Source organism: Streptomyces sp. NPDC006235, assembly GCF_040613735.1.
Lineage (GTDB): Bacteria > Actinomycetota > Actinomycetes > Streptomycetales > Streptomycetaceae > Streptomyces.
The window spans coordinates 111241-226583 of sequence record NZ_JBEXSR010000008.1 but is presented as its reverse complement, the minus strand read 5'-3'; the positions used below and the strand labels follow the sequence as shown (position 1 = coordinate 226583).

Below are 115343 nucleotides of genomic sequence, written 5' to 3'. Positions count from 1 at the left end.
TCGTCCGCTCGTGCTGCGGGTTCGTCAGCACCTCGCGCGGGTGACCGGATTCGACCACCACGCCGCCGTCCATGAAGACCAGGCTGTCGCCCACCTCGCGGGCGAAGCCCATCTCGTGGGTGACGACGATCATCGTCATGCCGGACTCGGCGAGGTCGCGCATGACGTCCAGGACGTCACCGACCAGCTCCGGGTCGAGCGCCGAGGTCGGCTCGTCGAACAGCATCAGCTTCGGGTCCATGGCGAGGGCCCGGGCGATGGCGACGCGCTGCTGCTGGCCACCGGAGAGCTGCGAGGGGTAGCTGCCCGCCTTGTCGGCCAGGCCCACCCGGTCCAGCAGCTCCAGGGCACGCTGCCGGGCCTGGCTCCTGCTCACGCCCTTGACCTGGACCGGTGCCTCCATGACGTTCTCCACGGCCGTCATGTGCGGGAACAGGTTGAAGCGCTGGAAGACCATGCCGATGTCCCGGCGCTTGAGGGCCACCTCGCTGTCCTTCAGCTCGTAGAGCTTGTCGCCCTTCTGGCGGTAGCCCACCAGCTCCCCGTCCACGTACAGGCGGCCGGCGTTGATCTTCTCCAGGTGGTTGATGCACCTCAGGAACGTCGACTTGCCCGAGCCGGAGGGGCCGATGAGGCAGAACACCTCGCCGGACTTCACCTCCAGGTCGATGCCCTTGAGGACCTCGAGGGGACCGAAGCTCTTGTGGACGCCTTCGGCCTTGACCATGGCGTTCATGCGGTGCCTCCCGTCGGCTTCGAGCGGTTGGACAGAGACAGGAGGTTGGCCTTGACCTTCTGGAACGGCGTGGCCGGGAGCGACCGGCTCGAACCACGCGCGTAGTACCGCTCCAGGTAGTACTGGCCGATGCTGAAGACCGAGGTCATCAGCAGGTACCAGGCCGCCGCCAGGAACAGCATCTCGGCGGGGGCGCCGGAGGTCTGGCCGATGTCCTGAGCGGCGCGCAGCAGCTCCGGATACTGGACGACCGAGACCAGCGAGGTCGTCTTCAGCATGTTGATGACCTCGTTGCCCGTCGGCGGCACGATCACGCGCATCGCCTGCGGGATGACGATCCGGCGCAGCGTCTTGGCGTGGCTCATGCCCAGCGCGTGGGACGCCTCGGTCTGGCCCTCGTCGACGGAGAGCAGACCGGCCCGGCAGATCTCCGCCATGTACGCGGCCTCGTTGAGACCGAGGCCCAGCAGCGCCGTCAGGAACGGGGTCATGAAGTCCGACCACTCGTCCTTGTAGAACGGCCCGAGGTTGATGTACTCGAAGACCAGGCCCAGGTTGAACCAGACGATCAGCTGCACCAGGACCGGCGTGCCGCGGAAGAACCAGATGTAGAACCACGCGATCGACGAGGTCACCGGGTTCTTCGACAGGCGCATCACGGCGAGCACGACGCCGCCGACGATGCCGATCACCATGGACAGCACGGTCAGCAGGAGCGTTTTGCCCACGCCGTTCAGGATCCGGTCGTCGAAGAAGTAGTCCGGGATCGCACCCCAGTTGATCTTGCCCTGGGAGAACGCGTAGACGACCCCGACCAGCAGGGCGATGGCGACGACGGCGGAGATGTACCGCCCGTAGTGCCGGACCGGGATGGCCTTGATGGCCTCCGGCCCGGCCGGGGGCGTGTCGCCCGTCGTCTTGTCGATGTCAACAGTCACGGGTGTTGCCTTTCAGTGCCGCTGCGTCGCGGTCACTTGCCGCCGTTGATGGTGGCTTCCTTGATGGCGCCGTCCGTGACGCCCCACTTCTTCATGATCTTCTCGTACTCACCGTTCTTGATGAGCGCGTCCAGCGCGGCCTTGAGGGCGTCCCGCAGCTGCGTCTGGTTCTTGGCGACCGCGATGCCGTACGGAGCGGCCTCGACCTGCTCGCCGACCAGCTGGAAGTCCTTGCCGCCACCGGAGGTCTTCACGGCGTACGCGGCGACCGGGAAGTCGGACGAGCCGGCGTCGGCGCCACCCGCGCGCAGACGGGTCTGGGCCTGCTGGTCGTTGTCGAAGGGCTCGATGGCGATCTTCTTGCCGGCGGGGCACTTCTTCGACTCGGCCTTGGCGAGGTCCTCGGAGACCGTGCCGCGCTGCAGCACGATCTTCTTGCCGCACAGGTCGGACCAGGTCTTGATGCCCTGGTCGTCGCCCTTCTTGGTGTAGATCGAGACACCGGCCGTGAAGTAGTCGACGAAGTCGACGCCCTCACCGACCTTCTTGCCGGTGTCGGAGTCGATGCCCTCCTGACGGTCCTTGGTGTCGGTCATCGCGGACATGGCGATGTCGTACCGCTTGGAGCGCAGACCCGTGATCAGCGTGTCGAAGGTGCCGTTCTCGAACTGGAAGTCGACCCCGAGCTGCTTGCCCATGGCGGCGGCGAGGTCGGGGTCGATGCCGACGACCTTGCCGGAGCTGTCCTTGAACTCGACCGGGGCGTACGCGATGTCCGAGCCGACCTTGATGACACCCTTGTCACGGATCGCCTGCGGCAGCTTGTCGGCGAGCGGGGCCGCGCTCGTCTCGCTGCCCGACCCGGTGTCCTTGGTCTGGTCACCGCATCCGGTGAGCATCAGCGCGCCTGCGACCGCGATCGCACCGACCGCTGCTAGCCGGGAGTGCGCGGCGGTCGTACGACGGGTGGAGCTTGCGGTCATGGTGGGTTCCTCCGGCGGATGGGTGGAGTTGCCGATGGGGCGAGCGCTGCCGATGGGTTCGGCAGTGCCGTGGACTGCCGAAGGGTTCGGCAGTGCCGTGGACTACCGGCGGTGCCGGTAGTGCCGTGGGTCGACGAGAACACACGTCTTCGAGTGTCGCGACCTCGTGTGATTACGGCATCTTGCCATTCGGACGGCGCCATTCTGGGGGCCAGCCATGTCAAAATCGGATAACGGGCGACCCCCGAACCGCACCACTCCGGTACATCACGGCCGGACCTTCTGCGGGAATCATTCCCTCCGGCAGGAAGATCTTCGGTATGTCCCGGGAATCCGATACGGGGCCCGAGGGATTCGCCGACCCATGAGCGGTTGTCGAGGGTTTGTCCAGACCTTGTCCCGATATTGGACGAAGAGTCAGGGTGCCCGTGTGTGACCTTCGCGTTATGGACTCGTCGTCGGCGGCGTCCGTCCGGTAAGAAGGTTCTTTACACCCCTCATCCGGGGCTCAGGGCGCGTGTGCGGCGCGCCCATCGCGTATGCGCCCGTACGTAACACGTACAGAGCACGACCACGGCCGTACGCGGTCCCGCCCACGCCTCACCAGGAGTGGCCACCCTCAAGCCAATGAAGATTTAAGGGGTAAAAAGAAGTGGCAGCGGAGATCGTCAATCCTCGCAGCGAGAGCACGACGGACCATACGGGTCACGAGGGCGGTGCGGAGCCCCTCGACTCCTTCGATCCGGCGTTCGCGCTCCACCGCGGCGGCAAGATGGCCGTGCAGGCCACGGTGCCGGTCCGTGACAAGGACGACCTGTCCCTGGCGTACACGCCCGGGGTCGCGAAGGTGTGCAGCGCGATCGCGGAGCAGCCGGAGCTGGTGCACGATTACACGTGGAAGTCTTCGGTCGTGGCCGTCGTGACGGACGGTACGGCCGTGCTGGGCCTCGGTGACATCGGGCCCGAGGCCTCCCTCCCGGTGATGGAGGGCAAGGCGATTCTGTTCAAGCAGTTCGGCGGCGTGGACGCGGTTCCGATCGCGCTGAACTGCACGGACGTCGACGAGATCGTCGAGACGGTGGTGCGGCTCGCGCCGTCGTTCGGCGGGGTCAACCTGGAGGACATCTCGGCGCCGCGGTGCTTCGAGATCGAGCAGAAGCTCCAGGAGGCGCTGGACATTCCCGTCTTCCACGACGACCAGCACGGTACGGCGGTGGTGACGCTGGCGGCCCTGCGGAACGCTGCGCGGCTGAGCAAGCGGGCGCTGGGGGAGCTGCGGGCCGTCATCTCCGGCGCCGGTGCGGCGGGTGTCGCGATCGCGAAGATGCTGGTCGAGGCCGGGGTCGGGGATGTCGCGGTGGCCGACCGCAAGGGTGTCGTGTCGGCGGACCGGGACGATCTGACGCCGGTGAAGCGGGAGCTGGCCGGGTTCACGAACAAGGCGGGGATCAGCGGGTCGCTGGAGGCGGCGCTGGCCGGGGCCGACGTGTTCATCGGGGTGTCCGGTGGGACGGTGCCGGAGGACGCGGTCGCGTCCATGGCCGACGGGGCGTTCGTTTTCGCCATGGCGAATCCGAATCCCGAGGTGCACCCCGAGGTCGCGCACAAGTACGCGGCCGTGGTGGCCACCGGGCGGTCGGACTTCCCGAACCAGATCAACAACGTGCTGGCGTTTCCGGGGATCTTCGCGGGTGCCCTGCAGGTGCGGGCGTCGCGGATCACGGAGGGGATGAAGCTGGCCGCGGCGGAGGCGCTGGCGGGTGTGGTCGGGGACGACCTCGCGGCCGACTACGTCATCCCGTCGCCGTTCGACGAGCGGGTGGCGCCGGCGGTGACGGCTGCGGTGGCGGCGGCTGCGCGGGCTGAGGGTGTGGCTCGGCGCTGACGTCCGACGGTGGTGTGAGGTGGCCCTGCCCTGGTGGGCGGGGTCACTTTTTGCCGTCAGGTGCGGCTGTTCGGGTGGCGTGCGGGTGCCTGCGGCGGCCGATGGCTGGTTCGGTGGGGGTGCGCGTAGCGCCTACCGGGGTGCGGTGGGTCGGGGCCGCGCCGGGGGCTGTCCGTCCTCGGAACGGCGCGATGGGGTCGGATACCGACTGACTGTCCGTTGACGCGCCAACCGCTGCGGGCGGACACCCCCCGACACGTCCCCTTCTCGCCGTGCGCGGCTGCGGGCGCGTTTCGGCTGAGCTGCCGCAGGCCGCCGCGCTGCGGCGCCGGTCCCGCTTAGCTGCGGGCAGTCGTGCCTCCCCCGGTGCCTTAAGGGCCTGGGAGGTACCCCCAGGGCGGCACGGGTGGGCGCAGCGGCACCCCGCTCCGCCGGGCTGCGGACCCACCCGGCCTCAGCACTGGAGTGGAGCGCGTGGCAAGAGGGTGTGTCTCACAGAGGCCGGTGGTTCCGTGCGGTCGGTCCGGAACCTATCGTCAAGGTCATGTTCGCTGTCTACGCCGCCCGAATCGACCGCGACCAGCCACTGGCCGGCCTGGAGTTGGGGGAGCGTCCGGCTCCCGAGGCCCGCCCCGGCTGGAGCACCGTCACGGTCAAGGCCGCCTCCCTCAACCATCACGACCTGTGGTCCCTGCGCGGTGTCGGCCTCGCAGAGGACAAACTGCCGATGATCCTCGGCTGTGACGCCGCCGGCGTCGACGAGGACGGCAACGAGGTCGTCCTGCACTCCGTGATCGGCCAGAGCGGGCACGGGGTCGGCCCGAAGGAGCCCCGTTCCATCCTCACGGAGCGCTACCAGGGGACCTTCGCCGAGCAGGTCGCCGTGCCGACCTGGAACGTCCTGCCCAAGCCCAAGGAGCTCTCCTTCGAGGAGGCCGCCTGTCTGCCCACGGCCTGGCTGACCGCGTACCGGATGCTGTTCACCAACGCGGGTGTCCGGCCCGGCGACTCCGTGCTCGTGCAGGGCGCCGGCGGTGGTGTCGCCACGGCCGCCATCGTGCTGGGCAAGGCGGCCGGGCTGCGGGTCTTCGCCACGAGCCGGGACGAGGCCAAGCGGAAGCGGGCCGTGGAGCTGGGGGCCGTGGAGGCCCTGGAGGCGGGGGCGCGACTGCCGCAGCGGGTCGACGCCGTGATCGAGACCGTCGGAGCCGCCACCTGGTCGCACTCCGTGAAGTCGCTGAAGCCCGGCGGCACGCTGGTGATTTCCGGTGCCACCAGTGGTGACCGGCCCTCGCACGCCGAACTGACGCGCATCTTCTTCCTGGAGCTCAAGGTCGTCGGGTCCACGATGGGCACCAAGGACGAGCTGGAGGATCTGCTCGCGTTCTGTGCCGCGACCGGGGTGCGGCCCGTGATCGATGAGGTGCTGCCCATGGACCGTGCGCGGGAGGGCTTCGAACGGCTGGCGTCCGGTGAGCAGTTCGGGAAGGTCGTGCTCACCAACCCCTAGTCACACCTGCATGTGCTGACGGCCGGTCCGGGTTCGGGCCGGCCGTTTGGTGTGTCAACTGGGGTTGACGAAGGCGGGGTGTCAACGTAGGTTGACGTCATGACCGAAGCAACCGATCTGGCCGAGCGTGCGGGCGACCGTGATCCACGGGTCGGCCTGCGGGCCGTCGCCGCCCTGCGCAGGCTGCTGGAGCAGCTGGAAGCCGTCCAGGTGCGCAACGCGCGCAATCAGGGCTGGTCGTGGCAGGAGATCGCCACCGAACTCGGTGTGAGCAGGCAGGCCGTGCACAAGAAGTACGGGAGGCATTGATGTTCGAGCGGTTCACCAAGGACGCCCGGAGTGTGGTCAAGGGTGCTTTCGCGTATGTGGAGGGCGGTGGGGGCGGGCAGGTCGTGGAGCCGGAGCATCTGTTGCTCGCGCTGCTCGATCGGGAGGGCAGCCGTGGATCCTTCGCGCTCGCCGCTCTCGGGCTCGGTGACCGGAAGGAGTCCGTGCGGCAGGCCCTGGGAGCGGCGCGGCGGCGGGCCGGGCTGTCCCAGGCCGAGACCGACGCGCTCGCCGGGCTCGGGATCGATGTGGAGGAGATCGTCGCACGGGTGGAGGAGGTGCACGGGGCCGGTGCCATGGCCGGTGACCGGAAGGACAAGGGGTGGTGGTCGGGGCGGCCCTCCTTCGGGCGCGGGGCCAAGGACGTCCTGGAGCGCTCCTTGCGGGTCGCCCTCGCCCAGCGGGACCGGCACATCGGGGACGAGCACATCCTGCTCGCCCTGACCCTGCGCCCCGGCGTCCCGGCCGAGGTCCTCGCCGACCACGGAGTGACGTACGCGTCCCTGGTGCGGCTGCTGTACGGGGGCGGCGAGGCCAAGGCCGGCTGAGGGGCGGGGGCCGGCCGCTTACTTCTCCGGCGTGCGCAGAAGGGCTCCTATGTGGGCCGCGGCCGTCGACAGGTGGCGGCGGGCGTCGCGCAGTTGGCCGGGGGTGACGCCGTGGTCGCGGGCCGCGTCGCGGATGTCGTCCCGGAAGCGGTCGAGCAGGCGGTCGAGGTCGCGGGCCGGGTCGCCGGTGGAGTCCGTGGCGTCCTCGTGGGCCCAGGCGGGCTCGTAGGCGGCCGGGAAGTCCTCGGCGGGCTGTGAGGGCGTCGGCTCTGCGGTCGGCTTGCCGGTGCCGGTGCCGGTGCCGGTGCCGGTGCCGGTGCCGGTCCAGTCGAAGCCGAAGTCCTTGCCGTAGTCCTTGCCGAACTCGCCGACCTCCTTGGCCAGTTCGCTCAGGCCCTCGCGCAGTCCCGTGGGCCAGTCGCCGCGGGCGAAGTGGTCCTGGACCTGCTCCTGGACCCGGCGGGCGATGCGCTGCACCTGCTCCTGGGCCTGGGCGCGGGCCTGTTCCTGGGCCTCCTTCGCCTGGCGGCGGGCGCGCTGGGCGTCCTCGCGGGCGCGGCGGCTCTCGTCCTTGGCGCGGCGGGCCTGTTCCTTCCACTCCTGCCTGGCCCGCCGCATCTCCTCCTTGGCCACGCGCCAGGCGTCCTTGTCGCCGTACTGCCCGAAGTCCCCGAAGGGAGCGTCCTCCGTGCCGCGGGCCCCCTTGCTGCCGGTCTCCCGGCGGGCCTCGGTCGCGGCGGCGCGCATCTCGCGGCGCAGGTCGCCGGCGGCCCCGCGCACGTCGGCGCGGATCTCCGCCGCCAGTTCTGCGACCGACTCCCGGATCTCCAGCTCCAGATCGGCCAGTTCGCCACTGCGGTCGGCCAGCTCGGCGCGGCCCGCGTCCGTGATCGAGTACACCTTGCGGCCGCCCTCGGTGGTGTGGGTGACCAGGCCCTCGGCCTCCAGCTTGGCCAGGCGCGGGTAGACCGTGCCCGCCGACGGTGCGTACAGCCCCTGGAAGCGCTCCTCGAGGAGGCGGATCACCTCGTAGCCGTGACGGGGGGCCTCGTCCAGCAGCTTCAGCAGGTAGAGGCGGAGGCGGCCGTGGGCGAAGACGGGAGGCATGTCAGAGCACCTTCTTGTCGGTCGTGCCGTCGGCCGGGACTCCGGCGTCGGCGGCGCCCCGGTCGGAGACGGAATTGTCTCCCGAGCCGGCCGGTGGGTCGTCCTGCGGGTCGGCCGGCGAGCTGCCGGTGCCGGTGCCGGGCCGGGTGTCCCACGGTTCGTCGGGCTCGTCCTCCCGGGCGGGGCGGCGCAGCAGGGCGATCGAGCCGGAGACCGTGGTGGCACGCAGCTTGCCGTTGCCCGCGCCCAGGCGACCGGTGATCTTGTGGGCGCCCCACTGGCCCTGCACCCGCAGATCGTCGAACGCGTTGGAGATCGCGCCGCTCGCCGTGTTCGCCTCGACCTCCGCGTCCGCCGGGTCCGGCAGCCGGATCGCGATCTCGCCGGAGACGCTGGTCAGCCGCACGTCCGTGGGACCGTCCGGGTCGAGGTCGACGATCATGGAGCCGCTGACCGAGTCGGCCCGCACGGAGGAACTGGAGCCCTCGACCACCGTGAGGTCGCCCGAGACGGAATTGAACCGGAGGTCGCCCGTCACGTCCTGGGCCTCCAGATTCCCGGAGACCGTGTCGGCGCGGACCGGGCCGGAGAGGGCCACGAGCGTCGTGTCGCCCGTGACACCCTTCACCACCGCCCGGCCCTCGATCCCGGAGAGCACCGCTGCCGCGCCCACCACCCCCAACTCCACCCGGGTGGAGGCCGGGACGGCGACGGAGACGATCGCGCTGCGGCGCCAGCCCTTGCGGTCCAGCCACTTGAGGAAGCCCTTCCAGGGCAGGTCCTCGTAGGCCACCGTGAGGGTGCCGCCCTGCTGGGTGACCACCAGGGGCGGTCCCTGGATCTCGGAGACCTCCAGGCGGGCGGAACCTTCGTCCGTGCCCACCACGTTCACCGTTCCGTCGACGAGACGCACGTGCAGCTCGCTCACGGGCTCGTCGAAGGTGAGTTTGGTCGGCTCCGCGACAGACCACTCGGACATGGACAGACCTCCCGACAGGACGCGCCATATCGCGTCTCATGGCATTCACGATATATCGTGGGTGGTGAAAGTCAAGGGAGTCGAGGCGCACGTCGAGGCGTACAAAAGTGCTCAAAGAGGGATGATTCGCCCTACCGTGTGACCATGCCGACGGAAGCCGACCGCACCGGTCCCGCCCCTGGGGCACTGCTGTTGTGCCGGGCCGTGCCCGGGGCGGTCGCCCCCGTCGCCCACCTGCTGCGGGAGCGTATGCAGCTCACCCGGGCGGGCGACGCGTGGAGTGTGCTCGTGCCCGAGGGCGGTCCCTGGCGGGACGCCGGCGAGCCCGTCGACCGAGTGGCCACCGGCTGGGCCACGGCCCTCGCCGTCGGCGCGCCCTGGCCCGTCCTCGCCTGTGGTGGGACGCCGACCACGCGGGCTTCACTCTCGCGTCCGGCTTCCGCCGCCCGGTCGGATTCGTCTGGCTCGCGAGCGGGGTCCCGGTGGGGGAGGAGGAGGCGATGCGCACCTTCGCCGCGCGCGTGGGCCTCGACCCCGTCCTGGACCTCCAGGCCCTCGACCAGCTGACGAAACCCGATCTCGCCGCCGATGCCCGCGCCCGCCTGCGCGGCCTGCTCGCGGTCCTCGCGCGCGTGGGCGTCTCCCTGCACCCGGACCTCTCCCCCGGCGAGCCCGCCGACCGCCTCCGGGAAGCCGCCGCGCTCCAGCCCGACAGCCTCCCGGTCGAATGGCCCGGCCGGAGCGACGCGGTCGCGGAACGCGACACCGTCGACCACAGCCGCCTGGGCCCCTGGATGCCCTGGACCGGAGGCCCGAGGGCCCGCGCCCTGGCCCTCGCCCCGGTGGCGGCGGGCGTACCGCTCACGGTCCGGGGCGTACGGCGGCGCGACGGCGGCTTGATCGCGGCGGGAGCGCTGTTCCTCGCCCACGGCCTGCTGAGCCTGGCCTACGCCCTCACCCGCCCCCGCGACCGACCGTCCCGGGAAGGTCCTACTCCTCGTCCTCGTCGTCCAGCCGCGCCAGCCACGTGGCCAGGCGCTCCACCGGCACCTCGAAGTCGGGGTTGAGATCGACGAACGTCCGAAGCTGCTCGGCGAGCCACTCGAAGGTGACCTCCTCCTCGCCGCGCCGCTTTTCCAGCTCCTCGATGCCGCGGTCGGTGAAATACAACTCGTGCTCCTGATCCGGAAGGGGCAAGCCCTTGGCCAACCCCTCCAGGGTAGGCCGTGCGGTCCCGCGAGACCCTGGCCGGGAACGGGTGGGTCACGGGCGGCCAACGTGGGTATGACCCTCGTCTGGTGCACGTGGGCGCCGGCCGTGCTCGACCGGCCGGCGGGGGACTCGACGGGGGACGAGATGAGCCACATCCAGGATGTCCAGCTGCCGGACGGCACGGTGATCACCGCGCGGATCGGTGAGGGCGAGGCGTACGACGACCAGGAGGACGTCGGTTTCACCGAGGCCGCCCTCGCGAAGGTGGAACAGCTCCAGGACTTGATCAAAGGTGTCGGCGCCTGCGTCCTCGACGCCGCCAAGGCGGCCCGCCCCAGTGAGGCCGCGATCACCTTCGGCGTGGAGCTGACGGCCAAGGAGGGTGTGGCGTTCGCCGTGCTCGCCAGGGGGGAGACCAAGGCGTCCCTGCAGGTGACGCTCACCTGGCAACTCGACCGCGGCCCCGCGCAGGAGCCCGGCCCGGCATGACCGAACGCAGCGACCGCCTGTACGAGCTCGCCCGGGCGGCCACCGTTCACCTGCTGGCCGTCGGGGACGACGACAGACCTCTGTGGGGGAGCGGCTTCTTCGTCGCGCCGGGATGGGTGCTGACCGCCGCCCACGTGCTGCGTCCGCACCTCGTGGCGGACACCTCGGTCACCTTCCGCGTACGCGGCCAGGGCATCGACGCACAGGCCCACCTGGAGCAGTGGCTGCTCACCGAACCGCGTCGGCCCACCGTCCCGCCGGAGGAGGACCTGGCACTGGTGCGGCTGGCGGGGGATCCCGCACAGCACCCGCACGAGTGCGTATGGATCCCCGACCGGGCCGTGCGTCACTGTGGCGCGCTCAAGGCGTGCGGCTACTATCCGGGACCGCCCGCGACCCACTTCCGGATCGTGGACGCCGAGATCAACGGCCATGAGGACGCCTACGGGCTGATCATCAAGCCCGACATCGACTTCCCCAGCGGAATGTCCGGCGGTCCACTGGTCGATCCCGTCAGCGGAGCCGTCGTCGGCCTGATCAAATCGCGCCGCAGGCAGCAGGACGGCGGCAAGGCGGTGGCGATCTCGGCGCTGCGCCGTTTCGGGGCGACGTACCGAGCGGTCATGGCCGCCCACGACCGTTGGCACGGCGACGAGCCGTTGTCCCCGACCGGGGACAACTGGGTCGACCTGCAGGACGCCCCGGCGGCCGACAGCGGCGAGTGCTGGACGCCGGCCGATCGCCGCGAGGCCCTCCGGCTGCTCGCCGAACTGCCCCCGCCGCCCGACGCGCCCACCGTCGAACTGCTGGCGAAGAAGGCACGAAGCAACAACCTGTGGCCGGACACCACGCTCGAGTTGCTGACCTGGCGCGACGGTGCCGGACTGCTCTACGAAGGAGGCCGGCCGCTCGAGGCGCTCACCTTCCTGCGCTTCCTGATGTGCGTGGAGAAGTACACCCGCACCAGGGGCGGCGACTGCGCCGCGCTCACCCAGTGGGTCGAAAAGCGGCTGCGCAAGGAGCCCCGCAGGGCCATGCACGATTTCGTCCGCGAGGTCGGCCTGCCGGACGCGCTGCTTCCGGCCCCCGATGACAAGGCGGAGCGGACGGTGATCCCTTACCCCGGCCCGGGCGAGGGCCCCACCGTGGCGGTCCTGCTCGACCCGGTGATCGGCGCTCAGTCCCCCCGGTTCTTCTGGCAGGTCTGGTTCGACGACGGCGAGGGCGAGCCCCTGCTGTACGAGGCCGACGGCTCCGTCCACGGGTTCCGGCCCGAGGACCTGGTCCAGGCCCTGCGGGAGCCCCTGGGCAGGCTGCTGCGGGCCAAGGACCACGCAGACCGGCCCGTGCCCCTCGAAGTGGCCCTGCCCTCCGAGTACTTCGACATGGCCGTGCACCGCTGGCGGTTCGACGACATAGCGGAACTGAACGACACGGGGCACCTCGGGGCGCGCCGCCGTGTGGTCCTGCGCGCCCTCGAGCGCCGGGGAGATCCGGACAAGCTCTGGGCCGACCGCTGGCAGAGCATGACCGGCCTGCGGCGTTTCAGCAGCTGGCGCACGCTCGTGGAGGAAGCCGTGCCCGGCTCGCGCGGCTACCGCAACGCCGAGGCGCACCGCATCCCCGTCATGTGCCGCCCGGCCGGACGCGACCCCGGGCGCACGGCCATGCGGCTCGCCCTGGAGAACGGCCACGGCGTCGCGCTCTGGCACATCGACGGACACGCCTCGCGCACGTGTCCCGAGACGTGCGACACGCTGTACGCCAAGGCGGAGGAACTGCTCGGCACCGTCGGATCCCTCGCCGAACTCCCCGACCGCCTGCGGCACGTGCGCCAGGAGATCAGCGAGCACCGGGTCGAGCGCCCCTGGGCCGAACCCCTGGCACTGATGTACGACGACCCGCGCCGCCCGTTGCCTCCCGAGGACGCGGAACCCCTGGACGCGCCGCTGTGAGCGACGCGTGGCACGTACGGGACGCGTGGGCCGAGCGTCCGGAAACGCCTGTGGGGCGGGCCCGTTGTGGGTACATTTTCAGGGGCCCGTTGTGGGTGCACAACGCCCCCGTCGGCCAGGGCGTGGACGACCACCGACCGTCGACGAGGAGCACATCATGAGCGAGTGGTTCGTCTACCGCGGCACCGGGCAACCGGATCCGGCCGGCATCGACCGGCTGCCCGACCCGCCGGCGTGGCGGAGGTTCGACGCCCCGGTCGTGCCGTACGAGGTGCCGGGGCCCGACTCCTCCACCCGCCGCAGGCTGGGCGAGGACGCCGCCCCGCTGCCCATCCAGGACTCCGGCACCCTCGAACTCGTCAACGCCGCCCTTTACCTGCGGCGACCGCTCCTGGTCACCGGCGAACCGGGCGTGGGCAAGTCGACCCTCGCACACGCCATCGCCTACGAACTCGAGCTCGGCCGGGTCCTGGAATGGCCGATCGTCAGCCGCAGCGAGCTGCGCGACGGGCTCTACACCTACGACGCCATCGGCCGTCTCCAGGACTCCCAGCTGCCCGGCGACGACGCGTCCCGGGACATCGGCCGGTACATCAAGCTCGGCCCGCTCGGCACCGCGCTGCTCGCCGCCGACCGGCCCCGCGTGCTGCTCATCGACGAGCTGGACAAGAGCGACATCGATCTGCCCAACGACCTGCTGAACGTCCTGGAGGAGGGCAGGTTCGCCCTCCCCGAGCTGGAGCGGATCGCCGACCACACCCCGGTCGTCCAGGTCCTCACCGACGACGGCCGCCGCGTCGCGGTGACGGGCGGGCAGGTCCGCTGCCGGGCCTTCCCGTTCGTCCTCATGACCAGCAACGGCGAGCGCGAGTTCCCCGCACCGCTGCTGCGCCGCTGCATCACGCTCGACCTCAAGGCTCCGCGCGACGAACGCCTGGCCGCCCTGGTCCAGGCACACTTCGGACAGGGTTCGTACGACGACAACCGAGACCTGGTCGACCGCTTCACGCAGGCCGAGGCGGACGGTGCACTGCGCCCCACCGACCAGCTGCTCAACGCGATCTTCCTCGCTCAGCACGCGGCCCGGGGCGAGGTCCACCGGCGCGAGGAGATCTCCGACCTGCTGATGCAGCCCCTGGACCGGGGGCCGCGTTAGCCGATGACCGACCAGGCCCCCCACACCCGGCCCTGCGACGTGACCTCCACGCTCACGGCGCTGGTCGCGCGCATGCGGGACGCGGGCATCGGGCCCGGCGTGGAGGAACTCGCGGACGCGCTGTGGCTGGCCCGCTTCCTCCCGGCCCCGGCGGAGACGGCCCTCCCGTCCGCCGCGGACGGAGCCCGCACGGACCTCCCCTCGGCCGACGGCGACACCGGCCCGCCGTTGCCGCCCCCTCGCCCACCGGTCACGGACGGCGAACCGCAGTCGCCCGACGGGGCATGGCTGTTCGCCCCCGGGGCAGGCGCCGCCGACGGCACGTCTCCCATGGAGCCCATCCGCGTCCCGGCCGCACCCGCCCTGCCCGAACCCCTCGCCCTGCAACGGGGCTTACGGCCGCTGCAGAGGTACCGGGCGCCTGTCCGCCCCGTACCGCGCGTCCTGGACGAACACGCCACCGCCCACCGGGCCGCCGAGTCCCGGTTCCTCCTGCCGGTCCTGCGCACCGACCGGCGACGCGAGGCCCGCCTCATGCTCCTGATGGACGTCTCCACCTCGACCGTGGTGTGGCAGCAGGCGCTCGACGAACTGCGCCAGGTCTGCGTACGCGCCGGTGCCTTCCGTGAGGTGCGCGTGCGGTACCTGCACGAGACCGCAGGCGGACTGCCCGGTTGGGCCACCATCCCGGAACCTGCCGGTCCGCTGCACGCCCCCGAGCAGCTGAGCGATCCCACCGGGCGCTGCGTGACCCTGGTCCTCAGCGACTGCGCCGGGCCCATGTGGCGCTCCGGCCGTATACAGCGACTGCTGCACCGATGGGCCTCTGCGGCGCCCGTGGCCGTCGTGCAGCCGCTCCCGCAGCGGTTGTGGCTGCGGACCCACCTGCCCGCCCGGCGCGGGCTGCTCCACCGGCGGGAAGGGCCCGCGGGCGCACTGGAGTTCCGGCCCGACAAGGGACGGGCCGAGCGTGCCGCGCTGCCCGTGCCCGTGCTCGCTCCGCGCCGGGAGCCGGTGGAGGGCTGGGCACGTCTGGTGTCCGGCGCCACCGAGCAGTCGCTGGCGACGGCGGCGGGGTGGGTGCGCCCCGATCACCCGGCGTCCGGGGCGGCGGTCAGGGCCTCTGAGGAGCTGACCGGCCCGGACCGTGTCCGTGCGTTCTGGCGCCCGGCTTCCTCGGAGGCTCGCCGACTCGCCGTGTACCTGTCCGCGGTGCCCCTCTACCTGCCGGTCATGCAGCTCGTCCAGCACGCCATGCTGTCGGGAAGCGGCCCTGACGTGCTCTCCGAGGTGCTGCTCAGTGGCTTGCTCAAACGCCGGGAGGACCCGGACGACCCGTGGGCCGTGCGCTACGAGTTCCTGCCCGGAGTCGCCTCGGAACTACGGTCGCGGCTCGCGGTGGACGACGCCGATCTGCTGCTCAAGCACTGCTCCGACTACGTGGGGCGCCGGTTCGGGCGCGACGTGCGTAACTTCCCCGCCCTGGCCGGGGCGTTCCTGCGCGGCTCGGTCACCCCTGGTGAGGATCTGACGACGGCGGTCGCCTCGGACCTGGGCGAACCCGTCGGGTTGCGGGCGTTCGCCGAGGTGTCGGCGGAGCTGCTGCGGGACCTCGGCAAGCGGATGCCGGCCCTGCCGGTACGCGCGGAGCTGAGTGTGAGAGACCTGCTGGCGCGGGGCCGGGAGGCCCTCGAGCGGTTCCGGCAGGAGGGCTTGACCAGGGAACTCGACGCCGCAGTCGGGTATCTGCGGCAGGCGCTGGAGGCCGCTGGGGCGGAGCCGGAGCGGGCCGTGGCCGCGGTGAGGCTGGCCGACGCGCTGTGGTCCCGTTGGCAGGTGCGAGGCGTCGGGGAGGATCTCCGGGAGGCCTGGCAGACGATCGGCGACTTCGAGGACCTCAGCGCCTGGGGACGGGTGGTACGGGGACGTGTCTGCCTCGCGCAGGCCATGGAACTGGTCAAGCAGGACATCGGGTTCGACGGCATCCCCGACGGCCTCAGGCAGTGGGCCGCAGGGGCCGCGCTCGGCGACCACCGGGCGGAGGACTTCGCCCGTGCCGTGCTGCTGTACCTGGCCGACCGGGACCTCACCTCCGCACTGCACGACCCGGACACGACGGCCGAGCACCGGCACGGCACCGCGCTCACACTGACCTACCTCCGCCGGGTCGTCGCCGACTCGGGAGCGGACGCTGCCGGACCGGACGGCCCTTACCCGGCATCCGGCCCCGAGGAGTGGTACGTCACCCATCTGCACCGGGCCGTCGAGGCCGCCGACGCGGCCCTGGAGTCCTCCCAGGACGAACAGGCGTATGCGGCCAGGGGCCGGCTGTGGCTCGACCTGGCACGCCAGTACGCGGGGCACGGCCGTAGCTTGGCCGCCGCGCCGGACGAGCGCCGCGCGGCCGAGGCCGCCCTGCGCGCCACCGAGGACTTCCTGGCGGCGGTCCGTGAGGAGACCGCCCTCCCGGACACCGAGCGCTGCACGATCTGGCTGGACATGGCGAGCGCCATCGAGATCCACCAGCCGCCGCGCGACGACGGCCCAGAACGCCGCTCGCTGATGCACGCGGTGGAAGCGGCCCTGGAGGCCGCCGGTGACGACAAGGCGCTGAGGTTCGCCTGCCATGAGCGGGCCGCGCACATCCACCGCGCCCGCTATGACCGCTCCGGCTACCAGCTGCACCTGGACAGGGCCATCGACGCCTGGTCGGAGGCCGAACCACTGCTGGACGAGGACGACCCGCGGCGGCCCGACGTGCTGTCCGGCTTCGGGCGGGCCCTGCTCGAACGGGCGAGCACCGTGGACCTGCCCGGTGACATCACCCGGGCCATCGATCTGCTGCGCCGGGCGGTCGACGCTTCCTTCCCGGACGATCCCCGCCTGCCCCTGCGCAGGCAGCACCTGGGCACCGCCCACTTCCTGCGCTTCGGGCTTCACGAGGTGCTGTCCGACCTGTACGAGGCGGAGTGGCTGTTCGGCGAGGCGGCGCGGGGATCGGACGACCCCGGTTTCCTCGGGCAGTGCTGGCTCAACCGCGGGACCGCCCAGGAGTTCCTGCACAGCCGCACGGGCGTGCTCGCACGGCTGCACCAGGCGGCCGACTGCTTCTCCCAAGCAGCCGACCACGCCCGGGAGGCGGGTGACGACGAGACCCGCTCCGTCGCCCTGCAGTCCCGGGGACAGGTCCACGAGCGGCTCGGACGGACGGGCCCGGCCCTGGCCGACTACCGTCGTGCTCTGCCCCTCACGCAGGACTCCGCCCGCCGTGCACACCTCCGCTCCCGCATTGCCCGCATGGAATCCGAAACGGCCGACGAGTGACCGCGCCCGTCGACGACGCCCACATACCCCTGCCCGACGTCCCCCGGCCGGACCACACCGACCACCCGGTATTCGCGGCCATCCTCGCCGAGCTCCGGGCCCGGGAAGGCGAGTCCGTCGTCGTCGCCCAGTACGAGGACGCCCCGTGACGGCGCACCACCCGCCGTCGGCGCACCCGCCGTGGCCGCATGTCCTGCTCGACACCTCCACCCACCGGGCCACACCCTTCCGGCAGTTCGTGCTGAAGGTCCACAGCCGCTGCAACCTCGACTGCACCTACTGCTACCTCTACCGGGGCCAGGACTCCGGCTGGCGCGACCGCCCGCCGCGCGTGCCCGAGGACACCGTGCGGCACACCGCCGCCCGCATCGCCGAGCACGTCCGCGCCCACGGTCTCGACGGGATCCGTGTCGAGCTGCACGGCGGCGAGCCCCTCCTCACCGGCCCGGGCCCCGCCCTGGCCTACACCCGGGCCGTCCGCGAGGCAGTGCCCGCCGGATGCCGGGTCACCGCCACCCTGCAGACCAACGGCACCCGGCTCACGGGCCCGGCGCTCGACGTGCTCGCCGACGCCGGCATCCGGGTCGGCCTCAGCCTCGACGGTGGCCGCGCCGCCCACAACGCCCGCCGCGTCGACCGCGCCGGCCGCCCCGCCTGGCCCGCGGCCCGGGCGGCCGCCCGGGCGCTCGCCGCGCGCCCGGCCTGCTATGCGGGCATCCTGTGCACCATCGACCTGGACGCCGATCCGCTGGACGTCTACCGGTCGCTGCTGGAGCTGAACCCGCCCGCGGTGGACTTCCTCCTGCCGCACGCCAACTGGGGCCACCCGCCCCCCGGGGTCTTCCCGCAGCGCCCCGGACGCCACCGCCCGCACCCCGCCCCCTACGGTGACTGGCTGGTCACCGTCTTCGACGCCTGGTGGGACGAGCGGCGACTGCGCACCCGCGTCCGGCTCTTCCAGGAGATCGCCGCCCTGCTGCTCGGCGCGCCCAGCAGGGCCGAGGCCGTGGGACTGTCGCCGATGGCCGCCGTCGTGGTCGAGACGGACGGCGCGATCGAGCAGGTCGACTCGCTGAAGTCGGCCTACGCGGGCGCGGCGGAGACCGGGCTGGACGTCTTCCGGAACTCCTTCGACGAGGCCCTGCGCCACCCCGGCGTCGCCGCCCGCCAGCTGGGTGAACGGGCCCTGGCCGCGGAGTGCCGGGCCTGCCCGGTCGGGAGGGTGTGCGGAGGCGGCAACTACGTGCACCGGTACGCGCCCGGCACGGGCTTTCGCCACCCCAGCGTCTACTGCGCCGACCTGGAGCGGCTGGTGAGGCACATCGCCCGACGACTCGCACGGACCGCACGGGATGCGACTCCGGATAACTGATCACTCGTCAACTTTGCGCTGATCGAGCCCTTTTGACGCACAATTGAATAACCTGTGCACAGTCGTGACCAGGTTCAGTTGAGGGGACAGCGAGATGGCGGCGGAGCTCGGACACGTCACAGTGATCTTCGCCGGGCAGAGCGAATCCTGGGCCAAGTGGATCGACCACCAGATCCGGGCCGCCGGGCGGGCCACGACGCTGGTGCGCTGGAATCCGCTGCGGCGGCCGGCCACCGTCGAGGCGCTGGACGACCTGCTGAGTGCCCCGGGCCGGATCCTGCTCGTCATCGACGACTGGCACGAACAGCTGGACCGCGACCGTTTCGACGCCTGGGCCGGCGTGCTCAGGCAACTGCTGACGGAACACGGGGACCGGGTCGCCGCCGTCAGCGTCACCGCCCAGCCGATGCCCTCCGCCGTCATCGCCCTCGCCCCCGTCGAACTGCGCGGCCTCACTCCCGAGGCGGCCCGCGACCGCGTCCTGGACCTCGCGGGCATCGCGGGCCCCCTCACCCCGGACCTCAGTCGCGGCCCGCGTTTCCCGGACGACCCGCCGGCGGTGTGGGGCGGCGTACCCCGGCGCAACCACCGCTTCGTCGGTCGCTCCGAACTGCTGGAGCAGGTGTACGGAGCGTTCTCGGCGACCGGGCGGGACGGCGCCGCCGTGGCGTTGCGGGGGCCCAGCGGGAACGGCAAGACGCAGCTCGCGATGGAGTACGTCCACCGGTTCGCCGGGGAGTACGACATCGTCTGGTGGATCAGCGCCGCCCAGCGCGTCACCGCGCGCCAGCAGTTCGCCGAGCTCGCCCCGGCCATGGGTGTTCCGGGCACCGGCGACCTGTCGGCCACCATCAAGGCGGTACAGCGTGAGCTCGACCGCACCGCCCGCCCCTGGCTGCTCGTCCTGGACGGGGCCGAGGAGCCCGAGCGACTCAGCGGGCTGGTCCCCGACGGACGTGGACACGTCCTCGTCACCACCCACCGAGGTGAGTGGTCGGCCCACGCCGAGGTCATCGACGTGCCGGCCTTCGCGCGCCGGGAGAGTGTCGCGTTCGCCCGGCGGCGCGCCGCGCGGCTCACCGACCATGAGGCGGAGCGGCTCGCCCAGGCGGTGGAGGACATGCCGCTGCTGCTCGACCAGACGGCCGCTTGGCTCCAGCTCAACCCGGGCGTCCCCGTCAACGACTACATACGCGACATCCGGGACGGCAAGCCGGACCGATTCGGCGTCATGGCCTCCGGCCACCACCCGAAGTACGAGATCGCCTGGTCCAAGCTGATCAACACGCTGCGGGAGAGCCACGAACCCGCCTGGCAGCTGCTCAACCTCCTGGTCTGCTTCGCACACGACGTCGTCCCGGTACGCCTGTTGCAGACGGCCCGGCTCGCCGACCTGCCGCCCGAGCTGGCCGAACTGATCGCCGAGCCCAGCAGCTGGAACACCGCGCTGCGCAGGCTCTCCGAGGTCACCTCCATGCGCATCGAGTACGAGCAGGGCCCTCGTATGGACGCGCAGACCGTGGGCACGGTCCGTATGCACCGCCTGTTCCACCGGTTCGTACGGTCCGTGCAGTCGCCCCTCGACGCCGCGCGCTACTCCGCCGCCGCCCGCAGGGTCCTGGTCTCCGCCGACCCGCGCGACTCGGCCTCCGCCGGCAACTGGGCCCGATATTCCGTGATCATCCCGCACCTGGAACCGTCCGGTGCCCTGGAGGCCTCCAGCCAGGATGTCCGGGACCTCGTGCTGAACTGCATCGAGTACCTGCGGATGCGCGGCGAGTACCAAGACGGCTGGGCCTTGAGCCGGCTCGCGGTGGACAACTGGCGGCCCAGGTTCGGCGACACCGACCGGTCGGTCCTCGTCGCCGTCCACCAGCTCGGCAACATGCTGCGCAGACTCGGCCGGTACACCGAGGCGGAGCAGGTCGGCCAGGAGAACCTGCGGCGGCTGCGCGACGCCGGCGGGGTCCGTCCCATCGAAGTGATCCGCGCCAAGGACGGTCTCGGCGGCACACTGATGGCCCTCGGCCGCTACGCGGAGGCCCGGACCCTGTTCGAGGAGGCCGCTGAGAGCGCCGCGCGGGAGCTCGGCGGAGAGAACGTACCGCGCACCCTCAGCATCCGGAGCAACCTCGCCGTCGCCATCGGCTTACAGGGCCACTACACCGAGGCGCTCACCCTGCACCGCAGCGTCTTCGAGGCCCGGGTCCAGCTCCTCGGCGGCAAGGACGTCGCCACACTCAACTCGGCGCTGCGCAGCGCCTGGATGCTGCGGCTGCTCGGCCGTTACCGGGAGGCGATGACGATCCAGGGCCACAACTCCCGCGTCCACAGCCAGGTCCTCGACCGCCACCACAGCCAGACCCTGCAGGCCGAGCACAACCTGGCGCTGTGCGCCCGCCGGGACGGTGACCTCCAGTTCGCGTACGCCATGATGCGGGGCGTCCGGGAGAAGCTGCTGCGCCGACGCGGCGCTTCGCATCCCGAAACGCTCATGGTCTCCTGCGACTACGCGATGCTGCTGAGGCACATGGAGCGCGCAGCCGAGGCCAGGGAACTCGCCGAGCTCACCGCCGAGCGGTACGCGGACCTGCTGGGCGAACAGCACCCCTACTGCGTCGGAGCCCGGGACAACGTGGCCACCGTCCTGCGGGACATGGGGGATCGGCGCGCCGCTCTGGAGCTGTCCCTCACCACGGTCCGGGAGATGGAGCAGGCCGTCGGACGGGACCATCCATGGGCCATCGGCTGCGCCAAGAACGGGGTGGCCGCCCTCGCCGCCACCGGGGAGACGGACGCCGCGGCGGCTCTTGGCAGGGACGCCGCCGAACGCTCCGCGCGGGCGCTGGGCGACGATCACATCCTCACGATCAGCCTGCGCGCCGGTCTCGCTCTCGACCTGGCAGAACTGGGCCACCGCGCCGAGGCGGAGAAGCTGCACCACGACGTCGCCGCCCGGCTCACCGTCCTGCTCGGCCCGGACCACCCGCACACGCAGTACATCCTGGAACGCCACCGCCCCTACTGGGATTTCGAACCGCAGCCGATCTGACACTCCGGACGGCGAAGGGCCCGGCCCCGGGAGACATGTTCCCGGGGCCGGGCCCTGCTACGAGCCGGTGTCAGTGGCTCACGCGTCGAACACCTCACGCACCAGCTGCTCCTGCTCGGCCTGGTGCCGCTTCGCGGAACCGACCGCCGGGGAGGAGCTGTGCGGGCGCGAGATACGGCGCAGGCGCTCGCCGTGCGGGACGTCCGCGCCGACCGCCAGGTCCAGGTGGTCGATCAGGTTGAGCGCGATGAACGGCCAGGCACCCTGGTTCGCCGGCTCCTCCTGGGCCCACAGGTACTTCTCGGCGTTCGGGTACTTCTTGATCTCCGCCTGGAGTTCGGTACCCGGCAGCGGGTACAGGCGCTCGATGCGGATGATCGCCGTGTCCGTGACGCCGCGCTTCTGACGCTCGGCCTCCAGGTCGTAGTAGACCTTGCCGGCGCAGAAGACGACCTTCTTGACCGCGGCCGCGTCCACCGACGGGTCGCCGATGACCGGCTGGAACTGGCCGGTCGTGAACTCCTCCGCCTTCGAGGCCGCCGCCTTCAGGCGCAGCATCGACTTCGGCGTGAAGACCACCAGCGGCTTGTGGTGCGGGTTGTGCACCTGCCACCGCAGGAGGTGGAAGTAGTTCGACGGCGACGTCGGCATGGCGACCGTCATGTTGTTCTGGGCGCACATCTGGAGGAAGCGCTCCGGGCGGGCCGAGGAGTGGTCCGGGCCCTGGCCCTCGTAGCCGTGCGGCAGGAGCAGGACCACACCGGAGGTCTGGGCCCACTTCTGCTCGGCCGACGAGATGAACTCGTCCACGACCGTCTGCGCGCCGTTGACGAAGTCGCCGAACTGCGCCTCCCACATCACGAGCGCCTCGGGACGGGCCAGCGAGTAGCCGTACTCGAAGCCCATCGCCGCGTACTCGGAGAGGAGGGAGTTGTAGACGTTCAGGCGCGCCTGGTCCTCGGAGAGGTACTGCAGCGGCGTGTACTCGTCGCCCGTGCTGCGGTCGATGATGACCGCGTGGCGCTGGCCGAACGTACCGCGCTGCGAGTCCTGGCCGGCCAGGCGGACCGGGACGCCCTCCAGGAGGAGGGAGCCGACCGCGAGGGTCTCGCCCATGCCCCAGTCGATCGTGCCGTCCTCGACCATCGCCGCCCGGCGCTGCAGCTGCGGCAGCAGACGCGGGTGGACGGTGATGTGGTCGGGGATGTTGACCTGGGACTCGGCGATCCGCTTGACGACCTCCGTGGTCACCGCGGTGTTCACGGCGACCGGGAACTCGGCCTGCGGGTCGGAGGTCTCCACGATCGTCGGCTGCGAGGTGGCCTCGCGGACCTCCGTGAAGACCTTCTCCAGCTGGCCCTGGTAGTCCTGGAGCGCCTGCTCGGCCTCTTCCAGGGTGATGTCGCCGCGACCGATGAGGGACTCGGTGTAGAGCTTGCGCACCGAGCGCTTCTTGTCGATCAGGTCGTACATCAGCGGCTGGGTGAAGGCCGGGTTGTCCGACTCGTTGTGACCGCGGCGGCGGTAGCAGATGAGGTCGATCACCACGTCCTTGTTGAACGCCTGGCGGAACTCGAAGGCCAGGCGGGCCACGCGGACCACGGCCTCCGGGTCGTCGCCGTTCACGTGGAAGATCGGGGCCTCGATCATGCGGGCCACGTCGGTGGCGTACATCGACGAGCGCGAGGACTCCGGCGCCGCCGTGAAGCCGACCTGGTTGTTGATGACGATGTGGACCGTGCCGCCGGTGCGGTAGCCGCGCAGCTGCGACATGTTCAGCGTCTCGGCCACCACGCCCTGGCCCGCGAAGGCCGCGTCGCCGTGGATCGCCACCGGCAGGACCGTGAAGTCCGTGCCGCCCTTGCCGATGATGTCCTGCTTGGCGCGGGAGACGCCCTCCAGGACGGGGTCGACGGCTTCGAGGTGCGACGGGTTCGCGACCAGGGAGACCTTGATCTGCTCGCCGTCGAGGCCCGTGAAGGTGCCCTCGGCGCCCAGGTGGTACTTCACGTCGCCGGAGCCGTGCATCGACTTCGGGTCGAGGTTGCCCTCGAACTCGCGGAAGATCTGCGCGTACGACTTGCCGACGATGTTGGCGAGGACGTTCAGCCGGCCGCGGTGGGCCATGCCGATGACGACCTCGTCCAGGCGGGACTCCGCCGCCGAGTCCAGCACCGCGTCCAGCAGCGGGATGACGGACTCGCCGCCCTCCAGGCTGAAGCGCTTCTGGCCGACGTACTTGGTCTGCAGGAAGGTCTCGAACGCTTCGGCGGCGTTCAGACGGCGCAGGATGCGCAGCTGCTCCTCGCGCTCCGGCTTGGAGTGCGGGCGCTCCACCCGGTCCTGGATCCACTTGCGCTGCTTGGGGTCCTGGATGTGCATGAACTCGATGCCGGTGGTGCGGCAGTACGAGTCGCGCAGGACGCCGAGGATGTCGCGCAGCTTCATCATCGACTTGCCGGCGAAGCCGCCGACGGCGAACTCGCGCTCCAGGTCCCACAGGGTGAGGCCGTGCTCGGTGATGTCCAGGTCGGGGTGCTTGCGCTGCTGGTACTCCAGCGGGTCGGTGTCGGCCATGACGTGGCCGCGGACCCGGTAGGAGTGGATCAGCTCGAAGACGCGGGCGGCCTTCGTGACGTCGTCGTCGTGGCTGGCGTCGATGTCCTTGAGCCAGCGGACCGGCTCGTAGGGGATGCGCAGCGCCTCGAAGATCTCGTCGTAGAAGTTGTTCTCGCCGAGCAGGAGGTTCGCGACCTGGCGGAGGAACTCGCCGGAGGCGGCGCCCTGGATCACCCGGTGGTCGTAGGTCGACGTGAGCGTCATGACCTTCGAGATGCCGAGCTTGTTCAGGGTGTCCTGGGAGGTGCCCTGGAACTCCGCCGGGTAGTCCATGGAGCCGACGCCCATGATCACGGACTGGCCGGGCATCAGACGCGGCACCGAGTGGACCGTGCCGAGACCGCCGGGGTTGGTCAGGGAGACCGTGACACCGGAGAAGTCGTCCATCGTCAGCTTGCCGTCGCGGGCGCGGCGGACGATGTCCTCGTAGGCCTGCCAGAACTCGAAGAAGTTCAGCGTCTCGGCCCTCTTGATCGCCGCGACGACCAGCTGGCGGTCGCCGTTCGGCTTGACCAGGTCGATGGCGAGACCGAGGTTGACGTGTTCCGGCTTGACCAGGGTCGGCTTGCCGTCCACCTTCGCGAACGAGTAGTTCATCGCCGGCATCGCCTTGATGGCCTGGACCATCGCGTAGCCGATGAGGTGCGTGAACGAGATCTTCCCGCCGCGCGCCCGCTTGAGGTGGTTGTTGATGACGATGCGGTTGTCGAACAGCAGCTTCACCGGGACCGCGCGCACGGACGTGGCCGTGGGCAGCTCCAGGGAGGCGTCCATGTTCTTCGCGACCGCGGCGGCGGGGCCGCGCAGGACGACCTGCTCGGGACCCGAGGGGGCCTCACCGGTGGGTTCGGCCTTCGGCTTCGCGGCGGCGGGCTTGGCGGCCGGGGCGGCCTTCGCCTGAGCCGGTGCCTGCGCCTGGGCGGGAGCCTGAGCCGGGGCCTGCGCGGCGGGCTTCGCCTGGGCGGGAGCCGGCGCGGCGGCCGCGGGCTTCGGCGCCGCCGGGGCGGGGGCCGCAGCCTGGGCCGGGGCGGCCGGGGCCGCCGGCTGAGCGGTGGTGGTCCCCGCGGCCCCCGCGGCCGCGGTACCCGCCGGAGCCGAGGCGGCAGCGGCGCCCGGCTTGTAGTCGGCGAAGAAGTCCCACCAGGCTCGGTCTACGGAATTCGGGTCCTGGAGGTACTGCTGATAGATCTCGTCGACGAGCCACTCGTTGGCACCGAACGACGCGGCAGGGTTCTTCCCCGCTTGGTCGGTGTCGGTCGAGATGCTCGAGTTACTGGGGGACTGTGGCGACACGGCGGCAACCGCCCTCTTCCGCTTCACAAGATGATGGACAGCGGGAATCAAGGCTACGCCCCCAGGACCGGGTAGGTCAGGTCGGGCCCGTTCAACGTCGTGCAAGTCACATCTTGAAGTGTGTTTCGGGGCTTGAAATGGCGGGAAACAAGCGTGGTTCCGCTTAAAGAGGGAAGGGCGGGGCAGGGCCTCGGGCGCCGACGGCGCGGGCCTGTGCCTGATCACACGTGTCCGTCAGCGCGGACGCCCGTGGATCTTGTGGCTCCGCTTCGAACTTTACGTCAACTTGGCACAGATGGAAGTCCCGGAAGAGTGACAAGAATCCGGCAACCCCGCTCGGATTCGGCCACTCCGATCCGCCCGCCGTGCAGATCCACCGCCCAGCGCGCGATGGCCAGGCCGAGCCCCGTACCGCCGTCGCTCCCCGGTCCCTGCGGCCGCTTGACGTTGCCGCGGTTGAACCGCTCGAAGACGCGGTGCCACTCGGACTTCGGAATGCCGGGGCCCTCGTCCAGGACCTCCAGCTCCAGCGACTCCGGCAGCGCGCCGCGCCGCGCCTTGACCGTCACACGGCCGTGCGGCGGGCTGTGCTTGACCGCGTTGTCGATGAGGTTGGCCACGACCTGGTGGATGCGCTCCGGGTCGGCGTGCGCGGTCAACTCCGGCGGGTGCACGTCGAGGTGCAGATGGACGTCCGTACGGGTGTGACTGCCCGAGCCGGTGGCGATGCCCGCGCGCACGGAGGCGACCATGTTGGCCTCCTTCAGCACACCGGACAGGTACGGCCACACCTCGAACCGCCGCTGTTTCAGCGGTACGACGCCGTTGTCCAGCCGGGACAGGTCCAGCAGCGTCTCCACCAGCCGGCCGAGCCGCTCGGTCTGCTTCAGCGCCGTGCGCATCGTCTCCGGGTCGGCCTGCGTGACGCCGTCGACGATGTTCTCCAGCACCGCGCGCAGGCCCGCGATGGGCGTGCGCAGCTCGTGCGAGACATTCGCCACGAGTTCCTTGCGCTGGCTGTCCTGCGCCTCCAGCTCGTCGGCCATGGCGTTGATCGTCACGGCCAGGTCGCCCAGCTCGTCACGGCGGTTCTCCCGCGTCCGGCGGGTGTAGTCGCCCTGCGAGATGGAACGGGCCACGGCCGTCATCTCGTCCAGCGGTGCGGTGAGCGAATGGGCCACGAACTGCGTAATGAGCAGTGTGGCGATCATCGAGAAGACCGTGATGAAGCGCAGCTCCGTCTTCGTGTGCACCGCGATCACCGACAGGCCCGTGGTGATCAGCACCGAGATGACGACCAGCGCGCCCAGCTTGGTCTTGATCGAGAACGGGCTCACCCCGCCCCAGGGTTCCGGCTCCCGGGGGTTTCTCCGTGCGGCCGGCCCGCCGCTCATGGCGTCGGGGTCTCCAGGGCGTAGCCGACGCCGTGCACCGTACGGATCCGCTCGGCGCCGATCTTCCGGCGCAGCGCCTTGATGTGGCTGTCGACCGTGCGGGTGCCGGAGGCGTCCGCCCAGTCCCAGACCTCGGCGAGCAGCTGTTCGCGGGAGAGCACCGCGCGCGGGGTGTTCGCCAGGCACACGAGGAGATCGAACTCGGTGGGCGTGAGGTGAACATCCTCACTGCGCACCCGGACCCGGCGCTGCGCGTGGTCGATCTCCAGCTCGCCGAGGCGCAGGATGCCGCTGCGCGGCGTCGCGGCGGCCAGCGCGGCCCGCTCCACGCGGCGCAGCAGCACGTGCACGCGCGCCGCCAGCTCCCGCATCGAGAACGGCTTCGTCATGTAGTCGTCGGCGCCGACACCGAGCCCGACCAGCATGTCGGTCTCGTCGTCGCGCGCGGTGAGCATCAGCACCGGCACCGGCCGGGCGGCCTGCACGCGCCGGCAGACCTCCAGACCGTCGAAACCGGGCAGCATGATGTCGAGGATCAGCAGGTCGGGCTGCCAGGCCTCGGCCGTGTCGACGGCGGCCGGACCGTCACCCGCTGTTTGCACGAGGAATCCCTCGGCTCGCAGGCGGGTCGCGATGGCGTCCACGATCGTGGCGTCGTCCTCGACGACGAGAACCCGGCGCTGTGCGCCCGGTGTAGCCGTCGCCGAACCGTTGTGGGAGGTGTGTGTCTGCTCCATCGCCCGCCCCTGGGGTGTGCTTTCCGGAATCAGTGGGGTGATTCCTCGGTCTGCGCATGGTTGCGATTGACGCTTGAATGATCGGCGTCAGAGGAGCAGCGTACGGGGAGTCAGCACACCTTTGCTATCCAGGGCTGATGCCGAGGTGCACGACGTCCGGAACGCCCCGGGCAACCGGGATCTCTTCGGTACGCACCTGTTGGAACCCGACATTCCGCAGGGTTTCTTCGAATTCCGGGGAGGGCTGGGCGGACCAGACCGCGAGCACCCCGCCGGGCCTCAACACCCGTACGCAGCTTGCCAGTCCGGCTTCCCCGTAGAGGATTTCGTTGCTCTCCGTGACGGTCCAGCCGGGTCCGTTGTCGATGTCGAGGCACAGGGCGTCGTACGTGTCGGATGTCTCATTGACGTAGGCCACGAGATCCGCTTCGACGATTTCCGTGCGGGGGTCGGCGAGGGCCTCGGCGGAGAAGGGGGAGAGCGGGCCGTCGCGATGCCATTCGACAATCGCGCGCTCCCGTTCCACGACCGTGATCCCTCCCCAGCGAGGGTTCGCCGCCGCGTGGGCGAGGGAGAACCCGACGCCGAGTCCGCCGATCAGCACCTCCGGGCGGTCCCGGCCGGTCAGGGCGTCCAGGGCCGCGTCGACCAGCCGCCGCTCCGAGCGGCCGTCCGAGGTGTCCATCAGGAAGCAGCCGTTCGCGATGATCTCCAGCCGGCCGCCGTGCCGTCGCAGCACGACCTCGCCGTGCGGGCCCTGGCGACGGTCCAGCACGAGGGGGGTGTCGTTCGAGGTGGGCATCCGAGCATCCTGGCAGGTGAGGGGCGTCCGGCGCCAAGCATTACGGAGGGGCCGGCAGGGGACGCCGTGCGCTGCTGTCAGGTTGCTGTGAATCGGGTCTCGCGTGGCGCCCGTCACAGACAGGGGACGAAGGTGCGCGAAGGGTGGGACATGACGGAAGGAGCGCCCGCCGTGGACCGCACTGCGCCGGCCGACGAGACGGCCACGCCGACGCCTTCGGACGCGCCCGTTTCCGAGGTGCCGGCGCTGCTGGACGGGGTGCCGCGGCAGCGGGCCGGCGGCCGGGTGCCGTGCGGAACCGCGGGCCCGGACGTGCGAGAGCCCACCGCGGTGGAGAAGCCCCGGCTCCGGACACCGCGGCTGTGGCGGCTGCTCCCCACTCCCACGGGTACGCCGTTCACGTTCGGCTACGGGATCGTCCTCTGTCTGACCTCGCTGTTCTCCGCGTACGCGGACCCCGTCCTGGTGCACGCCCTGCTCCAGGGCTCCAGTACGGATGTGGCGCACCTGGTGCGGACGCCGGAGCTGGTGCTGGTCGGCAGCGCGCTGTGGCTCGCGGGCGGGGTGGCCTCGCCGTTCGCGATCGGGTTCGTGCTTGTGCTGACCGCGCTGGAACGGCGGATCGGCGGCCTGCGCACGGCCGGTGTCTTCCTGCTCGGGCACGTCCTCGCGACCCTGGCGACCGAGGTCCCGGTCGGGCTCGCGGTGCTGGCCGGGCAGCTCCCCGAGAGCTCGCTGCACCGCCTCGACTACGGCGTCAGCTTCGGCGTCGCCGCCGGCACCGGCGCCCTGGCCGGACTGCTGCCGCTCCGGCTGCGCGTGCCGCTGCTGGCCGGCTTCGGCGGGATGCTGCTCCAGGACCTGCTCGCCCTCACCGACCCGTTGACGAACTGGGGGCATCTGATCGCCCTGGCCATCGGTGTCGCGACCTGGCCGGTGCTCCGGCGGTGGCGGGACAGGCCCACCGGCCCGCTCGGACCGGCCCGGCGCTGAAGGCGGGGCCGCTCAGTTCCGCGGGTCGTGCTTCGCGCTGGTGAGCACGGCCACCACCTCCCAGCCCAGCGCCTCGTACAGCCCCCGCCCCGCGGGCGTACCGGCGAGCACACCGGTGTGTGCCCCCTGCCGAACGGCGGCGCTCTGCAACGTCCGCATGACGAGGCTGCCGAGTCCCTTGCGGCGATGCTCCGGCGCCGTCTCGATCTGGTCGGCGACGGCGGTGGCGCCGGTCGGGGCGATCTGGCCGCGCGCCGCCAGCGAACCGTCCGGCGCGGCCACCATCACGCGCGTCACTCCGCCGCGCGACCAGCTGCGCAGCCGGTAGCCGTCGGGCACGTCCGGAACGTCCGCCGGAGTCAGCGGGACGGTCATCAGGTATCCGGGCTCGGGGTCGATCCACCAACTGCCGTCCAGCCAGCCGGCGACCACCGACGGGTCCCGGAAGGCCTTCAGCCAGACCCCGGCCCCGGTCACCGCACCGGCCACCTTGCGGACGGCCGTCTCGTCGAGGTCGTCGCCGGTCGCGCCGAACACATGCCGGGTGACGTGTCCGTTCGCCCCCACGTCGATCGTGCAGCCCCACGGCTCGGTCACGGGCGGAGCGGCCCCGCGCGACACGATCCACCCGTCCACCCACGCCTGCACGGTCCTGTCCACGCCACCCCTAGGTAATAGGCGATCGCTGTATTGGTCTGTTACGTCGCCGACTCTACGGCCCCGATCACCCCTGACGTCACGGTCGATCGCTCACAGCGAACGGCGGGTGGGGAACATCCGGCGCCTCCCGAGCATTGAGTCGGCATAGCTCAACTTGACTGCCGAAGGGGAGATCATGGCTTCGACGTCCACACCGCTCACCCTGCCCGTGCTGCCGCTCGACGACGAGGTCGTCCTGCCCGGGATGGTGGTCCCGCTGGACCTGAGCGACTCCGAGGTCCGTGCCGCGGTGGAGGCCGCCCAGGCCGCTGCTCGGACAACACCCGGAAAGCCCCGGGTACTCCTGGTGCCGCGCATCGACGGCACCTACGCCGGCACCGGTGTCCTCGGCACCGTCGAGCAGGTGGGCCGGCTGGCCGACGGTGATCCGGGCGCGCTGATCCGCGGCCGGGGCCGGGTGAAGATCGGTGCGGGGACCACGGGCCCCGGCGCGGCCCTCTGGGTCGAGGGCACCAGCGTCGACGAATCCGTCCCGGAGCCGCTGCCCGGGCAGGTCACCGAACTGGTCAAGGAGTACAAGGCCCTCGCCACCGCCTGGCTGCGCAAGCGCGGCGCCTGGCAGGTCGTCGACCGGGTGCAGGCCATCGACGACGTCTCGGCGCTCGCCGACAACTCCGGCTACTCGCCGTTCCTGACCACCGACCAGAAGGTCGAGCTGCTGGAGACCGCCGACCCGGTGGCCCGGCTGAAGCTCGCCACCCAGCAGCTGCGCGACCACCTCGCCGAGCAGGACGTGGCCGAGTCCATCGCCAAGGACGTCCAGGAAGGCGTCGACAAGCAGCAGCGCGAGTTCCTGCTGCGGCGCCAGCTCGAAGCGGTCCGCAAGGAGCTGCGCGAGCTGAACGGCGAGCAGGAGGGCGAGGAGTCCGACGACTACCGCTCCCGGGTGGAGGCCGCCGACCTGCCCGAGAAGGTGCGGGAGGCCGCGCTCAAGGAGGTCGACAAGCTGGAGCGGTCCTCCGACCAGTCGCCCGAGGGCTCCTGGATCCGCACCTGGCTCGACACGGTCCTGGAGATGCCGTGGAACGAGCGCACCGAGGACGCCTACGACATCCAGGGCGCCCAGAGCGTCCTCGACGCCGAGCACTCCGGACTGCAGGACGTGAAGGAGCGGATCACCGAGTACCTGGCGGTGCGCAAGCGGCGTACCGACCGGGGGCTGGGCGTGGTCGGCGGGCGGCGCGGCGGTGCCGTGCTCGCGCTCGTGGGGCCGCCCGGCGTCGGCAAGACCAGCCTGGGCGAGTCCGTCGCCCACGCGATGGGGCGCAAGTTCGTCCGCGTCGCCCTCGGCGGCGTCCGCGACGAGGCGGAGATCCGCGGTCACCGCCGCACGTACGTCGGTGCCCTGCCCGGCCGGATCGTCCGTGCCATCAAGGAGGCCGGGTCGATGAACCCGGTCGTGCTCCTCGACGAGATCGACAAGGTGGGCTCGGACTTCCGGGGCGACCCGGCCGCGGCCCTGCTCGAAGTGCTCGACCCGGCGCAGAACCACACCTTCCGGGACCACTACCTGGAGGTCGAGCTGGACCTGTCGGACGTGGTCTTCCTCGCGACCGCCAACGTCCTGGAGGCGATCCCGGAGGCCCTGGCGGACCGGATGGAGATCGTCCGCCTGGACGGCTACACCGAGGACGAGAAGGTCGTCATCGCCCGCGACCACCTGCTCCCGCGCCAGCTGGAGCGGGCCGGGCTCGACAAGGACGAGGTGGCCATCGACGAGGGCGCGCTGCGCAAGCTCGCCGGCGAGTACACGCGCGAGGCGGGCGTGCGCAACCTGGAGCGGTCGATCGCACGGCTGCTGCGCAAGGTCGCGGCCCAGCACGAACTGGGCGAGCGGGAGCTGCCGTTCACCGTCCGGGACGAGGACCTGCGCTCGCTGATCGGGCGGCCGCACCACGTGCCCGAGTCCGCCCAGGACCCGGCCGAGCGCCGGACGTCCGTGCCGGGCGTGGCGACGGGCCTGGCGGTGACGGGCGCCGGCGGTGACGTGCTGTACGTCGAGGCGTCGCTGGCCGACCCGGAGACGGGCGCGGCCGGACTGACCCTGACCGGTCAGCTGGGGGACGTGATGAAGGAGTCCGCGCAGATCGCGCTGAGCTTCCTGCGCTCCCGCGGTGCCGAGCTGGAACTGCCGGTGGGTGATCTGAAGGACCGGGGCGTGCACATCCACTTCCCGGCGGGCGCGGTCCCCAAGGACGGCCCCAGCGCCGGCGTCACGATGACGACGGCCCTCGCCTCGCTGCTGTCCGGCCGCCTGGTGCGCACGGACGTGGCGATGACCGGCGAGGTCTCGCTGACCGGCCGGGTCCTGCCGATCGGCGGCGTGAAGCAGAAGCTGCTGGCCGCCCACCGCGCCGGGGTCACCACCGTGATCATCCCCAAGCGCAACGAACCCGACCTGGACGACGTCCCGGCTCAGGTGCTGGACAAGCTCGACGTCCACACCGTCACCGACGTCCGCCAGGTCCTTCAGCTGGCGCTCGCGCCCGCAACGGCGGACGCGGCGCCGGAGGTTCCGGTGGCCGCGTGACGGAGGTCATCGGATGAGGGAAGGCCCGGGTCCCGTGAGGGAGGCCCGGGCCTTCACCCTGGGGCGGCCCTGTGGACGCGCGCCCCGTGACCTGCGGAATACTTGCCGAACTGCGGCGACGGCCGCGGAGGGCGGAAAATGCAGGTAGCGGGCGACGACCGAGGCGGGGCTCACGTGCACGAGGACGGCAACGACGACGGACACCGGGACCCCTCCCTGGCCGGAACCGGTGTGGATCAGACTGCCTTTCTGGCGCTGGAGCGGGAGCTGACCGTGCTGCTGCGGCGGGCCCGGGCCAGCCAGGGCGAGATGGCCCGGGAGGTCCACCCCGATCTGGAGTCGTCCGCGTACGGCCTGCTCGTACGGCTGGACGAGTGCGGCAATCAGCGGGCCACCGAGCTCGCCGCCTACATCGGCGTCGGCAAGGCCACGATGTCCCGCCAGCTGCGCGCCCTGGAAGAACTGGGTCTGATCGCCCGCGAGCCCGACCCCGCCGACGGACGCGCCTGGCTGGTCGCCCTCACGCAGGAGGGCCACGACCGGGTCCGCCGGGTGCGCGAGGCCCGCCGCGCCCGGTACGCCGGCCGCCTGGCCGACTGGGACACCCACGAGGTCACGGAACTGGCCCGGCTGCTGCACCAGCTCAACCGGGGCATGGAGAAGTAGCACCGCACCCGGCCCAGGTGGCTAGAACTCGACGTACACGACCGTAGCGTCGTCGTGCGCCTTGCTCGGGCCCGGCAACGACCTGGCCGGATCCGCCCGCTCCAGCGTCCGCACCCGGTCCACCAGCGCCTGCGGTCCCTCCTTGCGCAGGAGGTGGAAGCAGTCCGTCCAGTCGCCCTCCTGGAACCGCTCCACCCAGCGGGCGGCGCCGTCCGTCAGGGCGGCCAGGGCACGCACCTCGCGCCGGGGCAGGGTGCCGGTCACCGCGCGCCGGGCCACCGAGGGATCGGCCGCCGCCGTGAAGAAGCCGCCCTCCCGGTTGCGGTAGGTGGAGTCCACCAGCGCGTCCGTGACCAGGGCCGAGCGGGGGAGAAGGGCCAGCCGGTCGTCCAGCAAGGGCGTCACCACACCGTCCGGGGACTCCACGAGGAGCGCCGAGTCCGACAGGACCAGGTACTCCACCGCCTCCGGAGACCAACGGGCCACGACCACCGTGGCCTGAGGGGTGCGGGGGTGAGAAAGGTCACAGGTTGAGGCATGTGCCTCGGCGGTACGCGCGATGGCGCGGGACAAGACGTCGACCAGAGGGATATCCGGGAGTGAAACGGTCAGTTCGGTCAGGGCTCCGCCGAGGCGCGCGGTGAACCAGGGGACGGAATGCAGACAACCCGTCCCGCTCGTCGGCGGTGTGACACCGTCCAGGACGACGACCGAACCGCCCTGTCCGGAGGCCGGTAGTCCGACACTGGCGAAGTCCTCGTTGGGGCGGTCCGTGTCTCCCGGTTCCGAGGCGAGTTCCGTACGCATCCAGCCAGTCTGCACGAGCCCTTCACAAGGTCCGCAAAACGCTGGCAAAGGTTGCCGGACCGGTGCGGCCATGCAGGTCGGGCGCCCCGTTTGGGATGGAATGATTTGTTCCGGGAAGGCGTGGTGGCGAATACTGCCACCGCCCGCGCACGGCGTCCAACCGGCCCGCCGCGCAAGGCCGCTGCAAGGGCCGGCGGAACTTGCCCCCCAACTCCCCTCCGAGGTTCACTCCTTCGGGTGGCGGGTCAGGTGATGCACGTGCGCTGCCCACCGGCGCTGGGAGGGTCGGGAAGTGTACCTGGAGTACGCACCAGTTGACGGAGCGTCATCCGGGCCCATGAGTTCACGAGTCAGGAATGCGAGCACCGGTGCAGATGTCGCGGCCTCGTCGCACAGGCAAGCAGACGGCCCCCGTTCAGGGCGCTGAGTCGACGCCCCCCACCGGCAAGGGCCGCCCCACCCACGTACGCAACCGGCTCATCGTCGCCGTGGCCGTGGTCGCCGCGGCCATCGCCGGTGCGGGCACCCCGTCCGTCCTCGCCGCCTCCGGGCAACTCCACGACTCCCAGGAGCTCGTGACGCTCGCCGAGCAGACGCAGGACGCCCTCGTCCTCGCGCACTCCCTCGCCGACGAGCGCGACGACGTCACCTCCTACATAGCGGCCGGTCGCCCCAAGTCCAAGGCACCCTCCGAGCAGCGCAGCGCCCGCGTGGACCGGCAGGTCGAAGAGCTGCGCGCCGACACCGACACGCCCGCCTCGCTCCGCTCCGACCTCGACGACATCGCGGCCGTACGCCGAGCGGCGCTCACCGGCAAGAGCAGCGCCCTCGAAGCGCACCAGGCGTACTCCGCCGCCATCACCGAACTCCACCGGCTCGCCGAGCAACTGGCGCAGCAGACGCCGCCGCGCGCGGGCTCCGGCGGACAGGCCCTGGCCGAACTGGACTCCGCCGTCCAGCAGGCTGCCGCGGCCCGGGGGCTGCTGCTCGCCGCCCTCAGCGTGCCGCGCGGCACCGAGACGGTCATCGACCCGGTCACCGGCCTGCCGACCGAGACCTCCTCGGATGCCGACAGCCGGCAGCGCGACGCCCTGAGCGCCGCCGCCCAGCAGGCCCGGCTGCGCTCCGACGCGGCCCTGGCCGACTTCCGCGACACCGCACCCAAGGCGGCCCGCACCTCGTTCGACAACACGGTCACCGGCACCGAGGTCAACTCCGCCGAGAAGTACCTCGCCACGCTCACCGACCAGCCGACCCTCTCCAGCGGCGAACGCTCCACCAACGCCCGAAAGCTGGACACGGCCCTCTCCGCCCGGGTCGACCTGATGCGCGGCGTGGAGTCCGCCCTCTACGACCGCCGCACCAAGGACCTGGAGGCGCTGCGCGACGACGACGTCACCGCGCTGGAGATCCGCATCGCCGTCCTCGGCGCCCTGATGCTGCTCGCCGTCGGCGTCGCCACGGGCATGGCCCGCAGCCTCACCCGCCCCCTCGCGGTCCTGCGCCTGGGCTCGAAGCGGCTGGCCGAGGCGGAGGTCCCGGCGGCCGAGGAACCCGTCAAGTTCACCGGCCGCAACGACGAGTTCGCCCAGGTCGTCCGCTCCGTCAACGCCCTGCACGCGCACACCGTCGCCCTCACCGAGCGGATCTCCACCCTGGAATCCGACCGCAAGCACCTCGTCGGCCAGCGCCAGAAGATGGCCGACGCTCGCGAGGAACTGCGCGGCGAACTCGCCGAGTCCGCCGCCCAGCTGGAGCGGCTGCGCACGGCCATCGGCGGCACGTTCGTCAACCTCGCGCTGCGCACGCTCGGCCTGGTCGAGCGGCAACTGGCCGTCATCGAGAACCTGGAGGAGCGCGAGCAGGACCCGGACCGCCTCGCCACGCTGTTCAAGCTCGACCACTTCGCCACGGTCATGCGCCGGCACAGCGAGAACCTCCTCGTCCTCGCCGGCACCGAGCACGTCCAGCACGCCGCCGGGCCCGTGCCGCTCGTGGACGTCGTCCGCGCGGCGGTCAGCGAGATCGAGCGGTACGAGCGGGTCCGGATCGCCGCGCTGCCGCCGCACGCGCACATCGCCGGGTTCGCCGCGGACGACCTGTCCCACCTGCTGGCCGAACTCCTGGAGAACGCCACCTCGTTCTCGCCGCCCGACCTGCCCGTCGAGATCTCCGGCTGGCTGCTGGAGAACGGCGAGGTCATGATCTCCGTCCAGGACGAGGGCATCGGCATGGCCGAGGACCGGCTGGAGCGCCTGAACGCCCGCCTCGCCGACTTCGACCCGGAGGCGCCGTACGACCAGGAGGGCGAGGACGGTCTCGGCCTCGGCCTGTACGTCGTGGCCCGCCTCGCTCACCGGCACGGTGTGCGCGTGCAGTTGCGCGAGCAGAAGCAGGGCGGTGTCGCGGCGGTCGTCGTCCTGCCCCGCACCCTGCTGGCGGCGGCACCGGCGGCGGCCGTCCCGGCCTCCGGCCCGCTCTCCGGCACCGGCCACACCGTCGCCTTCCCCGGCGCCGACGCCGAGGCCAACTCCAACGTCCTGCACGGCCGCGCGGGCAACGGGGACCCGCTGGTGGCACTGGCGGAGAAGGCGGTACGGCGCGAGGAAACGGTGGAGGAGGCGGAGCACCACCCGGAACCGACACCGGCGGAAACCCCTGCCGAGACCACGATGGAGCTGCTGGCCCCGATCCCGCAGGACGAGCCGGCCCCGGCGGACCACGCGCCCGCGGCCGCCGACGGCGCATCCGCCCCACAACAGGGGCCACCCGCACCCGACGACGAAACCCGCACGGGGGGTGCGGGTGGGAACGACTCCGCCGGTGGGGGCCCCTCCCGCTCGAGCGAAGCCGAGAGTGGGGGAGAAGCCGAGGCGGAACACGAACGCGCACCCCACGACGAAGAGGACCGCGTCACCGACAAGGGCCTCCCCAAGCGCACACCCAAGATCACCACTCCGACCACCGCCCCACGCCAGCGCAGCGGCTCCGTGGACGCCGAAGCCCTCCGCCGCCGCCTCGGCGGCTTCCGGCAGGGCGCCCAGGCCGGCTACCGCGAGGTGGAGGCGGAGATCGCCGAGAAGACGGCCTCGCACAGGCGGCCGGACACCGGCGCAGCAGGACCAGCTGAATCCGAAGAAGCCACGGGGGGCACAGTCGAGGAGGCAAGCAGTTGACCGCTCCCAGTACCTTCGGACTGATCGGACTGAGCAGTGAGGCCCGCAACCTGCACTGGCTGCTGACCAACCTGGTCGAGGAGGTACCCGGCATCCTCTCGGTCGCGGTCGTCTCCTCCGACGGACTGCTCCTGCTGTCCTCCGACGACCACCGGAACCAGCAGGCCCGTCAGGCCCTCCAGGGCCGCGGGGCCAAGAAGACCGGCCCGCGCGGCTCCGCCGCCGACCTGGCCACCATCGTCTCCGGCATCGGCAGCCTCACCGTCGGCGCCGCGAAGCTGATGGACTCCGGCGGGGTCCGGCACACGATGGTCGCGATGGACGAGGGCAGCCTGTTCGTGATGTCCATCAGCGACGGCTCGCTGCTCGGCGTCCACGGCTCCGCGGACTGCGACATGAGCGTGGTCGCGTACCACATGGCCCTGTTCGTGGGCCGCGCCGGTCACGTCCTGACGCCCGAACTCCGCAGCGAACTGCGGAAATCCCTGGAGGATTCCCAGACGACGGGGAGCGCACGATGAGCAGTACGCCGAAACAGCACCTCCCGGTCCGCGGCGGTGACCGCAAACCCGCCCGGGTCCGCCCCTACTCGCTCACCGGTGGCCGCACCCGCTTCGGCCACGTCCTCCTCGTGGAGACCTTCGTGGCGAGCACCGCCGCGCTGGACGCCCCGGAGGAGCGCAGGGAACTGACGAACGGCGACCTCTCCACCCGCGTCATGCCGGAGCTGAGGGCCATCGTCGAACTGTGCCGCCGGATGCGTACGGTGGCCGAGATCGCCGCGCTGCTGAAGATGCCGCTCGGCGTGGTCCGCGTGCTCCTCAGCGACCTCGCGGACCAGGGAAAGATCCGTGTGTACGGGACGGGCACCGGCCATGGCACGGGCCGCCCGGACCGAGCTCTGCTGGAAAGGGTGCTGAGTGGACTCCGTCGTCTCTGACGCCGCTCACGGCGTCGCTGGTACATCCCCGTTCGCCCAGCCCGGCGAGAGCATGCACGCCTGGGAGACGGACCGCACCCGCGCCCCCATCGCCACGAAGATCGTGGTGGCCGGCGGCTTCGGCGTGGGCAAGACCACGCTGGTCACCGCCGTCTCGGAGATCACGCCCCTGCAGACCGAGGCGCTGATGACCGAGGCGAGCGAGGCCACCGACGACCTCACCGCCACGCCGGGCAAGACCACCACCACCGTCGCCATGGACTTCGGGCGCATCACGCTCGACGACGACCTGGTGCTCTACCTGTTCGGCACGCCGGGCCAGCAGCGGTTCTGGTTCATGTGGGACGACATCGTGCGCGGCGCGATCGGCGCCGTCGTCATGGCCGACACCCGCCGTCTGAAGGACTGCTTCCCGGTCCTGGACTACTTCGAGAGCTCCGGACTGCCGTACGTGGTCGCGGTCAACCACTTCGACGGCAGCGAGCTGTTCGAGCCGGAGGACGTGCGGGAGGCCTTGACCATCCCGCAACACATACCTGTCATGATCATGGACGCGCGTCGCCGGATCTCCGTGATCGAGACCCTCCTGGCCCTGGTGGGCCACGCGCTCGACGAAACCCCCGAGTAGAGGACAGCCCCGCATGCGGAAGATACTCGTCGTCGGAGCCGGTCAGTCCGGGCTCCAGATCGCTCTCGGCCTCCAGTCGCAGGGGTACGAGGTCACCCTGATGTCCAACCGGACGGCGGACGAGATCCGCACCGGCCGGGTCATGTCGACGCAGTGCATGTTCCACACGGCCCTGCAGCACGAGCGCGATCTCCAGCTGAACTTCTGGGAGTCCCAGGCCCCGAAGATCGAAGGACTCGGCGTCTCGGTCGCCGCCCCCGGCTCCTGGGCCGAGGGCCCCGCGGCCCGTGCGATCGACTGGCTGGGCAGGCTCGACGGGTATGCCCAGTCGATCGACCAGCGCGTGAAGATGGCCGGCTGGATGGAGACGTTCGCTCAGCGCGGCGGGCAGCTCGTCATCCACGGCGCGGCCGTCGGCGACCTCGACTACTTCTCCCGGACGTACGACCTGGTGCTCGTCGCGGCCGGCAAGGGCGAGCTGGTGCAGATGTTCGCCCGGGACCCCGAGCGGTCCCCCTACAGCGAGCCGCAGCGCGCGCTGGCCGTGTCGTACGTCCACGGTCTGGGTCCGCGCCCCGAGCACCCCGGCACCGAAGGGGTCCGCTGCAACCTCGTGCCGGGCGTCGGCGAACTGTTCGTCATGCCCTGCCTGACCACCTCCGGCCGCGCCGACATCCTGTTCTGGGAAGGCATACCCGGCGGCCCGCTCGACGTCTTCAACGGCGTCAAGGACCCGGCGGAGCACCTCTCCCTGACCCTGGAACTCATGGAGCGGTACGTCCCCTGGGAGTACGCGCGGGCCACCAAGGTCGAGCTGACCGACGCCGGCGGCACGCTGGCCGGCCGCTACGCCCCCACCGTCCGCAACCCCGTCGGCCGCCTCCCCGGCGGCGGGCTCGTGCTGGGCGTGGCGGACGTCGTCGTGGCCAACGACCCGATCACCGGCCAGGGCTCCAACTCCGCGTCGAAGTGCGCGGCCGCCTACCTCGCCTCGATCGTCGAGCGCGGCGACAAGCCGTTCGACGAGGAGTGGATGCGGGCCACCTTCGACCGCTACTGGGCCACCGCGCAGCACGTCACCAAGTGGACCAACGCGATGCTCGCGCCGCCGCCGGAGCACATCCTGAACCTGATCGGCGCCGCCGGTGAGCTCCAGCCGGTCGCCGACCGGTTCGCCAACGGCTTCAACGACCCGGCCGACTTCGAGAACTTCTTGTACGACCCGGAGAAGACGCAGGCCTACCTCGTCGAGGTGTCCGGCGCGGGCGCCGCGTAGGTCCCTTCCCCGTCGTAGCCCTCGTCCGACCCGTCCGTGGCGCCCTCGGGGAGCTCCGGTGGCTCGTAGCGCCGCAGGGGCTTCCCGTCCGGGTCCGGGCGTACGGCGCCCAGGACCGGGTTGGCCGCGATCGGTGACACCTTCACCTTCGCGCCCGGCCGGGGCGCCTGCACGACCATGCCGTCGCCGAGGTACAGCGCCACGTGCGTGGCCTCCGGGAAGTACACAACCAGGTCCCCCGGCCGCAGCTGAGGGAGCGGGATCCGCTTCAGCCGCTTCCACTGCTCCTGGCTGGTCCGGGGGATGGGCGTCCCGGCCTGAGCCCAGGCCTGCGAGGTCAGGCCCGAGCAGTCGTAGGACTCCGGGCCTTCCGCGCCCCACTCGTAGGGCTTGCCGAGCTGCCGTACGGCGTAGCGCACGGCGCGGTCGCCCTCGGAGGACGGTTTGCGGACGCCGTTGTTGGTGCTGTGCTTGCTGTTGTTCTTGTTTTCGTTCTCGTCTTTGTTCTTGTCTTTGTTCTTGCTGTCGTCGCCGTTGGTGACGCTGCTGAGCGCGCCGGACGCGATGAACTTCTGCTGCGCCTTGGCGACGCCCTCCTTCTCGAACTCGGCGAGAGCGGTGAGCTGGTCGCGGCTGAGGGAGGCGAGCAGCTCCTCGACGTCGTGGAGCCGCTTGCGGACCTCGTCCCGTTCCTTCTTCCGCCGCTCGGTGAGGGCGAGCTGCTCGTCGAGGGCCTTGCGGGCCTTGCGGGCCAGGTCCCGGGCCTTGCGTTCGTCGCCGGTCAGCCGGCCGACGACGCCGGCCCGTTCTCGCGCCAGCCTGCCGATCACATGGCCCTGGTCGATCGCGTGCTGCGGGTCGCGGGCCAGGAGCAGGCGTACGTACGGGGAGATGTCGGTGCTGCTCTGGTACTGCTGCCGGGCCAGACGGCCGGCCGCGCCCCGGCTGTCGTGCAGGGAGAGCCGGGTGCGGGCGAGGGCGCGGTCCAGGCGGTCGGTCTCGGCGCGCTGCTTCTTCAGTTTCTCCTCGGTGGCGTTGTAGGCCTCGGTGGCCTGTTCCGCCTTCCGGTACAGCTGCTGAAGGTCCGTCAGGAGATCGGAGACGGCGGCGGGGTCCTGCCCGAGGTCGGATTCCGGTTCCGGGGCCGCCGTGGCAGGGGCGGGAGCGAGGACGGTCGCTGCAGCCACCGCCGCCGTGCAGACCAGGCGCAGAAGGCTTCCTGACATGCCATCACCTCCGTTGCGGGGCGGCCTGTTCGCCGCCGGACACCGTGAGGATCAGGCGTGCGCGCGAGGTGCGCGCGGTGAGTGTGCGCGGTTCGGCGCAACGGGGTCACCCGTCGGCGTCGTCCCGCTTGCCGGGCGGCGTGGTGTCTGGCTTCGACCAGGGCCAGTTGAGCCGGCGGGCCGGAGCGCCCTCGGGGGCGTACTCGTACTTCCAGCGGTGGGTCAGTCCGACCCTGCCTTCGCCCCGGGGAACGCGGCGGTAGACCAGCACGGTGGGCGGGCCGCCGGCGGGGTCCGGGACGGGGATGCGGTACGTCTTGGGCGGGTGGCCGGTGATGCCGAGCAGGACGGGCAGGACCCTGCCGTCCATGGGGCCGCCCTCGAAGGGGGTGTCTTCGCTCTTCACGGGACCAGTGTCAGACTTCCTCGGCGAGGGCCACGACCAGGGCGTCGGTCTGCGGGTCGCGGCGGGCGGTCACCGTCAGCATGGCCACGAACTGCTCGACGAGCCAGTCGCGCAGCTCCTCGGCGGGGGGCTGCTTGTCCTCGTCGAGCCAGATGAGCGACGACGCCTCGACGGCGGTGATCCACATCCGGACGGTCATCCGCAGGCGGGAGCCGGGCTCGGTGACCTCCAGGTGCCGGAAGATGTGCTCGGCGGCGGCGCGGCGTACGCCGTCGACGATGGCCGTCGTCCGTGACGTCTCGACGACGCTGCCGCCCTGGAGGAGGGCGCTGAAGCCGGCGTCGTGCTCGTCGACGAAGGCCATGTAGCGGTCGAGGGCGCGGGACAGGCGGGGGAGCAGGGGGCCCTCGAGGGGTTCGTCGAAGCAGTGCCGGAGCTCGTCGGCGGCGGAGCGGAGGGCGGCCTCGTACAGCTGCTGCTTGCCGCCCGGGAAGTACCGGTAGACCAGGGGCCGCGACACCCCGGCCGCCTCCGCCACGTCGTCCAGGGAGACGTCCTCCGGGGCGCGGTGCGCGAAGAGCGACAGCGCGGCGGTGAGCAGCTGACTACGACGTTCCTCGACGCTGAGGCGCCGGTAGGCGGGGGTGGGGGCGGCTGGTGTCATGACCCGCAGCGTAACCGGGGGTGGGCGTGCGGGGTGCCTGCGGCGGCCTGTGGCTGGTTCGGTGGGGGTGCGCGTTGCACCTGCGGCCGGCTTGTGGTCGGGGCCGCGCCGGGGGGTGTCCGTCCTCGGAACGGCGCGATGGGGTCGGACGCCGACTGACTCGCGTTGACGCGCCGACCGCTACGGGCGGACACCCCCCGACACGTCCCCTTCTCGCCGCGCGCGGGTGCGGGTGCTCCTAGGCCAGCAGCCCCGACGACTTCCACAGCCGTCGTCCGACTCCGCGCAGGACACCGATGTCGTCGAGGAAGTCCGTCAGCCGCTTGGAGCCGGTCTGCATGACCTCGCGGCGGTGTCCGCTCGCTCGTACCTGGGCGAGGGCCTCTCGCTGGTCCAGGCCGACGTTCGTGTAGACCTCGGGGTTCACGAACGCCACCGAGAACACGCGGGCGAACTCACCGGAGGTGATGCGGGTGAACTCCTGGGACCACTTGGGAGCCGTCACCATCTGGCGGCGGAGTTCCTCGCGGGCGTAGCGGACGTGGCGGGCCTCCTCCACCACGTGGATGCGGGTGACGCCGCGGATGAGGGGCTGGACCCGCTCGTCGGGGAAGGTCAGGCGCTGCATCCAGTCGAGGACCTCCTCGCCGAGGAGCGTCGCCGTGAAGGAACCCGGGGTGGTGGAGATGGTCTTGAACAGGCGGCCCAGGTGCTGGTGGACGCGGCTGACCGGGTACCACGGTGTGCCGCCGTGGGATATCAGGCGGGCGAACATCTTGGAGTGGCGGCACTCGTCCTCGATCTCGGTGAGGGCGTAGCGGACGTGTGCGCTGGTCGCGGCCTTGTCGTAGATGTGGCGGACCAGGAGCTGCATGAGGATGATCTCGAACCAGATGCCGAGGGAGGCCAGGGCCGCCGCCTCGTGCTGGGAGAGCAGGATGCGCTGCTCCTCGCTCATCCGCTTCCAGAGCGGGGTGTCGTAGAGCGACACCAGCTCCGGCGGCCAGAACCACTTGCCCTCCTCGAAGGGCGCGTCCCAGTCCAGTTCCTTGTCCGGGTCGAAGGAGTGCTTGGCGGAGGAGTCGAGCAGCCGCTGGGCCACCTGCTCCCGGTCCTTGAGCAGGCCCAGGGCATCGCGCAGGCCGTCGAGCGCGTCGGCTTCCGTCAGGGTCGTCATGGCTGCCCACCTCGTTGTGCACACGTCACTGTCCCCCTTATGAGACTGCCTGTCAGCAAGGCCGTCAATCCCCTGGGCGCCATTTGTTGACTAGCGGGCCTTGAGCACCGCCTTCATCACGGCGCGGGCGATCGGCGCCGCGTCGCCGCCGCCGCTGATGTCCCCGCGGTCCGCCTCCGCGTCCTCCACGACCACCGCGACCGCCACTCGCGGCGCCAGATCACGGTCGCCCTGCGCCCAGGAGACGAACCAGGCGTACGGCGTACCGGAGTTGCCCAGGCCGTGCTGGGCGGTGCCGGTCTTGCCGCCCACCTTGGCGCCGCGGATCGCGGCCCGGTGCCCGGTGCCGTCCTCGACCACCTCCCGCATCAGCGCGCGCAGCCGGACCGCGGTCGATGGGTACATCGCCTGGCGGACCGCGCGCGAGCCCGCTGTCGCGAGGGTGCTGCCGCCCGGTCGTGTCGTGCGCTCCACCAGGTACGGCTCCCGTAGCTGACCGCCGTTGGCGACGGCCGCCGCGACCATCGCCATCTGGAGCGGTGTGGCACGGGTGTTGTACTGGCCGATCGACGACAGGGCGAGCTGGGACTTGTCGAGCGAGGTGTCGAAGGTGGACCGGGCCACCGGGAAGGGAACCCGCAGCGCCGGGTTGTTGAAGCCGAAGGCGTGGGCCGTCGCCGTCATGTCCGTCACGCCCACCTCCACGCCGAGCTTGGCGAACACCGTGTTGCAGGAGAGGGTGAAGGCCTCCCGCACGGAGGCGTCCCGGCAGCCCCGGGACGCGTTCGTCAGGCGGGTCCGGGTCCCGGGCAGGGTGTACGGGTCGGGGGAGTCCGTCGGCGCGTCGAGGTCCCTGACCACGCCGGAGTCCAGCGCGGCGGCCATGGTGACGACCTTGAACGTCGAGCCCGGCGGATACGTCTGCCGTACCGCCCGGTTGAGCATCGGGCGGTCCCGGTCGGCGTTCAGTCGCTTCCACGCCCTGGCCGCCGCCGCTCCGTTGCCGGACAGCGGCTGGGGGTCGTAGGACGGGGCGGACACCAGGGCCAGGATCCGGCCGGTCGACGGATCCAGCGCCGCCACCGCGCCCTTGCGCCCGGCGAGTCCCTGGTACGCCGCCCGCTGTGCGGCCGGGTCGAGGGTCGTCACGACGTCGCCGCCGCGGCTGTGCGCGCGGGTGAAGTCGTTCCACAGGGGGAACGGCGCGAGCATCGGGTCCGTGCCGGAGAGGATGCCGTCCTCGGCCTTCTCCAGGAGCGTCGTCCCGTACAGCTGGGAGGCGAAGCCCGTGACCGGCGCGTACAGCGGGCCGTCGGTGTAGGTCCGTTCGTAGCGCAGGTGCTCGCGGGTGTCCTTCGAGCCGGTGACGGGCCGGCCATCGACCATGATGTCGCCGCGCGGCTGCCCGTAACGGAAGATCTCCGCGCGGCGGTTGGCGGGGTTCGTGTCGTAGGCCGGGGCCTGGACGACCTGGACGCGGGCGGCGTTCAGCAGCAGCGCCACCAGCAGCAGGGCGCAGAAGACGCCGGCGTGCCGGATGTGCCGCGTCACCGGGGGCCCGGCCCGTCGTACTGGCGGCGTGCCGAGTCGCTGACGCGCACCAGCAGTGCCACGATCGCCCAGTTGGTCACGACCGACGAGCCGCCCTGTGCCAGGAACGGCATCGCCATGCCGGTCAGCGGGATCAGGCCGGTCACCCCGCCCGCGATCACGAACACCTGGAGCGCCACCAGCGAGGCGAGGCCGACGGCGAGCAGCCGCCCGAAGGGCTCGCGCAGGGCGAGGCCGGCCCGGTAACCGCGCTCCACCAGCAGTCCGTAGAGGAGGAAGATCGCGGACAGGCCCGCCAGGCCGAGTTCCTCGCCCGCCGTGGCCAGGATGAAGTCCGACTTCACGGCGAAGCCGATGAGGATCGAGTGACCGAGGCCGAGGCCGGTGCCGAGCATGCCGCCCTCCGCGAAGGCGAACAGGGACTGGGCGAGCTGGCCCGGGCCCTCCCCCGCATCGATCGAGGCGAACGGGTGCAGCCACGTCTCGATCCTGCTGTGCACGTGCGGCTCCATCCGGCCGACGGCGACCGCCCCCAGCGCGGCCAGCAGCAGACCGAGGGCGATCCAGCCGGTGCGGCCGGTGGCGACGTAGAGCAGGACGACGAACAGGCCGAAGAAGAGCAGGGACGTGCCCAGATCCCGCTCCAGGACCAGGACGCCGACGCTCACCAGCCAGACGGCGACGATCGGGCCGAGGACCCGGCCGGTGGGCAACTGCAGCTTCCAGAGCCGGCGGCCGGTGCAGGCGAGGGCGCTGCGGTTCGCGGCCAGGTACGCGGCGAAGAACACCGCCAGCAGCACCTTCGCGAACTCGCCCGGCTGGATGGAGAACCCGGCGATCCGGATCCAGATGCGGGCGCCGTTCACCGCCGGGAACAGGATCGGCAGCGTGAGCAGCACGAGCGCGGCGACGACACAGACGTACGTGTACCGCTGGAGCACCCGGTGGTCGCGCAGCAGCAGGACGACCAGGATGAACAGCGCCACGCCCAGCGTCGACCAGATCAGCTGGGCCGGTGCCGCCCGGTCGCCCGGGGTCTCCAGGTCGAGCCGGTAGATGAGCACCAGGCCGAGCCCGTTGAGCAGCACGCCGATGGGCAGGAGGAGCGGGTCGGCGTGCGACGCCCGCAGGCGTACGGCCAGATGCGCCAGCAGCGCGAGCACGCCGAGCCCGGCGCCGTAACCGGCGGCACCGGGCGGGAGGGCGTCGTGCCGGGCGAGGCCCACGGCGCAGTAGCCGTACACGGACAGCAGTACGGCCAGGACGATGAGGGCGAGTTCGATGCCCCGGCGCCGGGGGAGGCGGCGGACGGCGGGCGCGGACGGGTCCGCCGTCGCCACGGTGATTCCGGCCTTGCTCATGTCCGGAACCTACCCAAACTGTGCGTCTTGTGTGCCTTTGGGTGACGGGGTGTCAGCACCAGCGTGGCGCGGGGCCGATGTTGTCGATGTAGCGGGCCGCGCCCCAGGCCCACGTGCCGTCCGTGAGGAGGTACCAGAGGGGGTTGCCCTGCACGGTCTCGCCGCCGGTCTTGCAGAAGATCTTGACGATGTCGCCCCGGTGGGCGAACCGGATGATCTGCGAGCCGCGGTTCGGGGCGCTGCGCAGCGCCAGCGTGTCCGCCGTGACGACGCCCTCGAAGAGGCGCGGGTCCTGGTGGCCGTGCCCGTCCCCGTTGCCACCGCTCGGATCGTGGTGGCCGTGGTGGCCTCCGTTGCCGCCGCTGGGGTCCCAGTCGTCGTGCGCGGCGGCGGCAGCGGGCGTGACGGCGGCCGCGGCGGCGAGGAGCCCGGCGGCGGTGGCTATGGAGAGGCGGGAGCGCAGGGACATGGGGGTTACCTCCATGCGGGGCGAAGGTGCCGAAGCTGACTAATCGCCACATTAGGAGCGCCCTGCGGCCCCCGCCCTTCACGCTGGGCCATAGGGGGACGCAGCGAAGGGGGCGCGCGGAACTGCGCGACCAGCCACGCGCGGCCCGCAGGGCGACGATCACCCGAGGTCCCGGACGCTCACTCCGCGGTCAGTCTCAGGGTCGCCACCGCCCCGCCGTCCGGGGCGTTGCCGAACTCCAGTCGCGCCCCGAGCACCTCGGCCTGCCCCAGCGCGATGGTCAGCCCCAGACCGTGCCCCTTGGCACCGCCCTCCGTACGGAACCGCTGCGGCCCGTGCGCCAACAAGTACTCCGGAAAGCCGTCCCCGTGGTCCCGGACGGTGACCACCGGACCGTCCACGGTCAGCACGACCGGCCCCCGCCCGTGCTTGTGCGCGTTCGCCACGAGATTCCCCAGCACCCGCTCCAGCCGCCGCCGGTCCGTCTCCACGACCACGTCCCGTACGACCCTGACCTCCGTGTCGCCCTCCGCGCCCCGCACCACCCGCTCGGCCAGCGGCCCCAACAGCTCCGTGTCCAGCTCCAGCCGCTCCCGGCCCGTGTCCAGCCGGGAGATCTCCAGCAGGTCCTCGGTGAGGGTGCGCAGCGCCGCCACCCGGTCCCGCACCAGCTCCGTCGGACGGCCGGGCGGCAGCAGTTCGGCCGCCGCGTGCAGCCCGGTCAGCGGGGTGCGCAGCTCGTGCGCCACGTCCGCGGTGAACCGCTGCTCGGCGAGCAGCTTGCCCTGCAAGGACGACGCCATGGAGTCCAACGCGGCGGCGACCGCCGCCACCTCGTCCTGCGGGCGCGCCGGGGCCTTCGTCCGCGGGTGGGTACGGGGGTCGTTCACGCGCGCGTCCAGGTCGCCCGCGCTGATCCGCCGGGCCACCAGCGCCGTGGTGTGCAGCCGCCGCGTCACCCGTGTCACCGAGAACGCGCCGACCAGCAGCGTCGCCCCGATCGCCAGCCCCGACGACCACAGGATCGCGCGGTCCAGGCCCGCGATGGTGCGGGCCTGCTGCGAGTAGTCGACCGCGACGGCCAGGGCGCGGTGGCCGTCGGCGGGCCCGGCCGCCCACATCGTGGGGCGCCCCGCGAAGTCGGCGACCATCGTGCCGCGGTCCCCGGTGACCGCGAGATCGCGCAGCGCCGGGGGCAGGCCCGGGGGATCCACGCCGGCGCCACGCTTGAGCGAGTCCCCGGCCTCGTACCGCTCCGTCGCCTGCGTCAGCCGCTGCAACGCCTGGTCGCGGGCCTGGCCGACGGTCTGGTTCGTCACCTGTACGTGCACCAGGACGCCGAGCAGGGCGGCCAGCGCGCAGCACATGACGGTGATGAAGGCGGCGGCCTTCGCGGCGAGCGTCCCGGACCACGAGGGGAGCATGCGTCTCATCCGGTGCTCGCCGAGGGGGAGACACCGGGGGAGGAGGCGGACGGGGAACCGGTGGGCGTGGCGGAGGGCGCGCCGGAGGGGTGCAGGGAGTGCTTCCGCGGGCCGGTGCGCAGCATCTCGTCCTGGGTGAGGAGCATGGCCCGCTGGTCCCGGTCCCAGGTCCACTGGAGGCGGTACTCGTACCCCGCGACCTCGGACGGCGAGCGGATGACGAGGGAACGCCCGGCCAGTTCGACGCCGCTCAGCGCGTCCTCCCAGGCCATCACCTGCACGAGCCGGTGCTTGTCGACGGTGTAGACGCGCACCGCGGTGGTCTTGCCGGGCAGCAGCCGGAAGCCCAGCGTCAGGTCGTCGCGCCCGTCGCCGGTGAGGTCCCGGTAATACGGCCTGAGCACCGGGCACCGGCCGTGCTCCGGGCCCTTGCCGCAGTCGGCCATCCCGCGGTCGGTGTCGCGGTACGGCGCCTTGTCGCCGTCGTAGTCACCCGGGCTCGCGGCCATCTCGGCCCGGACGACCCCGACCGGGTCCACCCGCCGGATGTCGTCGCCGGGGACCTTGACGCCCTTGACCACCTCGGTGTTCACCTCGCCGATCTCGAAGGCCGGACTGGACGCCGGCGTCAGCTCGGGCCAGAGTCGGGCCGGCCCGACGGCCGTGGGCGTCGACCCGGCCCCCTGCAGCCCTCCGGCGTCCCCACAGCCCACGGCCCCCAGGAGCAGGAGACCGGCACCGGCGACACACCGGGCGGCCTTCCCGCGCTTCCGGCGGCGGCCGTCGGCGCGGCTCGAAGGGCCGTCCGGGCAGCCGGAGGGCTCGTCCGGGCAGCCGGAAGGGCCGGCCGGGGGACCGGGAAGGTCATCGGGGCGGCCGGGGAGGCTGCGGACGCGGCTGACGGGCACTGCACTCCTGCGGTTCGAGGTGATCACACGGCTCGGACCGACCGTCGGCCCCGTACACCTTATTCGTAGGGAAGTCCTATTTGCGCGCGAGGGGGCCCGTGTGCCGTCCTACTCGGTGAGCTCCTCCAGCAGCCGGGCCGTCGCCAGCCCGGCCCGCAGGTACTCGACGAACAGTTCGTTGTGCAGCGCCCAGGGCGAACGGCGGTCCCGGATCAGCCGGATCGCCGCGTCGGCGGAGCTCCCCCGCCGCATCAGCGCGTGCGCGACGACGAGGCCGGAGCGGTTGTACCCGTGGTAACAGCGGACGAGGACCGTGCGGCCCCCGTCCAGCGCCTCGCACGCGGCCTCGGCCAGCCGGATCACACCGGCGAGCTGCGTCCCGTCGAGGGGTCCGTCGGGGATGGGCCAGACGTGGTGCGGCACGTCCGGATCGGGCCCGTGCCCCGGCAGCCGCAGCAGCGTCTGCACCAGGTCGAACTCGTCCCGTACGACGGCGAACTCCGGATGGCCCAGCCCTCCGGTGTACTCGTGGCCGCCCATCCACAGCCCGGGGACGACCTCGTTCCAGGGGCTCTCCGGAGCCGGTACATCGGGTTTCCTGCGGGTACGCAACGGCGCCTCCCCAGCGTCACCGCCCGAGGGCCTGCCCGGCGGGTCCAACTCCTCTCAAAGGTAGCCGGGTTCTTGCCCCCGCAGCACCCCGCCTGTTCCCATGGTCTGGGGTGATGGTGCATGAACGGACTGCGCGTCATACCGACCTGGCGGCACGGTCAGGAACGGCTGTACGTCTGCCTCCCGGACGGCAGGAACATCGCCTGGTACGACCGTGAGGCGGGCCGGGTCAACCTGCTGGGGGAGGACCGTGAGGACGACGTGCTCCGCGCCCTCGGGCCCTTCCTCACCGGCCCGGTGACGGTGGGGCCGCCCCCGGTGCCGACCCCCGCCGAGCTCGCCCGGCTGACCCTCCACCCCGACGACGACCTGGCCCCCAACCGCCCCGGCGAGGCCCTCCTGGTCGCCCTCGACCGCGACCCCGGCCCGGCCCGCCGGCTGCGCCCCGACCCACGCCGCAGGGCCCTGGAGGCGGAGCAGACGGTCGGGGACGCCCTGGACCGCCTGGACGGCGCCGGCTGGCACGCCGTGCACTCCGTCCCGCTGCCCGGCGGCAGCCGCATCCACCACCTGCTGATCGGCCCCGGCGGGCTGTTCGCCCTGCACACCCTGTACGCGCGCAAGCAGCGCGTGACGGTCACCGACCCCATGGTCACCCTGGGCCGCCGCGAACCGACCGCCCTGCTCCGCGGCGTCCGCGCCGACGCCGACCGCGCCTCCTACGCCCTGACGGCGGAGGTCCGCCCCGTCCTCGCCCTGGTCGGCCCGACGGCCGTGTCGGTCCCGGCCGCACCGCGCGAGGTCCGCGTCCTCACGGACCTGGAGGTGCAGACCCTGGCCCGGCAGGGCGGCGTCCTGAAGCCGGCGGACGTGGAGGCCCTGCACGCGATGGCACGGGACCGGAACACCTGGACGCGGGTGTGAGGGCGCGCCGCCCGACGGAGAGCGTGCGAGGTCCGTAGAGCCTTAAGGCAGCCGGCCGGCGCTGTCCGGATCGAGGAGCGGGGCGAGCAGGTCGCCGTAATCCTGCACCCGGGCCCCGATGTCGGTGGCGTGGAAGTTCAGCCGGCCGGGCGAGCCGCACTCCTGGACCTCCTCCCAGGTCACGGGCGCCGAGACGGTCGGCTCGGGGCGGGCCCGGAGGGTGTAGGGGGTCGCCGTGGTCTTGCGCGCGGCGTTCTGGCTCCAGTCGACGAAGACCTTCCCGGGACGCAGGTTCCTGGTCATCCGGTGCAGGGCGAGCCGGGGCATGGCCTTCTCCGCCTCGACGGCCAGCGACTTGGCGTACTCGGACACCCGGTCGGAGGACGCCCCGCGCACGGCGGCCAGCAGATGCAGCCCCTTCGAGCCGGAGGTCTTGGCGTAGGCCTCGATGCCGTCCGCCGCGAGCCGTTCCCGCAGCCACAGTGCGACCTCACAGCACTGCACGATGCTCGCGGGCGCTCCCGGATCCAGGTCGAAGACGATGCGGTCGGCCTCGTCCGGCGAGCCGACGAGCCACTGGTGGGTGTGGAACTCCGTGACGAGGTTGGCCGCCCACATCAGGCTCGGCAGGTCCTGCACCAGGACCATCCGCGAGGGCCCCTCCACCCGCGGCACCTCCGCGGTCGTGACCCAGTCGGGCGTACCCGGCGGGACGTTCTTCGTGAAGAACACCTGCCCGTCCGGCCCGTCCGGATACCGCAGGAAGGACACCGCCCGGTCGCGCAGATGGGGCAGCAGGACCTCGGCGACGGTCGCGTAGTAGTGCAGGACCTCGCCCTTGGTGAAGCCGGTGGCGGGATACAGCACCTTCTCCAGATTGCTGAGCGGGAGCCGTCGCCCCTCCACCACGGTGATAGGCGCCATACGATAAGAATCCCATGTAAACCGTGACAAACGCTCCCGAGAGTGACCGGAAGGGTGCTGCACGTGAGATCCATATGGAACGGCGCCATCTCCTTCGGCCTGGTCAGCATTCCGATCAAGCTGGTGAACGCCACGGAGAGCCACTCGATCTCCTTCCGCCAGATCCACACCGAGGACGGCGGCCGCATCCGCTATCGCAAGTTCTGTGAGCTGGAGGACCGCGAGGTCACCCAGGGGGAGATCGGCAAGGGCTACGAGGACGCGGACGGCTCGATCATCCCGATCACCGACGAGGACCTGTCCAGCCTGCCGATCCCGACGGCCAAGACGATCGAGATCGTCGCCTTCGTCCCGGCCGACCGGATCGATCCGCTCCAGATGGACGCCGCGTACTACCTCCAGGCGAGCGGCGCCCCGGCGGCCAAGCCGTACACCCTGCTCCGGGAGGCGCTCAAGCGCAGCAACAAGGTGGCGATCGCGAAGTTCGCGCTGCGGGGCCGGGAACGCCTGGGCATGCTCCGGGTGGTCGGCGAGGCCATCGCGATGCACGGGCTGCTGTGGCCGGACGAGGTCCGCGCCCCCGAGGGCGTGGCCCCCGACACGAACGTCACGGTCCGGGACCAGGAACTGGACCTGGCCGACGCCCTGATGGACACCCTGGGCGAGGTCGACCTGGAGGACCTGCACGACGAGTACCGCGAGGCCGTGGAGGAGGTCATCGCCGCGAAGGCCGCCGGCGAGGCCCTGCCGCAGGCCCCCGAGCCGGCCACGGGCGGCAAGGTCCTCGACCTCATGGCGGCCCTGGAGAACAGCGTCCGCGCGGCACGTGAGTCCCGGGGCGAGGAGGCCGGAGAGCACGCCGAGGTCAAGTCGCTCCCGCAGCGCAAGACGGCCCGCGCGGCGCCCAAGCAGACCGGCGGAAAGAAGTCGGCGTCCACCGCGAAGAAGACGGCGGCCAAGAAGACCACGGCGTCCGCGAAGAAGTCGACCGCCAAGTCCGGCCAGGGCGCGAAGAAGACGGCGTCGAAGAGCACCGCGAAGAAGACGGCCACGAAGAAGTCGACCCCTCGCAAACGCCCGGCCTGACGCGCAGGGCCCTCTTCGGACCTGGACCCTCAGTGATGCTCGGAGACGAGCACCGCACGGGTCCCGGGCTCCAGCGCCTGGAAGACATGCGGGACGTCGGCCGGATAGCAGATGTAGTCGCCCGGATGGAGTTCCACCGGCTCGTCGGCCATGCCCACCAGGGCCCGGCCCGAGCTGATCACGACGTGCTCGACGACTCCGGGCGGGTGCGGCGCCGAGGAGCGCTGCGGCCCCGGCTCGGCGGCGACGCTGTAGACGTCACGCCGGGCCCCGGGCGGGGAGGCGGAGAGGAGCGTGGCCCGGTAGTCGCTCTGCTCGGACCCGACGGCCGGCCCTTCTCCCGCCCGGATCACCTGCACCTGCGGCCGCGACACGGCCACCAGCCGCGAGAAGGGGATCTCCAGGGCCACGCAGAGTGCCCACAGCGTCTCCAGGCTGGGATTCCCGGTGCCCGACTCCAGCTGGGAGAGCGTGGACTTGGCGAGCCCGGCCCGGCGGGCGACCTCGGTGAGGGACAGCCCCGCCCGGACGCGTTCCGCCCGCAGTGATGCGGCGATCACTTCGATCGGGGGCTTGGAGGCGGGTCCGGCGTCGGACATGTTGTGTTCGCTCCAGGGGGCACTCGTTCGTCTTGACGAACATCGTAGGCCATGTTCACTATAAAAATCATGCGTTCGTTTTGGAGAACACCGGATGAGCCGCTGAGCGCCCCCGCACCCACGGGCCGAATACCGGATGGCCCGCTGCTCCGCGACATCGCGCTGGTCTGCCTGGCGGTAGGGGTGATCGGCCTGTCCTACGGCGCCGTCGCGGTCACGTCCGGGTTCGCCTGGTGGTTCCCGGTCCTGATGGGGGCGCTCGTCCTCGCCGCCTCGTCCGAGTTCCTGTTCGTCGGGATCATCGCCGCCGGCGGCAGTCCGATCGCCGCGCTGCTGGCCGGGCTGCTCGTCAACGCACGCCATCTGCCGTTCGGTCTGGCGGTGCATGACGTCCTCGGGCGGGGCTGGCGCGGAGTGCTCGGCACGCATCTCATGAACGACGAGACGGTCGTCTTCGCCCTCGCCCAGGACGAGCCGGAGCGCAAACGGGCCGCGTACTGGCTCTGCGGCCTGGGCATCCTGATCTGCTGGCCCGTCGGCGCCGCGCTGGGCGCACTGCTCGGCAGCGCCGTGCGGGACACCGACGTACTCGGCCTGGACGCCATGTTCCCCGCGGTCATCCTGGCGCTGATTCTGCCCGCGTTGAAGGACAGGCCCCTGCGGCGCACGGCACTGGCCGGCGCCGCCCTGGCCCTGACCGTCACCCCGTTCCTCCCGGCGGGCCTGCCGGTTCTGCTGGCGCCGGCCGCCCTGCCCCTGTTCACCGTCCGGACGAGGAAGGAGGCCACGCGATGAACGACACCGCCCTCCCCCTGACACCCACGCTGGCGGCGATGCTCGCCCTGGCGGCCGGCACCTTCCTGCTCCGCCTCTCCGGGCCGGCCCTGCGTGCCAGGTTCACGCTCCCGGAGCGCGCCGAGAAACTGCTGGAGGTCTCGGCGGTCCTCCTGCTCGCCGCCCTGGCCGCCACGTCCGCCCTCACCGACGACCACGCCTTCACCGGCCCCGCCCGACCGCTCGGGGTCCTGACCGGCGGGGTGCTCGCCTGGCGCAGGGCCCCGTTCCTCGTGGTCGTACTGGCGGCGGCGGGCACGACCGCCTTGCTGCGACTGGCGGGAGTTCCGTGACCCTCCCCTCGGCGGACCCGAATCCTCAGGCCACGCGACGGCCCTCCTGCTCGGACTCGCCCTCGTCCTCCTCCTCATCCGGCAGATGGACGTCGTCGACGGCGATGTTGACCTCGACGACCTCCAGCCCGGTCATCCGCTCCACCGCGTTGATGACGTTGGTCCGGATGTCAGCGGCGGTGTCGGCGATGGCGGCGCCGTACTCGACGACCACGTCGAGATCGACGGCGGCCTGGCGCTCACCGACCTCCACCTTCACGCCCTGGGTGACCCCACTGCCCCCGCCCGGCACGCGTTGGCGCACGGCCCCGAAGGCCCTGGTCATCCCTCCGCCGAGGTTGTGCACCTCAGGGATCTCCCGGGCCGCCATGCCCGCGATCTTCGCCACGACCGCGTCCGCGATCGCGGTGCTTCCCCGGGCCTCCGGGGGAGCGGTGCCGTCCTGCTTTCCCGTGCCGGTAGCGGTGTCTCTGCGCTGTGTCGTCTCCGTCATGGCGTCCCCTCGATGATCCGTGCGGGGTGAGCAGCGTCGTTCTCGTCCATCTGTATCCACCGTAGAACACTGGTTCATATGGGGCGAAAGTGCTGAAAGCTACCGGGCGCCTGCTCGCCCCAGCAGTGAGTCGACGTGGCGCTGGAGGACGGCCGACGCCCCCTCCGGGGACTGATGCCCCGAGACGACGTGGACGGTGAGACCGTCGGCCACGGCGAGGAGCGTATGCGCCTCCTGGACGGCGTCGAGATGCCGCGGGATCTCCTCGGTGTCCTGGCCGTAGCGGATGAGCCACACGACGAGGTCATGGAGCTTGCCGTACGTCTCATGCAGGACGGCGGTAAGCCTCTCGCTGGCGGGAGCGTGACCGACGAAGGCCAGCCACACATGCGCCTGGGTCCTCGACTCCTCGTCCAGCAGGGCGAGTTCGGCCAGGGTGTGCGACAGCAGGGTGGCCGCGGCCTGTGGCGTGGAGGTCGCTGCGATGCGCTGCTCGGCGCGCTCGCTGACGCGTTGTGAGATGTGCTCCAGCGCGAAGAGCAGCATGTCCTCCTTCGTGCGGAAGCACCGCTGCACGGCCCCCATGGACACGTCCGCCTCGGTGGCGACGTCCCGGAGGCTGACGGCCTCCATCCCGGAACGCGCGATCAGAGCGCACACCGCCTCCGCGATCCGCAGCCGCCGCTCCTCGTAGTCCACCTGCTTGGGCACGCGCCGCTCCTCCCCGACCCCGTTGTTCCGATGCACTTGCATCATATCCGCCGACCCTGCACGATGTGATGCGACCGCATCGAAAAAACTCCCCGAAGGGACCCGCCATGCCGAAGCGGCAGCAGCTCAACACCTCGGGCACCACGTCAGGCCAGGGCCTGCTCTGGCTGTTCGGCGCCATCCTGTCCATCCAGGGCTTCGGCTCCGCCCTCACAGAGGCGGGCTGGAACACGAGCTTCGGCGTCGCGGGCCTCTTGCGCGCGGCGGACGTCCCGCAATGGGGAACGCTCCTGGTCGGCTGCGCGGGTACGGCCCTGTTGGCGACAGCGGCATGGCGGCGCTATGCGAAGGGGCGTGGAGCGTGAACGACGGGCCCGCACAACCCTCTCGGGCTTCTGCAGTTGCCGCGTTGCTGTCGAGCGCGACCGCCGGCCGGGCTGGCCGCCGCGCGTGCGCTACGCGCTCACCCCGAGTGGACACCGCCTCGGCCCTGTCCTGCAGGCTCTGCGGGGCTGGGGGGCGGAAACCTCGGCGCGAGACAGCGGGGCTGAGGGCGGCTGTGCGACAGGCCCTCTTCGCTGACCGCCCGTACTCAGCAGTCTGACTGGGACGATGCCCCAAGAACTCGTCCACAGCCCGTCCGCGGGCCCCGATCACGACTTCCTCGTTCGCATACGCACCTGCGCCGGGCCGTCGACCGATTGACGGCTCCCGCCCCCGCGCGAGGTAGTAGACCTTCACCGGCCTTTCGGCCCGGCCACCCGGGCCCGGATCGGCGGACGGACTGGAGGCGGTGCTCAGTCGATGCTGATGCGGGGGTGGGCGGACGGGGTGATCCAGCTCATGATGCGGTCCATGGTGGCCCGGGGGACGGACACGCAGCCGGCGGTGGCGCCGTTGCCGTTGACGTGGAGGAAGATGCCGGCGCCGCGGCCGGGGGTGGCGGGCCGGCGGTTGAAGTCGATGACGAGGGCTTTGGCGTACTGAGTGGGGTAGTTGATGAGGTGTTCGCTGCCGCGGTCGCCGGACTCGGTGAGGGGGAAGTCGGCGCCCGCCTCGCCGTGCAGGGAGTTGTAGAACTTCGACTCGGGGTCCTGCACCCACCAGTCGTCGTCGGTGACCACGTGGTAGGGCATGGCGGTGCCGCCGGCCACGTGGCCGAAGCCCTCGGTGATGGTGTAGGTGCCGGTGGGGGTGGTGTAGGTGCTCTGCCGGCGGGTCGCCCCGTCGGTCACGCCGTTGGAGCCGACCCGGCCCGCGCTCGTGCCGAACTGCGCTTTCCAGCCTGAGGACCCCTTGGCCCAGGCGGTGACGGTGGCGTAGGAGCCGCTGGCCTTGACGGTGATCAGCTGGGTCGCGTCGCCCACCTCGACCGGCACCGGGAAGTCGGGCGCGGCGGGGGCCCGGGCCGCGGATCCCGTATCGCCGGAGCCCGACCCCGATCCCGTGCCGCTCGCGGACTGTCCGGTCCCTTTCGCGTCGCCCGCCGATGTGGAGGCGGATGCTGAGGGCGAGGTGGATGCGTCGCCGGAGGCGGAGGGGGAGGGGCCGGCGGAGGGGGAGCCGGAGGCGCTGGGTGACGCGCTGCCGGCCACGGCGTCGGCAGTGGTGTCCTGCGGTGACTGCGGCACCTCGAGCGAGTCGGTGGCCGCGGTCTGTCGGGCGTTGTGCCCGCCGCAGGCGGAGATCACGGTGAGGGTGCTGAGAATTGCGGCGCTGACCAGAGCCTTCCGGGCAAGGGGGTGCACAGGGAACTCCTCGGGAGAAGAAGGGCGAGCTCAGCTCGCGGTCGCGGGTGTGGTGGGCAGGGCGCCGGTGCAGGTGGCGCGGCCGAACGTGCCGCTGGCGGTGGCGCTTTGGACGTAGCGGCCGCGGATCGTGAGGGTGCAGCGGGCCTGACCGCCGTTCTCGCCGAGGGTGATGCTGACGGTCGGGGCCTGGCCGAGGGGAACGTCGACGGTCTTGCGCCAGGGCAGGGCGGCGGCTTTGACGACGGTGGCCTGTCCGGCCTCGTTGCGGGCCTGGAAGGTGATGTCCGCGGTGCCTCGGCCGGACACCTCGTAGGTGACCGAGGCGGTGGGGGCGCGGCGCTCCGGCCTGCTGTCGCTCCCGCCCGTGCCGAGGACGCCGTAGGTGACGAGCCCCGCGCAGATGGCCAGCACCACGCCGGACACGATCAGAGCGGACCGGTTCGCGCGCCGGAAAAGTGACGGCGTCGCGGATTCCTGTGTGTTGTCGTCCATGAATTATCCCCCTCGGAAATGGGATTGTTCGAAGTTGAATCGGGCGGGTTATACACGATGCTGTTCGCCGACGGCAAGCGAAGGGAAATATCGGGCACTCGGCGACCTTTTCAGTGTCGATCGTCCGCAATGTCCGACCACTTGACAATGCGTCACCGGAATGAATAGAAACCCGGCGCCCCGGTCTCTGAACTCGTGTCTTGCGGCCGGGGCTAATTCCGGCGGCATGTTTATGCCATGACGCAAGAGGAAAGGTTTGGCGTGAAACCCAGACTGGGCAGGCTGATAGCGTGTCTGGTGGTAGCCGCGGTGACGAGCACCGCGTTGCCCCAGGTCGCGTATGCGGCGCCCGCTGACGACGGTGATGACAAGGGAATTGTCGATGCCGTCAAGGGCTGGTTCGCGGATGACGATGATGATGGCGGGGAATTGGCCAAACCGCCGTCGCATGACGAGTTGGAGATGGCCGACCGGCAGAAGCTGCCGAAGGGCAAGGCCGCTCCGAAGGCGAAGCGGGTCAAGGAGCTGAAGGGCCGGCGCACGGCGAGTGCGCGGTTCTGGCAGCTGTCGGACGGCCGGGTGGAAGCGGAGCTGTCGGCGGTGCCGACGTCGTACCGCTCGGGGTCGGGTAAGAAGGCCTCCTGGAAATCCATCGACACCGCCGTGCGTGGTACGAAGGCGAAGGGTTTTGAGTTCGCCAACACCACGAACAACGGGCGGTCCTGGTTCGGTGACGACGCCGACCGGCTGGTGCGTTTCGCGTCGCCGAGCGGCCGTTCGGTCACCCTCGGTCTCGACGGCGTGAAGGACGAGGACCTCAAGCCGACGGCCAAGGGCTCCACGGTCACCTACGAGGATGTGGTGCACGGCGCGGACATCCAGTACGCCGTCGGCCCCGGCCGGGTGAAGGAGAACATCACCCTGGCCGAACGCCCCGACACTCCAGTGAAGTTCACGTTCACGCTGGATGCGGACGGTCTGACCCCGAAGGCACGCAAGGACGGCTCGATCGCGCTGTACGGCGAGTTGCCGAACACGCCGGAGCTGGTGATCCCGGCGCCGTACATGACGGACGCGAAGAAGGCGGAGAAGTCCGTCTTCGGCAGGACCTACAGCACCAAGGTCACCCAGAAGCTCACCAAGGACGGCGACTCCTGGAAGCTCACCGTCACGCCGGACGAGAAGTGGCTGGCGTCGAAGGAGCGGCAGTACCCGGTGGTGATCGACCCGACGATCACGATCGCGCCGTCACCGACCGACTCTCAGGATGTCATGGTCCTGTCGGACCAGGCGTCGGCGAACTTCAACACCACCTGGAAGCTGTCGGCGGGCAAGACCGACACGGGTACCTCCCGGTCGTTGATCAAGTTCCCGCTGAGCGAGATCCCGTCGGGCACGCAGATCGACACCGCGCGCCTGGAGATGTACTTCGACCAAGCCCACACCACCAACGCCAACGACGTCACCATCGGCGCCTACCGGGCCACCGGCACCTGGGACGAGCTGTCGGCGACCTGGGACAAGACCAGCACGCTGGTGGGCGAGTTGTCCGGCACGAGCGTGCAGGTGGACGACGGGGACGCCGGGACGACGGCGGCGGTCGGCACGTGGAAGCCCGGGTCGCAGACGTACGGGATCGACGGCGACTACCTGTACAACAAGGACTCGATCACCACTGACACCTACACCTGGCAGCCGAAGATCCCGGAGACGGCCTCCTACCGGGTGGACGCGCACCATGTGACGGCCTCGGACCGCTCCACGGCGGCCCCTTACACGGTGACCGGTCAGGACGGAACGGCCACCTACACCGTGGACCAGACGGCCGGTTCGGGCGGGGTGTGGGCCTCCCTCAACGGCGGCTCGCAGATCGACTTCGCCAAGGGCACGGCCGGCAAGGTCGTCCTGGGGGACACCGACAGCTCGACGGCGGTGATCGCGGACGCGGTGCGCTGGGTGAACCCGGCGTCGATCGTGAAGAACACCGGCGAGTACAACCAGTGGCACAAGTTCCCGGTCACGGACACGGTGCAGAAGTGGCTGGACGGCACGGCCAACCACGGCTTCGTGCTGAAGGCCACGGACGAGTCGGCGACCGCCAAGACCGGCGGTCCGCGCTATGAGGCCGGCGACGGCGACTACGGCGGTGAGACCTCCACGATCCCGCGGCTGACGGTCACCTACGGCAAGGTCGGCACGACCCTGAACTCGCCGACGGTGACCCACGGTACGGGCCCGGAGCTGTCGTGGAAGACGTATTCCAACACCACCGGCGACAGCGGCCTGGACATCGTGGAGTACCAGCTGCACCGCTCCACGCAGCAGGCCTTCACGCCCTCGGCCGCGACGCTCGTCGCGCCGATCGACAAGGCGGCCACCAGCTACACGGACACCACCGCGACACCGACCCCGGACTCCTCGGCGAACGAGATCGGCCGCTCGTACTACTACCAGCTGGCGGTGAAGACCAAGAGCGGCGAACTGCTCGGATCACCGACCCGCATCGTCGGCGTGCCGAAGGCGGGCCGCACGATGCGGCTGATCCAGGGCACATCGGGGGTGACGGACACGACCCTGTCGTCCGCGCAGCCGACCACGAACCAGGACGCCATCCAGTCCTTCGGCGTCGGCCAGAAGTGGCTGAGCGTCGGCAACAACTCCGCCACCTACGGCAAGACCCGCGCGGCGTTGAAGTTCGCCACCTCCGACATTCCGACCACGGCCACGGTGCTGGAGTCGCGGCTGTTCATGTGGGGCGCTGAGACCACCACCGGCACGAACGGTGCGATCTACGAGCTGCGCGGTCTGACCCGGGACTTCGCGGAGACGTCGGCCACCTGGAACAACGCCACGTCGACGACGGCGTGGACGACGCCCGGCGGTGACCACTCCGGCACGGTCTCGGACACGGTCGCCCAGGTCTCCGAGGTCGGCCGGCACTGGTGGGACGCCACCTCGCTCACCCAGGGCTGGGCCAGGACACCGTCCTCCAACAAGGGCGCGATGATCAGGCTGAAGGACGAGACGGCCACCGGCCCGCAGGAGCGCAGCCTGTTCCTCGCGTCGGAGGCGTCCGACTACCAGCTCGGCCCGCTGCTGCGCGTGATCTACGTCGACTCCACCACGGAGGACACGTACTACGCGCCGCAGACCCCCGCCCGCATGACCCCCAACTCGACGTACACGGTGGACTTCACGGTCACCAACACCACCTCGAGTGCGTGGGCGAGCGGGGAGCGGGTGCTGTCGTACACGTGGAAGCTCCCGGACGGCACGGACGTCACCACCGGTGGCAACCAGCTCTCCACGGCGGTACCCGCCCTGAGCCCCGGCCAGTCGGCGACGATCCAGGCACAGGTCAAGACGCCGATCAACTCCGACTCCGGCAACAAGCGCACCGAATACGTGCTCGGCTGGGACGTCAAGAAGGTCTCCGACGGCAGCTGGCTGTCCGCCGGCACCGGTGGGATTCCGACGCTGAAGCAGAACGTGGCGGTGGAGGACCCGACCTCCAACGCCCTCGGCCTCGAGAAGTTCTACTCCTACACCGGCAAGAACACCGGAGCGGGCTCGACGGTGATGAACAACCTCGCCTCGGGCAACAGCGTGTGGTCCTACAACGCGTTCACCAACCCCGGCCGCGGCCTGACCACGTCCGCCCGGTTCGCGTACAACTCGCTGGACACCTCCGACACGGTGTCAGGCGCGGGTTGGTCGGCGCAGCTGGCAGGCCCGATCCGGTTGGGCGCCCCGCTGGACTTCCACCCGAAGCCGAACAACAACGCCACCGAGATCCGTCTGCCCGACGGCGACGGCACCACGCACGTCTTCACCAGGCAGGCCGACGGCACCTGGAAGGCCCCGGCGGGCGTCCACTACCGCATCACCATGAAAGCGGGCCTGGACTGCACCCCGAACAAGGACCCGGTACCGGACGCCTGGACCCTGCTGCGCCCGGACGGCACGCGCTTCTTGTTCGGCTGCGACGGCTACCTGACGTCCGTCGTCGACAAGAACGGCAACACGCAGACATACACGTACGAGGAACGCAAGTCCAACAACAAGCCGACGAAGTTCCTCACGTACATCACCGACCCTGCCGGCCGGCAGTCCCTGCGGGTCGAGTACTACAAGAAGGGCGACGCGTCGTACGAGTACATCGACGACACGGGCGCCAAGGTCACCGGTTCGAACCTGACGAACTCGAAGATCTACGACCACGTCAAGTCGATCACGGACATCTCCGGGTCCGCCCCGGGCCTGCCGGTCCGAAAGATCTCCTTCTTCTACACGACGAAGGGCCTGCTCGGCCGGTTCACCGACGGTGACGGCTCACCCCAGCCGAAGGTCTTCAAGTTCACCTACGACGCCACCCAGGGCAACAAGAACGTCAAGCTGGTCAAGGCCACCGATCCGCGGGGCAACGGCACTCAGCTGGCGTACTACGCGCCGCAGGCCGGTGACGATCCGAAGTACCACTGGCGCACCAAGACCATCACGGACCGACTGCAGGGCAACACCGGTTTCGGGTACGCGGCGAACACCACGAACACGAAGTTCACCGACACCACCGTCACGGACGCCGAGACGCACGCCACGAAGTACGTCACGGACGACTTCGGGCGCCCGGTCCAGACGACCAACGCCAAGTCCCAGAACGTCAAGATGAGCTGGGACGCGGACAACAACGTCACGTACCTGGAGGAGGACAACGGGGCGAAGACCGCGTACTGCTACGACCAGAAGACGGGCTACCCGCTCTGGAAGCGTGACGCGGAGAACAACAAGTCGGGTGTCCCGGACCCGACGACCACGTGCGTGACGGACACCTCCAAGTGGCCGGCCAACGCCGTCAGGTACGAGTACCAGACCCGTGCGGACGGCTACTCCGCCGACCTGTTCCGCAAGACCTCCCCGGAGGGCCGCACGTGGCAGTTCGGCTACGACACGTTCGGCAACCTGAAGACGGTCACCGACCCCAAGGGTGTCGCGACGACGACGGTCCCGGACGACTACACGACGAAGTACGACTACGACTCCTACGGGCAGCTGACCAAGGCCGTCGACGCCAACGGCAATCCGACGACGAACAGTGACTTCGGGCCGACCGGCTACCCGGCGAGGATCACCGACGCACTGAACAAGTCCACCTCGTACGTGTACGACGAGCGCGGTCAGGTCACCGAGGTCACCGACGCGCGGGGCAAGACGACCAGGCAGGACTACGACACCTTCGGGCGTCCGCTGGTCTCGACCGTGCCGAAGGACCAGGACGAGGCCGAGCTGATCACCACTCCGGCCCCGGAATTCGACGCAAACAACAACGCCACCACGGTCACGGCGCCCAACGGCGCAGTGTCCACGGCGGTGTACGACGCCGCGGACCAGGTCATCTCCGCGACCGCGCCGAAGGACTCGCCGACCGCTCCCGAACGCACCACGGCCTACACGTACGACAAGGTCGGCAACGTCAAGACGGTCACCGAGCCCAAGGGCACCGCGACCACCTCCGTGCCGGGCGACTACCTCACCACCAGTCACTACAACGAGATCTACCAGCTGACCTCGGTCGTCAACGCCGCCGGGGACAAGGCCGCCTACCAGTACAACAACGTCGGCGACGTCGTCACGGTCATCGACCCCAAGAAGAACGCGACCGCCGACACCACCGACTACTCCACCAAGAGCGCGTACGACCTGAACCACCGCGTCGTGCGGGTCACGGACGCCGCCGGGAAGTTCACGTCGAGCACGTACGACAAGGACGGCCTGGCGGTCGAGACCACAGACCAGGAGGGCAACACCACGTTCGTCACCTACGACGAGCGCGGCAAGCAGACAGAGGTGAAGGTGCCTCACGAGGGCACCACCTACCGGGTCTCCAGGACCGAGTACGACCAGGTCGGCAACGTCACGAAGGCGATCAGCCCGCGCGGCACCGAGACCACGACGGCGGGCGACTTCGAGAGCCGTACCGAGTACGACGCCCTCAACCGGCCGACCAAGCAGTACCAGCCGTACGCCCCCGGCGACGCCCGCTACAACGACCCGAACGTGTACAGCGAGACGGTCTACGACGAGGTCGGCCGTGTGGCGAAGACCTCGCTGCCGCCCTCCGAGGGCCAGAGCGTCCGCAACGACACCACCTACGAGTACTTCGACAACGGATGGCTGAGGTCGTCCACGGACCCCTGGGACATCACCACCACCTACGACTACAACGACGTCGGTCAGCAGACCGCCCGCACCCTGACCTCGGCCGGCGGCTCCTTCAACCGCACCATGGGATGGAGCTACTTCCCCAACGGCCGCCTCAAGTCGAAGACGGACGACGGCGTGCCGGTCGGCACCGCGGTCCCGCTCGTCGACAACTCCGACACTCAGAACACCAGCTCGACCGGCACCTGGACCAAGGCCAGTGCCACCGGGCAGCAGGGCCACAACCACCAGGTCCACGCCGCCGGAGCCGGGACCGACGCGTTCACCTGGACGCTGAACATCCCCAGGGACGGCACCTACACCGTCTACGTCAAGTACCCGCAGGTGTCAGGAGCGGCCACGTCCGCCAAGTACACGGTCACCCACGCCTCGGGAACCACCGACAAGACGATCAGCCAGGCGACAGGAGCCGGGACCTGGGTCCCGCTGGGCTCCCACACCTTCACCCAGGGCAACTCCGCCAAGCTGCAACTGTTCCAGAACAGCGGCGGTGCCGTGGTCGCCGACGGTGTGAAGCTGGTGCGCGACAACTCGGGCGACACCGACACCGAGAAGCACACCTTCACCTACGCCTACGACCTCAACGGCAACCTGGCGTCGATCGACGACACCTCGTCCGGTGCCAGGATCGACGCGTACACCCTGACCTACACCGGCCTCAACCAGGTCCAGAAGGTCACCGAGGCGCTGGCCGGACAGGAGAAGAAGGCCACCACCTACTCGTACGACATCAACGGCCAGCCGGAGACGATCAGCCACCCCGACCAGCACTCCAAGTTCACGTACGACCTGCGTGAGCTGGTCAAGACGGTCTCCGTCGGCGACTCCGCCACGGATCAGTCCCCGCATGTCTCCTCGTACACGTACACCGACCGCGGACTGCCGCTGCAGGAGACGAAGCCGAACGGCAACACCGTCGACCACACCTACTACCGGGACGGCACGGCGAAAACCCAGACCGAGAAGAAGCCCAACGGCACCCTGGTCTCCTCGCACACCTACGCCTACGACGCCAACGGCAACCTGGCGCAGGACGTGTCGAAGAAGATGAACGCCGACAACCGCACGGCGTACCTCTCCTCGACCACCAACCTCACCTATGACCCGGCCGACCGGCTGGCGCAAGCGGTGAAGACCGGCACGGGAGCCGGCACGGAGAGCTACGTCCACGACGACAACGCCAACGTCGTCAGCCAGACCGTCAAGAACGAGTCCACGGACTTCACCTACGACCGCAACCGGCTGCAGACCTCCACCACGAACGGAGTGACGTCCAACTTCACCTACGACCCCTTCGGACGGCAGGAGTCGGTCACCGCCGACGGAAAGATCCAGTCCCGCAACGTGTACGACGGCTTCGACCACGTCGTCGAGTCCCAGCAACGGGGCGCCGACGGCACCATGAAGTCGACGACCTACACGTTCGACCCGCTCGACCGCACCACGGCCAAGACCGCGAACGGCAAGACCACCGACTACCAGTACCTCGGCATGTCCGACGAGGTGCTGAACGAGGAGGTCGCCGGCGCGCTGACGAAGTCCTACGAGTACAGCCCGTGGGGCCAGCGGCTCTCCATGGTAAAGCGCAACAGCGACGGGACGAGCGAGGACGCGCACTACGGCTACAACAGCCAGAGCGACGTCGAGACCCTCACCACCGACACCGGTGACACAAAGGCGACCTACGGCTACACCGCCTACGGCTCGGAAGACACCTCCGAGTTCACCGGCATCGACAAGCCGGACGCTGCCGACCCGACGAAGGAGGCGTTCAACCCCTACCGCTACAACGCCAAGCGGTGGGATGCCCAGTCCGGCACCTACGACATGGGCTTCCGCGACTACGACCCGGGCCTGAACCGGTTCACCTCGCGGGACATGTACAACGGCGCCCTGGCGGACATGGGCCTCGGCACCGACCCCTTCACCGGCAACCGCTACGCCTTCACCGGCGGCAACCCCACCAGCAACGTCGAACTGGACGGGCACTGGTTCGCCCTGGCCATGCCGGCGCTGTCGCTGGGCCCGGTGGGTGTCGCGGTGGTGGCAGCGGTGGTCGTCGTCGCCGCCGTGGCCTACGTCGCCACCGAGGTGGCGAACGACACCTCCGACGACACGTCCGACGAGTCGAAGGAGGAGGCAGCGCCCAAGCCGGAGCCCAAGCCCACGCCGCGAGGGCCGGCGCCCAAGGACGACACGCGGACCGGAGGCGACTGCAGCAGCGGCTCGGGCGGCTGGGTCGAGCACGGTGACCTGGACACGAAGAACGGCAACCGTTCCACCGGCGCCACCGCGTGCCTGACCAAGTCGTACCTCGACACCCACAAGGGAACCAGGACGAACCCCAAGGTGGTCGCACCGCCCGGATACAAGTGGGCACAGCGCACCGCCGGATTCCTGGGGGCGGTCCCCGTGGAGCGGAACATCAACGCGTGCCACCTGCTCGGCAAGCAGCTCAGCGGCTCGGGAACCCAGTTGGAGAACCTGGCCACCTGCGCTCGTGGAGCCAACGACTGGCAGAACGGCTCGGCTCAAGGCGCCAACAACATGAAGAACTACGAGAACCAGGTCGCGGCCGCCGTCCAGGCGGGGCAGGCAGTCTTCTACCAGGTGACGCCTGCGTACAGTGGCTCGAGGACCGTACCGATCGGATTCAAGATCACCGCCTACGGCACGAATCCGGACGGTTCGACGGGCCTGCAGATCAACAGATACGTGCCCAACGTGCTGGCGGGGCGGAACCTCGGAACGTTCAGCGACCAGAACACCGGGCAGCCGGTCCCCACAGGAGGAATGCCGTGACAGGGCCGATCGAGACGGAAGGAGCGGCGCCATGACGGCATGGGACGACCTCCAGCGCGTCATGCCTCCCACGGCGGCGAGCGACACCCGGATGGACTGGGACCGTGTGGCGCGGTCCTGGGGCAAGCAGTTCCCGCCCGACTACCGTCGGTTCCTCGACGTGTACGGAGCGGGGTCGGTCGAGGCATGCCTGGCGGTCCTGGCGCCCTACTCCAAGGGAGAGTCGTCCGCACCGGGGTCCGACGCCATGGCCGAGGAGACGGCCAACGCCAAGGGAGCCTGGGGCAGGATCCCGAAGGCCCCCGAAGCGGCCGGCCTGGATCCGGCGCTGATCGCGTGGGGGGTCTCCAGCGCGGCCGACATCCTGTGCTGGGACACCTCGACCGAGGACCCGGTCACCTGGCCACTGCTCGTGTACAACAGGGACGACAACCTCTGGCGACGCTACGACTGCGGGGTGGTCGAGTTCTTCGTGCGCGTCATCCGGGCGGAGTTCGACGACTGTCCGCTCGGAGACCTCTCCTTCTGGGGTACGGACTCGGCTCTCTTCCTCAACGAGGCGGAGCAGCGACGCCGCCTCGCCCAGGGCCTTGACCCGTGGACCGGTGAACCCGATCCGTACGCGGGCATGTCCTGGAGTTGACGTGAACAGGTGTGGGCCGGGCCGGGCTCCGGCCCGGCCCACACCGGCCTGGGTGCTCAACTGGTCGGATCCGGCGTCCTGGACCGCATGGGCGACACCGGGGGGACGTCTTCCGTCACTGCGAGGAGCACCGGCAGGAGCAGCCCTGCAATCGGCCTCGATTCCCCTGGCCCGCCCGCCGGCCGGGTGCGTGCAACGCGTCGGACCAGTCCGGCTCCCCGTCACGCCGACGCCGACCAACGAAAGAGCAAAAGGTTGTACGCGTCCTGTGACCTTCATGTGTGTGAATCAACACGCCTGTGACCCGTGATGTTGGTGACGCGACATCCGCTTGATCGATCGGGAGTTCCGCAAGCAGGACTCCCGACTGAGCGAGCGGAGGGGTGGGGTCCCATGAGCCCAGTGGACGGACATGTTCCGGAGGCCGAAGTGATGCGGTCGTGCGCCGCGAGGTTCGTCGCCCGCGTCACCGCCCGCACCCGGCTGCCGCTGGACTACTCCGTGGCCAGCCTGCGGATCGTGGACTTCCTGATCGACGGGCTGCGCAAAGGCGGGGCCGGACGCGAGCAGGTGGGGGACACTCTGTTCGGGCTCGGCGCCTACGTCGGTGAGGTGCTCGTGCGCCGTGCGGGGGCGGTGTGGGTGGACTTCGACGCCGACCAGCGCACCTACTTCGTCCAGCCGGTCGGGGTGCAGATGCCGGACGGCCGGGTATGGAACCCGCTCGGCAAGGTCCGCAACCGCTTCGACCACGGCGGACCCGGAGAATCGCTCCAGACTTTCTATCTGACGCTGCACGGTCGGGCCAAGGGACGTCGCGTGAGGAGCACCTCTGCCGCGCTGGCGGTGCTGCTCGCCGCAGCGCTGACCGGCTTCGCCGACTCGTCGGACGAGGGCCAGCCCGTCGAGTTCGCACGGCGCACGGCTCAGAGCCCGCTGACCGCCCTCGCCTAGCCTCGCACCGCGTTCCGAGTTCCTCGCCCGCGCCAAGGAGGCGACGACCGGACACAAGGGCCGGACGTTCGCGGTGTGACCGCGCCCCGATCTTCCGCCGGACCACCCTGAGCAGGGCTTTCCTGTGGTGCGTCGCTCCCGCAGGCACCCCTCGGGTAGGCACCCGTTCGGTCGCCACGGCCACCGCCCATGCCCGGTCGCCGAACGCGGGAGCCGGCACCCGGCGCTGCTCGCCCGGAACGTCCGCCAGGGGGCAGCGACCCGCCCCCGCCCCCTCCGAGTGGCGGTTGACGTCCTGCCTTCGGTGGCGACTTCGCCGTTTTTTTGGCCGCGGCACTGACGGTGATCGCGGTCGTGTTCTTTTTGGGCGGCTGCCCCGGCGGGCGGCCGGGCAGGGTTGGCGGCGTGCTGTGCTGAAGTGAAAGCGACGCGCCCCTGGATCGGGGCAGGGTGGGAGTCCAGTCCTGGACGTGACGAGCGAGGGCCGAGCCAAGCGCCGTTGTCCTAGAGAAACGCACCAACGGCGGGCGTCGTCGTGAACGCAAAAACTCCCGACCTGTATTTCTGCAGGCCAGGAGATTTTCCCGGAGTGCCCCCGGCAGGATTCGAACCTGCGCACACGGCTCCGGAGGCCGTTGCTCTATCCCCTGAGCTACGGGGGCGTGTCCGTCGCGTTGCTCGCGGCGACGGGTAGAACACTACCAGCTCCCCCGGGATGGTCATGAACGGGTTTCCGCTGTCGGGGGCGGGGTTGCGGGTCGCTCGGTCGGGGTGGAAGTGGGGAAAACCCGGACGCGGTGGCCGGGGTCGACCTACTCTCGAGTTGTGCCAGGCGCGTCGGGCCGGGTGCTTGTTGTGGACGACAACAAGGTCATCCGGCAGTTGATCAGGGTCAACCTCGAGCTGGAGGGGCTGGAGGTCGTGACCGCGGCCGATGGTGCCGAGTGTCTTGATGTCGTTCATCAGGTGCGGCCCGATGCAGTGACCCTCGATGTCGTCATGCCCCGGCTGGACGGGATCCGGACCGCCGCCCGTCTGCGAGCCGATCCGCGGACCCGTGACGTGCCCCTCGCCATCATCAGTGCCTGTACGCAGTACGAGGTCGAGGCCGGGCTGGAGGTGGGCGTCGACGCCTTCCTCGCCAAGCCGTTCGAGCCCGCCGAACTCGTAGGGATGGTACGGCAGTTGATCGAGCGGGAGCGGGGCGGGGGGAGGCAGGGGGGCGGTGGTGGGAGCGCGCCCGCTTACGGGTCCGTCCTCGGTGCGGGGGAGGCCGAGCGGGCCGGGAGTGCCGGCAGTTGATCCGTCCTCTGAATGGCTCGCTGAGCGATCCGACGGTCGAGGGCCCCGTCCACATCCCGGACCCTCTGCAAACCGGTTCGCATACCCGCCCCCTTCCTCCCATACGCTTGTCCCGTGACCCCCGTCGAGCTCTCCCGCACCGTGCTGCACGCCGTGCGCCGCGCTGTCGACGAGGGTGAGCTCAGCGTGACCGTGCCGGAGCGGGCCGTGGTCACTCCGCCGGGGCCCGGGGGCTGTGGCGATTACGCCACCGGCATCGCCCTCCAGCTGGCCGGCGCGGCAGGACAGCCGCCGCGGCGCGTGGCCGAGATCCTCAGGGCCCGGCTCGCCGCTGAGGCCTTCATCGACGACGTCGTCGTCACGGGGCCCGGATTTCTCAACTTCAGCCTGGAGCGCGACGCCTCCGCACTCCTCGTCGAGGAGATCCTGCGGCGTGGGCGGCGGTACGGCCACACCGAGGGGCTCAGCGGGAGCATTGTGCGGCTCCGGTGCCCGGCCGAGGTCCGTGCCGTCGTCGTCGCGGATGCCCTGGCCCGCGTGCTGCGCAGCCAGGGCGACCTCGTACGCGTGACGTGCGACGGCGGGCCCGCGCCGGAGTGGGAGACCGGCCTCGGTGTGGATGCCGGCCATTCCGGCAGTTACCCCGGCTCCCTCCCCGACCTCGACGTCACTCTCCACCCCGCCCCCGCCCCCGCCGACCCCCTCCCCCTCGGCCGCGACGCCGCCCGCTGGGCGCTGCTGTACCCGGCCGTGCACGACCGGGTACGGATCACCGGCGATCATCTGGCCCAGCGGGAGGCCAACCCCCTCTTCCGCGTCCGGTACGCCCACGCCCGCACCCGGGCGCTCCTGCGCAACGCCGCCGACCTGGGCTTCCACCCCGAGCCCGGCCCCGTGAGCGACGCGGAGGCACTGCTCGCCGTACTCGGCGACCACCCCCGCGTCCTCGCCGCCACCGCCGCACACCGCGGCCCCGACCGCCTGGCCCGGCACCTCGTCACCGTCGCCGACGCCACGCTGCCGCTGCTCCCGGCCGTGCTGCCCCTCGGCGACGAGAAACCCTCGGCCGCCCACCGTGCCCGGCTCGCCCTCGCCGAAGCCGCCGGGGCGGTGCTGGCCGGTGGCCTGTCCCTGCTCGGCATCGACGCACCCGACCATCTCTGAAAGACGACCGATCATGAGCCGTTCCGCCCACCCCGCCGGGCCCCGTCACGCCGACGTCCTCCCCGAGGGCCACTACTCGGCCCCGCCCGCCGACCTCAACGCCCTGGACCCGGAGGTCTGGGCGCAGACCGTGACGCGTGACGAGCACGGTGTCGCCACCGTCGGAGGGATTCCCGTCACGCGGCTCGCCGAGGAGTTCGGCACCCCGGCCTACATCCTCGACGAGGCCGACTTCCGGTCGCGCGCACGTGCCTGGCGCACCGCGTTCGGGACCGACGCCGACGTCTACTACGCCGGCAAGGCGTTCCTGTCCCGTGCCGTCGTGCGCTGGCTGCACGAGGAGGGGCTGAACGTCGACGTCTGCTCCGGCGGCGAGCTGGCCACCGCCCTGTCCGCCGGCATGCCCGCCGACCGCATCGCCTTCCACGGCAACAACAAGTCCGTCGACGAGATCACCAGGGCAGTCGAGGCCGGTGTGGGGCACATCGTGCTCGACTCCTTCCAGGAGATCGCCCGCGTCGCCCACATCGCGCAGGGCCTGGGTAAGCGGCAGAAGGTCCTGATCCGGATCACGGTCGGTGTCGAGGCCCACACCCACGAGTTCATCGCCACGGCCCACGAGGACCAGAAGTTCGGCATCCCGCTGGCCGGCGGGCAGGCCGCCGAGGCCGTACGCCGTGCCCTCGCGCTCGACGGGCTGGAACTCGTCGGCCTGCACAGCCACATCGGTTCGCAGATCTTCGACATGTCCGGGTTCGAGGTCGCCGCGCACCGGGTCGTCATGCTGCTGAAGGACGTGCGCGACGAGCATGGCGTCGAGCTGCCCGAGATCGACCTCGGCGGCGGGCTCGGGATCGCGTACACGAGTGACGACGACCCACGCGAGCCGCACGAGATCGCCAAGGCACTGAGTGAGATCGTCAGCCGTGAGTGCGAGGCCGCCAAGCTGCGCACACCGCGCATCTCCGTCGAGCCGGGCCGCGCCATCGTCGGCCCGACCGCCTTCACGCTCTACGAGGTCGGCACCACCAAGCCCCTCGACGGACTGCGGACGTACGTCTCCGTCGACGGCGGCATGTCGGACAACATCCGTACCGCGCTGTACGACGCCGAGTACAGCGTCGCGCTGGTCTCCCGCACCTCCGACGCCGAGCCGATGCTCGCCCGGGTCGTCGGCAAGCACTGCGAGAGCGGGGACATCGTGGTCAAGGACGCGTTCCTGCCGGCCGACCTGGCACCGGGTGACCTCATCGCCGTACCGGCCACAGGCGCCTACTGCCGGTCCATGGCCAGCAACTACAACCACGTGCTGCGGCCGCCGGTCGTCAGCGTGCGGGACGGCGAGGCCCGGGTGATCGTCCGCCGCGAGACGGAGGAGGACCTGCTGCGTCTCGACGTCGGCTGAGCGGAGGCCGAGGGACACGGGGCGGAAGATCTCCTGTCTTCCGCCCCCGCACAAATGAAATAGACATCTCACGATCCGGACCGGGGGCAGAAACTCCCGTCCGGTGAGTGAGACTGGTTGCACCGTAGACGGTAAAGAGGAAACGAGGTCGGATGATGCGTACGCGTCCGCTGAAGGTGGCGCTGCTGGGCTGTGGAGTGGTCGGCTCAGAGGTGGCGCGCATCATGACGACGCACGCCGACGACCTCACGGCCCGGATCGGGGCCCCGGTGGAGCTGGCGGGCGTGGCCGTGCGGCGGCCCGACCGGGTCAGGGAAGGCATCGACCCGGCCCTCGTCACCACCGACGCCACCGCCCTCGTCAAACGCGGCGACATCGACGTCGTCGTGGAGGTGATCGGCGGCATCGAACCGGCGCGGACCCTCATCACCACCGCCTTCGAGCACGGCGCCTCCGTCGTCTCCGCCAACAAGGCGCTGCTCGCCCAGGACGGAGCGGCCCTGCACGCCGCCGCCGACGAGCACGGCAAGGACCTCTACTACGAGGCCGCCGTCGCCGGTGCCATCCCGCTGATCCGGCCGCTGCGCGAGTCCCTCGCCGGCGACAAGATCAACCGGGTGATGGGCATCGTCAACGGCACGACCAACTTCATCCTCGACAAGATGGACTCGACGGGCGCCGGGTATCAGGAGGCCCTCGACGAGGCCACCGCCCTCGGATACGCCGAGGCCGACCCGACCGCCGACGTCGAGGGCTTCGACGCCGCCGCCAAGGCCGCCATCCTCGCCGGCATCGCCTTCCACACGCGCGTGCGCCTCGACGACGTCTACCGCGAGGGCATGACCGAGGTGACGGCGGCCGACTTCGCCTCCGCGAAGGAGATGGGCTGCACCATCAAACTGCTCGCCATCTGCGAGCGGGCCGCGGACGGGGCGTCCGTCACCGCGCGCGTGCATCCCGCGATGATCCCGCTGAGTCACCCGCTGGCCTCCGTGCGCGGCGCCTACAACGCCGTCTTCGTGGAGTCCGACGCCGCCGGGCAGCTCATGTTCTACGGCCCCGGAGCGGGCGGTTCCCCCACGGCCTCGGCCGTGCTCGGCGACCTCGTCGCCGTCTGCCGCAACCGGATCGGCGGCGCGACCGGACCGGGTGAGTCCGCCTATGCCGCGCTGCCGGTGTCGCCGATGGGCGACGTGGTCACGCGCTACCACATCAGTCTCGACGTGGCCGACAAACCGGGTGTTCTCGCCCAGGTCGCGACCGTCTTCGCCGAGCACGGAGTCTCGATCGATACGGTTCGCCAGTCGGGGAAGGACGGCGAGGCCTCCCTCGTCGTCGTCACGCACCGCGCGTCCGACGCCGCCCTCACCGGGACCGTCGAGGCGTTGCGCAAGCTCGACACCGTGCGTGGTGTCGCCAGCATCATGCGGGTTGAAGGAGAGTAACCAGCAATGACCCACCAGTGGCGCGGAATCATCGAGGAGTACCGGGACCGGCTTCCGGTATCCGACACCACGCCGGTCGTGACGCTCCGCGAGGGCGGCACGCCGCTCGTGCCCGCGCAGGTGCTCTCCGAGCGCACGGGCTGCGAGGTCCACCTCAAGGTGGAGGGCGCGAATCCGACCGGGTCCTTCAAGGACCGCGGCATGACCATGGCCATCACGCGGGCCAAGGAGGAGGGCGCGAAGGCCGTCATCTGCGCCTCCACCGGCAACACGTCCGCCTCCGCCGCCGCGTACGCCGTGCGGGCCGGGATGGTCTGCGCCGTGCTCGTGCCGCAGGGCAAGATCGCGCTCGGCAAGATGGGCCAGGCCCTCGTGCACGGCGCGAAGATCCTCCAGGTCGACGGCAACTTCGACGACTGCCTCACGCTCGCGCGCGGCCTGAGCGACAACTACCCCGTGGCGCTGGTCAATTCGGTCAACCCGGTGCGTATCGAGGGCCAGAAGACGGCCGCCTTCGAGATCGTGGACATGCTGGGCGACGCGCCCGACATCCACGTCCTGCCGGTGGGCAACGCGGGCAACATCACGGCCTATTGGAAGGGCTACCAGGAGTACGCCGCCGACGGCGTCGCCACCCGGACCCCCCGCATGTGGGGCTTCCAGGCCTCCGGCAGCGCCCCGATCGTGCGCGGCGAGGTCGTCAAGGACCCGTCGACGATCGCCACCGCCATCCGCATCGGCAACCCGGCCTCCTGGCAGTACGCGCTCGCCGCGCGGGACGAGTCGGGCGGCTTCATCGACGAGGTGACGGACCGTGAGATCCTGCGCGCCTACCGGCTGTTGGCCTCGCAGGAGGGTGTCTTCGTCGAGCCCGCGTCCGCCGCGTCCGTCGCCGGCCTGCTCAAGGCCGCCGAGCAGGGCAAGGTCGACCCGGGGCAGCGGATCGTGTGCACCGTCACGGGCAACGGCCTGAAGGACCCCGACTGGGCCGTCGCCGGTGCCCCGCAGCCGGTCACCGTACCCGTCGACTCGGCGGCCGCGGCGGAGCGCCTCGGCCTGGTCTGACGTGCGCCGACGCTCCGAGCGCCGGTGTAACGCCCGACACGTTCCGGCGTAAGAGGGCGCTTCACCGGGGAGGTTCCCTACGGGGGGTGCACAGGGGGCTTACGACACGCATCGTGCGCCTCCTGTGCGCCCTATGTCGCCACAGAACCTTCCTTCGATAGGCTGTACTGAACCCGCCCGCCGCATATGCCGCGGAGCCGCGCCGTCTCCGCGGCCCCCAGGGTTCTCGTACACCATCGAATGTCCATCCCACGTCATTCGACCATCACGCAGCTCAAGGAGAGTCATCGAGCGATGGCCGGTCCAGCGTTCCGAGCCGCCGCCGTCCGGGTGCGCGTCCCCGCCACCAGCGCCAACCTCGGCCCGGGCTTCGACGCCCTCGGCCTCGCGCTGGGGTTGTACGACGACGTGGTCGTCCGGGTGGCCGACTCCGGGCTGCACATCGACATCGCGGGTGAGGGCAGCGAGACACTCCCGCGCGACGAGCGGCACCTTCTCGTACGTTCCCTGCGCACCGCCTTCGATCTGCTGGGCGGACAGCCGCGCGGCCTGGAGATCGTCTGCGCCAACCGCATTCCGCACGGCCGGGGCCTGGGCTCCTCCTCGGCCGCCATCTGCGCCGGCATCGTCGCCGCCCGCGCCGTGACCATAGGCGCCGAGGCCAAGCTCGACGACACGGCGCTGCTGGAACTCGCCACCGAGATCGAGGGCCACCCCGACAACGTCGCCGCCTGTCTGCTGGGCGGCTTCACCCTGTCCTGGATGGAGGGCGGCGCGGCCCGGGCGATCAGGATGGAGCCCGCCGATTCCATCGTTCCGGTGGTTTTCGTGCCGGGGAAGCCGGTACTCACCGAAACAGCGCGCGGCCTGCTGCCGCGCACCGTGCCGCACGTCGACGCAGCCACCAACGCGGGCCGGGCCGCCCTGCTCGTCGAGGCCATGACGCGGCGTCCCGAGCTGCTGCTGCCCGCCACCGAGGACCGCCTGCACCAGGAGTACCGTGCCCCGGCCATGCCCGAGAGCGCGGCACTGGTGGAGCGGCTGCGGGCCGAGGGCGTCCCCGCGGTGATCTCCGGCGCCGGCCCGACGGTCATGGCGCTGGCCGACCCGGGCACCGCCGACAAGGTCGAGGCCCTGGCAGGCGCGGACTGGGCCGCGAACAGGCTGAGTCTCGATCCGCAGGGCGCGGTCGTGTTGCCGCTCGCGACCTCCACCGACATTTAAAAGCGCACGGTTGCCGGATTTCGAGAGGGGGAATGTTTGTTGGATCCGGTAGTGTTAACCTCAAGTCTGCACCCGACCCCACCACGGCGAGGTGCCTCGTGTCCCCGTCCGGGACAGACATTCTTCCGGGAGCCCCCCAAGCCGCACTGTGTTCCGTACGTCGGACCGTACGCCGTACACGGACACTGAGCGGGGCGCAGGGCACGCTCCGGAACCGGTGCGACCACGCCGCGTGACACTGACACTGGGTGTCACGGCATATGGAAGCGCCATCACCAGATTCCTCCGCCGCTGAGGCGGACCACCGCCCCGGCACGGTTCACACCACACGGACCGAAGCCGGACAGCACAACCGGTCGCCGAGCCAGACAGGCCGACGTCCGCTCCAGGGAAGGACCCTTCGTGAGCGACACCACCGATCTGATGGGCGCACGTGTCGAGGAGACCGCTGCCGCGCCCGCCACGGACGCCTCCGCGCCTGCCACCGGTGCCGGCTCCCGGCGGCGCCGCGGTACCGGCCTCGAGGGCATGGTGCTGGCCGAGCTGCAACAGGTCGCATCCGGCCTCGGTATCAGGGGCACCGCGCGTATGCGCAAGAGCCAGCTGATCGAGGTCATCAAGGAGGCGCAGGCGTCCGGCGGCGCCGCTCCGGCGGCGAAGGCCGAGGCCCCCGCGGAGACCAAGCCGAAGCGCCGCGCCACCTCCCGGACCCGTACGGGGGACAACGCCGAGAAGGCGGAGAAGAAGGCGGACGCGAAGCAGGCCCCCGAGGCCCCCGCCCAGAAGGCCGACAAGGCCGAGAAGGCCGTGGCCCAGCAGCAGATCGACATTCCCGGCCAGCCGGCCAGCGACGACGCGCCCTCCGAGCGCCGCCGTCGCCGGGCCACCGCCGACGCCGGTTCCCCGGCCGCCGCCGCTCCCGAGACGGTCGCCGCCGAGGCGAAGAACGAGTCCAAGGGCGAGTCGCAGCCGCAGCAGCAGTCCCAGAACGACGCCAAGTCCGACGGGGGCGAGGGCGGCGAGGGCCGTCGTCGCGACCGCCGTGACCGCGGCCGGGACAGGGACCGCGACGGCGGCCGTGACCGCGACCGCCGGGGCAACAAGGGCGACGACCAGCAGGGCGGCCAGCGCGGTCAGCAGAACCAGCAGCAGGGCGGCGGCCGCCAGGACCGTGACCGCCAGCAGGACGACGACGACTTCGAGGGCGGCCGGCGTGGCCGTCGCGGGCGTTACCGCGACCGGCGTGGCCGCCGTGGCCGCGACGACATCGCCTCCGAGCCGCAGATCGCCGAGGACGACGTCCTGATCCCCGTCGCGGGCATCCTGGACATCCTCGACAACTACGCCTTCATCCGCACGTCCGGCTACCTGCCCGGCCCGAACGACGTGTACGTCTCCCTGGCCCAGGTCCGCAAGAACGGCCTGCGCAAGGGTGACCACATCACCGGTGCGGTCCGTCAGCCGAAGGAGGGCGAGCGCCGCGAGAAGTTCAACGCGCTGGTGCGCCTGGACTCCGTCAACGGCATGGCGCCCGAACACGGCCGCGGCCGCCCGGAGTTCAACAAGCTGACGCCGCTGTACCCGCAGGACCGCCTCCGCCTGGAGACGGACCCGGGCGTCCTCACCACCCGCATCATCGACCTGGTCTCGCCCATCGGTAAGGGCCAGCGCGGTCTGATCGTGGCCCCGCCGAAGACCGGCAAGACCATGATCATGCAGGCGATCGCCAACGCGATCACGCACAACAACCCCGAGTGCCACCTGATGGTCGTCCTCGTCGACGAGCGTCCGGAAGAGGTCACCGACATGCAGCGGTCGGTCAAGGGCGAGGTCATCTCCTCGACCTTCGACCGCCCGGCCGAGGACCACACGACGGTCGCGGAGCTCGCCATCGAGCGTGCCAAGCGGCTGGTGGAGCTCGGTCACGACGTGGTCGTCCTGCTGGACTCCATCACGCGTCTGGGCCGTGCGTACAACCTCGCCGCCCCGGCCTCCGGCCGCATCCTGTCCGGTGGTGTCGACTCGACGGCCCTGTACCCGCCGAAGCGCTTCTTCGGTGCGGCCCGCAACATCGAGGACGGCGGCTCGCTGACCATCCTCGCCACCGCCCTGGTGGACACCGGCTCCCGCATGGACGAGGTCATCTTCGAGGAGTTCAAGGGCACCGGCAACGCCGAGCTCAAGCTCGACCGGAAGCTCGCCGACAAGCGCATCTTCCCGGCGGTGGACGTCGACGCGTCCGGCACCCGTAAGGAAGAGATCCTGCTCGCCAGCGACGAGCTGTCCATCGTCTGGAAGCTGCGCCGAGTGCTGCACGCCCTCGACCAGCAGCAGGCCGTCGAGCTGCTCCTCGACAAGATGAAGCAGACGAAGTCGAACGCCGAGTTCCTGATGCAGATCCAGAAGACCACTCCGACGCCGGGCAACGGCGACTGAGGTAAGCACTGCGTAAGAGGGCCGCTCCCGGAAAGGGGAGCGGCCCTTTGCGCTGTTCGCGTGAGGGTAGGATCACGCTCTCTTCGAACATGTGATCCCGAGGGGGGACATTCGTGGGTAGAACCATGCCTGGGGGCGGTCGGCACAGACGCCGGATACGTATCGCCCTTCCCGTCGCCGCGGCCGGTGTGGCCGCCGCCGTGGCCGCCGCGCTGCTGACTACGTCCGCCGGCGCGGCCACCGCACTGCCGCGGCCGACGGTCAAGCCCGCCACCACCTCGCCGTCGCTCGCCGAGCTGGAGAAGCGCGTCGCGGGCGCCATGGCCGGTGACGACATCGCGGGCAAGACGAGCAAGACGTCGCTGAGCACGAGCACGAACACCAGCCCTTCCACCGTCGACCCGAAGATCATCGGCGGCAGCGAGACCACCATCACCTCGGCCCCGTGGATGGCGCAGCTGCACTACTACGACGACCGGGGCACCTCGACCACCAGCGACGACATCGGCTTCTTCTGCGGCGGCGCCGTCGTCGCGCCGACGAAGATCCTCACCGCCGCGCACTGCGTCAAGGGCTACGACTGGCACGCCAACGGCGCCATCGTCACCGGCACCTCCCAGCTGCCCTCGGCCGACGGCACCGACCTGCACGGCGGCACCGTCACCGGCGTCTGGCGGCAGTGGAACCACCCGTCGTACAACGCGACGACCATCGACAACGACATCGCGGTGCTCACCCTGCCCGTCCCGGTCAAGGCCACCCCGATCCGCATGACGACGTCCGGCGACACCACGTCGTACCAGGCCGGCACCAGTGCCAAGGTCTACGGCTGGGGCCGCACCAGCTCCACCAGCGACGACATCTCCGAGACGCTGAAGACGGCCACGCTGCCCGTCCAGTCCGACACCACCTGCGCCGGCGCGTACGGCAGCGACTTCGTCAAGGGCCACATGGTCTGCGCGGGCAACCCCGCCACCGGCAGCGACACCGGCACCACCACCGCCTGCAACGGCGACTCCGGTGGCCCCCTGGTCGTCAACAACCGGATCGTCGGTGTCGTCTCCTGGGGCGTGACGGACTGCGTCGCCAAGGGCGCCTACAGCGTCTTCAGCAAGGTCAGCACCTACGTCGGCGCCGCCTACCCGCGCCTCGACGACACCAACATCAGCGGCGACCACAAGGCCGATCTGTGGGTGCGCAACGCCTCCACCAAGACGGGCTACTCCAAGGACTCCATGGGCACGTCCTTCGCCGCCCGCGAGTCCTGGGGCAATTGGAACGGCTTCAACACCGTCCTGCAGACGGACTTCGACCGGGACGGCTACCAGGACCTGGTCTACCGGCGCAGCAGCGACGGCGACGTCTTCTGGGCCCACTACGTGATCTCCACCGGCACCTGGTCCACCAAGCAGATCGCCGACAACTGGAAGACCCGCACCCGCATCATCACCCCCGGTGACGTCACCGGCGACTACCTGCCCGACCTGCTCTCGGTCGACTCGGCGGGCGTGATGTGGATCTACCCGGGCAAGGGCAACGGCACCTTCTCGCCCCGCGTCAAGGTGAGTTCCGGCTGGAACCAGTACAACTCCGTGCGCGGCCACGGCGACTTCACCGGGGACGGCAAGACCGACCTGATCGCCCGCAGCGCGTCGGGCAGCTACATGTACCTCTACAAGGGCACCGGCAAGTCCGGCTCGGCCGCCTTCTCGGCCCGGGTCAAGGTGCGCACCTGGAGCGGCTACAACGCCTTCGACGCCACCGGCGACATCACCGGCGACGGCAAGGCCGACTTCCTGGCCCGCACCCCCGGCGGGACGCTCTACCTGTACCCGGGCACCGGCAAGGCGACCAGCGAGATCTTCGCCACAAGGAAGTCCGTCGGTACCGATTTCAAGCAGTACGACATCTTCGGCTGAAATCGCAGGTGAGCGAGGTACCCCTCGCTGACACGAACACACACTGTGCCCACCGCCCCACGCGGTGGGCACAGTCCGTTGTGCAACCCTTTCCCGAGTTTCTCCGTCTGACCAGGCGGAGTGACGATGGTGCCAGGAGGAAGTCCCCGACCGAGCACGCCTGGCACTGACCGCAGGGGGTAACCGACCGTAGACGAGCTGAGGAGCACATGTCTGCCGAGAGCACGCCGGGTCCGGGTATACCGGGCGATACCGGCATCACCGGGCCGCGTCACCGCGCCAAGGGCCGACGCCGCAAGCCCCGTAAGCGCCACCGGGCCCTGATGGTGACGGCCTGGACCGCTGCGGGCATCGTCGCCCTGGGCGGCGCCGGGGCCGGGTACATGTACTTCAAGCTCAACGGCAACCTCAAGAGCGTCGACATCGACCAGGCCCTCGGCACGGACCGGCCCAAGAAGGCCGACAACGGCTCGGAGAACATCCTCGTCCTCGGCTCCGACACCCGCGCCGGCGGCAACAAGAAGCTCGGCGGCGGCACCGACGACGGCAGCGCCCGCTCCGACACGGCGATGATCGTGCACGTCTACAAGGGGCACAAGAAGGCCAGCGTGGTCTCCATCCCGCGCGACACCCTCATCGACCGGCCCTCGTGCACGGACACCAAGGGCAAGGAGTACCCCGCCGCGAACGGCGTGATGTTCAACTCCGCGTACTCCACCGGCGGGGCCGCCTGCGCCGTCAAGACCGTCGAGTCGATCACCGACCTGCGCATGGACCACTACCTGGAGGTCGACTTCGCCGGCTTCCAGAGGCTCATCGACGACCTCGGCGGCGTCGAGGTCACCACGACCAAGAGCATCGACGACCCCGACAGCCACCTGAAGCTGAAGGCCGGCACCCACAGACTCGACGGCGAGCAGGCCCTCGGCCTGGTCCGCACCCGGCACGGCGTGGGCGACGGCTCCGACCTCGGCCGCATCCAGCTCCAGCAGGCCTTCATCAAGGCCCTGGTCAACCAGGTCAAGGACGTCGGCGTCTTCACGAACCCGAAGAAGCTGCTCGACCTCGCCGAGACCGCGACCAAGACGGTGACGACCGACTCCGACCTCGGCTCGGTCAACAAGCTCGCGTCCTTCGCGGACGGCCTGAAGGGCATCACCCCGTCCCACATGCACATGGTCACGATGCCGGTGGCCTACGACCCGGCCGACCCCAACCGGGTCCTCCTCCAGAAGAAGAAGGCCGACGAGATCTGGAAGGCCCTGCAGAACGACAAGCCGATCCCGAAGAGCGCGACGAAGGGAACGGCGACGGGTGAAGCCAAGGGTGTCGTGAGCGGCGACTAAGGGGCGCGGGGAACTGCGCGAACAACCCCCACCGGCCCGCAGGGAATAGATCACCGCAACCCCCGGTTTGGGGGGATGGCCCCAGTCCTGGCAGACTGGTACGTCGGCCCCGGTTCACGCTCCCGCACCCCGCGGCAGCGACCCGGCGCCCTCCCGAAACCTAGGAGACACCTTGAAGCGCGACATCCACCCCGCGTACGTCGAGACGCAGGTCAGCTGCACCTGCGGCGCGTCGTTCACCACCCGCAGCACCATCGAGTCCGGCGCGATCCGTGCCGACGTGTGCTCCGAGTGCCACCCGTTCTACACGGGCAAGCAGAAGATCCTCGACACCGGTGGCCGCGTGGCCCGCTTCGAGGCCCGCTTCGGCAAGGCCGCCGGCTCCAAGAAGTAGCGAGCCCCATTTCGCCGGTCCGCGGACGCGCCCCCTCACCGGGCGCTCCGGGACCGGCGTTTTTGGTCGCCCGCCCTTCACCCCCGTCCCTGCACAGGAGCCCAAGATGTTCGAGGCCGTCGAGGAACTCGTCGCCGAGCACGCCGACCTGGAGAAGAAGCTCGCCGACCCGTCGGTCCACAACGACCAGGCCAACGCGCGCAAGCTGAACAAGCGTTACGCCGAGCTCACCCCGATCGTCGCCACGTACCGCTCCTGGAGGCAGACGGGCGACGACATCGAGACCGCGCGCGAGTTCGCCGCCGACGACCCCGACTTCGTGGCCGAGGTCAAGGAACTGGAGCAGCGGCGCGAGGAGCTGACCGAGAAGCTGCGCCTTCTCCTCGTCCCGCGCGATCCCAGCGACGACAAGGATGTCATCCTCGAGATCAAGGCGGGCGCGGGCGGCGACGAGTCGGCCCTGTTCGCCGGCGACCTGCTGCGCATGTACCTGCGGTACGCCGAGCGGGTCGGCTGGAAGACCGAGATCATCGACGCCACGGAGTCCGAGCTGGGCGGCTACAAGGACGTCCAGGTGGCCGTGAAGACCAAGGGCGGTCAGGGCGCCACGGAGCCCGGGCAGGGCGTGTGGGCCCGACTGAAGTACGAGGGCGGCGTGCACCGCGTGCAGCGCGTCCCCGCCACCGAGTCCCAGGGCCGTATCCACACCTCCGCCGCCGGTGTCCTCGTCACCCCCGAGGCCGAGGAGGTCGACGTCGAGATCAACCCGAACGACCTCCGCATCGACGTCTACCGCTCCTCCGGGCCGGGCGGGCAGTCCGTCAACACCACCGACTCCGCCGTGCGCATCACGCACATCCCCACCGGAGTCGTCGCCTCCTGCCAGAACGAGAAGAGCCAGTTGCAGAACAAGGAGCAGGCACTGCGTATCCTGCGGTCCAGGCTCCTCGCAGCCGCGCAGGAGGAAGCGGAGAGGAACGCCGCCGACGCCCGCCGCAGCCAGGTCCGCACCGTCGACCGCTCCGAGAAGATCCGTACGTACAACTACCCGGAGAACCGCATCTCGGACCACCGCGTCGGCTTCAAGGCGTACAACCTGGACCAGGTCCTGGACGGCGACCTCGACGCGGTGATCCAGGCCTGCGTCGACGCGGACTCGGCCGCCAAGCTGGCCGCCGCGTAAAGACGCAGCCGCCGCGTAAGGACACATAGGAGTACCGAGCACCGGAGGACTTGCGTGCAGCAGTCATTTGGGGGGCGACCCCCAAGCCCCCGCAGCGTGCTGCTCGCGGAGGTGGCCCAGGCCACCCAGCGGCTCGCCGACGCCGGCGTGCCCTCGCCGCGCACCGACGCGGAGGAGCTCGCCGCGTTCGTGCACGGCGTCAAGCGCGGCGAGCTGCACTCCGTCAAGGACTCCGACTTCGACGCCCGCTACTGGGAGGTCATCGCCCGCCGCGAGGCCCGCGAGCCGCTCCAGCACATCACCGGGCGCGCCTACTTCCGGTACCTGGAACTCCAGGTCGGCCCCGGGGTGTTCGTGCCCCGGCCGGAGACGGAGTCCGTGGTCGGCTGGGCCATAGACGCCGTACGGGCCATGGACGTCGTCGAGCCGTGCATCGTCGACCTGTGCACCGGCTCCGGCGCCATCGCGCTCGCCCTCGCCCAGGAGGTGCCGCGCTCGCGCGTGCACGCCGTGGAGCTGTCCGAGGACGCCCTGAAGTGGACCCGCAAGAACGTGGAGGGGTCCAGGGTCGAGCTGCGCCAGGGAGACGCCCTGACGGCCTTCCCGGACCTCGACGGCCAGGTCGACCTCGTCATCTCCAACCCGCCGTACATCCCGCTCACCGAGTGGGAGTACGTCGCCCCCGAGGCGCGCGACCACGACCCGGAACTGGCCCTGTTCTCCGGCGAGGACGGCCTGGACCTCATCCGCGGCCTGGAGCGCACCGCGCACCGGCTGCTGCGCCCCGGCGGTGTCGTGGTCGTGGAGCACGCCGACACCCAGGGCGGCCAGGTGCCGTGGATCTTCGCCGAGGACCGAGGCTGGACCGACGCCGCCGACCACCCGGACCTGAACAACCGCCCGCGTTTCGCCACGGCCCGCAAGGCGCTGCCGTGAGCACCCCGGGCACACCGCAGTCTTCGTGGACTTCACCCCAGCAGCACGTGTACGAGGAGGCCAGCTAAAGATGGCACGGCGATACGACACCAACGACGCGACCGACCGTGTGACCGGTCTGCGTGAGGCAGCGTCCGCCGTCCGCCGAGGCGAGCTCGTGGTGCTGCCGACGGACACGGTGTACGGCATCGGCGCCGACGCGTTCTCCTCGGAGGCGGTCGCCGACCTGCTGGAGGCCAAGGGCCGGGGCCGCAACATGCCCACCCCCGTCCTCATCGGCTCCCCGAACACGCTGCACGGGCTCGTCACGGACTTCTCGGAGCTGGCCTGGGAGCTGGTCGACGCCTTCTGGCCGGGCGCGCTGACGCTCGTCGCCAAGCACCAGCCGTCCCTCCAGTGGGACCTGGGCGACACCCGTGGCACGGTCGCCGTGCGCATGCCGCTGCACCCCGTCGCCATCGAGCTGCTGACGGAGGTGGGCCCCATGGCCGTCTCCTCCGCCAACCTCACCGGCCACCCGGCGCCGGAGGACTGCGACGCCGCGCAGGAGATGCTCGGCGACTCCGTCTCCGTCTACCTGGACGGCGGCCCGACCCCCGGCAACGTCCCGTCGTCGATCGTCGACGTGACCCGTGAGGTGCCGCTGCTGCTGCGTGCCGGCGCGCTCTCCGCGGAAGAGCTGCGAAAGGTCGTACCCGACCTCGAGGTGGCGAATTGACGGCCCCTGGAGCGGGGCGTGGCATAGGCAACGGGGAAAGCGCGGCGGAGATCACGACGACGTTCGTGGGGCTTCCGCGTGACAGCTTCCGCATCCTCCACGTCAGTACCGGCAACGTCTGCCGCTCGCCCATCACCGAGCGGCTGACCCGCCATTTCGTCAAGGAGCGGCTGGGCATCCTGGGCGGCGGGCTGATCGTGGAGAGCGCGGGCACCTGGGGCCACGAGGGCGCCCCCATGGAGGCCAACGCGGAGACCGTGCTGGCCGACTTCGGCGCGGACGCCTCCGGCTTCACCGGACGCGAACTGCTCGACGAGCACGTGATCCGCGCCGACCTGGTGCTGACCGCCACCCGGGACCACCGGGCGCAGGTCATCTCCATGGGGCACTCGGCGGGCCTGCGGACCTTCACGCTCAAGGAGTTCACCCGCCTGGTGAAGGCCATCGATCCGGCGACCCTGCCGCCCCTGGAGGAGGGCGTGGTCACCCGCGCGCGTGCCCTGGTGCGTGCCGCGGCGGCTCTACGCGGGTGGCTCCTGGCGCCGAACGCCGAGGCGGACGAGGTGTACGACCCGTACGGGGCGCCGCTGACGTTCTTCCGGTCCATCGGGGACGAGATACACCAGGCACTCGATCCGGTCGTCACGGCCCTCACGGGCGTCCCCGCGAAGACGTAACGGCCGAGCGCACCGGGGGCCCCGGGCCTACATTGGACGTACGTCACCGTCGACGCCGCCCGGAGCCCACCATGACGGTCACCCCTGCCATCGAGGCCGACCTCCTGCGCCGCCAGGACCCCGAACTCGCCGACATCCTGCTCGGCGAGCGGGAGCGGCAGGCGACCACGCTCCAGCTGATCGCCGCCGAGAACTTCAGCTCGCCGGCCGTCCTGGCCGCCCTCGGCTCGCCGCTCGCCAACAAGTACGCCGAGGGCTACCCCGGAGCGCGGCACCACGGCGGCTGCGAGATCGCCGACGTCGCCGAACGCGTCGCCGTGGACCGGGCCAGGGCGCTGTTCGGCGCCGAACACGCCAACGTCCAGTCCCACTCCGGCTCTTCGGCCGTCCTGGCCGCCTACGCCGCCCTGCTGCGCCCCGGCGACACCGTCCTCGCCCTCGGCCTGCCCTACGGTGGCCACCTGACGCACGGGTCGCCGGCGAACTTCTCCGGCCGCTGGTTCGACTTCGTCGGATACGGCGTGGAAGCCGAGTCCGGGCTGATGGACCACGAGCAGGTGCGCACCCTGGCGCGCACGCGCCGGCCCAAGGCGATCGTGTGCGGCTCCATCGCCTACCCGCGGCACATCGACTACGCGTTCTTCCGGGAGGTCGCCGACGAGGTCGGCGCGTACCTGGTCGCGGACGCCGCGCACCCCATCGGCCTCGTCGCCGGGGGAGCGGCGCCGAACCCGGTGCCGTACGCGGACATCGTCTGTGCGACGACCCACAAGGTGCTGCGGGGCCCGCGCGGCGGCATGATCCTGTGCCGCGCGGAGCTGGCCGAGCGGGTCGACCGGGCCGTGTTCCCTTTCACACAGGGCGGTGCGCAGATGCACACCATCGCCGCCAAGGCGGTCGCGTTCGGGGAGGCGGCAACACCGGCGTTCTCCGTGTACGCCCATCAGGTGGTCGCCAATGCGAGGGTTCTCGCGGCCCGGCTGGCCGCCGAGGGCCTGGTCGTCACCACGGGCGGCACGGACACCCATCTGATCACCGCCGACCCGGCGCCGCTCGGCGTCGACGGCCGCACCGCCCGGGGCCGTCTCGCCGCGGCGGGCCTGGTCATGGACTGCTGCGCGTTGCCGCACGGCGACGCCCGGGGCCTCAGGCTGGGCACGGCCGCCGTCACCACGCAGGGCATGGGCGAGGCGGAGATGGCGCGGATCGCCAAGCTGCTCGCGGGGGTGCTCAGGGGCGTGACCGAGACCGCGAGAGCCCGTGAAGAAGTGCGGGAGCTGGCCGGTGGATTTCCGCCGTATCCCCGCTGAGACGGGGTAAGCGCACCAGGGTGCACAGCTACTCGTGCAACCATCGTCGCTACCCGGAAGTCCCCACTCATATGCGCGCATCGCTAGGGTGTGGGGCTGTGATGGCCAGCGAGACCTGTGGGGAAGCCCGTGCGTGAATACCTGCTGACGCTCTGCATCACGGCCGCGGTGACGTATCTGCTGACAGGGCCGGTACGGAAGTTCGCGATCGTGGCAGGAGCGATGCCGGAGATCCGGGCACGTGACGTGCACCGGGAACCCACTCCGCGGCTCGGCGGGATCGCGATGTTCTTCGGCCTGTGCGCGGGCCTGCTGGTCGCCGATCACCTGACCAACCTCAACCAGGTCTTCCAGGCCTCGAACGAACCCCGGGCGCTGCTGTCCGGGGCGGCCCTGATCTGGCTGATCGGTGTGCTGGACGACAAGTTCGAGATCGACGCCCTGATCAAGCTGGGCGGCCAGATGATCGCCGCGGGCGTGATGGTCGTACAGGGTCTGACGATCCTGTGGCTGCCGATCCCGGGCATCGGCTCGGTCGCGCTGACCCAGTGGCAGGGCACCCTGCTGACGGTCGCGCTGGTCGTCATCACCATCAACGCGGTCAACTTCGTCGACGGCCTGGACGGTCTCGCGGCCGGCATGGTCTGCATCGCGGCCACCGCGTTCTTCCTGTACGCCTACCGGATCTGGTATTCGTACGGCATCGAGGCCGCCGCCCCCGCCACGCTCTTCTCGGCGATCCTGATGGGCATGTGCCTGGGCTTCCTGCCGCACAACATGCACCCGGCGCGGATCTTCATGGGCGACTCCGGCTCGATGCTGATCGGCCTGGTCCTGGCCGCCGGCGCGATCTCCGTCACGGGGCAGGTCGACCCGGACGCGCTCAACCTGTACGTCGGGTCGGAGAAGGAGGCCGTGCACCAGACGGTCCCCGTCTACATCCCGCTGCTGCTGCCGCTGACGATCATCGCGGTCCCTGCCGCCGACCTGATCCTGGCGATCGTGCGCCGGACCTGGCGCGGCCAGTCGCCGTTCGCGGCCGACCGCGGCCACCTGCACCACCGGCTGCTGGAGATCGGCCACTCGCACAGCCGGGCGGTGCTGATCATGTACTTCTGGTCGGCGCTGATCGCCTTCGGCGCGCTGGCCTACTCGGTCAACTCGGCGTCCATGTGGATCGTGCTCGGCATCGTGTTCCTCAGCGCGATCGGCCTGGCGCTGCTCCTGCTGCCGCGCTTCACGCCGCGCACGCCCCGCTGGATGGAGCGCTTCGTGCCGCCGCGCTACCGGCGCCGCGGGGTCCCGGCCCTGGCGCCGGAGGCCTCGACGCCGGCGTCCGCCAGCGAGCCGGCCGCCCCGGTCGCGCCCGAGGACCGCGCCCCGGTGGTGTCCGGCGTCTCCGGTGCCGACGGAGCCACGGCCATCGGCGCCCGCTCGCGTCTGGCGGACCGGCGCAAGGCCGGGACCAGGTAAGAGAGCGGGCAAGGTAAGAATCTGACTAGAGCATTGCCAAGTCGTGGGGTTGTGATGGGGGAGCGAAGCGCCCCAATACCAGACAAGTCGGCACTGTTCTTGCACAGGCGCGCAGCTTCACTCTCATGTGTGACTGCACGCACACCCTCAGGTAAAGACTGCATCAAATAGTTTGTGATACGGTTCACGAGAACCCCCCGGATAGAGCCGAAGGACCGCAGTGCGACGGTCCATTGGTGTGAGGTCTCCACTCAGCCCGGGACTACGCTCGTCCATGACGACACCCCTGCCCCCTGCGAAAGCGGAGTTGCCGCCATGCCGTCCAATGACGCCCGGATCCTGGCCCAGGCCGCCGTGCCCACGGCTGCCGTCGGTGCTGTTGCCGCCGTCATCAGTGGCGTGGTCGCCGGTGGCAAGGGGGCGATCGGGGCGGTCGCCGCGACGCTCGTGGTGATCCTGTTCATGGGGATCGGTCTCTACGTCCTGCAGCGCACTGCCAAATCGCTTCCGCACCTTTTCCAGGCGATGGGTCTGATGCTCTACGCAGCGCAGATTCTGCTGCTGTTCGTCTTCATGGCCGCCTTCAAGAACACCACGTTGTTCGACCCCAAGGCCTTCGCTCTCACGCTCGTCGCCGGCACCCTCGCGTGGATCGCCGCACAGACGCGTGCCCATATGAAGGCCAAGATCCTTTACGTCGAGCCCGATTCGACGACGGGCGGGAAGCCCGAAAAGTCGGGGCACTCGTCGTGAGGGGTAGGGCCGGGATAAGTAGGCATGAGATCTCCTGCTATCGTCCGGTGCCAACTGCGGCATCGCGGGCGCGGGCATCCGAGCTGACGCCTGCTCTATCGCGAGGCGAGATGCCCCCCAGCCGCCCCCACATCCGTAACACCAGTCCCGTGCCGAACCGCGGCTCCGTGCCGCGCCGACACAACGAGGTTGCCGTACCCATGCGTCACGCCGAAGGAGCCCGCGGTGAGTGCTGACCAGACCCAGCTCGCCTTTGACTGGAGCTGTCGGATCATGTCCGACAACGGGTGTGGTTTTCCGGCTCCGGGCCTGCACTCGTTCCTCTTCAAGCCGATTGCCACGGTCGGGGGGTTCGAGTTCAACAAGGTGATGCTGCTCGCCATCATCACCACCATTCTCGTCATCGGCTTCTTCTACGCGGCCTTCGGCAAGGCCAAGGTGGTGCCGGGCAAGCTGCAGATGGTCGGTGAGGCCGGATACGACTTCGTCCGCCGCGGCATCGTCTACGAGACCCTCGGAAAGAAGGAGGGCGAGAAGTACGTCCCCCTGATGGTCTCGCTGTTCTTCTTCATCTGGATCATGAACATCTGGTCCGTGATCCCGCTGGCACAGTTCCCGGTGTCGTCGATCATCGCGTTCCCGGCGGTCCTGGCCGCGGTCGTCTACGTGACCTGGGTGTCGCTGACCTTCAAGCGGCACGGCTTCGTCGGGTTCTTCAAGAACGTCACGGGCTACGACAAGTCGCTCGGCCCGGTGCTGCCGCTCGTGATGGTCATCGAGTTCTTCTCGAACCTGCTCGTCCGGCCGTTCACGCACGCGGTGCGACTGTTCGCCAACATGTTCGCCGGCCACCTGATGCTGGTCATGTTCACCGTCGCCTCGTGGTACCTGCTGAACAGCTGGATGATCCCGGCCGCCGGCGTCTCCTTCGTCATGGCCACGGTCATGATCCTCTTCGAGCTTTTCGTGCAGGCCGTCCAGGCGTACGTCTTCGTACTCCTTGCCTGCACGTACGTCCAGGGCGCTCTCGCCGAGCACCACTGAGCCACAACCACTCTCAGCCCCCAGAACGTCCGGTGGCCAACCCCCATCGGTCCTGAAAGAGAAGGAAGATTCAGCATGGCTGCCCTTGAGACCCTCGCCGCCGTCGAAGGCAACCTCGGCTCCATCGGCTACGGCCTTGCCGCCATCGGCCCCGGCGTCGGCGTCGGCATCATCTTCGGCAACGGCACCCAGGCCCTGGCCCGCCAGCCCGAGGCGGCCGGTCTGATCCGTGCCAACCAGATCCTCGGTTTCGCGTTCTGTGAGGCGCTCGCCCTCATCGGCATCGTCATGCCGTTCGTCTACTAAAGACGACCGGACGATCGAAACCTTTCAACGGAAGGCACTGATGTGATCGCCAACCTGGTGCAGCTGGCGGCCGAGGAGAAGCAGAACCCGCTTGTTCCTCCGGGCCCCGAGCTGCTCGTCGGCACCATCGCCTTCGCCATCGTGTTCTTCTTCTTCTGGAAGAAGCTGCTTCCGAACATCAACAAGGTTCTGGAGGAGCGCCGCGCGGCGATCGAAGGCGGTATCGAAGAGGCCGAGACCATGAAGGTCGAGGCCCAGAGCGTCCTTGAGCAGTACAAGGCACAGCTCGCCGAGGCCCGGCACGAGGCCGCGCGCCTGCGCCAGGAGGCGCAGGAGCAGGGTGCCGCGCTCATCGCCGAGATGCGGGCCGAGGGCCAGCGTCAGCGCGAGGAGATCGTCGCCGCGGGCCACGCCCAGATCGAGGCCGACCGCAAGGCCGCGTCGTCCGCGCTCCGTCAGGACGTCGGCAAGCTCGCCACCGACCTGGCCGGCAAGCTCGTCGGCGAGTCCCTCGAGGACCACGCCCGCCAGAGCCGCGTGATCGACCGGTTCCTCGACGACCTCGAGGAGAAGGCCGAGGCCGGCCGATGAACGGAGCGAGCCGCGAGGCCCTGGCAGCCGCACGAGAGCGTCTCGACGCGCTGACGGACTCCACGTCCGTGGACGCCGGCGCGCTCGCCGACGAACTGGCCGCCGTCACCGCGCTGCTCGACCGCGAGGTGTCGCTGCGTCGGGTCCTCACCGACCCGGCGCAGGCCGGCGAGGCCAAGGCCGAACTGGCCCAGCGTCTCCTCGGCACCCAGGTCAGCGGCCCGGCCGCCGACCTGGTCGCCGGAATGGTGCGCTCCCGCTGGTCGCAGTCGCGCGACCTGGTGGACGCCCTGGAGGAGCTGGCCAGCACCGCCGACCTCACCGCCGCGCAGAAGGCGGGCAAGCTCGACGACGTCGAGGACGAGCTGTTCCGCTTCGGGCGGATCGTCTCCGGCAGCATCGAACTGCGTGCCGCGCTGACCGACCGCAAGGCGACCACCTCGGCCAAGAGCGAGCTGCTGCGCGGCCTGCTCGGCGGCCGGGCGCAGGCGGCCACCGAGCGTCTGGTGACGCGCCTTGTGACCGCGCCGCGGGGACGTAGCCTGGAGTCGGGACTGGAGTCCCTGTCCAAGCTCGCCGCCGAGCGCCGGGACCGCATGGTCGCCACCGTCACCTCGGCGGTACCGCTGAGCGACGTGCAGAAGCAGCGCCTGGGCGCTGCCCTCGCGAAGCTCTACGGGCGCACGATGCACCTCAACCTGGACGTGGACCCCGAGGTCATCGGCGGAATCCGGGTGCAGGTCGGCGACGAGGTCATCAACGGCTCCCTCGCGGACCGCATCGAGGACGCCAGCCGCCGGCTCGCGGGCTGAGCAGCAACTCAATAGGCACAACGTACTGACGACGGCCCTGGTTGGGCCGTGCAGAAGAATCCTGGGGGTCGCCCCCAGACCCCCAAAGTGAAACTTCGGGCCCAACAAGGAGAGCAGGGAACCCAGATGGCGGAGCTCACGATCCGGCCGGAGGAGATCCGGGACGCGCTGGAGAACTTCGTCCAGGCGTACAAGCCGGACGCGGCCTCGCGCGAGGAGGTCGGTACGGTCACCTTCGCCGGCGACGGCATCGCGAAGGTCGAGGGTCTGCCCTCGGTCATGGCCAACGAGCTGCTGAAGTTCGAGGACGGCAGCCTCGGTCTCGCCCTCAACCTCGAGGAGCGCGAGATCGGCTGCGTCGTCCTCGGCGAGTTCAGCGGCATCGAGGAGGGGCAGCCGGTCAGCCGTACCGGCGAGGTCCTGTCCGTCGCGGTCGGCGAGGGCTACCTCGGCCGCGTGGTGGACCCCCTCGGCAACCCGATCGACGGTCTCGGCGAGATCGAGACCGACAGCCGTCGCGCACTGGAGCTTCAGGCTCCTGGCGTCATGGTCCGCAAGTCGGTGCACGAGCCGATGGAGACGGGCTACAAGGCCGTCGACACCATGACCCCGATCGGCCGTGGCCAGCGTCAGCTGATCATCGGTGACCGCCAGACCGGCAAGACCGCGCTGGCCGTCGACACGATCATCAACCAGCGCGACAACTGGCGCTCGGGCGACCCGAACAAGCAGGTCCGCTGCATCTACGTCGCCATCGGCCAGAAGGGCTCCACCATCGCCGGCGTGCGCGGCGCTCTGGAGGAGGCCGGCGCGCTGGAGTACACGACCATCGTCGCCGCCCCGGCGTCCGACCCGGCCGGCTTCAAGTACCTGGCGCCGTACACCGGTTCGGCCATCGGCCAGCACTGGATGTACCAGGGCAAGCACGTCCTGATCATCTTCGACGACCTGTCGAAGCAGGCCGACGCCTACCGCGCCGTGTCGCTGCTGCTGCGCCGCCCGCCGGGCCGTGAGGCCTACCCGGGTGACGTCTTCTACCTGCACTCCCGTCTGCTGGAGCGCTGCGCGAAGCTCTCCGACGAGATGGGCGCCGGCTCGATGACCGGTCTGCCGATCGTCGAGACCAAGGCCAACGACGTCTCGGCGTTCATCCCGACCAACGTCATCTCCATCACCGACGGCCAGTGCTTCCTGGAGTCGGACCTGTTCAACGCCGGTCAGCGCCCCGCGCTGAACGTCGGTATCTCGGTCTCCCGAGTCGGTGGCTCCGCCCAGCACAAGGCGATCCGCCAGGTCTCCGGCCGTCTGCGTGTGGACCTCGCCCAGTTCCGTGAGCTGGAGGCGTTCGCCGCCTTCGGTTCCGACCTGGACGCCGCGTCCAAGGCGCAGCTGGAGCGTGGTCAGCGCATGGTCGAGCTGCTGAAGCAGCCGCAGTACCAGCCGATGGCCACCGAGGACCAGGTCGTCTCCATCTGGGCCGGCACCACCGGCAAGATGGACGAGGTTCCGGTCGCCGACATCCGCCGCTTCGAGAAGGAGCTGCTGGAGTACCTGCACCGCAAGGAGCAGGGCCTGCTGACCTCCATCCGCGAGGGCGGGAAGATGTCGGACGACACGCTCCAGGCCATGGCCGACGCCATCGCGGAGTTCAAGAAGCAGTTCGAGACCTCCGACGGCAAGCTGCTCGGCGAGGACGCCCCGGCTGCCGGCAAGTGACGTAAGGAAGGGACCTGACTCATGGGAGCCCAGCTCCGGGTCTACAAGCGTCGCATCCGTTCCGTCACCGCGACCAAGAAGATCACGAAGGCGATGGAGATGATCGCCGCCTCGCGCGTCGTCAAGGCGCAGCGCAAGGTGGCGGCGTCCACGCCGTACGCGACCGAGCTCACCCGGGCGGTCGCGGCGGTCGCCACCGGATCGAACACCAAGCACCCGCTGACGACGGAGCCGGAGAACCCGACCCGCGCCGCGGTCCTGCTCCTCACGAGCGACCGCGGCCTGGCCGGCGCCTTCAACTCCAACGCCATCAAGGCCGCGGAGAGGCTCACGGCGAAGCTCGAAGGTGAGGGCAAGGAGGTCGTCAGCTACATCGTCGGCCGCCGTGGTCTCGCCCACTACAACTTCCGCGAGCGCAAGGTCGCGGAGTCGTTCACGGGCTTCACCGACGAGCCGTCGTACGCGGACGCCAAGAAGGTCGCGGCCCCGCTGATCGAGGCCATCGAGACGGAGACGGCCGAGGGCGGCGTGGACGAGCTCCACATCGTCTACACCGAGTTCGTGTCGATGATGACGCAGACGGCCATCGAGGCCCGGCTGCTGCCGCTCAGCCTCGAAGAGGTCGAGAAGGAGGCCAAGCCCAAGGGCGAGATCCTCCCGCTGTTCGACTTCGAGCCCTCGGCGGAGGACGTCCTGGACGCCCTGCTGCCGCGCTACGTGGAGAGCCGGATCTACAACGCGCTGCTCCAGTCGGCCGCCTCCAAGCACGCCGCCACGCGGCGCGCGATGAAGTCGGCCACCGACAACGCCGGAGAGCTCATCGAGACGCTCACCCGGCTTGCCAACCAGGCCCGCCAGGCCGAAATCACCCAGGAAATCAGCGAGATCGTCGGTGGCGCCAGTGCCCTGGCCGACGCGACCGCGGGGAGTGACCGATAAATGACCACCACTGTTGAGACCGCGACGGCTACGGGCCGCGTCGCCCGGGTCATCGGCCCGGTCGTCGACGTGGAGTTCCCCGTCGACGCGATGCCCGAGATCTACAACGCCCTGCACGTCGAGGTCGCCGACCCGGCGCTCGCGGGCGAGAAGAAGACGCTGACCCTGGAGGTCGCCCAGCACCTGGGTGACGGCCTGGTCCGCGCGATCTCCATGCAGCCCACCGACGGCCTGGTCCGCCAGGCCCCGGTGATCGACACCGGCGCGGGCATCTCCGTCCCGGTCGGTGACTTCACCAAGGGCAAAGTGTTCAACACCCTCGGTGAGGTGCTGAACAGCGACGAGGCCTACGAGGGCGAGCGCTGGTCCATCCACCGCAAGGCCCCCGCGTTCGACCAGCTCGAGTCGAAGACCGAGATGTTCGAGACGGGCCTGAAGGTCGTCGACCTTCTCACCCCGTACGTCAAGGGCGGCAAGATCGGTCTGTTCGGTGGTGCCGGTGTCGGCAAGACCGTGCTGATCCAGGAAATGATCATGCGTGTCGCCAACCTCCACGAGGGCGTCTCCGTCTTCGCGGGCGTCGGCGAGCGCACCCGTGAGGGCAACGACCTCATCGCGGAGATGGAAGAGTCCGGCGTTCTGGACAAGACCGCCCTGGTCTTCGGTCAGATGGACGAGCCCCCGGGCACCCGTCTGCGCGTGGCCCTGGCCGGCCTGACGATGGCGGAGTACTTCCGTGACGTCCAGAAGCAGGACGTGCTGTTCTTCATCGACAACATCTTCCGCTTCACCCAGGCCGGTTCCGAGGTGTCGACCCTGCTCGGCCGTATGCCCTCCGCGGTGGGCTACCAGCCGAACCTGGCCGACGAGATGGGTGTCCTCCAGGAGCGCATCACCTCGACCCGTGGTCACTCGATCACCTCGATGCAGGCGATCTACGTCCCCGCGGACGACCTGACCGACCCGGCCCCGGCCACCACCTTCGCTCACCTCGACGCGACGACGGTTCTGTCCCGTCCGATCTCCGAGAAGGGCATCTACCCGGCCGTGGACCCGCTGGACTCCACGTCCCGGATCCTCGACCCGCGGTACATCTCGGCGGACCACTACAACGCCGCGATGCGCGTGAAGAACATCCTGCAGAAGTACAAGGACCTGCAGGACATCATCGCGATCCTCGGTATCGACGAGCTCGGCGAGGAGGACAAGCTCGTCGTCCACCGTGCCCGTCGCGTGGAGCGCTTCCTGTCCCAGAACACCCACGCCGCCAAGCAGTTCACCGGCGTGGACGGTTCGGACGTGCCGCTGGACGAGTCGATCGCCGCGTTCAACGCGATCTGCGACGGCGAGTACGACCACTTCCCGGAGCAGGCGTTCTTCATGTGCGGTGGTCTCGAGGACCTGAAGAAGAACGCGAAGGAGCTGGGCGTCTCCTGAGCCTCGCGCTCGATACATGAGCCTCGTGCTCATGACGGAGGGGGCGGGCGCGTCCCGCCCCCTCCGTCACGCCTACTAGACTTGTAACCAACACCCGGCACTCCCGCCGGGTGGTGACCCGAGGAGCCACCCTTGGCTGCTGAGCTGCACGTCGCGCTGGTCGCGGCCGACCGTGAGGTCTGGTCCGGCCAGGCCACCCTGGTCGTCGCGCGCACCACGTCCGGCGACATCGGCGTCATGCCCGGTCACCAGCCGCTGCTCGGTGTGCTGGAGTCGGGCCCGGTGACCATCCGTACGAGTGATGGCGGGACGGTCGTCGCCGCGGTCCACGGCGGTTTCATCTCGTTCGCGGACGACAAGCTCTCGCTGCTGGCCGAAGTCGCGGAGCTGTCGGACGAGATCGATGTCCAGCGCGCGGAGCAGGAGCTGGAGCGCGCGAAGGCGGAGGACGACGCGGAGGCCCAGCGCCGCGCGGACGTCCGTCTGCGTGCGGCCACGGCGGCGCGCTGACTTAAGCCCGTCGTGTGATGACGTCACTCAGCCGCGGCTGGGTACCGGAGAGATCCGGACCCAGCCGCGGCTGAGGCGGATGTGGGTGTTTTTTACGTTCCGTTACCTAGGAGACGAGGAGGTCGGTGTCGATGGTCCTCGCTCTGACTGTGTGCGGAATTGTCGTGGCCCTCGTGGTGGTGGGACTCTTCGTCTTCGGTCTGCGCCGCCGGCTCATCCAGCGCTCGGGCGGCACCTTCGACGCCAGCCTGCGCTGGGACACGCCGGAGGAGGGCGACAAGAACGGCAAGGGCTGGGCGTACGGGGTGGCCCGGTACAACGGCGACCGCGTCGAGTGGTTCCGTGTCTTCTCGTACTCTCCGCGCCCCCGCCGGATCCTGGAGCGGTCCGCGATCGAGGTGGCCGGCCGCCGGGTCCCGGAGGGTGAGGAGGAGCTGGCGCTCCTCTCCGACCATGTGATCCTCGCGTGTCTGCACCGGGGGACCCGGTTGGAGCTGGCCATGAGCGAGGACGCGCTGACCGGTTTCCTCGCGTGGCTCGAGGCAGCCCCGCCCGGTCAGCGCGTCAATGTTGCTTAGTCGTTCCTAGGCGAGCCCGTTGTCGATCGCGGTGACCAGTTCTCCGTTGCCGGTGTCGCCGCTGAACTCCCAGAAGAACGCGCCGCCCAGGCCCTGGCTCCTGGCCCAGGTCATTTTCCCGGCGATCGTCGACGGGGTGTCGTACGACCACCAGTTGCTGCCGCAGTGCGCGTACGCGGTGCCGGCGATGGTGCCGGTGGCGGGGCAGGAGTTCTTGAGGACCTTGTAGTCCTCGATACCCGCCTCGTACGTGCCCGGTGCCGCGCCGGTCGCCGATCCGCCCGGGGCGGACTGGGTGACGCCGGTCCAGCCGCGGCCGTAGAAGCCGATGCCGAGCAGGAGCTTGGCGGAGGGGACGCCCTTCGCCTTCAGCTTGGCGATCGCGTCGGCCGAGTTGAACCCGGCCTGCGGGATGCCGGGGTACGAGGTGAGCGGGGAGTGCGGCGCGGTCGGGCCGTCCTTGTCGAAGGCGCCGAAGTAGTCGTACGTCATCACGTTGTACCAGTCGAGGTACCGCGCGGCGCCGCCGTAGTCGGCCGCGTCGATCTTGCCGCCGGAGGAGCCGTCGGCGGTGATGGCCGCGGTGACCAGGTAGTCCTTGCCGAACTCGGTGCGCAGCGCCGACATCAGGTTCCTGAAGGCCCCGGGGCCCGAGGTGTCGCAGGTCAGGCCGCAGGCGTTCGGGTACTCCCAGTCGATGTCGATGCCGTCGAAGACGTCGGCCCAGCGCGGGTCCTCCACGACGGCCTTGCAGGACTTGGCGAACGCGGCGGCGTTCTGCGCCGCCTGGCCGAAGCCGCCCGAGTAGGTCCAGCCGCCGAACGAGTACAGCACCTTGATGTGCGGGTACTTCGCCTTGAGCTGGCGCAGCTGGTTGAAGTTGCCGCGCAGCGGCTGGTCCCAGGTGTCGGCGGTGCCGCTGACGGACTGCTCGGCGGTGTAGGCCTTGTCGTAGGCGGCATAGGTGTCGTCGACCGTGCACTGGCCGTTCTTGACGTTGCCGAAGGCGTAGTTGATGTGCGTGATCTTCGACGCCGAGCCCGAGGTCACCAGGTTCTTGACGTGGTAGTTGCGGCCGTAGACGCCCCACTCGGTGAAGTAGCCGAGCTTGACCTTGTCGCCCTTGGGGGGCTCGGTCGTGCCGCCGGTGGTGCGCACCGCGCGGGCGCCGCTGACCGGGCCGGTCTGGTCGGCGGTGTCACGCGCCTGGACGGAGTAGGAGTAGTCGGTGCCCTTGGTCAGGCCCGTGTCGGTGTACGACGTGCCCGCCACGGTGGCGACCTTGGCGCCGTCGCGCAGGACGTCGTAGTTCTTGACGCCCTTGTCGTCGGTGGCGGCGGACCAGGTCAGCTTCACCGAGGTGTCGGTGATGTCGGAGGCGGTCGGCGTGCCGGGGGCGCTGGGTGCGCTGTCGCCGGGTTCCGTGGTGCCGCCGTCGCAACTGCCACCGCTGAGCTTGCAGTTCGCGGGGGAGCCGGTGCCGCTGCCGTTGAAGCCGAAGGAGACGGAGGCGCCGGGGGCGAGGGTCCCGTTCCAGGACTTGTTCTTCGCGGTCCAGTGGGTGCCCGAGGAGGTGACGTCGGCGTCCCAGGCGGAGGTGACGGACGTGCCGGAGGGGAAGTCCCACTCGACGGTCCAGGAGCTGAGGGTCGTGGTGCCGGTGTTCTTCACCGTCCACTTGCCTTCGAAGCCGGAGCCCCAGTCCTGCGTCTTGGTGTAGCTCGCGGTGGCGGATGTCGCGGCCTGGGCCGGGCTCGCGAGACCGACGAGACCGGCCAGCGGGAGCAACAGGGTCGCGAACCCTGCCGCGGCTCTGTGTCTGAAGCGCATGCTGCGCCTCCTCGATGGAGTTGTGGGGGCGTGACTGAGCCTCACGCCCACTCATGGTGCGGTGAGAATAGAAAGGTCTGGACCACCGGTCAATAGGTCTGGACCACCACGGTCCGGAGCGGTCGGCGGCCCGTCAGATCCCCAACTCCTGCGCGAGCACCGCCGCTTGCACCCGGCTGCGCAGCTCCAGCTTCCCCAGCAGGCGGCTGACATGCGTCTTCACGGTCGCCTCGGCCATGTCGAGCCGCTCGGCGATCCCCGCGTTGGACAGGCCCTCGCCGAGGCAGGACAGCACCTCGCGCTCACGCCGGGTCAGCCGGTCGAGGACGGCCGGATCGGCCGCGGGCTCCCGGGCCGGCTTCGCCGCGAACTGAGCGATCAGCCGCCGCGTGACCGCCGGGGCGATCAGCCCCTCCCCGCGCGCCACCGTCCGCACGGCCTCCAGCAGGTCCTTCGCCTCGGTGTTCTTGAGCAGGAAGCCGGACGCGCCCGCCCGCAGCGCCCCGAAGACGTACTCGTCGAGGTCGAAGGTGGTCAGCACCAGCACATCGGCGAGCCGTTCCGCCACCACCTGCCGCGTCGCCGACACCCCGTCCAGCCGCGGCATCTGAACGTCCATGAGCACCAGGTCCGGGCGCAGCTCCCGGGCCAGCGCCACCGCCTGTTCGCCGTCCGCCGCCTCACCGACCACCTCGATGTCGGGCGCGCTGCGCAGGATGAGGACCAGGCCCGCGCGGACGGCGGACTGGTCCTCGGCGACCAGGACGCGGATCATTCGGGTTCTCCTTCGACGGTGTCGTGGACGGGCAGCGTGGCGCGTACGGCCCAGATCTTGCCGTCCGGCGAGTCCTCCGGGCCGGCCTCGAACGTGCCCTCCAGCAGGGCGGTGCGTTCCCGCATGCCGACCAGACCGGCGCCCGAGCCGGGGGCGCTCGGCCCGTCCCGGTCGCCGTACGGGCTGGTCACCGCGACGGTCAGCAGGCCGTCGAGCTGGGCGAGGGACACGGTGACCGGGCCGGGGCCGGCGTGCTTGAGGGCGTTGGTGAGGGACTCCTGGACGATGCGGTAGGCGGCGAGTTCGACGGGCGCGGGGACCGTGTCGTGAGCGGCGTCGAGCGTGACGTCGAGGCCGTTGGTGCGGGCGTTCTCGACCAGGGCGCAAAGCCCGTCGAGCGTGGGGGCGGCGACGGGCTCGGTGTCGCCGCTGGAGTCCCGCAGGATCCCGATGAGCCGCCGCATCTCCGAGAGCCCCGCCACGCTGTTCTCGCGGATGACGGTCAGGGCCTCCTGGGAGGTCTTCGGGTCCTGGAGGGAGAGCGCGGCCGTGGAGTGGATGGCGATGGCGGACAGGTGGTTGGCGACCATGTCGTGCAGTTCGCGGGCCATCCGGGCGCGTTCGGCGGTGACCGCCTGGGTGCGGTCCATCTCGGCGAGCAGCGCGGTCTGCTCGGCGCGCAGCCGGGCCGCCTCCGCGGCCTCCCGGTGGTTGCGGACGATCAGGCCGGTGGAGGCTGGGCCGAAGGTCACGAGGCCCGTGACCACACCGATCAGCAGCGCCTCGGGCTCGCGCCACAGGGCGAACGGCACCACGGCCCCGGCCAACGAGAGCACCCCGGTGATCCGCGGGATGCGGTGCGCCGAGGCGGGCGGGCCGTACAGGACGGCCGCGTACATGAGGTCGGTGTACATCAGGACCGTGACCAGATTGCCCTGGGTGACGGTGTCCAGGACGATCGCCACCGTGCCGATCAGCAGGGCGATGCGCGGGGCGGTCCGGCGCAGCAGCTCGCAGCCGGCCATGACGAGCAGCGGCAGCAGGACCGGCCAGCGGCCCGGCAGCAGCACGTACGCCTCGGTGTGCGGACGGGTGGCCAGGCCGACACCCCAGAGCAGCAGGCCGCCGAGCAGGCCGCCGAGCGCGACGTAGACGTCGAAACGGCGTGGGCGGGGCAGTCGTACGGCCATGGCACCATCCAACACGGCCGTCGGGCCGTGGGGCGTGGACCCCGCGGAGGGTCCTGCGCTGCATCTTTCGATGTACCGCGGGTTCGTCAGTCGCGACGACGATTCCGGCCGCGCCGAACGGGAGCCTGGAAGGGTGACCGAGAGGAGCACATTGTGATCGTCGCCTTGATCGCCGCCTGTGAGATCGGCTTCTGGGTGCTGCTGGCGGCCGGACTGGCCTTCCGCTACCTGCTGCGCATGCCGCGTACGGGACTGGCGCTGCTGCTGTGCGAGCCGCTGCTGGAGGTCGTCCTGCTGGTCGCCACCGCGCTGGACCTGAAGAACGGTGCCGAGCCGAACTGGACGCACGGGCTGGCCGCGCTGTACATCGGCTACACCGTGGGGCACGGTCACCGCACCGTGAAGTGGCTCGACGGCCACGCGGCCCACCGCTTCGGCGGCGCCCCGCCGCCACCGAAGCCCCCGCGCTACGGCATGGCCCGGGCCCGGCACGAGGGCAGGATCTGGTTGGGCACGCTGGTGGGCGCGGCCGTCGCGACCGTGCTGCTCCAGCTCGCCATCTGGTACGTGGACGACCCGAGCCGTGTCACGTCCCTGGAGAGCTGGCGCTTCGCGGCTTGGCGCGCGGCGGGGATCCACGGCCTGATCGCGCTGAGCTACTGGATCTGGCCGCGGAAGGCTCCGGCGGGTGAGTCGGAGGCCGCGCCGGAGAAGGAGAGGGCGCACCGATGAGCGCACCGAAGAGCAAGGCCCGCGGGAACCTGGTGGAAGGGATCGTCACCTTCGTGATCGGCCTCGGGCTGTGGCTGTTCACCGGCGACGTGGAGGTCCCCGTCGTCACCCTCACGAAGGTCGGCGTCGTGATGATGTGCGTCGGCGGCGCGCTGGTCGCCGCCGGCCTGTGGCAGGGCGCGCGGCACAGGACCTGAGGGTCAGCGCTCCCCGCCCGGTACCCACAGCACGTCCCCGACCTCCTTGTTCGCCGTCCTCGCGAGGATGAACAGGAGGTCGGAGAGCCGGTTGAGGTAGGTGGCCGTCAGGGGGTTCATGACCTCTCCGTGGGCTTCCAGGGCCGCCCAGGTCGAGCGCTCCGCCCGGCGGACCACCGTGCAGGCCTGGTGGAGCAGCGCCGCGCCGGGCGTGCCGCCGGGCAGGATGAAGGAGCGGAGCTTCTCCAGGCCCTCCAGAAAGTGGTCGCAGTCCGCCTCCAGCTTGTCGACGTAGGACTGCTCGACCCGCAGGGGCGGGAACTCCGGGTTCTCCACCACCGGCGTCGACAGGTCCGCACCCACGTCGAACAGGTCGTTCTGCACGCGGGTGAGGACCTTGACGACCTCCTCCTCCAGACCGCCCAGCGCGATCGCCGTGCCGATCACCGCGTTCGCCTCGTTGGCGTCGGCGTACGCGGCGATCCGCAGGTCGGTCTTGGCGACCCGGCTCATGTCGCCGAGGGCGGTCGTGCCCTGGTCGCCGGTCCTGGTGTAGATGCGCGTCAGATTGACCATGCGGCCAGCGTAGTTACGCTCCGGCCGTTCGGAACACGCGTGTGCCCACTGTCACGGACAGGGCCGTGAAGCCGGCGGCCACCAGGACGCCGTACAGCATGTGTGCCGTGGCGTAGGAGCCGACGTAGGCGTCGCGGACGGCGTCGACCAGATAGCGGAACGGCATCAGGTGCGAGAGCACGTCCAGCCAGGCCGGGCCCAGGCTCATCGGGAGCATCAGCCCGGACAGCAGCATCGACGGCATGGTCAGCGCGTTGATCGCCGGACCGAAGGTCTGCGCGGTGTGCAGCTTCATGGCCAGCGCGTACGACAGCGAGGCCAGCGAGAGCGAGAGCAGGGCGACGAAGCCGAACCCGATCAGGACCCCGGGCAGCGGGGCCCGCAGGCCCATCGCCACCGCCGCCAGCACCAGCAGCACGGCCTGGAAGACGAACACCGTGGCGTCCCTGAGCACCCGGCCGAGCAGCAGGGCCAGTCGGCTGACGGGGGTGACGCGCATGCGCTCGACCACCCCCTGGCCCTTCTCGATGAGGATCGAGAAGCCCGCGAACGAGGCTCCGAACAGGCCCAGTTGCAGCAGCAGGCCGGGGACGAGCACCTGCCAGGAACTGCCGCGCTCGCCGAGCGGCAGGTCGGTGAGCAGCGGGCCGAAGAACAGCAGGTACAGCAGCGGCATCAGCACCCCGAAGAGCAGTGCGAAGCGCGAACGCAGGGATTGACGGAGGTAGCGGCCGTAGACGAGGGCCGTGTCCTGGATCAGCATCGAGACTTCCTAGACGGCTACGGGGGCGGCGTCGGCCCGCGCGGCACTGCGGCCGGTGATGGCGAGGAAGGTGTCCTGGAGCGAGGCGTCGATCGAGCCGCCGTACCGGAGCTTCAGCGCGCTCGGCGTGCCCTCGGCGACGACCACTCCCTGATCGACGACGACCAGCCGGTCGGAGAGGGCGTCGGCCTCGTCGAGGTAGTGCGTGGTCAGGAAGACGGTCGTGCCGTGCTCGTCGCGCAGCCGGCGCACCAGGTCCCACAGGTCGGCCCGGCTGCCCGGGTCGAGACCGGTCGTCGGCTCGTCGAGGAACAGCACCTTGGGGCGGTGGGTGAGCGCCATCGCGATGTCCAGGCGGCGCCGCTGCCCGCCGGAGAGCGCCGCGCACTTGCGGTCAAGGAACTCGGTGAGACCCAGGTCGCGCGCCAGTTCCCCGGCGCGCTCGGCGGCCCGCGCCTTCGTCAGCCGGTACAGACGCCCCTGGGTGACCAGCTCCTCCCGCACGCTGATCTGGGGGTCGACCCCGCCGGACTGCGCCACGTAGCCGCAGGCCCGCCGCACCCCGGCCGGGTCGGTCGCCAGGTCGCAGCCCGCGACGGTGGCGGCGCCGCCGGTGGGTTCCAGCAGGGTCGTCAGCATCCGCAGGGTGGTCGTCTTGCCGGCCCCGTTCGGGCCGAGGAAGCCGAGGATCTCGCCCTCGCGGACGGTCAGGTCGATGCCGCGCACGGCCTGGACCGGGCCGCGCTTGGTCTGGAAGGTACGCGCCAGGGCGGACGTACTGATGATTGCCATGCCCCTAGAAAAACAGAGGCACTTAAAATTTGCAATGGCCCCAAGTTTTCACCGAGTCCAAGGAAGCTAGGATTCGTGCATGGCAGAGGGGCTCAGGGAGCGGAAGAAGCGCGAGACCAGGCAGCGCATCTCGGACATCGCCACCGGTCTGTTCCTGGAGCACGGGTTCGTGACGGTGACGATCGCGGACGTGGCGGAGGCGGCCGACGTCTCGGTGAACACCGTCTACAACTACTTCCCCGCCAAGGAGGACCTCTTCTTCGACCGCTCCCAGGGGGTCGTCGACCGGCTCTCGCGCTGGGTGCGCGGCCGGGACGCGGGGGAGTCGGCCGCCCGGGCGGTGCTGCGCGAGCTGCGTGCCGAGATCGAGGCCGTCTCGCCCCGGATGGGCCTCGTCGAGGGCTACGACCGTTTCATGCGCTGCATCGAGGAGGCGCCGCCACTGCGCTCCCGGCTGTGGAGCATCCAGCAGGAGGTCCAAAACAACCTGGAGGCGACCCTCCGCGAGGAGACGGGTGCCGAGGCCGCCGACCCGCTGCCGAGGCTGATCGCCGGTCAGATCTGCTGGGTCCACGGCACCGTCTTCGTCGCGATCGGCCGCGAGATGACCAAGGGGCGCAACCCGGACGAAGTGTCACGGGAGATACTCGTCCTCCTCGACGACATCGAGGAGCTGTTGAGCGAGAAGGTGCTCAACTACGCCGTCCGGGGCGCGGGGTGACGCCTGCCGGTGTGATGTCCGTCATGTGAGACGTGACGCGCATTACTTACTGGTCACACAGGCCCTCACGAACGCTAGTGTCCGCCCGAGAAAGCAGACATATACAGCGCGTCAGGGGAGTCGCACAGTGGCACGGAAGCTCGCCGTCATCGGAGCCGGCCTCATGGGATCCGGCATCGCCCAGGTCTCCGCACAGGCAGGCTGGGACGTGGTCCTGCGCGACGTCACCGACGAGGCACTGACCCGGGGCACCGACGGCATCAAGGCGTCGTACGACAAGTTCGTGGCCAAGGGCAAGCTGGAGGCGCACGACGCCGACGCCGCCCTCGCCCGGATCACCGCGACCACCGACCTGGACGCCGTGGCCGACGCGGACGTCGTCGTCGAGGCCGTGTTCGAGAAGCTCGAAGTCAAGCACGAGATCTTCCGCGCGCTCGACAAGCTCGTGAAGGAGGAGGCCGTCCTCGCCTCCAACACCTCCGCCATCCCGATCACCAAGATCGCGGCCGCGACGGAGCGCCCCGAGCGGGTCGTCGGCACGCACTTCTTCTCGCCGGTGCCGATGATGCAGCTGTGCGAACTGGTCCGCGGCTACAAGACCAGCGACGAAACCCTCGCCAAGGCCCGGGAGTTCGCCGAGTCGGTCGGCAAGACCTGCATCGTCGTCAACCGCGACGTCGCCGGCTTCGTGACGACCCGCCTCATCTGCGCCCTGGTCGTCGAGGCCGCGAAGCTGCACGAGTCGGGCGTGGCGAGCGCCGAGGACATCGACCTCGCCTGCAAGCTGGGCTTCGGTCACGCCATGGGCCCGCTGGCGACGGCCGACCTGACGGGCGTCGACATCCTGCTGCACGCCACGAGCAACATCTACACCGAGTCCCAGGACGAGAAGTTCGCGGCTCCCGAGTCGATGCGCCGGATGGTTGACGCCGGTGACATCGGACGCAAGAGCGGGCAGGGCTTCTACAAGCACTGAAACCGCACATGCCTCGGGAGCATCACACCCCCGGGTGAATTCGGTATCGGTTCGCTTACAAGAAGCAACCTCTGCCCCCCTCACGCAGTCAGAGGTTGCATCACCGGCATCAGAGCGCGGAGCACGAGACGCACGCACGGGGAGCGCATATGTACATCAGGGGCGATCATGCCGAGCTGGTCGTCGGGGGCCGCCTCGACGTCCGGAGCGCGGCGGACGCCCGTACGGTCCTGCACTCGGCCGTCGACGACGGAGTCGGCGACCTGGTGCTGGACCTGTCCGAACTGGACTCCTGGGACGCCACCGGACTCGGTGTGATCATGGGGGCTCACCGGCGGGCCGGCCGCTGCGGCCGGCGCCTGGTGCTGCGCGGCGTGCCGCCGCAGATGCAGCGCCTGCTGGTGGCCACCCGCCTGCACCGGATCCTGGCGATCGAGGGGGGCATCGGGGTGGAGACATTGCCTCGCGTGTGACGTTCTGTGCGGGTGTGAACCGGGCGACCGGGGAGACCCGGACGGACATCGCGACGTGCGACGCGCACAATCCTCACGAGACCGTGACGTCTCGGACGGCGCGGTACCCCGGACTGTCGTAGATACTGTGCGAAGGTTTAGGGTTCGGCTGCCCGCTGCCTTGAAACCCTATCTGCGGGCCCGGACCAGAAGCGACAGCGCGGTGTGCAGCAAGGCCGGGAGGGGCTTTTCAGAGCACACACACGCTTTTGGGGGGCTTTGACCTATGGACCCGAACACCCGGGGACCCGAGGAGTACGGCCACGACGGCGACAGCGAGTCGCCGCGCCAGCGCCCGCCCAGGGATTCCCTCACGCCCGACTTCAGTCAGCACGCTCCCGCGCTCGCCCGCACGGTGCAGCTCGTCTCCGGCGACTTCCTGCTGACCGTCAACCCCGTCGACGGCAGCGAGATAGAAGCCTGCCCGCCCGCCGAACGGCCCGCCCGGCCCGCGAAGCTCACGACGGCGGAGCGCGCCGAGGCCGAGCGCGCGGCCCGGCCGCCCGTCCCGCCCGGCCCCGCGCAGCCCAGCCTGCCGCTGCTGGCCCGCCAGGACGAACGCGAGCGGCTGGTGCGCCTGCTCGCCCGCGGCCGCTCGGTCCGCCTCACCGGCCCCGCCGGCTGCGGCCGCACCCGCCTCCTCGACCTCGTGGGCGAGGACTGCTCCGACCTCGCCCCCGACGGCGTCGTCCGCCTGAACGGCTTCGGCCGCACCTCCGGCGACCTGCTGTACGACCTCTTCTACGCGGTGTACAACGCCCCCCTGCATCGCCCGGAACGGGACGAACTGCTCACCTTCGTCCGGGAGATCGGCGCGGTCGTCGTCGTCGACGACCTGGAGTTCGGCGGTGCCGCGCTCGACGAGCTGCTGGAGGCCACCCCCGAGTGCGCCTTCCTGCTCGGCGCCACGCCGGACGTACCGGCCCCTGCCGCCGACTCCGGCGTCGAGGAGGTCCTCCTCGGCGGCCTGGAGCGCGCCGCCGGGCTCGACCTGCTGGAACACGCCTTCGGCCGGCCCCTCACCGACGAGGAGTCCAACTGGGCGGGCGACCTCTGGTTCGAGTCCGAGGGCCTGCCCCTGCGCTTCGTGCAGGCCGGTGCCCTGCTGCGGCAGCGCGACCGGCTGCGCGCCGGGACCAGCGCCGTCGACGCGTTCGGCGTCTTCGAGGACGCACCCCCGGCCGACGCCTCCGACGCGTACGACGCCACCGACGGCGACGACCTACCGCTGCCCCCGCTCGGCGAGGCCGCCGCGCCCGCGCCGCTGCTCGCCTCCCGGCTGAGCGCCTCCGCCCGCGCCACCCTGCGGTTCGCCGTCGCCCTCGGCGGCGAGGTGCCCCACCAGGCACATCTGCCCGCCCTGGTCGGCGACACCCACGCGGACGCCGCGCTCGGCGAACTGGCCTCCTGCGGTCTGGTCTCCCCGGTCGGCTCCCGCTACCGGCTCGCCGCCGGTGTCCTGGCCCAGCTGGAGGCCGCCGGATACGCCGACGAGGCCGTGGCCGGCGCCCGCAGCGCCGCCCAGCACTACTCCTGGTGGGCTGGGCACCCCTCGGTCACCCCGGAGCGCGTGTGCGCCGAGGCCGACGCGCTCCTGGCCGCCCTGGCCGTGCTCGGGCCGCTCACCGGCCCGGCCGCCGAGGGTGAGGAGAGTCCGGCCGTGCACCTGGCGCGCACCGCCGCGCCCGCGTTCGCCGCCGGGCTGCACTGGGGTGCCTGGGAACGCGCCCTGCACATCGGCGCCGAGGCCGCCCGGCTCGCCGACGACGTCGCCGAACAGGCCTACTTCCACCACGAGCTCGGCATCCTCGCCCTGTGCGGCGGACAGCTCGACCGGGCCCGGGCCGAACTGGAGACCTCGATCGGCCTGCGCGGCTCCCTCTCCGACAAGCGCGGCACCGTCGCCGGCCGTCGGGCCCTCGCCCTGGTCGCGGACCGCTCGGGCACGCCGATCGGGCTCGGGCCGACCGCGGGCGAGGAGGTGCCCGACGCCCGGTACGAGGAGTCGCCGTCCCCGGCCGGCGGTGTGCCGGCGGCCTTCCCGACCCTCCAGCAGCCGCCCTCGCCGACCCTGGTCACTCGCCAGAGCACGCCCGCGCCCTCGCGCAAGGCCCGGGGCGGGCTCAAGGGCCTGGCCCGGCGCAACCTCGTGGCCGCCGGAGCCGGTGCCCTGCTCGTCGCCGTGCTCGGCACGGTGGTGACCCTCGGCGCCACGTCCGACAAGGATGCGAACCCGCCGTCCGACCAGGTCGGCGTCAACCCCTCGGCCAGCCAGGGCGTCGACGACGGCAGCCTGGGCGCCGACCGGCCGGCGAACGACAGCAACGGCGACACGGGTGCGGCGACGAGCCGCCCGACCGACCCGGGTCCGGACGGCACGCCGGGCACCTCGGACGATCCGACGCCGACGGGCAGTCCCAGTGCCTCCCCGAGCCCCGGCGACTCCGGGCCGACGTCGAAGCCGCCGACGACCTCCCAGCCGCCGGCCACGTCCAAGCCGCCGACGACGTCCAAGCCCCCCACGACGTCGAAGCCGCCGACGACGTCCAAGCCGCCCTCGCAGTCGCCCACGTCTCAGCCGCCGACCTCCCAGCCGCCGACGTCCCAGCCGCCGACCTCGCAGCCGTCTACCTCGGACTCGGCCAGCGGCCCGGCGTCGAGCGCCCCCGCGAGCACCACCGCGAGCGCGCCGGAGAGCAGCCCGGACCCGGTGATCTGACAGCCCCACACACAGCAGGGCCGGGTCCGTTCCTCGGACCCGGCCCTCTTCGTCGTGTACGTGCGCTGTGTCAGAACAGCCGCAGCTTGTCGTCCTCGATGCCCCGCAACGCGTCGTAGTCGAGGACCTGGCAGCCGATGCCGCGGTCGGTCGCGAGCACGCGGGCCTGGGGCTTGATCTCCTGCGCGGCGAAGATGCCGCGGACCGGGGCCAGATGGGGGTCGCGGTTCAACAGCTCCAGGTAGCGCGTCAGCTGCTCCACGCCGTCGATCTCACCGCGCCGCTTGATCTCCACCGCGACGGTCTTGCCGTCGGCGTCCCGGCACAGGATGTCGACCGGCCCGATGGCCGTCGGATACTCGCGGCGGATGAGGGTGTAGCCCTCGCCGAGTGTCTCGATGCGGTCGGCGAGCAGCTCCTGGAGGTGCGCTTCCACGCCGTCCTTGATCAGACCGGGATCGACGCCCAGTTCGTGCGAGGAGTCGTGGAGGACTTCCTCCATCGTGATGATGAGCTTCTCGCCCGCCTTGTTGACGACGGTCCAGACGCCCTCGTCCTCGCCGGTGCCCTCCTTCAGCGTGCAGGGCGGCGACATCCAGTTCAGGGGCTTGTAGGCCCGGTCGTCGGCGTGGATCGAGACGCTGCCGTCCGCCTTCACCAGGATCAGGCGCGGGGCCGAGGGAAGGTGGGCGGTGAGCCGCCCGGCGTAGTCCACGGAGCAGCGGGCAATGACGAGACGCATGGTCGGCAACGCTACTCGACGGGCGGGTGTCGACGCGATTCGCCCTGGAAAACACGTGTTCGGTATTGGCCGATTGTGTGCAGGGTGTGGTCATCGGGAGTGCCTCATCTGCGCATTTTCCTGGTGCGGTCACCGTCGGTTGCTTACGGTATGAACGGGAGGTCGCGATGTGTGTACGCAGCGTGTCCGGTATCGCGAACTCCCTTATCTGTCCGGCAACCCCTGCCCGCCGGGCGGGGGTGCGAGAGGAGAACTCATGTCGCTCGACGTCTCACCGGCCCTACTCGAACAGGCCGAGCGAGGCGAGGTCGACGAAGCGGAATTCGTCGACTGCGTCCGGACCTCCCTGCCCTATGCGTGGGAGATGATCAGCTCCCTGGTGGCCCAGCTGAAGGTGGACGGCGGTGCGTTCGCCGACAACCAGACGCCTCCGCCGGACGAGCAGGCACGCGGTCAGTTGCTGCGTGCGCTTGCGAGTGACGCGATACGCGGCGCGCTGCAGCGGCACTTCGGTGTGCGACTGGCCTTCCAGAACTGCCACCGGGTGGCCGTGTTCCCGCTTGACTCCTCGGTCGACGAGAAGCTGGGCCGCTTCACGTCGGTCCGCAGCCAGGTGCTCAACCAGTCTCCCGAGTTCCGGGACTGCTGACGCGGCGCCGTTTGCTTGCCGCTCCGTACGCGGGAGGTGCAGTTCTGTACCGGAGCGGCAAGCCCCAGGAACCCACCGCGTGGTCAGGCGAGTTGGGGGAGCACCTCGGCCCCCAGCCGCCGTACGTTCTCCTCCGTCGCCGCCAGGTCCCCGGAGCCCTCGACGAGCAGGGCGAAACGGGAGATGCCGGTCCGCTCGCTGGTCGCCGCCAGCCGGTCGGCGCACAGCCGCGGGGTGCCCACCGGGTGCAGTCCGCAGAGCAGTTCGGTGTACGCCAGCGGGTCGCGCATCCGGCGCGTGCGCCCGTCGACCGTGACATGCGCCTCCAGGCCCTGCTTCAGCCAGCCCGGCATCGCCTTCAGCAGCGTCTCCGCCGCGTCGACCCGCCGGTCCGCGATCTGGCAGACGCCCGCCGACACATGAGACGCGCGGTGGATCTCCTCCGCCGGCCGCCCGCACGCCCGCGCGTGCTGCCGCCACAGGGTGACCATCTCGGCCTTCTCCTCGTCCCCCACGTGCATCCCGAGGAGCATCGACAGTCCGCGCTCGGCCGCCAGCCGCACGCTCGCCGGGGACGTGCACGCGACGACCAGTTCGGGGCCCTCGGCCTCGGTCAGGGCCTCCGACGGCCGGGGGACCACCGGGACTTCACGGAAGCGGAAACGCTCCCCGTCGGCCGCCACGGACGCGTCGCGCAGCCAGCGCACCAGCACGTCCAGGGACTCCGGGAACCCCTTCTCGTACGCCTCCAGGCCCGCGCCGAACACCTCCAGGTCGACCCACGGGCCGCCACGCCCGACGCCGAGCGTGAAACGGCCGTCGCTCGTGTGGTGCAGCAGCGCGGCCTGTTCACCGAGGGCCACGGGGTGGGCGGTGGGCAGTACGCTGACCGCCGTACCGACCCGGATGCGGCGGGTGCGGCCGAGCAGTAAGGCGGCCAGGGTGATGGCCGACGGGCACGTGCCGTACGGCACGAAGTGGTGCTCGGCCAGCCAGACCGTGTCGAGCCCGGCCTCCTCGGCCACCTCGGCCGAGCGGACCGCGCGGTGCAGCGCCTCTCCCTCGCCCTGACCGGGGAACTGGGCCGCCAACACGAAACTTCCAACGCGCATTGCTTTCCTGCTTCCTTGGCTCCGACACGGAGCTCCCCCACAGGGCATAACCGTCTGACACGTGCTGAGGACACGGCCGGTCGGGGCAATTTGCGGATTGTCTGCAGAATGGGCCGTTCCGCGGAGCCCGGGGAGAGATCCCGGCGGGGGCCCGCCCTGCCCGGCGAGGGACTTGCGAGGATTGATGGCGTACGTGTACCCCCCCTCCGCGCCGCGTAGGCTGGGCACGCCACGTGTCCTGTATAGCCCCGAGAGGTGTCCCGTGTCCCCGCGTCGCAACCGACCCAAGGGCGCCGCTTCGTTCGGCCGGAGCGCCGAGGACGACCGCCCCGGCCGTTACGGCGGCTGGCAGTCATCGGAGAACTGGCAGGGCGAGAACTGGAGCGTGCGGCATGTGGCCGGCGCGAGCGCGCAGGGCAAGTCCTACCGCTGCCCCGGCTGCGACCAGCTGATCCCGGACGGGGTACCGCACGTGGTGGCCTGGTCCGAGCACACGGGCGTCGACGACCGCCGACACTGGCACAAGGCCTGCTGGAACGCACGGGACCGCCGCACCCCCGGGGTGCAGCGGTCCCGTAACGCGCCGAGGTTCTAGCTCTCTCTTCCTACGACTCAGACGTCCCGCTTCTCCAGCAGCGCGAAGGCGGCGGCGAACGCGACGGCCGTCGCGCCGAGGATGATCCACAGCGGGTCCCAGCCGGACGGGCCGGACTGGCTGAGGGATGCGGAGTAGAAGACGCTGAGCTGGTTCGGGATCGAGTACTCGAGCAGGGCGTCGCGGACGGCCGACAGCGACTCCGAGAACATGAACAGCGCGATCACCAGCGGGGCGAGCACGGCGCCGATCATGATGGTGATGGCGCCCGCCGAGTGCCGGATGATCGAGCCGACGGCGAGCGAGAGCAGGCCCAGCAGCGCGATGTAGGCCGACATGCCGACCGTGGCCTTCAGCCACTCCCCGCCGGAGGGGGACTTGACGCCGTCGCCCTCCAGCATGGCCACGTGCAGGAAGGCGACGAGGGACGCGGACACCAGCGTCACCACGAACGCGACCAGGAAGAACACGATGCCCTTCGCGGCGAGCACCCGGCCCCGGCTCGGGCACGCGACCATCGTGGTGCGGACCATGCCCGTGCCGTACTCCGAGGCCGTGGTCAGCACGCCCAGCGTGATGATGCACATGCTGCCGAGCAGCAGCCCGAAGAAGCCCAGGCCGAGCGGGCTCTCGCCGGACAGGGCCGGGTCGGAGTTGGCCACCACCGCGCCGGTCAGCGTGCCGATGCCGATGACGAGCAGGACGAACACGCCGAGCGTCCACATCGTGGAGCGCACCGACCTGATCTTCGTCCACTCGGAGGCGATGGCATGCCCGAGGTGCGTCCGCACGACCGGGATCGGCGAGGTGTAACCGGAGTACGAAGAACCGGGCGTCGCCTCCCAGGTGGGCGCGGCCGGCGGCATCTGAGGCTGAGGGCTGCTCATCGGGGGTCCTCGGGCTTGGTCAGGTCGGAGGCCGGGGCGGACACCGGCGCGGTGCAGGTGGCGGGGGCCGGGCTGTCGGCCGGTTGTGCGGGCGTGCCTGCCCGGGCCGTGGGCCCCGCGGGGGCCGGGGGCGCTGTGAGGCTGCTCATCGGGGGCCCTCCGGCTTGGTCAGGTCCGGGGCCGGGGCGGAGGCCGACGGCGTGGGCGCGCCCGCCGGGGCCGCCGGCCCTGCCGGGGCCTCGGGGCTGCCCTGCGGTGCCCGGCCTGCGGGCTGCGCGGCGGGCATCGCCGGGGCTTGGGGCGGTGTCCGGTCGGAAGGCTGCGACGCCTGCGGTGCGGGCTGTGCGGGCGGCTGCGGTGTCCGGTCCGCCGGCTGGGCGTACGGGTTCGGGGTTCCCGGGCCGGGGGCTCCCGGGGCCCCAGGTGCGCCGTACGGGGCTCCCGGTGCGCCCTGCGGCGGTGTCGCGAACGGGTGTGCGCCCGGCTGGGGCGGCGGCGGGGCGTACCAGCCGGGCTGGCCCTGGCCGGGGACCGGCATCGGGGGCTGTGCCCCGGGCGGCAGCGGCTGCTGCAGGCCTTCCTTCTGGTCGATGGTCGAGCGGTAGTCGACGGCACCCTGCGTCATCCGCATGTACGCCTCCTCCAGCGAGGCCTGGTGCGGCGACAGTTCCCACAGCCGGACGTCGTGGTCGTGCGCGATGTCGCTGATGCGGGGGAGCGGCAGCCCGGTCACGCGCAGCGCACCGTCCTGCTCGGGCAGCACGTGCCCGCCCGACTCGGTGAGCGCGGCCGACAGCTTCTCGCGCTGCTGCGGCTCGGTGTCCGGCGTACGGACCCGTGCGAAGTCCGCGGAGTTCGCGGAGATGAACGCCGTCACGCTCATGTCGGCCAGGAGCTGCCCGCGGCCGATGACGATGAGATGGTCGGCGGTCAGCGCCATCTCGCTCATCAGATGCGAGGAGACGAAGACCGTACGGCCCTCCGCCGCGAGCGCCTTCATCAGGTTGCGCACCCAGAGGATGCCCTCGGGGTCGAGGCCGTTGACCGGCTCGTCGAACAGCAGCACCTGCGGGTCGCCGAGCAGCGCGGCGGCGATGCCCAGCCGCTGTCCCATGCCGAGCGAGAAGCCCTTGGACCGCTTCTTGGCCACGTCCTGGAGACCGACGACCCCGAGCACCTCGTCCACCCGCCTGGCCGGGATGCCCGACAGCTGGGCCAGGCACAGCAGGTGGTTGCGGGCGGCCCGGCCCCCGTGCACGGCCTTGGCGTCCAGCAGGGCACCGACCTGACGGGGGGCGTTGGGCAGCTTGCGATACGGGTAGCCGCCGATCGTCACGTGCCCGGCCGTCGGGTTGTCCAGGCCGAGGATCATCCGCATCGTCGTCGACTTGCCCGAGCCGTTCGGTCCGAGGAAGCCGGTGACGGCCCCCGGCCGTACCTGGAAGGAAAGGTTGTACACAGCGGTCTTGTCGCCGTAGCGCTTGGTCAGGCCGACTGCTTCGATCATGCTCCGCACCCATCGCAAGGTTCAGGACAGCGGGGCACACGCCCCCGTAAGGGTTAGGAGGATATCGAGGCGCTGACGGTTCCGCCCAAATGAAAGTAAAGGGGAGAGCGTGACGCGCACCGGCAGCCCCGGGGCGCGCCTGCCTAGGCGTCGCGCTTCTTCAGCAGCACGTACCCGCCGACCAGCGCCGCGAGCACCCACAACCCCATGATCCCCAGGCCGCCCCACGGCCCGTACGGGACGTCGTCGTCGACGGGCGTGACCACCTGCATGATCCGGCTGCCGGCCTGGTCGGGCAGGAACCGGCCGACCTTCTTCGTCGCGTCCACGTTGCCCAGGATGTTGGAGATCAGGAAGAAGAACGGCATCAGGATGCCCAGCGACAGCATCGGCGAGCGCAGCATCGCGGCCACGCCCATCGAGAACATCGCGATGAGGGCCATGTAGAGGCCGCCGCCGAACACGGCCCGCAGCACCCCCGGGTCGCCGATCTCCGCCCGGTGCTCACCCAGCATCGCCTGCCCCAGGAAGAAGGCGGCGAAGCTGGTGACGAGACCGACCAGGAGAGCGAGACCACCGGCCACCGCGATCTTGCTGAACAGGAAGGAGCCGCGCTGCGGCACCGCGGCCAGCGAGGTGCGGATCATGCCGGTGCTGTACTCGTTCGACACCACCAGCACACCGAACACGATCATCGCGAGCTGCCCG

Annotated in this window: 101 protein-coding genes, 1 tRNA gene and 2 pseudogenes (2 of these 104 only partly in view); 63 read left to right on the top strand and 41 right to left on the bottom strand. The window is 70.6% G+C overall.

Features of this window, described 5'->3' with window-relative positions:
• The 3 genes in view from ABZ192_RS13390 to ABZ192_RS13380 are tightly spaced (at most 32 nt apart) and all read right to left on the bottom strand, a layout consistent with a single transcriptional unit that may run on beyond the window.
• Positions 1-736: the 5' portion of an amino acid ABC transporter ATP-binding protein gene (locus tag ABZ192_RS13390; RefSeq protein WP_356924613.1), read on the bottom strand. 26 nt of this gene lie to the left of the window's left edge; 736 of the gene's 762 nt are visible here — the first part of the coding sequence; the start codon lies at positions 734-736; its stop codon lies off the left edge, out of view.
• A complete protein-coding gene (locus ABZ192_RS13385) occupies positions 733-1674 on the bottom strand; it encodes an amino acid ABC transporter permease (RefSeq protein ID WP_356924612.1) in 942 nt (313 codons plus the stop codon). Before ABZ192_RS13385 ends, ABZ192_RS13390 begins: the two co-directional genes overlap by 4 nt.
• 32 nt (positions 1675-1706) lie before the next feature.
• On the bottom strand, positions 1707-2657 hold the full coding sequence (locus tag ABZ192_RS13380; RefSeq protein ID WP_356924611.1) for an ABC transporter substrate-binding protein: 951 nt from the start codon (positions 2655-2657) through the stop codon (positions 1707-1709).
• 652 nt (positions 2658-3309) lie between these two features.
• Here ABZ192_RS13380 and ABZ192_RS13375 point away from each other — a divergent pair.
• The 4 genes from ABZ192_RS13375 to ABZ192_RS13360 all read left to right on the top strand — a co-directional run bounded on the left by ABZ192_RS13375 (position 3310) and on the right by ABZ192_RS13360 (position 6927).
• Positions 3310-4542 (top strand): NADP-dependent malic enzyme, encoded by a 1233-nt coding sequence (locus ABZ192_RS13375; protein ID WP_356924610.1) that lies wholly within the window; start codon positions 3310-3312, stop codon positions 4540-4542.
• Positions 4543-5086: 544 nt separating this feature from the next.
• Positions 5087-6052, top strand: coding sequence for a zinc-binding dehydrogenase (locus ABZ192_RS13370; protein ID WP_356924609.1), 966 nt, complete (start codon positions 5087-5089; stop codon positions 6050-6052).
• 99 nt (positions 6053-6151) lie between these two features.
• Positions 6152-6361, top strand: coding sequence for an HTH domain-containing protein (locus tag ABZ192_RS13365; protein ID WP_003992902.1), 210 nt, complete (start codon positions 6152-6154; stop codon positions 6359-6361).
• On the top strand, positions 6361-6927 hold the full coding sequence (locus ABZ192_RS13360; protein WP_356924608.1) for a Clp protease N-terminal domain-containing protein: 567 nt from the start codon (positions 6361-6363) through the stop codon (positions 6925-6927). The genes ABZ192_RS13365 and ABZ192_RS13360 overlap by 1 nt, the downstream gene beginning before the upstream one ends.
• 18 nt (positions 6928-6945) lie before the next feature.
• On the opposite strand, the gene ABZ192_RS13355 is transcribed toward ABZ192_RS13360, so the two are convergent.
• Complete coding sequence (locus ABZ192_RS13355) at positions 6946-8034, bottom strand: helix-turn-helix transcriptional regulator (RefSeq protein ID WP_356924607.1); 1089 nt, start codon at positions 8032-8034, stop codon at positions 6946-6948.
• Between the two features lies 1 nt (position 8035).
• The gene (locus ABZ192_RS13350; RefSeq protein ID WP_356924606.1) at positions 8036-9013 is read right to left on the bottom strand and encodes a DUF4097 family beta strand repeat-containing protein; all 978 of its coding nucleotides are present in this window, start codon (positions 9011-9013) and stop codon (positions 8036-8038) included.
• A 144-nt stretch (positions 9014-9157) separates the two neighbouring features.
• Between ABZ192_RS13350 and ABZ192_RS13345 the strand changes: the two are divergent.
• Positions 9158-9984 (top strand): annotated as a pseudogene (locus ABZ192_RS13345) (hypothetical protein); the annotation flags it as partial.
• A 19-nt stretch (positions 9985-10003) separates the two neighbouring features.
• Here ABZ192_RS13345 and ABZ192_RS13340 read toward each other — a convergent pair.
• Positions 10004-10183 (bottom strand): DUF6104 family protein, encoded by a 180-nt coding sequence (locus ABZ192_RS13340; protein WP_023586593.1) that lies wholly within the window; start codon positions 10181-10183, stop codon positions 10004-10006.
• Between the two features lie 114 nt (positions 10184-10297).
• Here ABZ192_RS13340 and ABZ192_RS13335 point away from each other — a divergent pair, with 114 nt between their 5' ends.
• The 7 genes from ABZ192_RS13335 to fxsT all read left to right on the top strand — a co-directional run bounded on the left by ABZ192_RS13335 (position 10298) and on the right by fxsT (position 21573).
• The gene (locus tag ABZ192_RS13335) at positions 10298-10714 is read left to right on the top strand and encodes a CU044_2847 family protein (protein ID WP_356924605.1); all 417 of its coding nucleotides are present in this window, start codon (positions 10298-10300) and stop codon (positions 10712-10714) included.
• Entirely contained in the window at positions 10711-12669 is a 1959-nt protein-coding gene (locus ABZ192_RS13330; protein WP_356924604.1) for a trypsin-like peptidase domain-containing protein, read from the top strand. The genes ABZ192_RS13335 and ABZ192_RS13330 overlap by 4 nt, the downstream gene beginning before the upstream one ends.
• A gap of 157 nt (positions 12670-12826) precedes the next feature.
• Positions 12827-13825, top strand: a complete 999-nt coding sequence (locus ABZ192_RS13325) for a MoxR family ATPase (RefSeq protein WP_356924603.1) — start codon at positions 12827-12829, stop codon at positions 13823-13825.
• 3 nt (positions 13826-13828) lie between these two features.
• Positions 13829-17149, top strand: a complete 3321-nt coding sequence (locus ABZ192_RS13320) for an SAV_2336 N-terminal domain-related protein (RefSeq protein ID WP_356924602.1) — start codon at positions 13829-13831, stop codon at positions 17147-17149.
• On the top strand, positions 17146-17298 hold the full coding sequence (locus ABZ192_RS13315; protein WP_356924601.1) for a hypothetical protein: 153 nt from the start codon (positions 17146-17148) through the stop codon (positions 17296-17298). Before ABZ192_RS13320 ends, ABZ192_RS13315 begins: the two co-directional genes overlap by 4 nt.
• A 44-nt stretch (positions 17299-17342) precedes the next feature.
• Positions 17343-18521 carry an FxsB family cyclophane-forming radical SAM/SPASM peptide maturase gene (locus ABZ192_RS13310; RefSeq protein ID WP_356924646.1) on the top strand — a complete coding sequence of 393 codons (1179 nt, stop codon included), beginning with the start codon at positions 17343-17345 and terminating at the stop codon, positions 18519-18521.
• 94 nt (positions 18522-18615) lie between these two features.
• Positions 18616-21573, top strand: coding sequence for an FxSxx-COOH system tetratricopeptide repeat protein (gene fxsT, locus ABZ192_RS13305; protein ID WP_356924600.1), 2958 nt, complete (start codon positions 18616-18618; stop codon positions 21571-21573).
• A 78-nt stretch (positions 21574-21651) separates the two neighbouring features.
• On the opposite strand, the gene ABZ192_RS13300 is transcribed toward fxsT, so the two are convergent.
• The 4 genes from ABZ192_RS13300 to ABZ192_RS13285 form a co-directional block, all read right to left on the bottom strand.
• Positions 21652-25485, bottom strand: coding sequence for a multifunctional oxoglutarate decarboxylase/oxoglutarate dehydrogenase thiamine pyrophosphate-binding subunit/dihydrolipoyllysine-residue succinyltransferase subunit (locus ABZ192_RS13300; RefSeq protein WP_356924599.1), 3834 nt, complete (start codon positions 25483-25485; stop codon positions 21652-21654).
• 281 nt (positions 25486-25766) lie between these two features.
• Positions 25767-26879, bottom strand: coding sequence for a HAMP domain-containing sensor histidine kinase (locus tag ABZ192_RS13295; protein WP_306963699.1), 1113 nt, complete (start codon positions 26877-26879; stop codon positions 25767-25769).
• Positions 26876-27616: a response regulator transcription factor gene (locus tag ABZ192_RS13290; RefSeq protein ID WP_010040369.1), complete on the bottom strand. Its 741-nt coding sequence runs from the start codon at positions 27614-27616 to the stop codon at positions 26876-26878. The genes ABZ192_RS13295 and ABZ192_RS13290 overlap by 4 nt, the downstream gene beginning before the upstream one ends.
• A 124-nt stretch (positions 27617-27740) precedes the next feature.
• Positions 27741-28418: a spermidine synthase gene (locus ABZ192_RS13285; protein ID WP_356924598.1), complete on the bottom strand. Its 678-nt coding sequence runs from the start codon at positions 28416-28418 to the stop codon at positions 27741-27743.
• A 171-nt stretch (positions 28419-28589) separates the two neighbouring features.
• On the opposite strand from ABZ192_RS13285, the gene ABZ192_RS13280 reads away from it, so the two are divergent.
• Positions 28590-29411 carry a rhomboid-like protein gene (locus ABZ192_RS13280; protein ID WP_356924597.1) on the top strand — a complete coding sequence of 274 codons (822 nt, stop codon included), beginning with the start codon at positions 28590-28592 and terminating at the stop codon, positions 29409-29411.
• A gap of 12 nt (positions 29412-29423) precedes the next feature.
• Here ABZ192_RS13280 and ABZ192_RS13275 read toward each other — a convergent pair whose 3' ends face one another.
• A complete protein-coding gene (locus tag ABZ192_RS13275) occupies positions 29424-30071 on the bottom strand; it encodes a GNAT family N-acetyltransferase (RefSeq protein ID WP_356924596.1) in 648 nt (215 codons plus the stop codon).
• 175 nt (positions 30072-30246) lie between these two features.
• Between ABZ192_RS13275 and lon the strand changes: the two genes are divergently transcribed.
• Together lon and ABZ192_RS13265 are read left to right on the top strand one after the other, a co-directional pair.
• Positions 30247-32661 (top strand): endopeptidase La, encoded by a 2415-nt coding sequence (lon, locus tag ABZ192_RS13270; RefSeq protein ID WP_356924595.1) that lies wholly within the window; start codon positions 30247-30249, stop codon positions 32659-32661.
• Between the two features lie 174 nt (positions 32662-32835).
• Positions 32836-33327: a MarR family transcriptional regulator gene (locus tag ABZ192_RS13265; protein ID WP_356924645.1), complete on the top strand. Its 492-nt coding sequence runs from the start codon at positions 32836-32838 to the stop codon at positions 33325-33327.
• A gap of 21 nt (positions 33328-33348) precedes the next feature.
• Here ABZ192_RS13265 and ABZ192_RS13260 read toward each other — a convergent pair whose 3' ends face one another.
• A complete protein-coding gene (locus ABZ192_RS13260) occupies positions 33349-34134 on the bottom strand; it encodes a protein phosphatase 2C domain-containing protein (protein ID WP_356924594.1) in 786 nt (261 codons plus the stop codon).
• A gap of 356 nt (positions 34135-34490) precedes the next feature.
• Here ABZ192_RS13260 and ABZ192_RS13255 point away from each other — a divergent pair, with 356 nt between their 5' ends.
• Genes ABZ192_RS13255 through ABZ192_RS13235 form a run of 5 tightly spaced genes read left to right on the top strand, consistent with a single transcriptional unit; the run spans position 34491 to position 40154 of the window.
• Positions 34491-37310, top strand: coding sequence for a nitrate- and nitrite sensing domain-containing protein (locus ABZ192_RS13255; protein WP_356924593.1), 2820 nt, complete (start codon positions 34491-34493; stop codon positions 37308-37310).
• Positions 37307-37831 (top strand): roadblock/LC7 domain-containing protein, encoded by a 525-nt coding sequence (locus ABZ192_RS13250; protein WP_356924592.1) that lies wholly within the window; start codon positions 37307-37309, stop codon positions 37829-37831. The genes ABZ192_RS13255 and ABZ192_RS13250 overlap by 4 nt, the downstream gene beginning before the upstream one ends.
• The gene (locus ABZ192_RS13245; RefSeq protein WP_356924591.1) at positions 37828-38250 is read left to right on the top strand and encodes a DUF742 domain-containing protein; all 423 of its coding nucleotides are present in this window, start codon (positions 37828-37830) and stop codon (positions 38248-38250) included. The genes ABZ192_RS13250 and ABZ192_RS13245 overlap by 4 nt, the downstream gene beginning before the upstream one ends.
• Entirely contained in the window at positions 38231-38878 is a 648-nt protein-coding gene (locus ABZ192_RS13240; RefSeq protein ID WP_356924590.1) for an ATP/GTP-binding protein, read from the top strand. The genes ABZ192_RS13245 and ABZ192_RS13240 overlap by 20 nt, the downstream gene beginning before the upstream one ends.
• Before the next feature lie 13 nt (positions 38879-38891).
• Positions 38892-40154 carry a styrene monooxygenase/indole monooxygenase family protein gene (locus ABZ192_RS13235; protein ID WP_356924589.1) on the top strand — a complete coding sequence of 421 codons (1263 nt, stop codon included), beginning with the start codon at positions 38892-38894 and terminating at the stop codon, positions 40152-40154.
• Here the strand turns inward: ABZ192_RS13235 and ABZ192_RS13230 are convergent.
• From ABZ192_RS13230 to ABZ192_RS13185, 10 genes are all read right to left on the bottom strand, one after another.
• Positions 40118-41380: a C40 family peptidase gene (locus ABZ192_RS13230; protein ID WP_356924588.1), complete on the bottom strand. Its 1263-nt coding sequence runs from the start codon at positions 41378-41380 to the stop codon at positions 40118-40120. The genes ABZ192_RS13235 and ABZ192_RS13230 overlap by 37 nt on opposite strands.
• A gap of 106 nt (positions 41381-41486) precedes the next feature.
• Positions 41487-41786, bottom strand: a complete 300-nt coding sequence (locus ABZ192_RS13225) for a hypothetical protein (protein WP_356924587.1) — start codon at positions 41784-41786, stop codon at positions 41487-41489.
• A 10-nt stretch (positions 41787-41796) separates the two neighbouring features.
• Positions 41797-42450, bottom strand: a complete 654-nt coding sequence (locus ABZ192_RS13220; protein WP_356924586.1) for a helix-turn-helix domain-containing protein — start codon at positions 42448-42450, stop codon at positions 41797-41799.
• Between the two features lie 238 nt (positions 42451-42688).
• Positions 42689-43627, bottom strand: coding sequence for a diiron oxygenase (locus ABZ192_RS13215; protein WP_010040330.1), 939 nt, complete (start codon positions 43625-43627; stop codon positions 42689-42691).
• Between the two features lie 90 nt (positions 43628-43717).
• Complete coding sequence (locus ABZ192_RS13210) at positions 43718-45178, bottom strand: penicillin-binding transpeptidase domain-containing protein (protein ID WP_356924585.1); 1461 nt, start codon at positions 45176-45178, stop codon at positions 43718-43720.
• A complete protein-coding gene (locus ABZ192_RS13205) occupies positions 45175-46539 on the bottom strand; it encodes an FtsW/RodA/SpoVE family cell cycle protein (protein WP_356924584.1) in 1365 nt (454 codons plus the stop codon). Before ABZ192_RS13205 ends, ABZ192_RS13210 begins: the two co-directional genes overlap by 4 nt.
• 52 nt (positions 46540-46591) lie before the next feature.
• Positions 46592-47008 carry an SH3 domain-containing protein gene (locus ABZ192_RS13200; RefSeq protein ID WP_356924583.1) on the bottom strand — a complete coding sequence of 139 codons (417 nt, stop codon included), beginning with the start codon at positions 47006-47008 and terminating at the stop codon, positions 46592-46594.
• A 179-nt stretch (positions 47009-47187) separates the two neighbouring features.
• Positions 47188-48441: a HAMP domain-containing sensor histidine kinase gene (locus ABZ192_RS13195; RefSeq protein ID WP_356924582.1), complete on the bottom strand. Its 1254-nt coding sequence runs from the start codon at positions 48439-48441 to the stop codon at positions 47188-47190.
• A complete protein-coding gene (locus ABZ192_RS13190; protein WP_356924644.1) occupies positions 48438-49160 on the bottom strand; it encodes a hypothetical protein in 723 nt (240 codons plus the stop codon). The genes ABZ192_RS13195 and ABZ192_RS13190 overlap by 4 nt, the downstream gene beginning before the upstream one ends.
• A gap of 288 nt (positions 49161-49448) precedes the next feature.
• Positions 49449-49952 carry a dual specificity protein phosphatase family protein gene (locus ABZ192_RS13185; RefSeq protein WP_356924581.1) on the bottom strand — a complete coding sequence of 168 codons (504 nt, stop codon included), beginning with the start codon at positions 49950-49952 and terminating at the stop codon, positions 49449-49451.
• Positions 49953-50072: 120 nt separating this feature from the next.
• On the opposite strand from ABZ192_RS13185, the gene ABZ192_RS13180 reads away from it, so the two are divergent.
• Positions 50073-50876, top strand: a complete 804-nt coding sequence (locus ABZ192_RS13180; protein ID WP_356924580.1) for a nuclease-related domain-containing protein — start codon at positions 50073-50075, stop codon at positions 50874-50876.
• A gap of 42 nt (positions 50877-50918) precedes the next feature.
• Here the strand turns inward: ABZ192_RS13180 and ligD are convergent, their stop codons facing one another.
• On the bottom strand, positions 50919-51800 hold the full coding sequence (ligD, locus tag ABZ192_RS13175; protein ID WP_356924579.1) for a non-homologous end-joining DNA ligase: 882 nt from the start codon (positions 51798-51800) through the stop codon (positions 50919-50921).
• A gap of 54 nt (positions 51801-51854) precedes the next feature.
• Here ligD and ABZ192_RS13170 point away from each other — a divergent pair, with 54 nt between their 5' ends.
• Positions 51855-52886 (top strand): Ku protein, encoded by a 1032-nt coding sequence (locus ABZ192_RS13170; RefSeq protein WP_356924643.1) that lies wholly within the window; start codon positions 51855-51857, stop codon positions 52884-52886.
• Between the two features lie 29 nt (positions 52887-52915).
• Here the strand turns inward: ABZ192_RS13170 and ABZ192_RS13165 are convergent, their stop codons facing one another.
• Positions 52916-53485 (bottom strand): XRE family transcriptional regulator, encoded by a 570-nt coding sequence (locus ABZ192_RS13165; RefSeq protein ID WP_356924578.1) that lies wholly within the window; start codon positions 53483-53485, stop codon positions 52916-52918.
• A 69-nt stretch (positions 53486-53554) separates the two neighbouring features.
• Between ABZ192_RS13165 and ABZ192_RS13160 the strand changes: the two genes are divergently transcribed.
• Both ABZ192_RS13160 and ABZ192_RS13155 read left to right on the top strand, forming a co-directional pair.
• The gene (locus ABZ192_RS13160; protein ID WP_356924577.1) at positions 53555-54280 is read left to right on the top strand and encodes an AzlC family ABC transporter permease; all 726 of its coding nucleotides are present in this window, start codon (positions 53555-53557) and stop codon (positions 54278-54280) included.
• On the top strand, positions 54277-54612 hold the full coding sequence (locus ABZ192_RS13155) for an AzlD domain-containing protein (RefSeq protein WP_356924576.1): 336 nt from the start codon (positions 54277-54279) through the stop codon (positions 54610-54612). The genes ABZ192_RS13160 and ABZ192_RS13155 overlap by 4 nt, the downstream gene beginning before the upstream one ends.
• A gap of 25 nt (positions 54613-54637) precedes the next feature.
• Here the strand turns inward: ABZ192_RS13155 and ABZ192_RS13150 are convergent, their stop codons facing one another.
• Positions 54638-55105, bottom strand: a complete 468-nt coding sequence (locus tag ABZ192_RS13150) for an Asp23/Gls24 family envelope stress response protein (protein WP_356924575.1) — start codon at positions 55103-55105, stop codon at positions 54638-54640.
• A gap of 99 nt (positions 55106-55204) precedes the next feature.
• Positions 55205-55816, bottom strand: coding sequence for a TetR family transcriptional regulator C-terminal domain-containing protein (locus ABZ192_RS13145; protein WP_356924574.1), 612 nt, complete (start codon positions 55814-55816; stop codon positions 55205-55207).
• Positions 55817-55923: 107 nt separating this feature from the next.
• On the opposite strand from ABZ192_RS13145, the gene ABZ192_RS13140 reads away from it, so the two are divergent.
• Together ABZ192_RS13140 and ABZ192_RS13135 are read left to right on the top strand one after the other, a co-directional pair.
• Positions 55924-56181, top strand: coding sequence for a hypothetical protein (locus tag ABZ192_RS13140; protein WP_356924573.1), 258 nt, complete (start codon positions 55924-55926; stop codon positions 56179-56181).
• Positions 56159-56398 (top strand): winged helix-turn-helix transcriptional regulator, encoded by a 240-nt coding sequence (locus ABZ192_RS13135; protein WP_356924572.1) that lies wholly within the window; start codon positions 56159-56161, stop codon positions 56396-56398. Before ABZ192_RS13140 ends, ABZ192_RS13135 begins: the two co-directional genes overlap by 23 nt.
• A gap of 215 nt (positions 56399-56613) precedes the next feature.
• On the opposite strand, the gene ABZ192_RS13130 is transcribed toward ABZ192_RS13135, so the two are convergent.
• Together ABZ192_RS13130 and ABZ192_RS13125 are read right to left on the bottom strand one after the other, a co-directional pair.
• Complete coding sequence (locus tag ABZ192_RS13130; protein ID WP_356924571.1) at positions 56614-57564, bottom strand: L,D-transpeptidase family protein; 951 nt, start codon at positions 57562-57564, stop codon at positions 56614-56616.
• A 30-nt stretch (positions 57565-57594) separates the two neighbouring features.
• Positions 57595-58059 carry a hypothetical protein gene (locus tag ABZ192_RS13125; RefSeq protein WP_356924570.1) on the bottom strand — a complete coding sequence of 155 codons (465 nt, stop codon included), beginning with the start codon at positions 58057-58059 and terminating at the stop codon, positions 57595-57597.
• 1272 nt (positions 58060-59331) lie between these two features.
• Between ABZ192_RS13125 and ABZ192_RS13120 the strand changes: the two genes are divergently transcribed.
• The 3 genes and pseudogenes from ABZ192_RS13120 to ABZ192_RS13110 form a co-directional block, all read left to right on the top strand.
• Positions 59332-67080 (top strand): DNRLRE domain-containing protein, encoded by a 7749-nt coding sequence (locus ABZ192_RS13120; protein ID WP_356924642.1) that lies wholly within the window; start codon positions 59332-59334, stop codon positions 67078-67080.
• A gap of 31 nt (positions 67081-67111) precedes the next feature.
• The gene (locus tag ABZ192_RS13115; RefSeq protein WP_356924569.1) at positions 67112-67723 is read left to right on the top strand and encodes an SMI1/KNR4 family protein; all 612 of its coding nucleotides are present in this window, start codon (positions 67112-67114) and stop codon (positions 67721-67723) included.
• Positions 67724-68116: 393 nt separating this feature from the next.
• Positions 68117-68533, top strand: a pseudogene (locus ABZ192_RS13110) (hypothetical protein); the annotation flags it as partial.
• A gap of 734 nt (positions 68534-69267) precedes the next feature.
• On the opposite strand, the gene ABZ192_RS13105 reads toward ABZ192_RS13110, so the two are convergent.
• Positions 69268-69339 (bottom strand) — tRNA-Arg (locus tag ABZ192_RS13105).
• Positions 69340-69502: 163 nt separating this feature from the next.
• Here ABZ192_RS13105 and ABZ192_RS13100 point away from each other — a divergent pair.
• The 26 genes from ABZ192_RS13100 to ABZ192_RS12975 all read left to right on the top strand — a co-directional run bounded on the left by ABZ192_RS13100 (position 69503) and on the right by ABZ192_RS12975 (position 97360).
• Positions 69503-69979, top strand: coding sequence for a response regulator (locus ABZ192_RS13100; protein WP_356924568.1), 477 nt, complete (start codon positions 69503-69505; stop codon positions 69977-69979).
• A gap of 114 nt (positions 69980-70093) precedes the next feature.
• Entirely contained in the window at positions 70094-71143 is a 1050-nt protein-coding gene (gene nrtL / locus ABZ192_RS13095) for an ArgS-related anticodon-binding protein NrtL (protein ID WP_356924567.1), read from the top strand.
• Positions 71144-71156: 13 nt separating this feature from the next.
• Positions 71157-72548 (top strand): diaminopimelate decarboxylase, encoded by a 1392-nt coding sequence (gene lysA, locus ABZ192_RS13090; protein WP_356924566.1) that lies wholly within the window; start codon positions 71157-71159, stop codon positions 72546-72548.
• A 152-nt stretch (positions 72549-72700) separates the two neighbouring features.
• Positions 72701-73993 carry a homoserine dehydrogenase gene (locus tag ABZ192_RS13085; protein WP_356924565.1) on the top strand — a complete coding sequence of 431 codons (1293 nt, stop codon included), beginning with the start codon at positions 72701-72703 and terminating at the stop codon, positions 73991-73993.
• 6 nt (positions 73994-73999) lie between these two features.
• Positions 74000-75058, top strand: a complete 1059-nt coding sequence (thrC, locus tag ABZ192_RS13080; protein WP_356924564.1) for a threonine synthase — start codon at positions 74000-74002, stop codon at positions 75056-75058.
• Between the two features lie 294 nt (positions 75059-75352).
• The gene (thrB, locus tag ABZ192_RS13075; protein WP_356924563.1) at positions 75353-76282 is read left to right on the top strand and encodes a homoserine kinase; all 930 of its coding nucleotides are present in this window, start codon (positions 75353-75355) and stop codon (positions 76280-76282) included.
• Positions 76283-76684: 402 nt separating this feature from the next.
• Positions 76685-78718: a transcription termination factor Rho gene (gene rho / locus ABZ192_RS13070; RefSeq protein ID WP_356924562.1), complete on the top strand. Its 2034-nt coding sequence runs from the start codon at positions 76685-76687 to the stop codon at positions 78716-78718.
• 125 nt (positions 78719-78843) lie between these two features.
• The gene (locus ABZ192_RS13065; RefSeq protein ID WP_356924641.1) at positions 78844-80637 is read left to right on the top strand and encodes a trypsin-like serine protease; all 1794 of its coding nucleotides are present in this window, start codon (positions 78844-78846) and stop codon (positions 80635-80637) included.
• Between the two features lie 209 nt (positions 80638-80846).
• Positions 80847-81983 carry an LCP family protein gene (locus ABZ192_RS13060; RefSeq protein WP_356924561.1) on the top strand — a complete coding sequence of 379 codons (1137 nt, stop codon included), beginning with the start codon at positions 80847-80849 and terminating at the stop codon, positions 81981-81983.
• Between the two features lie 172 nt (positions 81984-82155).
• A complete protein-coding gene (gene rpmE / locus ABZ192_RS13055; protein ID WP_010040182.1) occupies positions 82156-82377 on the top strand; it encodes a 50S ribosomal protein L31 in 222 nt (73 codons plus the stop codon).
• Between the two features lie 106 nt (positions 82378-82483).
• Positions 82484-83560 (top strand): peptide chain release factor 1, encoded by a 1077-nt coding sequence (gene prfA, locus ABZ192_RS13050; RefSeq protein ID WP_356924560.1) that lies wholly within the window; start codon positions 82484-82486, stop codon positions 83558-83560.
• A 96-nt stretch (positions 83561-83656) separates the two neighbouring features.
• Complete coding sequence (prmC, locus tag ABZ192_RS13045) at positions 83657-84496, top strand: peptide chain release factor N(5)-glutamine methyltransferase (RefSeq protein WP_356924559.1); 840 nt, start codon at positions 83657-83659, stop codon at positions 84494-84496.
• 70 nt (positions 84497-84566) lie between these two features.
• Positions 84567-85214 (top strand): L-threonylcarbamoyladenylate synthase, encoded by a 648-nt coding sequence (locus ABZ192_RS13040; RefSeq protein WP_020272587.1) that lies wholly within the window; start codon positions 84567-84569, stop codon positions 85212-85214.
• Positions 85211-85891 (top strand): protein-tyrosine-phosphatase, encoded by a 681-nt coding sequence (locus ABZ192_RS13035; protein ID WP_356924558.1) that lies wholly within the window; start codon positions 85211-85213, stop codon positions 85889-85891. Before ABZ192_RS13040 ends, ABZ192_RS13035 begins: the two co-directional genes overlap by 4 nt.
• A 71-nt stretch (positions 85892-85962) precedes the next feature.
• Positions 85963-87201: a serine hydroxymethyltransferase gene (gene glyA, locus ABZ192_RS13030; protein ID WP_356924557.1), complete on the top strand. Its 1239-nt coding sequence runs from the start codon at positions 85963-85965 to the stop codon at positions 87199-87201.
• Between the two features lie 129 nt (positions 87202-87330).
• Positions 87331-88674: an MraY family glycosyltransferase gene (locus ABZ192_RS13025; protein WP_356924556.1), complete on the top strand. Its 1344-nt coding sequence runs from the start codon at positions 87331-87333 to the stop codon at positions 88672-88674.
• A gap of 315 nt (positions 88675-88989) precedes the next feature.
• On the top strand, positions 88990-89427 hold the full coding sequence (locus tag ABZ192_RS13020; RefSeq protein WP_356924555.1) for a hypothetical protein: 438 nt from the start codon (positions 88990-88992) through the stop codon (positions 89425-89427).
• A gap of 273 nt (positions 89428-89700) precedes the next feature.
• Positions 89701-90471: a F0F1 ATP synthase subunit A gene (gene atpB, locus ABZ192_RS13015; protein ID WP_356924640.1), complete on the top strand. Its 771-nt coding sequence runs from the start codon at positions 89701-89703 to the stop codon at positions 90469-90471.
• Between the two features lie 75 nt (positions 90472-90546).
• Positions 90547-90777, top strand: coding sequence for an ATP synthase F0 subunit C (gene atpE, locus ABZ192_RS13010; RefSeq protein ID WP_030049631.1), 231 nt, complete (start codon positions 90547-90549; stop codon positions 90775-90777).
• 42 nt (positions 90778-90819) lie between these two features.
• Positions 90820-91368: a F0F1 ATP synthase subunit B gene (locus ABZ192_RS13005; protein ID WP_356924554.1), complete on the top strand. Its 549-nt coding sequence runs from the start codon at positions 90820-90822 to the stop codon at positions 91366-91368.
• Positions 91365-92180, top strand: coding sequence for a F0F1 ATP synthase subunit delta (locus ABZ192_RS13000; RefSeq protein WP_356924553.1), 816 nt, complete (start codon positions 91365-91367; stop codon positions 92178-92180). The genes ABZ192_RS13005 and ABZ192_RS13000 overlap by 4 nt, the downstream gene beginning before the upstream one ends.
• A gap of 126 nt (positions 92181-92306) precedes the next feature.
• Positions 92307-93896 (top strand): F0F1 ATP synthase subunit alpha, encoded by a 1590-nt coding sequence (gene atpA, locus ABZ192_RS12995; RefSeq protein ID WP_150483051.1) that lies wholly within the window; start codon positions 92307-92309, stop codon positions 93894-93896.
• Positions 93897-93917: 21 nt separating this feature from the next.
• Positions 93918-94835, top strand: a complete 918-nt coding sequence (locus ABZ192_RS12990) for a F0F1 ATP synthase subunit gamma (protein WP_356037156.1) — start codon at positions 93918-93920, stop codon at positions 94833-94835.
• Entirely contained in the window at positions 94836-96272 is a 1437-nt protein-coding gene (gene atpD, locus ABZ192_RS12985; RefSeq protein WP_193502825.1) for a F0F1 ATP synthase subunit beta, read from the top strand.
• Between the two features lie 132 nt (positions 96273-96404).
• Entirely contained in the window at positions 96405-96782 is a 378-nt protein-coding gene (locus tag ABZ192_RS12980; protein ID WP_053670581.1) for a F0F1 ATP synthase subunit epsilon, read from the top strand.
• A gap of 131 nt (positions 96783-96913) precedes the next feature.
• Positions 96914-97360, top strand: coding sequence for a DUF2550 domain-containing protein (locus tag ABZ192_RS12975; RefSeq protein ID WP_356037165.1), 447 nt, complete (start codon positions 96914-96916; stop codon positions 97358-97360).
• Positions 97361-97366: 6 nt separating this feature from the next.
• Here ABZ192_RS12975 and ABZ192_RS12970 read toward each other — a convergent pair whose 3' ends face one another.
• From ABZ192_RS12970 to ABZ192_RS12960, 3 genes are all read right to left on the bottom strand, one after another.
• A complete protein-coding gene (locus tag ABZ192_RS12970) occupies positions 97367-99190 on the bottom strand; it encodes a glycoside hydrolase family 18 chitinase (RefSeq protein WP_356924552.1) in 1824 nt (607 codons plus the stop codon).
• Positions 99191-99323: 133 nt separating this feature from the next.
• A complete protein-coding gene (locus tag ABZ192_RS12965) occupies positions 99324-99965 on the bottom strand; it encodes a response regulator transcription factor (protein ID WP_356924551.1) in 642 nt (213 codons plus the stop codon).
• On the bottom strand, positions 99962-101155 hold the full coding sequence (locus ABZ192_RS12960) for a histidine kinase (RefSeq protein ID WP_356924550.1): 1194 nt from the start codon (positions 101153-101155) through the stop codon (positions 99962-99964). The genes ABZ192_RS12965 and ABZ192_RS12960 overlap by 4 nt, the downstream gene beginning before the upstream one ends.
• Positions 101156-101308: 153 nt before the next feature.
• On the opposite strand from ABZ192_RS12960, the gene ABZ192_RS12955 reads away from it, so the two are divergent.
• Positions 101309-101887: a hypothetical protein gene (locus ABZ192_RS12955; RefSeq protein ID WP_356924549.1), complete on the top strand. Its 579-nt coding sequence runs from the start codon at positions 101309-101311 to the stop codon at positions 101885-101887.
• Positions 101884-102084 (top strand): DUF5708 family protein, encoded by a 201-nt coding sequence (locus ABZ192_RS12950; RefSeq protein WP_356924548.1) that lies wholly within the window; start codon positions 101884-101886, stop codon positions 102082-102084. Before ABZ192_RS12955 ends, ABZ192_RS12950 begins: the two co-directional genes overlap by 4 nt.
• Positions 102085-102087: 3 nt before the next feature.
• On the opposite strand, the gene ABZ192_RS12945 is transcribed toward ABZ192_RS12950, so the two are convergent.
• The 3 genes from ABZ192_RS12945 to ABZ192_RS12935 are packed head-to-tail and all read right to left on the bottom strand — an operon-like array spanning position 102088 to position 104215.
• Positions 102088-102660 (bottom strand): cob(I)yrinic acid a,c-diamide adenosyltransferase, encoded by a 573-nt coding sequence (locus ABZ192_RS12945; protein ID WP_356924547.1) that lies wholly within the window; start codon positions 102658-102660, stop codon positions 102088-102090.
• A 13-nt stretch (positions 102661-102673) separates the two neighbouring features.
• Positions 102674-103423 (bottom strand): ABC transporter permease, encoded by a 750-nt coding sequence (locus ABZ192_RS12940; protein WP_356924546.1) that lies wholly within the window; start codon positions 103421-103423, stop codon positions 102674-102676.
• Between the two features lie 9 nt (positions 103424-103432).
• A complete protein-coding gene (locus ABZ192_RS12935; RefSeq protein WP_356924545.1) occupies positions 103433-104215 on the bottom strand; it encodes an ATP-binding cassette domain-containing protein in 783 nt (260 codons plus the stop codon).
• Positions 104216-104294: 79 nt separating this feature from the next.
• Here ABZ192_RS12935 and ABZ192_RS12930 point away from each other — a divergent pair, with 79 nt between their 5' ends.
• From ABZ192_RS12930 to ABZ192_RS12915, 4 genes are all read left to right on the top strand, one after another.
• On the top strand, positions 104295-104936 hold the full coding sequence (locus tag ABZ192_RS12930) for a TetR/AcrR family transcriptional regulator (protein ID WP_356924544.1): 642 nt from the start codon (positions 104295-104297) through the stop codon (positions 104934-104936).
• 127 nt (positions 104937-105063) lie between these two features.
• A complete protein-coding gene (locus ABZ192_RS12925) occupies positions 105064-105912 on the top strand; it encodes a 3-hydroxyacyl-CoA dehydrogenase family protein (RefSeq protein ID WP_356924543.1) in 849 nt (282 codons plus the stop codon).
• A gap of 149 nt (positions 105913-106061) precedes the next feature.
• Positions 106062-106385, top strand: coding sequence for an STAS domain-containing protein (locus ABZ192_RS12920; protein WP_030246483.1), 324 nt, complete (start codon positions 106062-106064; stop codon positions 106383-106385).
• A 265-nt stretch (positions 106386-106650) separates the two neighbouring features.
• The gene (locus ABZ192_RS12915) at positions 106651-109143 is read left to right on the top strand and encodes an ATP-binding protein (RefSeq protein ID WP_356924542.1); all 2493 of its coding nucleotides are present in this window, start codon (positions 106651-106653) and stop codon (positions 109141-109143) included.
• 70 nt (positions 109144-109213) lie between these two features.
• Here ABZ192_RS12915 and nucS read toward each other — a convergent pair whose 3' ends face one another.
• Complete coding sequence (gene nucS / locus ABZ192_RS12910) at positions 109214-109885, bottom strand: endonuclease NucS (protein WP_190055002.1); 672 nt, start codon at positions 109883-109885, stop codon at positions 109214-109216.
• A gap of 256 nt (positions 109886-110141) precedes the next feature.
• On the opposite strand from nucS, the gene ABZ192_RS12905 reads away from it, so the two are divergent.
• Complete coding sequence (locus tag ABZ192_RS12905; RefSeq protein ID WP_030246492.1) at positions 110142-110534, top strand: SCO5389 family protein; 393 nt, start codon at positions 110142-110144, stop codon at positions 110532-110534.
• An 83-nt stretch (positions 110535-110617) separates the two neighbouring features.
• Here ABZ192_RS12905 and ABZ192_RS12900 read toward each other — a convergent pair whose 3' ends face one another.
• Positions 110618-111646, bottom strand: a complete 1029-nt coding sequence (locus ABZ192_RS12900; RefSeq protein ID WP_356924541.1) for an LLM class flavin-dependent oxidoreductase — start codon at positions 111644-111646, stop codon at positions 110618-110620.
• A 262-nt stretch (positions 111647-111908) separates the two neighbouring features.
• Here ABZ192_RS12900 and ABZ192_RS12895 point away from each other — a divergent pair, with 262 nt between their 5' ends.
• Positions 111909-112241, top strand: coding sequence for an ATP/GTP-binding protein (locus ABZ192_RS12895; RefSeq protein WP_356924540.1), 333 nt, complete (start codon positions 111909-111911; stop codon positions 112239-112241).
• A 17-nt stretch (positions 112242-112258) separates the two neighbouring features.
• On the opposite strand, the gene ABZ192_RS12890 is transcribed toward ABZ192_RS12895, so the two are convergent.
• The 4 genes from ABZ192_RS12890 to ABZ192_RS12875 form a co-directional block, all read right to left on the bottom strand.
• Positions 112259-113128, bottom strand: a complete 870-nt coding sequence (locus ABZ192_RS12890) for an ABC transporter permease (protein WP_356924539.1) — start codon at positions 113126-113128, stop codon at positions 112259-112261.
• The gene (locus ABZ192_RS12885) at positions 113125-113277 is read right to left on the bottom strand and encodes a hypothetical protein (RefSeq protein WP_356924538.1); all 153 of its coding nucleotides are present in this window, start codon (positions 113275-113277) and stop codon (positions 113125-113127) included. The genes ABZ192_RS12890 and ABZ192_RS12885 overlap by 4 nt, the downstream gene beginning before the upstream one ends.
• The gene (locus ABZ192_RS12880) at positions 113274-114635 is read right to left on the bottom strand and encodes an ABC transporter ATP-binding protein (RefSeq protein WP_356924537.1); all 1362 of its coding nucleotides are present in this window, start codon (positions 114633-114635) and stop codon (positions 113274-113276) included. Before ABZ192_RS12880 ends, ABZ192_RS12885 begins: the two co-directional genes overlap by 4 nt.
• A gap of 143 nt (positions 114636-114778) precedes the next feature.
• Positions 114779-115343, bottom strand: the 3' portion of a protein-coding gene (locus ABZ192_RS12875) for an ABC transporter permease (protein WP_356924536.1). 206 nt of this gene lie beyond the right edge of the window; only the last 565 of its 771 coding nucleotides appear in the window; the start codon falls outside the window, past its right edge — the gene reads right to left on this strand; its stop codon occupies positions 114779-114781.

Bases quoted from the DNA above. Each gene is read 5' to 3' on its own strand.
- ABZ192_RS13380 (WP_356924611.1), bottom strand. From the start codon at position 2,657: ATGACCGCAAGCTCCACCCGTCGTACGACCGCCGCGCACTCCCGGCTA.
- ABZ192_RS13370 (WP_356924609.1), top strand. From the start codon at position 5,087: ATGTTCGCTGTCTACGCCGCCCGAATCGACCGCGACCAGCCACTGGCC.
- ABZ192_RS13365 (WP_003992902.1), top strand. From the start codon at position 6,152: ATGACCGAAGCAACCGATCTGGCCGAGCGTGCGGGCGACCGTGATCCA.
- ABZ192_RS13360 (WP_356924608.1), top strand. From the start codon at position 6,361: ATGTTCGAGCGGTTCACCAAGGACGCCCGGAGTGTGGTCAAGGGTGCT.
- ABZ192_RS13355 (WP_356924607.1), bottom strand. From the start codon at position 8,034: ATGCCTCCCGTCTTCGCCCACGGCCGCCTCCGCCTCTACCTGCTGAAG.
- ABZ192_RS13350 (WP_356924606.1), bottom strand. From the start codon at position 9,013: ATGTCCGAGTGGTCTGTCGCGGAGCCGACCAAACTCACCTTCGACGAG.
- ABZ192_RS13335 (WP_356924605.1), top strand. From the start codon at position 10,298: ATGACCCTCGTCTGGTGCACGTGGGCGCCGGCCGTGCTCGACCGGCCG.
- ABZ192_RS13330 (WP_356924604.1), top strand. From the start codon at position 10,711: ATGACCGAACGCAGCGACCGCCTGTACGAGCTCGCCCGGGCGGCCACC.
- ABZ192_RS13325 (WP_356924603.1), top strand. From the start codon at position 12,827: ATGAGCGAGTGGTTCGTCTACCGCGGCACCGGGCAACCGGATCCGGCC.
- ABZ192_RS13320 (WP_356924602.1), top strand. From the start codon at position 13,829: ATGACCGACCAGGCCCCCCACACCCGGCCCTGCGACGTGACCTCCACG.
- fxsT (WP_356924600.1), top strand. From the start codon at position 18,616: ATGGCGGCGGAGCTCGGACACGTCACAGTGATCTTCGCCGGGCAGAGC.
- ABZ192_RS13295 (WP_306963699.1), bottom strand. From the start codon at position 26,879: ATGAGCGGCGGGCCGGCCGCACGGAGAAACCCCCGGGAGCCGGAACCC.
- ABZ192_RS13290 (WP_010040369.1), bottom strand. From the start codon at position 27,616: ATGGAGCAGACACACACCTCCCACAACGGTTCGGCGACGGCTACACCG.
- ABZ192_RS13285 (WP_356924598.1), bottom strand. From the start codon at position 28,418: ATGCCCACCTCGAACGACACCCCCCTCGTGCTGGACCGTCGCCAGGGC.
- lon (WP_356924595.1), top strand. From the start codon at position 30,247: ATGGCTTCGACGTCCACACCGCTCACCCTGCCCGTGCTGCCGCTCGAC.
- ABZ192_RS13260 (WP_356924594.1), bottom strand. From the start codon at position 34,134: ATGCGTACGGAACTCGCCTCGGAACCGGGAGACACGGACCGCCCCAAC.
- ABZ192_RS13255 (WP_356924593.1), top strand. From the start codon at position 34,491: ATGCGAGCACCGGTGCAGATGTCGCGGCCTCGTCGCACAGGCAAGCAG.
- ABZ192_RS13245 (WP_356924591.1), top strand. From the start codon at position 37,828: ATGAGCAGTACGCCGAAACAGCACCTCCCGGTCCGCGGCGGTGACCGC.
- ABZ192_RS13235 (WP_356924589.1), top strand. From the start codon at position 38,892: ATGCGGAAGATACTCGTCGTCGGAGCCGGTCAGTCCGGGCTCCAGATC.
- ABZ192_RS13230 (WP_356924588.1), bottom strand. From the start codon at position 41,380: ATGTCAGGAAGCCTTCTGCGCCTGGTCTGCACGGCGGCGGTGGCTGCA.
- ABZ192_RS13220 (WP_356924586.1), bottom strand. From the start codon at position 42,450: ATGACACCAGCCGCCCCCACCCCCGCCTACCGGCGCCTCAGCGTCGAG.
- ABZ192_RS13215 (WP_010040330.1), bottom strand. From the start codon at position 43,627: ATGACGACCCTGACGGAAGCCGACGCGCTCGACGGCCTGCGCGATGCC.
- ABZ192_RS13205 (WP_356924584.1), bottom strand. From the start codon at position 46,539: ATGAGCAAGGCCGGAATCACCGTGGCGACGGCGGACCCGTCCGCGCCC.
- ABZ192_RS13200 (WP_356924583.1), bottom strand. From the start codon at position 47,008: ATGTCCCTGCGCTCCCGCCTCTCCATAGCCACCGCCGCCGGGCTCCTC.
- ABZ192_RS13195 (WP_356924582.1), bottom strand. From the start codon at position 48,441: ATGAGACGCATGCTCCCCTCGTGGTCCGGGACGCTCGCCGCGAAGGCC.
- ABZ192_RS13180 (WP_356924580.1), top strand. From the start codon at position 50,073: ATGAACGGACTGCGCGTCATACCGACCTGGCGGCACGGTCAGGAACGG.
- ligD (WP_356924579.1), bottom strand. From the start codon at position 51,800: ATGGCGCCTATCACCGTGGTGGAGGGGCGACGGCTCCCGCTCAGCAAT.
- ABZ192_RS13165 (WP_356924578.1), bottom strand. From the start codon at position 53,485: ATGTCCGACGCCGGACCCGCCTCCAAGCCCCCGATCGAAGTGATCGCC.
- ABZ192_RS13160 (WP_356924577.1), top strand. From the start codon at position 53,555: ATGCGTTCGTTTTGGAGAACACCGGATGAGCCGCTGAGCGCCCCCGCA.
- ABZ192_RS13155 (WP_356924576.1), top strand. From the start codon at position 54,277: ATGAACGACACCGCCCTCCCCCTGACACCCACGCTGGCGGCGATGCTC.
- ABZ192_RS13150 (WP_356924575.1), bottom strand. From the start codon at position 55,105: ATGACGGAGACGACACAGCGCAGAGACACCGCTACCGGCACGGGAAAG.
- ABZ192_RS13140 (WP_356924573.1), top strand. From the start codon at position 55,924: ATGCCGAAGCGGCAGCAGCTCAACACCTCGGGCACCACGTCAGGCCAG.
- ABZ192_RS13135 (WP_356924572.1), top strand. From the start codon at position 56,159: ATGCGAAGGGGCGTGGAGCGTGAACGACGGGCCCGCACAACCCTCTCG.
- ABZ192_RS13125 (WP_356924570.1), bottom strand. From the start codon at position 58,059: ATGGACGACAACACACAGGAATCCGCGACGCCGTCACTTTTCCGGCGC.
- ABZ192_RS13120 (WP_356924642.1), top strand. From the start codon at position 59,332: ATGGTCCTGTCGGACCAGGCGTCGGCGAACTTCAACACCACCTGGAAG.
- ABZ192_RS13115 (WP_356924569.1), top strand. From the start codon at position 67,112: ATGACGGCATGGGACGACCTCCAGCGCGTCATGCCTCCCACGGCGGCG.
- lysA (WP_356924566.1), top strand. From the start codon at position 71,157: ATGAGCCGTTCCGCCCACCCCGCCGGGCCCCGTCACGCCGACGTCCTC.
- ABZ192_RS13085 (WP_356924565.1), top strand. From the start codon at position 72,701: ATGATGCGTACGCGTCCGCTGAAGGTGGCGCTGCTGGGCTGTGGAGTG.
- thrC (WP_356924564.1), top strand. From the start codon at position 74,000: ATGACCCACCAGTGGCGCGGAATCATCGAGGAGTACCGGGACCGGCTT.
- thrB (WP_356924563.1), top strand. From the start codon at position 75,353: ATGGCCGGTCCAGCGTTCCGAGCCGCCGCCGTCCGGGTGCGCGTCCCC.
- ABZ192_RS13065 (WP_356924641.1), top strand. From the start codon at position 78,844: ATGCCTGGGGGCGGTCGGCACAGACGCCGGATACGTATCGCCCTTCCC.
- ABZ192_RS13060 (WP_356924561.1), top strand. From the start codon at position 80,847: ATGTCTGCCGAGAGCACGCCGGGTCCGGGTATACCGGGCGATACCGGC.
- prfA (WP_356924560.1), top strand. From the start codon at position 82,484: ATGTTCGAGGCCGTCGAGGAACTCGTCGCCGAGCACGCCGACCTGGAG.
- ABZ192_RS13040 (WP_020272587.1), top strand. From the start codon at position 84,567: ATGGCACGGCGATACGACACCAACGACGCGACCGACCGTGTGACCGGT.
- glyA (WP_356924557.1), top strand. From the start codon at position 85,963: ATGACGGTCACCCCTGCCATCGAGGCCGACCTCCTGCGCCGCCAGGAC.
- ABZ192_RS13020 (WP_356924555.1), top strand. From the start codon at position 88,990: ATGCCGTCCAATGACGCCCGGATCCTGGCCCAGGCCGCCGTGCCCACG.
- atpB (WP_356924640.1), top strand. From the start codon at position 89,701: ATGTCCGACAACGGGTGTGGTTTTCCGGCTCCGGGCCTGCACTCGTTC.
- atpE (WP_030049631.1), top strand. From the start codon at position 90,547: ATGGCTGCCCTTGAGACCCTCGCCGCCGTCGAAGGCAACCTCGGCTCC.
- ABZ192_RS13000 (WP_356924553.1), top strand. From the start codon at position 91,365: ATGAACGGAGCGAGCCGCGAGGCCCTGGCAGCCGCACGAGAGCGTCTC.
- atpA (WP_150483051.1), top strand. From the start codon at position 92,307: ATGGCGGAGCTCACGATCCGGCCGGAGGAGATCCGGGACGCGCTGGAG.
- ABZ192_RS12990 (WP_356037156.1), top strand. From the start codon at position 93,918: ATGGGAGCCCAGCTCCGGGTCTACAAGCGTCGCATCCGTTCCGTCACC.
- atpD (WP_193502825.1), top strand. From the start codon at position 94,836: ATGACCACCACTGTTGAGACCGCGACGGCTACGGGCCGCGTCGCCCGG.
- ABZ192_RS12975 (WP_356037165.1), top strand. From the start codon at position 96,914: ATGGTCCTCGCTCTGACTGTGTGCGGAATTGTCGTGGCCCTCGTGGTG.
- ABZ192_RS12970 (WP_356924552.1), bottom strand. From the start codon at position 99,190: ATGCGCTTCAGACACAGAGCCGCGGCAGGGTTCGCGACCCTGTTGCTC.
- ABZ192_RS12965 (WP_356924551.1), bottom strand. From the start codon at position 99,965: ATGATCCGCGTCCTGGTCGCCGAGGACCAGTCCGCCGTCCGCGCGGGC.
- ABZ192_RS12960 (WP_356924550.1), bottom strand. From the start codon at position 101,155: ATGGCCGTACGACTGCCCCGCCCACGCCGTTTCGACGTCTACGTCGCG.
- ABZ192_RS12950 (WP_356924548.1), top strand. From the start codon at position 101,884: ATGAGCGCACCGAAGAGCAAGGCCCGCGGGAACCTGGTGGAAGGGATC.
- ABZ192_RS12945 (WP_356924547.1), bottom strand. From the start codon at position 102,660: ATGGTCAATCTGACGCGCATCTACACCAGGACCGGCGACCAGGGCACG.
- ABZ192_RS12940 (WP_356924546.1), bottom strand. From the start codon at position 103,423: ATGCTGATCCAGGACACGGCCCTCGTCTACGGCCGCTACCTCCGTCAA.
- ABZ192_RS12935 (WP_356924545.1), bottom strand. From the start codon at position 104,215: ATGGCAATCATCAGTACGTCCGCCCTGGCGCGTACCTTCCAGACCAAG.
- ABZ192_RS12930 (WP_356924544.1), top strand. From the start codon at position 104,295: ATGGCAGAGGGGCTCAGGGAGCGGAAGAAGCGCGAGACCAGGCAGCGC.
- ABZ192_RS12920 (WP_030246483.1), top strand. From the start codon at position 106,062: ATGTACATCAGGGGCGATCATGCCGAGCTGGTCGTCGGGGGCCGCCTC.
- ABZ192_RS12915 (WP_356924542.1), top strand. From the start codon at position 106,651: ATGGACCCGAACACCCGGGGACCCGAGGAGTACGGCCACGACGGCGAC.
- nucS (WP_190055002.1), bottom strand. From the start codon at position 109,885: ATGCGTCTCGTCATTGCCCGCTGCTCCGTGGACTACGCCGGGCGGCTC.
- ABZ192_RS12905 (WP_030246492.1), top strand. From the start codon at position 110,142: ATGTCGCTCGACGTCTCACCGGCCCTACTCGAACAGGCCGAGCGAGGC.
- ABZ192_RS12900 (WP_356924541.1), bottom strand. From the start codon at position 111,646: ATGCGCGTTGGAAGTTTCGTGTTGGCGGCCCAGTTCCCCGGTCAGGGC.
- ABZ192_RS12890 (WP_356924539.1), bottom strand. From the start codon at position 113,128: ATGAGCAGCCCTCAGCCTCAGATGCCGCCGGCCGCGCCCACCTGGGAG.
- ABZ192_RS12885 (WP_356924538.1), bottom strand. From the start codon at position 113,277: ATGAGCAGCCTCACAGCGCCCCCGGCCCCCGCGGGGCCCACGGCCCGG.
- ABZ192_RS12880 (WP_356924537.1), bottom strand. From the start codon at position 114,635: ATGATCGAAGCAGTCGGCCTGACCAAGCGCTACGGCGACAAGACCGCT.